The organism is Promicromonospora sp. MEB111, from assembly GCF_030209445.1.
Classification (GTDB): Bacteria; Actinomycetota; Actinomycetes; order Actinomycetales; family Cellulomonadaceae; genus Promicromonospora.
In genome coordinates this window covers 1-115343 of the sequence record NZ_JARVSD010000007.1, presented here as the reverse complement: position 1 = coordinate 115343, position 115343 = coordinate 1, and the positions used below count along the sequence as shown (strand labels likewise).

At 71.1% G+C, this 115343-nt stretch carries 99 protein-coding genes, 2 pseudogenes and 1 riboswitch (1 of these 102 running past the window's edge); of the genes and pseudogenes, 70 read left to right on the top strand and 31 right to left on the bottom strand.

The features are described 5' to 3' along the window. From QRN56_RS07355 to QRN56_RS07320, 8 genes are all read left to right on the top strand, one after another. A protein-coding gene (locus QRN56_RS07355; RefSeq protein ID WP_285102155.1) for a carbohydrate ABC transporter permease crosses the window boundary here: on the top strand, positions 1-424 show its end. Its footprint begins 560 nt before the window's first position; 424 of the gene's 984 nt are visible here — the last part of the coding sequence; its start codon lies off the left edge, out of view; the stop codon is at positions 422-424. After that, a complete protein-coding gene (locus tag QRN56_RS07350; protein ID WP_285102154.1) occupies positions 421-1317 on the top strand; it encodes a carbohydrate ABC transporter permease in 897 nt (298 codons plus the stop codon). Before QRN56_RS07355 ends, QRN56_RS07350 begins: the two co-directional genes overlap by 4 nt. Positions 1318-1367: 50 nt before the next feature. Continuing rightward, complete coding sequence (locus QRN56_RS07345; protein ID WP_285102153.1) at positions 1368-2324, top strand: NAD-dependent epimerase/dehydratase family protein; 957 nt, start codon at positions 1368-1370, stop codon at positions 2322-2324. A 64-nt stretch (positions 2325-2388) separates the two neighbouring features. Further along, entirely contained in the window at positions 2389-6624 is a 4236-nt protein-coding gene (locus QRN56_RS07340) for a discoidin domain-containing protein (RefSeq protein ID WP_285102152.1), read from the top strand. A 135-nt stretch (positions 6625-6759) separates the two neighbouring features. Then, positions 6760-7791 carry an aldose 1-epimerase family protein gene (locus QRN56_RS07335; protein WP_285102151.1) on the top strand — a complete coding sequence of 344 codons (1032 nt, stop codon included), beginning with the start codon at positions 6760-6762 and terminating at the stop codon, positions 7789-7791. 61 nt (positions 7792-7852) lie between these two features. Continuing rightward, positions 7853-9133, top strand: coding sequence for a glycoside hydrolase family 99 protein (locus QRN56_RS07330; RefSeq protein ID WP_285102150.1), 1281 nt, complete (start codon positions 7853-7855; stop codon positions 9131-9133). Positions 9134-9177: 44 nt separating this feature from the next. Further along, the gene (locus QRN56_RS07325; protein ID WP_285102149.1) at positions 9178-10152 is read left to right on the top strand and encodes an MsnO8 family LLM class oxidoreductase; all 975 of its coding nucleotides are present in this window, start codon (positions 9178-9180) and stop codon (positions 10150-10152) included. 347 nt (positions 10153-10499) lie between these two features. After that, positions 10500-10808, top strand: a complete 309-nt coding sequence (locus QRN56_RS07320) for an EthD domain-containing protein (RefSeq protein ID WP_285102148.1) — start codon at positions 10500-10502, stop codon at positions 10806-10808. A gap of 73 nt (positions 10809-10881) precedes the next feature. Here the strand turns inward: QRN56_RS07320 and QRN56_RS07315 are convergent, their stop codons facing one another. Beyond that, complete coding sequence (locus tag QRN56_RS07315; protein WP_285102147.1) at positions 10882-12231, bottom strand: ABC transporter substrate-binding protein; 1350 nt, start codon at positions 12229-12231, stop codon at positions 10882-10884. Between the two features lie 132 nt (positions 12232-12363). Then, the gene (locus tag QRN56_RS07310) at positions 12364-13281 is read right to left on the bottom strand and encodes an AraC family transcriptional regulator (RefSeq protein ID WP_285102146.1); all 918 of its coding nucleotides are present in this window, start codon (positions 13279-13281) and stop codon (positions 12364-12366) included. Positions 13282-13431: 150 nt separating this feature from the next. Here QRN56_RS07310 and QRN56_RS07305 point away from each other — a divergent pair, with 150 nt between their 5' ends. From QRN56_RS07305 to QRN56_RS07295, 3 genes are all read left to right on the top strand, one after another. Then, positions 13432-13737, top strand: a complete 306-nt coding sequence (locus QRN56_RS07305; RefSeq protein WP_285102145.1) for a putative quinol monooxygenase — start codon at positions 13432-13434, stop codon at positions 13735-13737. Between the two features lie 66 nt (positions 13738-13803). Continuing rightward, positions 13804-14781, top strand: a complete 978-nt coding sequence (locus QRN56_RS07300) for an alpha/beta hydrolase (RefSeq protein ID WP_285102144.1) — start codon at positions 13804-13806, stop codon at positions 14779-14781. Further along, on the top strand, positions 14778-15629 hold the full coding sequence (locus QRN56_RS07295; protein WP_285102143.1) for an SDR family NAD(P)-dependent oxidoreductase: 852 nt from the start codon (positions 14778-14780) through the stop codon (positions 15627-15629). Before QRN56_RS07300 ends, QRN56_RS07295 begins: the two co-directional genes overlap by 4 nt. Here the strand turns inward: QRN56_RS07295 and QRN56_RS07290 are convergent. Then, positions 15593-16264 (bottom strand): HAD-IA family hydrolase, encoded by a 672-nt coding sequence (locus QRN56_RS07290; protein ID WP_285102142.1) that lies wholly within the window; start codon positions 16262-16264, stop codon positions 15593-15595. The two genes, QRN56_RS07295 and QRN56_RS07290, sit on opposite strands and share 37 nt — an antisense overlap. A 61-nt stretch (positions 16265-16325) precedes the next feature. Continuing rightward, a complete protein-coding gene (locus QRN56_RS07285) occupies positions 16326-18683 on the bottom strand; it encodes a glycosyl hydrolase family 95 catalytic domain-containing protein (protein WP_285102141.1) in 2358 nt (785 codons plus the stop codon). A 146-nt stretch (positions 18684-18829) separates the two neighbouring features. After that, positions 18830-18938: riboswitch (TPP riboswitch) on the top strand. A gap of 58 nt (positions 18939-18996) precedes the next feature. Here QRN56_RS07285 and QRN56_RS07280 point away from each other — a divergent pair. The 5 genes from QRN56_RS07280 to QRN56_RS07260 all read left to right on the top strand — a co-directional run bounded on the left by QRN56_RS07280 (position 18997) and on the right by QRN56_RS07260 (position 24435). Continuing rightward, positions 18997-19659, top strand: a complete 663-nt coding sequence (locus QRN56_RS07280; RefSeq protein ID WP_285102140.1) for a YkoF family thiamine/hydroxymethylpyrimidine-binding protein — start codon at positions 18997-18999, stop codon at positions 19657-19659. Continuing rightward, complete coding sequence (locus QRN56_RS07275) at positions 19652-20278, top strand: ECF transporter S component (protein WP_285102139.1); 627 nt, start codon at positions 19652-19654, stop codon at positions 20276-20278. Before QRN56_RS07280 ends, QRN56_RS07275 begins: the two co-directional genes overlap by 8 nt. Beyond that, a complete protein-coding gene (locus tag QRN56_RS07270; RefSeq protein ID WP_285102138.1) occupies positions 20268-22025 on the top strand; it encodes an ABC transporter ATP-binding protein in 1758 nt (585 codons plus the stop codon). The genes QRN56_RS07275 and QRN56_RS07270 overlap by 11 nt, the downstream gene beginning before the upstream one ends. Next, on the top strand, positions 22022-22765 hold the full coding sequence (locus tag QRN56_RS07265; protein ID WP_285102137.1) for an energy-coupling factor transporter transmembrane component T family protein: 744 nt from the start codon (positions 22022-22024) through the stop codon (positions 22763-22765). Before QRN56_RS07270 ends, QRN56_RS07265 begins: the two co-directional genes overlap by 4 nt. 113 nt (positions 22766-22878) lie before the next feature. After that, the gene (locus QRN56_RS07260) at positions 22879-24435 is read left to right on the top strand and encodes a glycosyltransferase family 39 protein (RefSeq protein WP_285102136.1); all 1557 of its coding nucleotides are present in this window, start codon (positions 22879-22881) and stop codon (positions 24433-24435) included. A 44-nt stretch (positions 24436-24479) separates the two neighbouring features. Here QRN56_RS07260 and QRN56_RS07255 read toward each other — a convergent pair whose 3' ends face one another. The 7 genes from QRN56_RS07255 to QRN56_RS07225 all read right to left on the bottom strand — a co-directional run bounded on the left by QRN56_RS07255 (position 24480) and on the right by QRN56_RS07225 (position 30828). Next, the gene (locus QRN56_RS07255) at positions 24480-25292 is read right to left on the bottom strand and encodes a GNAT family N-acetyltransferase (protein WP_285102135.1); all 813 of its coding nucleotides are present in this window, start codon (positions 25290-25292) and stop codon (positions 24480-24482) included. Between the two features lie 67 nt (positions 25293-25359). Beyond that, positions 25360-26301, bottom strand: coding sequence for an RNA polymerase sigma factor (locus tag QRN56_RS07250; protein ID WP_285102134.1), 942 nt, complete (start codon positions 26299-26301; stop codon positions 25360-25362). Positions 26302-26398: 97 nt separating this feature from the next. After that, positions 26399-27265 carry a universal stress protein gene (locus tag QRN56_RS07245; protein WP_285102133.1) on the bottom strand — a complete coding sequence of 289 codons (867 nt, stop codon included), beginning with the start codon at positions 27263-27265 and terminating at the stop codon, positions 26399-26401. Between the two features lie 52 nt (positions 27266-27317). Next, positions 27318-27818: a flavodoxin family protein gene (locus QRN56_RS07240; protein ID WP_285102132.1), complete on the bottom strand. Its 501-nt coding sequence runs from the start codon at positions 27816-27818 to the stop codon at positions 27318-27320. Positions 27819-27826: 8 nt separating this feature from the next. Beyond that, complete coding sequence (locus QRN56_RS07235; protein WP_285102131.1) at positions 27827-29140, bottom strand: wax ester/triacylglycerol synthase domain-containing protein; 1314 nt, start codon at positions 29138-29140, stop codon at positions 27827-27829. A 77-nt stretch (positions 29141-29217) separates the two neighbouring features. Then, positions 29218-30165 carry an Acg family FMN-binding oxidoreductase gene (locus QRN56_RS07230; RefSeq protein WP_502928760.1) on the bottom strand — a complete coding sequence of 316 codons (948 nt, stop codon included), beginning with the start codon at positions 30163-30165 and terminating at the stop codon, positions 29218-29220. A 207-nt stretch (positions 30166-30372) separates the two neighbouring features. Then, entirely contained in the window at positions 30373-30828 is a 456-nt protein-coding gene (locus QRN56_RS07225) for a GyrI-like domain-containing protein (RefSeq protein WP_285102129.1), read from the bottom strand. A 132-nt stretch (positions 30829-30960) separates the two neighbouring features. Here QRN56_RS07225 and QRN56_RS07220 point away from each other — a divergent pair, with 132 nt between their 5' ends. The 4 genes from QRN56_RS07220 (at position 30961) to QRN56_RS07205 (ending at position 33970) form a co-directional block, all read left to right on the top strand. After that, positions 30961-31281 carry a cation transporting ATPase C-terminal domain-containing protein gene (locus tag QRN56_RS07220; RefSeq protein ID WP_285102128.1) on the top strand — a complete coding sequence of 107 codons (321 nt, stop codon included), beginning with the start codon at positions 30961-30963 and terminating at the stop codon, positions 31279-31281. A gap of 65 nt (positions 31282-31346) precedes the next feature. After that, positions 31347-32723, top strand: a complete 1377-nt coding sequence (locus QRN56_RS07215; protein WP_285102127.1) for a ferredoxin reductase family protein — start codon at positions 31347-31349, stop codon at positions 32721-32723. Next, entirely contained in the window at positions 32720-33226 is a 507-nt protein-coding gene (locus QRN56_RS07210) for an FMN-binding protein (protein ID WP_285102126.1), read from the top strand. The genes QRN56_RS07215 and QRN56_RS07210 overlap by 4 nt, the downstream gene beginning before the upstream one ends. 3 nt (positions 33227-33229) lie before the next feature. Next, entirely contained in the window at positions 33230-33970 is a 741-nt protein-coding gene (locus QRN56_RS07205; RefSeq protein ID WP_285102125.1) for an FAD:protein FMN transferase, read from the top strand. Here QRN56_RS07205 and QRN56_RS07200 read toward each other — a convergent pair. Together QRN56_RS07200 and QRN56_RS07195 are read right to left on the bottom strand one after the other, a co-directional pair. Beyond that, complete coding sequence (locus QRN56_RS07200; protein ID WP_285102124.1) at positions 33936-35177, bottom strand: sensor histidine kinase; 1242 nt, start codon at positions 35175-35177, stop codon at positions 33936-33938. The two genes, QRN56_RS07205 and QRN56_RS07200, sit on opposite strands and share 35 nt — an antisense overlap. After that, positions 35174-35848, bottom strand: coding sequence for a response regulator transcription factor (locus tag QRN56_RS07195; RefSeq protein WP_285102123.1), 675 nt, complete (start codon positions 35846-35848; stop codon positions 35174-35176). Before QRN56_RS07195 ends, QRN56_RS07200 begins: the two co-directional genes overlap by 4 nt. A 244-nt stretch (positions 35849-36092) precedes the next feature. On the opposite strand from QRN56_RS07195, the gene QRN56_RS07190 reads away from it, so the two are divergent. Continuing rightward, complete coding sequence (locus QRN56_RS07190) at positions 36093-37148, top strand: alcohol dehydrogenase catalytic domain-containing protein (protein WP_285102122.1); 1056 nt, start codon at positions 36093-36095, stop codon at positions 37146-37148. A 55-nt stretch (positions 37149-37203) separates the two neighbouring features. On the opposite strand, the pseudogene QRN56_RS07185 reads toward QRN56_RS07190, so the two are convergent. Further along, a pseudogene (locus QRN56_RS07185) lies at positions 37204-37536 on the bottom strand (radical SAM protein); the annotation flags it as partial. Between the two features lie 237 nt (positions 37537-37773). Between QRN56_RS07185 and QRN56_RS07180 the strand changes: the two are divergent. Next, positions 37774-39672 carry a heavy metal translocating P-type ATPase gene (locus QRN56_RS07180; protein WP_285102121.1) on the top strand — a complete coding sequence of 633 codons (1899 nt, stop codon included), beginning with the start codon at positions 37774-37776 and terminating at the stop codon, positions 39670-39672. Here the strand turns inward: QRN56_RS07180 and QRN56_RS07175 are convergent. The 3 genes from QRN56_RS07175 to QRN56_RS07165 all read right to left on the bottom strand — a co-directional run bounded on the left by QRN56_RS07175 (position 39647) and on the right by QRN56_RS07165 (position 40283). After that, complete coding sequence (locus QRN56_RS07175; protein WP_285102120.1) at positions 39647-39781, bottom strand: hypothetical protein; 135 nt, start codon at positions 39779-39781, stop codon at positions 39647-39649. The genes QRN56_RS07180 and QRN56_RS07175 overlap by 26 nt on opposite strands. 62 nt (positions 39782-39843) lie before the next feature. Further along, complete coding sequence (locus QRN56_RS07170; RefSeq protein ID WP_285102119.1) at positions 39844-40104, bottom strand: metal-sensitive transcriptional regulator; 261 nt, start codon at positions 40102-40104, stop codon at positions 39844-39846. A gap of 14 nt (positions 40105-40118) precedes the next feature. Continuing rightward, positions 40119-40283, bottom strand: coding sequence for a DUF8730 family Cys-rich protein (locus QRN56_RS07165; RefSeq protein ID WP_285102118.1), 165 nt, complete (start codon positions 40281-40283; stop codon positions 40119-40121). Positions 40284-40358: 75 nt separating this feature from the next. Between QRN56_RS07165 and QRN56_RS07160 the strand changes: the two genes are divergently transcribed. Both QRN56_RS07160 and QRN56_RS07155 read left to right on the top strand, forming a co-directional pair. Further along, on the top strand, positions 40359-42155 hold the full coding sequence (locus QRN56_RS07160; RefSeq protein WP_285102117.1) for an FAD-dependent oxidoreductase: 1797 nt from the start codon (positions 40359-40361) through the stop codon (positions 42153-42155). Further along, on the top strand, positions 42152-42319 hold the full coding sequence (locus QRN56_RS07155; RefSeq protein ID WP_285102116.1) for a DUF302 domain-containing protein: 168 nt from the start codon (positions 42152-42154) through the stop codon (positions 42317-42319). The genes QRN56_RS07160 and QRN56_RS07155 overlap by 4 nt, the downstream gene beginning before the upstream one ends. Here the strand turns inward: QRN56_RS07155 and QRN56_RS07150 are convergent. Next, the gene (locus QRN56_RS07150; RefSeq protein ID WP_285102115.1) at positions 42309-43256 is read right to left on the bottom strand and encodes an Acg family FMN-binding oxidoreductase; all 948 of its coding nucleotides are present in this window, start codon (positions 43254-43256) and stop codon (positions 42309-42311) included. The two genes, QRN56_RS07155 and QRN56_RS07150, sit on opposite strands and share 11 nt — an antisense overlap. Positions 43257-43590: 334 nt before the next feature. Here QRN56_RS07150 and QRN56_RS07145 point away from each other — a divergent pair, with 334 nt between their 5' ends. From QRN56_RS07145 to QRN56_RS07135, 3 genes and pseudogenes are all read left to right on the top strand, one after another. Further along, positions 43591-44388: an HAD family hydrolase gene (locus QRN56_RS07145; protein WP_285102114.1), complete on the top strand. Its 798-nt coding sequence runs from the start codon at positions 43591-43593 to the stop codon at positions 44386-44388. Continuing rightward, positions 44363-46432, top strand: a pseudogene (locus QRN56_RS07140) (glycoside hydrolase family 65 protein); the annotation flags it as partial. The gene QRN56_RS07145 and the pseudogene QRN56_RS07140, both read left to right, overlap by 26 nt. Then, positions 46393-46842: a glycosyl hydrolase family 65 domain-containing protein gene (locus QRN56_RS07135; RefSeq protein ID WP_350224562.1), complete on the top strand. Its 450-nt coding sequence runs from the start codon at positions 46393-46395 to the stop codon at positions 46840-46842. The pseudogene QRN56_RS07140 and the gene QRN56_RS07135, both read left to right, overlap by 40 nt. Before the next feature lie 258 nt (positions 46843-47100). Here the strand turns inward: QRN56_RS07135 and QRN56_RS07130 are convergent, their stop codons facing one another. Beyond that, entirely contained in the window at positions 47101-47706 is a 606-nt protein-coding gene (locus QRN56_RS07130; protein WP_285102112.1) for a TetR/AcrR family transcriptional regulator, read from the bottom strand. Between the two features lie 198 nt (positions 47707-47904). Next, positions 47905-48297 (bottom strand): ester cyclase, encoded by a 393-nt coding sequence (locus QRN56_RS07125; RefSeq protein ID WP_285102111.1) that lies wholly within the window; start codon positions 48295-48297, stop codon positions 47905-47907. 376 nt (positions 48298-48673) lie between these two features. Here QRN56_RS07125 and QRN56_RS07120 point away from each other — a divergent pair, with 376 nt between their 5' ends. From QRN56_RS07120 to QRN56_RS07100, 5 genes are all read left to right on the top strand, one after another. Then, positions 48674-49492, top strand: coding sequence for an SGNH/GDSL hydrolase family protein (locus tag QRN56_RS07120; protein ID WP_285102110.1), 819 nt, complete (start codon positions 48674-48676; stop codon positions 49490-49492). A gap of 262 nt (positions 49493-49754) precedes the next feature. Then, positions 49755-50996 carry a sensor histidine kinase gene (locus QRN56_RS07115; RefSeq protein WP_285102109.1) on the top strand — a complete coding sequence of 414 codons (1242 nt, stop codon included), beginning with the start codon at positions 49755-49757 and terminating at the stop codon, positions 50994-50996. Next, positions 50993-51685: a response regulator gene (locus QRN56_RS07110; RefSeq protein ID WP_285102108.1), complete on the top strand. Its 693-nt coding sequence runs from the start codon at positions 50993-50995 to the stop codon at positions 51683-51685. The genes QRN56_RS07115 and QRN56_RS07110 overlap by 4 nt, the downstream gene beginning before the upstream one ends. Positions 51686-51857: 172 nt before the next feature. Beyond that, positions 51858-53102: a fumarylacetoacetate hydrolase family protein gene (locus QRN56_RS07105; protein WP_285102107.1), complete on the top strand. Its 1245-nt coding sequence runs from the start codon at positions 51858-51860 to the stop codon at positions 53100-53102. 183 nt (positions 53103-53285) lie between these two features. After that, on the top strand, positions 53286-54320 hold the full coding sequence (locus QRN56_RS07100; RefSeq protein WP_285102106.1) for an alpha/beta fold hydrolase: 1035 nt from the start codon (positions 53286-53288) through the stop codon (positions 54318-54320). A gap of 56 nt (positions 54321-54376) precedes the next feature. Here QRN56_RS07100 and QRN56_RS07095 read toward each other — a convergent pair whose 3' ends face one another. Beyond that, positions 54377-54835, bottom strand: coding sequence for a methylglyoxal synthase (locus QRN56_RS07095; protein WP_285102105.1), 459 nt, complete (start codon positions 54833-54835; stop codon positions 54377-54379). 548 nt (positions 54836-55383) lie between these two features. Here QRN56_RS07095 and QRN56_RS07090 point away from each other — a divergent pair. The 6 genes from QRN56_RS07090 to QRN56_RS07065 all read left to right on the top strand — a co-directional run bounded on the left by QRN56_RS07090 (position 55384) and on the right by QRN56_RS07065 (position 60621). After that, complete coding sequence (locus QRN56_RS07090; RefSeq protein ID WP_285102104.1) at positions 55384-56304, top strand: carbon-nitrogen hydrolase family protein; 921 nt, start codon at positions 55384-55386, stop codon at positions 56302-56304. Further along, complete coding sequence (locus tag QRN56_RS07085) at positions 56301-57071, top strand: ABC transporter ATP-binding protein (protein WP_285102103.1); 771 nt, start codon at positions 56301-56303, stop codon at positions 57069-57071. Before QRN56_RS07090 ends, QRN56_RS07085 begins: the two co-directional genes overlap by 4 nt. Positions 57072-57085: 14 nt before the next feature. Continuing rightward, positions 57086-57910, top strand: a complete 825-nt coding sequence (locus tag QRN56_RS07080) for an ABC transporter permease (protein ID WP_285102102.1) — start codon at positions 57086-57088, stop codon at positions 57908-57910. An 8-nt stretch (positions 57911-57918) separates the two neighbouring features. Beyond that, the gene (locus QRN56_RS07075) at positions 57919-58962 is read left to right on the top strand and encodes an ABC transporter substrate-binding protein (protein ID WP_285102101.1); all 1044 of its coding nucleotides are present in this window, start codon (positions 57919-57921) and stop codon (positions 58960-58962) included. Between the two features lie 61 nt (positions 58963-59023). Further along, the gene (locus tag QRN56_RS07070; RefSeq protein ID WP_285102100.1) at positions 59024-59215 is read left to right on the top strand and encodes a hypothetical protein; all 192 of its coding nucleotides are present in this window, start codon (positions 59024-59026) and stop codon (positions 59213-59215) included. Continuing rightward, complete coding sequence (locus QRN56_RS07065; protein ID WP_285102099.1) at positions 59215-60621, top strand: amidase; 1407 nt, start codon at positions 59215-59217, stop codon at positions 60619-60621. Before QRN56_RS07070 ends, QRN56_RS07065 begins: the two co-directional genes overlap by 1 nt. Here the strand turns inward: QRN56_RS07065 and QRN56_RS07060 are convergent. Together QRN56_RS07060 and QRN56_RS07055 are read right to left on the bottom strand one after the other, a co-directional pair. Continuing rightward, complete coding sequence (locus QRN56_RS07060) at positions 60597-61364, bottom strand: GntR family transcriptional regulator (protein WP_285102098.1); 768 nt, start codon at positions 61362-61364, stop codon at positions 60597-60599. The genes QRN56_RS07065 and QRN56_RS07060 overlap by 25 nt on opposite strands. 326 nt (positions 61365-61690) lie before the next feature. Continuing rightward, positions 61691-62518 (bottom strand): BtpA/SgcQ family protein, encoded by an 828-nt coding sequence (locus tag QRN56_RS07055; RefSeq protein WP_285102097.1) that lies wholly within the window; start codon positions 62516-62518, stop codon positions 61691-61693. Between the two features lie 150 nt (positions 62519-62668). Between QRN56_RS07055 and QRN56_RS07050 the strand changes: the two genes are divergently transcribed. From QRN56_RS07050 to QRN56_RS07015, 8 genes are all read left to right on the top strand, one after another. Continuing rightward, complete coding sequence (locus QRN56_RS07050; protein ID WP_285102096.1) at positions 62669-63502, top strand: DeoR/GlpR family DNA-binding transcription regulator; 834 nt, start codon at positions 62669-62671, stop codon at positions 63500-63502. A gap of 267 nt (positions 63503-63769) precedes the next feature. Further along, positions 63770-64921, top strand: a complete 1152-nt coding sequence (locus QRN56_RS07045) for an extracellular solute-binding protein (protein WP_285102095.1) — start codon at positions 63770-63772, stop codon at positions 64919-64921. 145 nt (positions 64922-65066) lie between these two features. Beyond that, the gene (locus tag QRN56_RS07040; RefSeq protein WP_285102094.1) at positions 65067-65927 is read left to right on the top strand and encodes a carbohydrate ABC transporter permease; all 861 of its coding nucleotides are present in this window, start codon (positions 65067-65069) and stop codon (positions 65925-65927) included. A gap of 49 nt (positions 65928-65976) precedes the next feature. Then, complete coding sequence (locus QRN56_RS07035) at positions 65977-66786, top strand: carbohydrate ABC transporter permease (RefSeq protein WP_285102093.1); 810 nt, start codon at positions 65977-65979, stop codon at positions 66784-66786. 4 nt (positions 66787-66790) lie between these two features. Further along, positions 66791-68212, top strand: coding sequence for an amidase (locus tag QRN56_RS07030; RefSeq protein ID WP_285102092.1), 1422 nt, complete (start codon positions 66791-66793; stop codon positions 68210-68212). After that, a complete protein-coding gene (atzF, locus tag QRN56_RS07025; protein ID WP_285102091.1) occupies positions 68209-69909 on the top strand; it encodes an allophanate hydrolase in 1701 nt (566 codons plus the stop codon). The genes QRN56_RS07030 and atzF overlap by 4 nt, the downstream gene beginning before the upstream one ends. Next, positions 69906-71390 (top strand): FGGY-family carbohydrate kinase, encoded by a 1485-nt coding sequence (locus tag QRN56_RS07020; RefSeq protein ID WP_285102090.1) that lies wholly within the window; start codon positions 69906-69908, stop codon positions 71388-71390. Before atzF ends, QRN56_RS07020 begins: the two co-directional genes overlap by 4 nt. Then, positions 71324-72160, top strand: coding sequence for an SDR family NAD(P)-dependent oxidoreductase (locus QRN56_RS07015; protein WP_285102089.1), 837 nt, complete (start codon positions 71324-71326; stop codon positions 72158-72160). The genes QRN56_RS07020 and QRN56_RS07015 overlap by 67 nt, the downstream gene beginning before the upstream one ends. A gap of 375 nt (positions 72161-72535) precedes the next feature. On the opposite strand, the gene QRN56_RS07010 is transcribed toward QRN56_RS07015, so the two are convergent. Together QRN56_RS07010 and QRN56_RS07005 are read right to left on the bottom strand one after the other, a co-directional pair. Next, positions 72536-73354: an alpha/beta fold hydrolase gene (locus QRN56_RS07010; RefSeq protein ID WP_285102463.1), complete on the bottom strand. Its 819-nt coding sequence runs from the start codon at positions 73352-73354 to the stop codon at positions 72536-72538. A 139-nt stretch (positions 73355-73493) separates the two neighbouring features. Continuing rightward, positions 73494-74870 carry an MFS transporter gene (locus QRN56_RS07005; protein WP_285102088.1) on the bottom strand — a complete coding sequence of 459 codons (1377 nt, stop codon included), beginning with the start codon at positions 74868-74870 and terminating at the stop codon, positions 73494-73496. A 211-nt stretch (positions 74871-75081) separates the two neighbouring features. Here QRN56_RS07005 and QRN56_RS07000 point away from each other — a divergent pair, with 211 nt between their 5' ends. The 10 genes from QRN56_RS07000 (at position 75082) to QRN56_RS06955 (ending at position 91611) form a co-directional block, all read left to right on the top strand. Further along, positions 75082-76512, top strand: coding sequence for an aldehyde dehydrogenase family protein (locus tag QRN56_RS07000; RefSeq protein WP_285102087.1), 1431 nt, complete (start codon positions 75082-75084; stop codon positions 76510-76512). Between the two features lie 261 nt (positions 76513-76773). Next, on the top strand, positions 76774-77898 hold the full coding sequence (locus tag QRN56_RS06995) for a LacI family DNA-binding transcriptional regulator (protein WP_285102462.1): 1125 nt from the start codon (positions 76774-76776) through the stop codon (positions 77896-77898). Between the two features lie 13 nt (positions 77899-77911). Then, positions 77912-79198, top strand: coding sequence for an ABC transporter substrate-binding protein (locus QRN56_RS06990; protein WP_285102086.1), 1287 nt, complete (start codon positions 77912-77914; stop codon positions 79196-79198). A 199-nt stretch (positions 79199-79397) separates the two neighbouring features. Next, a complete protein-coding gene (locus tag QRN56_RS06985; RefSeq protein WP_285102085.1) occupies positions 79398-80237 on the top strand; it encodes a carbohydrate ABC transporter permease in 840 nt (279 codons plus the stop codon). A 5-nt stretch (positions 80238-80242) separates the two neighbouring features. After that, positions 80243-81172, top strand: a complete 930-nt coding sequence (locus QRN56_RS06980; RefSeq protein WP_502928759.1) for a carbohydrate ABC transporter permease — start codon at positions 80243-80245, stop codon at positions 81170-81172. Beyond that, entirely contained in the window at positions 81172-82146 is a 975-nt protein-coding gene (locus QRN56_RS06975; protein WP_285102084.1) for a glycoside hydrolase family protein, read from the top strand. The genes QRN56_RS06980 and QRN56_RS06975 overlap by 1 nt, the downstream gene beginning before the upstream one ends. 76 nt (positions 82147-82222) lie before the next feature. Next, entirely contained in the window at positions 82223-83848 is a 1626-nt protein-coding gene (locus tag QRN56_RS06970) for a hypothetical protein (RefSeq protein ID WP_285102083.1), read from the top strand. Between the two features lie 64 nt (positions 83849-83912). Next, the gene (locus tag QRN56_RS06965; RefSeq protein ID WP_285102082.1) at positions 83913-86315 is read left to right on the top strand and encodes a glycoside hydrolase family 32 protein; all 2403 of its coding nucleotides are present in this window, start codon (positions 83913-83915) and stop codon (positions 86313-86315) included. After that, complete coding sequence (locus QRN56_RS06960; protein ID WP_285102081.1) at positions 86312-90688, top strand: GH32 C-terminal domain-containing protein; 4377 nt, start codon at positions 86312-86314, stop codon at positions 90686-90688. Before QRN56_RS06965 ends, QRN56_RS06960 begins: the two co-directional genes overlap by 4 nt. Next, positions 90685-91611 (top strand): carbohydrate kinase family protein, encoded by a 927-nt coding sequence (locus QRN56_RS06955; RefSeq protein WP_285102080.1) that lies wholly within the window; start codon positions 90685-90687, stop codon positions 91609-91611. The genes QRN56_RS06960 and QRN56_RS06955 overlap by 4 nt, the downstream gene beginning before the upstream one ends. Positions 91612-92277: 666 nt before the next feature. Here the strand turns inward: QRN56_RS06955 and QRN56_RS06950 are convergent. After that, complete coding sequence (locus QRN56_RS06950) at positions 92278-93255, bottom strand: hypothetical protein (protein WP_285102079.1); 978 nt, start codon at positions 93253-93255, stop codon at positions 92278-92280. Between the two features lie 916 nt (positions 93256-94171). On the opposite strand from QRN56_RS06950, the gene QRN56_RS06945 reads away from it, so the two are divergent. Further along, the gene (locus tag QRN56_RS06945; protein WP_285102078.1) at positions 94172-94534 is read left to right on the top strand and encodes a sensor histidine kinase; all 363 of its coding nucleotides are present in this window, start codon (positions 94172-94174) and stop codon (positions 94532-94534) included. A 37-nt stretch (positions 94535-94571) separates the two neighbouring features. On the opposite strand, the gene QRN56_RS06940 is transcribed toward QRN56_RS06945, so the two are convergent. Continuing rightward, positions 94572-95126, bottom strand: coding sequence for an isochorismatase family protein (locus QRN56_RS06940; protein ID WP_285102077.1), 555 nt, complete (start codon positions 95124-95126; stop codon positions 94572-94574). 46 nt (positions 95127-95172) lie between these two features. Further along, positions 95173-96189: a zinc-dependent alcohol dehydrogenase gene (locus QRN56_RS06935; RefSeq protein WP_285102076.1), complete on the bottom strand. Its 1017-nt coding sequence runs from the start codon at positions 96187-96189 to the stop codon at positions 95173-95175. 102 nt (positions 96190-96291) lie between these two features. Between QRN56_RS06935 and QRN56_RS06930 the strand changes: the two genes are divergently transcribed. After that, positions 96292-97239 (top strand): LacI family DNA-binding transcriptional regulator, encoded by a 948-nt coding sequence (locus QRN56_RS06930; protein WP_285102075.1) that lies wholly within the window; start codon positions 96292-96294, stop codon positions 97237-97239. Positions 97240-97657: 418 nt separating this feature from the next. On the opposite strand, the gene QRN56_RS06925 is transcribed toward QRN56_RS06930, so the two are convergent. Together QRN56_RS06925 and QRN56_RS06920 are read right to left on the bottom strand one after the other, a co-directional pair. After that, on the bottom strand, positions 97658-99067 hold the full coding sequence (locus tag QRN56_RS06925) for an ATP-binding protein (protein ID WP_285102074.1): 1410 nt from the start codon (positions 99065-99067) through the stop codon (positions 97658-97660). A 25-nt stretch (positions 99068-99092) separates the two neighbouring features. Then, positions 99093-99884, bottom strand: coding sequence for a response regulator transcription factor (locus QRN56_RS06920; RefSeq protein WP_350224557.1), 792 nt, complete (start codon positions 99882-99884; stop codon positions 99093-99095). Positions 99885-100019: 135 nt separating this feature from the next. Between QRN56_RS06920 and QRN56_RS06915 the strand changes: the two genes are divergently transcribed. Then, positions 100020-100910 (top strand): ABC transporter ATP-binding protein, encoded by an 891-nt coding sequence (locus tag QRN56_RS06915; protein WP_285102073.1) that lies wholly within the window; start codon positions 100020-100022, stop codon positions 100908-100910. After that, entirely contained in the window at positions 100907-101704 is a 798-nt protein-coding gene (locus QRN56_RS06910; protein ID WP_285102072.1) for a hypothetical protein, read from the top strand. The genes QRN56_RS06915 and QRN56_RS06910 overlap by 4 nt, the downstream gene beginning before the upstream one ends. Positions 101705-101769: 65 nt before the next feature. Here the strand turns inward: QRN56_RS06910 and QRN56_RS06905 are convergent, their stop codons facing one another. Continuing rightward, on the bottom strand, positions 101770-103491 hold the full coding sequence (locus tag QRN56_RS06905) for an ABC transporter ATP-binding protein (RefSeq protein ID WP_285102071.1): 1722 nt from the start codon (positions 103489-103491) through the stop codon (positions 101770-101772). A gap of 195 nt (positions 103492-103686) precedes the next feature. Here QRN56_RS06905 and QRN56_RS06900 point away from each other — a divergent pair, with 195 nt between their 5' ends. The 10 genes from QRN56_RS06900 to QRN56_RS06855 all read left to right on the top strand — a co-directional run bounded on the left by QRN56_RS06900 (position 103687) and on the right by QRN56_RS06855 (position 115164). Then, positions 103687-104895 carry a dipeptidase gene (locus QRN56_RS06900; protein WP_285102070.1) on the top strand — a complete coding sequence of 403 codons (1209 nt, stop codon included), beginning with the start codon at positions 103687-103689 and terminating at the stop codon, positions 104893-104895. After that, positions 104895-106526 carry an ABC transporter substrate-binding protein gene (locus QRN56_RS06895; protein ID WP_285102069.1) on the top strand — a complete coding sequence of 544 codons (1632 nt, stop codon included), beginning with the start codon at positions 104895-104897 and terminating at the stop codon, positions 106524-106526. The genes QRN56_RS06900 and QRN56_RS06895 overlap by 1 nt, the downstream gene beginning before the upstream one ends. 29 nt (positions 106527-106555) lie before the next feature. After that, positions 106556-107518, top strand: coding sequence for an ABC transporter permease (locus QRN56_RS06890; RefSeq protein WP_285102068.1), 963 nt, complete (start codon positions 106556-106558; stop codon positions 107516-107518). Continuing rightward, positions 107515-108444 (top strand): ABC transporter permease, encoded by a 930-nt coding sequence (locus tag QRN56_RS06885; protein ID WP_285102067.1) that lies wholly within the window; start codon positions 107515-107517, stop codon positions 108442-108444. Before QRN56_RS06890 ends, QRN56_RS06885 begins: the two co-directional genes overlap by 4 nt. Continuing rightward, positions 108441-109625: a M24 family metallopeptidase gene (locus tag QRN56_RS06880; protein WP_285102066.1), complete on the top strand. Its 1185-nt coding sequence runs from the start codon at positions 108441-108443 to the stop codon at positions 109623-109625. Before QRN56_RS06885 ends, QRN56_RS06880 begins: the two co-directional genes overlap by 4 nt. Before the next feature lie 47 nt (positions 109626-109672). After that, positions 109673-110605 carry an alpha/beta fold hydrolase gene (locus QRN56_RS06875; protein ID WP_285102065.1) on the top strand — a complete coding sequence of 311 codons (933 nt, stop codon included), beginning with the start codon at positions 109673-109675 and terminating at the stop codon, positions 110603-110605. Then, positions 110602-111624 carry an Lrp/AsnC family transcriptional regulator gene (locus tag QRN56_RS06870; RefSeq protein ID WP_285102064.1) on the top strand — a complete coding sequence of 341 codons (1023 nt, stop codon included), beginning with the start codon at positions 110602-110604 and terminating at the stop codon, positions 111622-111624. Before QRN56_RS06875 ends, QRN56_RS06870 begins: the two co-directional genes overlap by 4 nt. A gap of 492 nt (positions 111625-112116) precedes the next feature. Further along, positions 112117-112878, top strand: coding sequence for an SDR family oxidoreductase (locus tag QRN56_RS06865; protein WP_285102063.1), 762 nt, complete (start codon positions 112117-112119; stop codon positions 112876-112878). A 40-nt stretch (positions 112879-112918) separates the two neighbouring features. Then, on the top strand, positions 112919-113623 hold the full coding sequence (locus QRN56_RS06860; protein ID WP_285102062.1) for a TetR/AcrR family transcriptional regulator: 705 nt from the start codon (positions 112919-112921) through the stop codon (positions 113621-113623). A gap of 890 nt (positions 113624-114513) precedes the next feature. Then, positions 114514-115164, top strand: a complete 651-nt coding sequence (locus tag QRN56_RS06855) for a GntR family transcriptional regulator (RefSeq protein WP_285102061.1) — start codon at positions 114514-114516, stop codon at positions 115162-115164. Positions 115165-115343 lie beyond the last annotated feature (179 nt).

Here is a 115343-nt window from a genome sequence, read left to right as displayed (position 1 = left end):
CGCCACCGCGATGCCGACCCTCGTCGTCATCATGGTCTGGTCGGGCGTGCCCGTGGCGATGCTGCTGTACCTGACGGGGCTGCAGTCCATCGACCCCTCGCTCCTGGAGGCCGCGCAGCTCGACGGTGCCGGCTGGTGGCGCACCAACCTGGCGGTGGTGCGGCCGCTCCTGGCCGGGACCACCGCGGTGATCACGCTGCTGAACGTGCGAGAGGCCCTCCAGGGCTTCCAGATCTTCCTGATCATGACCAACGGCGGTCCGGCGGGCCGCACCAACGTGCTCGGCCTGGAGACCTACGACCTGGCCTTCCAGCAGGAGCTCGCGCCCACGCTCGGCCTCGCCAGCGCGCTGGGCTGGCTCCTGTTCTTCGCCGCGCTCGCCGTCGCGATCGTCAACCAGCGCGTCACCCGGGAGAAGCCATGACGACCGTCACCGACCGCACGGTCCCGGACGCGCCGGCCGTCCAGCGGACGCCGCGCCGCCGTCGTACCCCCGCGAAGGTGGTCGTGGCCCGCTCCGTCGTGGCGGTGCTGCTCGCGGGCTACGCCGTCGTGAGCCTGTACCCGTTCCTCTGGATGGTCTCGGCGGCGTTCAAGACGCAGCAGGAGGTGATCCAGGGCGGGCACCTCATACCGCACGACCCCACGCTCAGCACGCTCGTGGACACCTGGGCGCAGCTGCACTTCTTCGACTACTTCCTCAACAGCCTCAAGGTCACCGGGCTGACGACGCTCGGCGTGGTCGTCGTGTACTCCGCCGCCTCGTACGCGTTCGCGGTGCTGCGGTTCCCGGGCCGGCAGGCGTTCTTCCGGCTGTTCCTCGTGCTGCTGTTCGTGCCCGGCGTGGTCACCCTCCTGCCGATCGTGCTGCTCGAGAACCAGATGGGGATCCTCGGCACGCACCTGGGCCTGATCCTCCCGTTCGTCAACGGCACCGCGCCGCTGTCGATCCTGCTGCTCACCAACTCGTTCCGGTCCCTGCCGGACGAGCTGCGCGACGCCGCGCGGGTCGACGGCGCGGGCGAGCTGCGGATCTTCACCCGGATCTACCTCCCGCTCGCCCGGCCCGCCCTCATCACGGTCGCGCTGCTCACCGCCATCCCGACGTGGAACGAGTACCTGCTGTCCCGGGTCTCGCTCAACGACCCGGCCACGTTCACGCTGCCCATCGCGCTGCAGCAGCTCCAGTCGTCCAACGTCGTCCAGTACAACCAGCTCATGGCCGGCGCCCTGATCGTGGTGATCCCCGTGATCATCCTGTTCCTGGCCACCCAGCGGTACTTCGTCAACGGGCTCGCCGGCGCGGTCAAGGGATGATCCACCACCCACCGGCCACGGCCGCACGACAGATCGGAACCCACCACGTCATGAACCACACCCTGCCCCCGGCCGGCCGCGCCGGTGCGCTCCGCCCCGGCGACGCCGTGCTGGTGACCGGCGCCGCCGGCGGCATCGGCCGGGTCGTCGTCCCGGCGCTCGCCGCGGCCGGCTACCGCGTCGTGGCGACCGACCGCATCCCGTTCGACGCGCCGTCCGCGCAGGCCGTGCTGGTCGGGGACACCCGGGACCCGGAGTTCGTGGGTTCGGCGCTGCGGGCGGGGGCCGGGCCCGCGGTGGTCGACGGCGTCGTGCACCTGGCGGCGATCGCGTCACCGGGCCAGGTGCCCGACGACCAGACGTTCACGCAGAACGCGCAGGGCACCTTCTGCGTGCTCGACGGCGCGGGCCGGGCGGGCGTGCGCGTCGCCGTGGCGGCGTCGTCCTTCTCCGCGTATGGGTACCCGTGGGCGGGGCGTCACCTGTCGCCCGCGTACGTGCCGGTCGACGAGGCGCAGGAGCCGGTCGCGGTGGACGCCTACGCGCTGTCCAAGCTGGCCTCGGAGCAGGTCGGCGCGTACGCCGCGCGCCGGTACGGCATGCCGACCACCCTGCTGCGCATCCCGTTCGTGGGCACGGGGGACCGGCTGCGGGAGATGGTCGAGCTCGCCCGCCGCGACCCGGGGGCGATGCGTCAGGAGCTGTGGACCTGGCTCGACACGCGGGATGCCGCGGGCGTCGTGCGCGCCGTGCTGGAGTCCGGCGTGGACGGCTACCACGTGGTCAACGTGGCGGCGCCGGACACGACCAGCGACGTGCCGACGGCTCAGCTGCTCGCCCGCTTCCACCCGGAGACCGTCGTGGTGCGTCCGCTGGAGGGCACCGCGACCGTCATCGACACGACGGCCGTCCGCGAGCTCTTCGGCTTCGTGCCCGTGCACTCGTGGCGCACGGGCGACGCGCTCGACCCCGACGTCACGGCGGTCGCCGAGGGCATGACCGTCTGACCGGCCGCACCACGACCCGCACGTCCCAGTCACGTCAGTCCGAACAAAGGTGTTGAGGATGAACATGAACGCAGGAAGAGCCCGGGTGCTGGCCACGGCCGCGACCGTGGCGCTGACGACGGCGGGGCTCGTGGCCCCGGCCGCCGCCGGGCCGGTGGTCGACGTCGACCGCTACCCGGTGGGGGTCGGCGCCGACCTGTCGGCGACCCCGCTGACCCACGGGATCGCCGTCGCCACGGCGCCCACGGCGGGCGGCCAGGTGACGGGCGAGCACGCCGGGCGCGCGTACTGGCGCACCGACGGGCCGGCGGGCGCGGGGCGCCTCGCGCTGGACCTCGCCGACGAGTACGTGGGCCGGCTCGACGGCACGCCGGGCTATCTCGTCGTGGACCACCGGGCCGGCGAGGCCGTGGTCGCGACGGCCGGCGGCGAGCAGACGCCGTCCGGCGCACCGGAGGCGGACGCCGACGGCGACGGCTGGACCACCACCGTCGTGGTGCTGCCCGCCGGGACCCTGTCGGCGGGCGCGGCGGGCGCGGGCGCCGAGGTCGAGCTCGCGGGCGCCGACGGCGAGCTGACCGTCGCGGCCGTCCGCGTCGTGGCGCAGGGCACGAGCGTGGACCTCGGGCCGGCGGTGGCCGAGCGCGGCATCGCCGTCCGGGCGGGGGACGACACCGCGGGCCTCGTGACCGGCACCGCCGACGGCCGCGGGTACTGGCAGACGGGCCGCGCCCAGGGCACGAACTTCGTCTACGCCAACGTCTCGGACGCGTACGCGCGCGACGTGCGCGACCGCGTGCTGGTCGACGCCACGGTGCGGCAGGGCGGCGGGTCGATGTTCCTCCAGTACGACTCGCCGGGCGACACGATCCCGGACATGTTCCGCCCGTCGGCCCGGCTCGAGCTGGCCGACGACGGGACCTGGGGCTCGCGCGCGTGGCTCCTGGAGGACGCCGTCCTGACCAACCGCTCCAACGGGTCGGACTTCCGGCTCTCCGTCGAGGGCTCCGCGCAGGACGTGCGGATCGACTCGCTCGCGGTGACGGTCGTGCCGCGCACGGTGGACCCCGCCGTCGGACTCCGCCAGCTCGTCCGGCAGGCGGACGTGGCGCACTTCGCCGCGCGCGAGGGCGGGCGCGACGGGCAGTTCCCCGCCGGGTCGAGGGCCGTGCTGCGCGCCGCGATCGACGCGGCCCAGGCCGTGCTGGACGACCCCGGCGCGTCCGGGGACGAGATCGACGCCGCGACGGACGCGCTGCAGGACGCCCTGGAGGCCTTCCTCGGTGCCGAGCGCACCACGGACCTCGCCCGCGGCGCCGCCGCGACCGCGAGCTCGACGAGCGGTGGCACGCCCGGCGCGGTGACCGACGGCACAGGTTCCGCGTGGGTGTCCGGGCGGGACCAGGCCACGGCCTGGGTCCAGGTCGACCTGGGCGAGCCGACCACGCTGGACGAGGTCGTGGTGGACTGGACCGCGGACTACGCGCACGTCTACCGCGTCCAGGTGTCGGACGACGGCAGCACGTTCCGTACCGTCGCGACCGCCGGGTCGCTGGGCGCCACCCCGGTCCGCACCGGCTTCGAGGAGACGACGGCGCGCTACGTGCGCCTCGCCCTGGACGAGCTCGCCACGCAGCGCGGCGCCTACGGGCTGACCGCGCTGGAGGTCCGCGACGCGCGCCCGGTGCGCCTGGAGCCGCGGGCCGTCCGGACGGTGTTCCCCACGGACGACGTCGTGGTGGCCGACCTCGACGCCACCGAGCTCGGCGCCGACCCCACGGGCACGGAGGACTCCACCGCCGCGATCCAGGAGGCCCTGGCGACCTGCCGGGACGCCGGGGGCGGCACGGTGTGGCTGCCCGCCGGCACCTACCGCGTGAGCGACACCCTGGAGGTGTACGCCTACTGCACGCTGCGCGGCGACCACCGCGACCTGGACGAGCAGCCGGTCGGCGCCCCGGGGGCGCCCGCCGGGCTCGGCACCGTGCTGGAGGCGCACCTGCCGTCGGGCGACGACGGTCCGCCGCTGCTGCGCGTGGGCGGTTCGGCCGGCGTCGTCGGCCTGACGACGTACTACCCGGACCAGGACGCCGCCGACCCCGTGCCCTACGGGTGGACCGTCGAGGTGCCCGGGCTCGCGTGGATCGGCAACGAGAACTACATGCTCGGCACCGTGCAGGACCTGACGTTCCTCAACTCCTACCGCGGCATCGGCATCTCGACCATGCGCAACGACCGCGGCGAGGGGCCGGGCGCCCAGGGGCACGAGCTCGCGAACGTGCGCAACGTGTCCGGGACGGTGCTGTACGAGGGCGCCGCCGGGTACAACGGGGCCGACGTCGGCGTCTGGGAGGACGTGCGTCTCGACAACGGCTACTGGGCCTCTGCGGGCGCGGCCTACGGCGCGCCCGACCGGGCGGTGCTCGACGCGTGGACCCGTGCCCACGGGACGGGCTTCGTGCTCGCCGACCTCGAGTGGGACCAGTTCGTGGGCCTGCACGCCGCCGACTACGCGGTGGGCATCAAGCTCGTCAAGGGGCCGCGCGCCTCGTTCACCGGCGTGTTCGTCGACGCCGAGATCGTCGACACCGACATCGCCGTGCTGGCCGAGAACTCCGACCAGCGCTGGGGGTCCGCCTTCGCCTCCAGCACCCTGGAGGGCTCCGTGGCCGCCGTGCGCAACACCTCGGCGGGCTACGTCAAGCTGACGGACACCGCGGTCAGCGGCGCCCTCGAAGGGACCGTGCACACCCTCGACGGCCCGGACGAGGTGCCGCAGCCCGGACCGGCCCGCACGGCCCCGAGGCCCGCGGACCGGCTCTGGGACGTCACGGCCGCGCCGTACGACGTACCGCGCACCCCGAAGCAGTTCTCCGACGTCGACGCGACCGACGGCATCCAGGCCGCGCTCGACGACGCCGGGCAGGCCGGGGGAGGCGTGGTGTACCTGCCGGCCGGCTGGTACACCGTGCGCGGGCACCTCACCGTCCCGGCGGGGGTCGAGCTGCGCGGCTCGTCCGCCGTGCCGAACCGCACCTCGCTCGTGGAGTCCTCGGGCACCGTGCTCGTGGCGTACGAGGGCCGCCAGGAGGGCACCGACGACGCGTCGGTCGCGGCGGCCGCCGCCGCACCCGCCGTCGTGACCCTCGCCGGCCGGGACGCGGGGGTGCGGGGCCTGCGGGTGCTGCACCCGGAGAACAACCCGGCGTCGCCCGAGGGCGCCGTGCCCTACCCGTTCGCCGTGCGCGGCGACGCCCCGGGCGTCTACGTCGAGAACGTGGGCCTCGACAACGCGTGGAACGCGGTCGACCTCACCGACCGCGCCGACGGGTTCCTGGTGCGGCGGGTGCTCGGCGTCTTCCTCGACCAGGGCGTCCGCGTGGGCGCGGCGTCGGACGGCGTGGTCGACGGCGTGCTGTCCAACGGCAACGTCGTCACCCGCAACGCCTACGGCCTGCCCGGCCAGGTCGAGGAGACCAACCTCTTCGCCCAGGTCATCGACGGGATCAGCCGCGAGCGCGAGGTGCTCCTGCACGCCGTCGGCGCGCAGGACCTCCAGGTCCGCAACACCTTCGCCTACGGCTCCCACGACGGGATCGTGGCGAGCGACGGCGCGACCGTGACGGCCTTCAACCTCGGGACCGACAACCTCGGTCCCGGCGGGCACACGGTCGACGCCGACGGGTCCAGCGCCGTCACGGTCGTCAACCTCATGCGCTACAACGGCACGACCAGCCGCGGCGACGTGACGATCGTCAACCCGATGGCGATCAACATGCCGACGTCGGCCCTCGCCGTGACCGCGGACGGCGACGGCACCGCCCGCGTCGAGGGCAACGAGGCCGAGCCCGGCCGGTACGAGACCGGCGGCACGGTCACCGCCGTCGCCGATCCCGCGCCCGGCTCCAGGTTCGCGGGCTGGAAGGACGCCGACGGCGGCACGGTCTCGTCCGAGGACCGGTACACGTTCGCGCTCGCGGCCGACACCCGGCTGGTGGCGACGTTCGAGCCGGCACCCGAGACGTGGGTCGAGGCCCAGGCCGCGACCAGGTGCACGGGCCACAAGGCCCAGGTCGTGGTGCGGCTGCGCAACGCGGGGCCGGAGGCGCTCGCGGTCCGGCTGTCGTCGCCGTTCGGGCAGCGCCAGGTCGAGGCGCTCGAACCCGGTGCGGACGCCCGCCTGGCGCTGCCGACGCGGTCCCGGTCGGTCGCGGCCGGCGAGGTCGCGATGGCGGTGACGGGCGGTGACGGTTCGGCCGGTGTCGTCGCGCTGCCGTACGACGCGGCGGCCTGCGGCTGACGGCGGAGCCGGTGCGGGCGGGGCCGGGGCAGGACGCGCGGGGGAGTACCGCGTGAGGTGGGTCCGAAGGGCGGGCCCGCCGTACCGAGAGAGAGGGGTCGAGCTGTGTCAGCACCGCGGGAGGAACCCGGACCTGTGCGCATCGCGGGACTGACGCGGGACGAGGTCGGGCGGCGCGTGGGGTCGCTGGCGCAGGTGGCCCGGGTCGAGCAGGTCGTCGAGGCGGACGGCCCGGCCCGGGGCGCCCGCCGCCTGCGCCTCGTGACCGGCGGCGGGCTCGAGCTCGACGTCCTGCCCGACCGGGCGCTCGACCTCGGCGCGCTGACGGTGCACGGGGTGCCGCTCGCGTGGCTCGCGCCCGCCGGGTTCTCCGCCCCCGGCCTCTACCGCGCCGACGACTTCGGGACGTCGTTCGGCGGGGGGCTGCTCGTCACCTGCGGCCTCGACCACGTGGGCTCGCCGGTGGTCGACGGCGGGCGGCGGTTCCCGCAGCACGGCCGCCTCACCTCGCTCCCGGCGAGCCTGGAGCGGGCCGCGGTCGTGGGCGACGAGCTGGTCGTGGAGGGCGTCGTGCGCCAGGCCGCCCTGCACGAGGAGCACCTGGTGCTCCGCCGCCGGATCAGGGCCGGCCTGGGGTCGACGTGGGTGACGGTCGAGGACACCGTGACGAACGAGGGATGGCGTCCGGAGCCGCACCTGGTGCTCTACCACGCCAACCTGGGGTGGCCGCTGGTGTCCGAGGCCGCCGTGCTCCACGTCTCCTCGGAGCGGGTCGAACCCGACGGCCCGGACGCGGTGGGCGACCCGTGGCGCGAGGTCTCGGCGCCCGAGCCGGGCTACCGCCAGCGCGTGCACCGGCACGACCTGGCGCCCGGCACGGGGCGGGCCGTGGTGTCCAACCCGGCGCTCGGCCTGCGGCTGACCCTGACGTTTCCGACCGCCACGCTGCCCGTGCTCTACCAGTGGAAGATGTTCGCCCCCGGGCAGAACGTCCTCGGGCTCGAACCGGCCAACGCCCCCGCGATCCAGGGTCGCGCGGCCGCGCGCGAGGCGGGCACCCTGCCCGTGCTCGCGCCGGGGGAGTCCGTCTCGTACTCCCTGCGCTTCGACGTCGACCGGCTCCCGGCCGAAGGGAGGTCACCCACCGCTCCGCCGCACCACACGTGATCGACGTACCAGGGGCGCGACGACGACGTCGTGCCCCGCCACCTCGACGAACGGACACCACATGACCATCTCCCGACGCTCCTTCCTCAGCCTCTCCGCGGCGGTCGCGGCGACGGCGGCCGCCGCACCCGGCGCCTCGGCCGCCGCGGCGACGCCCACCGCGGGCTCATCGGCGGCCGTCGTGCCGGCCGCCGCCGTGAGCCCGCCCGGCGACGTCGTCGGCAAGATCACCGCCGGCTACCAGGGCTGGTTCGCCTGCCGGGGCGACGGCGCCCCGATCGACCTGTGGTGGCACTGGGCCCGCCAGGCCGACCAGCCGCCGTCGACCGGCAACTCCGCGATCAAGTCGTGGCCGGACGTCCGCGAGTACGCGGCCACGTACGCCACGGCGTTCCCCGCGCTGAACGACGGCCGCCCGGCGCGGCTCTTCTCCTCCTACGACCAGCAGACCGTCGACGTCCACCTGCGCTGGATGGCCGAGAACGGGATCCACACGGCGGCGCTGCAGCGGTTCAACCCCTTCGGCGCCGAGGGACCGACGCGCGACGCCGTCGCCGGGCGGGTCCGGTCGGCCGCGGAGCGGACCGGGGTGAAGTACTACGTCATGTACGACGTCAGCGACTGGCAGCAGATGCGCTCGCAGATCACGCAGGACTGGGCGGGCAAGATGTCGGCCCACACGGCCTCCTCCGCCTACGCGCGACAGAACGGCAAGCCGGTCGTGGGCATCTGGGGCTTCGGGTTCGACGACCCCCAGCGGCCGTTCACGCCGCAGGAGTGCCAGGAGGTCGTCGACTGGTTCCAGGCGCAGGGCTGCTACGTCATGGGCGGTGTGCCGACCTGGTGGCGCACCGAGGGCGACGACTCGCGGGACGGCTTCGCGGACGTCTACCGCTCGTTCGACATGATCTCGCCGTGGCTCGTCGGGCGGATCGGCAACGTCGCCGGCGCGGACGACTTCTACGCGCGGGCGACCGTTCCCGACCTGGCGGAGTGCACCCGCCTGGGCATCGACTACCAGCCCTGCGTGCTCCCCGGAGACCTGCAGGAGCGCCAGCGCGCGCACGGCGACTTCATGTGGCGGCAGTTCTGGAACCACGCCCGGGCGGGGGTGGCCAGCGCGTACATCTCGATGTTCGACGAGTACAACGAGGGCAACCAGATCGCCAAGACCGCCGCGACGGCGGGAGACGTGCCGGCGGGCTCGGGCATCTGGGCGCTCGACGAGGACGGGACGGCCTGTTCCTCGGACTACTACCTGCGCCTGACGAACGACGGGGGTCGCATGCTGCGGGGCGAGCTGCCGGTGACGGCGACGCGGCCCACACCTCCGCAGCCGTAGCCGGGGCGGGAAGCGCCCGGGTCCCGTCGCGGTTGAGGGCTCGTGTGAGGCTCTCCCTCCTGGACCGTTCCCGCACCCGAGCCGGATACCCCGACGCCGCCGCACTGGGCCACACGATCGAGCGGGCGGTGGTGGCCGAGCGACTCGGCTACCACCGCTTCTGGGTCGCCGAGCACCACGCCGTGCCGGGGATCGCCTCGGCGTCGCCGCCCGTGCTGCTCGGTGCCCTCGGCGCGCGCACCAGCACCATCCGGATCGGGTCGGGCGGGGTGATGCTGCCGCATCACCAGCCGTTGGTCGTGGCCGAGCAGTTCCTCATGCTCGACGCCCTCTACCCGGACCGGGTGGACCTCGGGGTGGGGCGCACCCTCGGCTTCACCGTGCCGGTACGCCGGGCGCTCCGGCACGGGGCGGACGCCCCCGACACCTTCATCGAGGACATCGAGGAACTGCGCGACCATCTCGACGGTGCCGCGGCCATCACCGCCAGGCCCGCCGCCGCGCGCACCATCCCGGTCTTCGTGCTCGCCACCGGGCGGGGCCTCGCCGTCGCCGCCGCCCTGGGGCTGCCCGTGGTCATCGGCGGGCCGGTGCTCAGCAGCCCGTCGCTGCCCGACGCGCTCGCGACGTACCGCAAGGAGTTCCGCCCCTCGTCCCGCGCGCCGGAGCCGTCGGTGACCGTCTCGCTCGACGTCCTCGTCGCGGACTCGGACGCCGAGGCGCGTGAGCTGGCCCTGCCGGAGGCGTGGGCGATGGCCCGGTCCCGGCAGACGGGCGAGTTCGGCCCGCTGGAGGCGGTCGAGGCGATCCGTGCCCAGCCGTGGACCAGCCAGCTGCGCGACCGCGTCGAGGCGCACCTCGCGCAGGGCGCGGTCGGGTCGCCAGGCACGGTGCGGAGCCAGCTCGACCGGGTGGTGGAGGCGACCGGGGCGGTTGAGATCATGGCGTTCAGCTCCACGTACGACCGGAACGCCCAGGCGGCCTCCGACGCCGCCCTCCGCGACCTGGTGCTCGGCTAGCACTGCTGCCGTCCGCGGCGTTGCCTTGGTCACGACCTCGAGCACAGCAGTTGCTGCCGCGCCCGGCCGATCCTGGCAGCAGCTGCTGTGCTCAACATCGAGAGCCCGGGGGGCGCGACGTCGCGCGGGCGGGTCAGCCGCCGGTGGTATTCCGCAGCGCCCTGGCTACGTCGTCCGGGTGGGTGAGGATCGTCTCGTGCGTGCCCGGCACGATCACCGGCTCGGCGAGGTGGCTGAGTCGTCGACTTCCCGTACTCGGCACGGTCCCACTTCCCAACACGCCGGAGCGGGTAGTAGAGTGACTAGTCAGTCTACATTGAGTTGCTCACTCTGAGGAAGGAAGCATCATGGCTACCAAGGTTGAGATCATCATCGACAACCTCGACTCTCCCGACGCCTTCGAGGCCGTCCTGCCGGACGTGCTCGACAAGGCGCGCGCCCTGCCCGGGTTGCGGAGCCTGGAGTCGAGCCGGGTATGGCCCAAGGAGGACGGCACGCCGACCCCGGCCTACCGCACGCTCGACTTGTTCTTCGACGGCTATGACGAGGCCTCGGCGGCCACGGCGTCACCCGAGGGCGGCGCGTTCTTCGGCGCCGTGATCGAAGCGACCGGGGGCAAGATCACCGGCCTCTTCCTCGACGTGGAGATCCGGTAGAAGTCCCTGGTTCCTGGTCGGCGGCCGCGACGTCGGTCTCGGTGCTCGGCGTGGGGCTCCGGTGCTGTCTTGCTCACGAGCCGGAGACGGTGAAGCCCTGCTCGTTGCCGTACTTGACGATCGAGTCCTGCCAGGCGCCGAGGCCGTCCGCCAGCGGCGTCGAGCCGGTGTAGGCCTGGCCGACGGTATCGGGGAACACGCTGTTCGCGTAGACCTGGTACGGCAGGTACTGCCAGCCGGGGACCACACCGGTGGCGGATGCCGAGAGCACCTCGTTGATCTTCTGCCCGCCGAAGTACTCCGGCTGCTTGGCGAGGAACTCGGGGCTGGTGAGGTCCGCCGTCGTGGCCGGGAAGTTCCCGTGGTCGAGCCGAACCTGCACGCCGTCGCCGGCGTTCGCGTACCGGAGGAACCCGTAGGCCAGGGCCTTCTGGGTGCTGGCCTCGGTGATCGACAGCGCGGAGCCGCCGTTCTCGGCGGTCTCGGTGGCGCCCGCCGTCCACTGCGGCATGGGCGCCACGCGCCAGTCGCCCGAGGCCCCGGGCGCGCCGGACTCCAGGTTCGCGGGCATCCAGGCGCCCGTCACCAGCGCGGCGATCGTCCCGTCGCCGAGCCGCTGGAACCACTCGTCCGACCACTCCGGGACCTTCGCCACGAGGTCGTCGTCCAGGAGCTGCTGCCACATGCCGGCGAACCGGGCCGAGCCCTCGTCGGCGAGGTCGACGGTCACCTTGGTCCCGTCGACGGTGTACGGCGTCCCGCCCGCCTGCCAGATCATCGACGTCGCGAACCCGGCGTTGCCGTCGTCCGCGATGAGGTGGGTGTCGCTGTCGTGCGCACGGATCTTCCGTGCGGCCTCGACGAACTCGTCCCACGTCGCCGGTACCTCGACGCCGGCCTCCTCGAACGTCTTCGCGTTGTAGAACAGGGCCATCGGGCCGGAGTCCATCGGCAGGCCGTACACCGCGTCGCCGTCGGTCACCGATCCCCAGGTCCCGGGGGAGTAGGTGCCGTCGAGCCCGCTCGCGCCCAGCGGCGCGAGGTCCGCGAGCGACCCGGCGATGGAGAACTGCGGCAGGGCGTAGTACTCGACCTGCGCGACGTCGGGCACCCCCGAGCCCGCGCTGATCGCGTTCTGCAGCACCACGTAGTGGTCGTTGCCGGTACCGACGTTCGCCAGCTCGACGTTCACGTTCGGGTACTCGGCCTCGAAGCTCTCGACGACCTGGTCCAGCGTGGGCTCCCAGGCCCAGACCAGCAGGTCGCCGCCCTCCTCGAGGGCCGCGGTGACCGCGTCCGGGGACAGGTCGGCCGCCGCGCCGGTGGTGGGGGAGGTCCCGCACCCGGCCAGGAGAGCCGCCGCGACCCCCGTCGCGGCGAGCAGTGCGCCGGTGCGGCGGGGGATGCCGGTACCTCGTGCCACAGGAACTCCGTTTCAGGTCGGCGTCGACGTCTGCCAGGCAGGCACCCGTACGGTAGCGCCACCTCGGAAGATCCTGGGTGTGGCGCGCACGGAGGATCCGTGGTTTGCGCGGACGCAGCCGAGGGCAGGCGCCTACACGAGGGCTGGAGTGCGGTCGGCCGACGTGTCGCGCAGCAGGACGGCGTCCTGGCTGGGCGGCAGGCCGAACTGGCGCCGGTACTCACGGCTGAACTGTGACGGGCTGTCGTAGCCGACCCGCAGCCCCACGCCCGTCACGTCGCCGGGGCGCGTGGCGAGCAGCAGCCGTGCCTCCTGGAGCCGGATCTGCTTCTGGAACTGGATGGGGCTCATCGCCGTGACGGCCTGGAAGTTCCGGTAGAACGCCGAGACGCTCATGCCTGACAGCGCCGCCACGTCCTGGACGCGGAAGGGCTGCGCGTAGTGCTCGCGGATCCACCGGACGGCCCGGGCGACGTGGGCGAGCCCGCTGTCGGCAAGGCCGAGCTGGCGCACGGTGGCGCCCTGCTCCCCGGTGATGAGCCGCCAGAGGATCTCGCGCTTGACGAGCGGTGCCAGGACCGCGGCGTCGCGTGGGTTCTCGAGGAGCCGCAGCAGTCGCACCACGGCGTCGACGAGGGGCGCGGGGGCATCACTGACCACCATGCCGGGCGGGGCCGCGGCGCTGGTGGGAGGGAGGTCGCCGGGTGCGGCCTGCAGCAGGATCTCCGCGATCAGCGCCGGTCGCAGGACGAGCCCGAAGCCGAGTGCCGGCTCGTCGGGGCGAGCCCTCGTGAAGAGCCCGGTCACCGGCAGGTCGACGGACGCCACCAGGTACTGCCCGGGACCGTACTCGTACACGCGGTCGCCGAGCGCTATCCGCTTCGAGCCCTGGGCGATCAGTGCCATGACCACACCCGACATGGACGGCGCGGGCGGAGCGGTGCTGTGGACCGCCGAGACCAGGACGTCGTCGAGCGCCGTCGCGCTGCTGTCCCGCCGTGCGTGCCGGGCGAGCAGAGCACGTAGCTCCTCGAGGTCCACACCGTTCATGCCCCGATCATGGCACATTCACGATGCTCGCGACAACGAGAGGATCGTGCAAGTGGCCGGGACGATCGGTCTGTCGGCGGGGAGGGCCTGCACGGTGTGATGGACACACAGCACACGGGCTCCCAGGAGCCCCCACCGAAGGAGACCCACATGACCGTCCGCCACGGATTCCAGGCCACCATGACCGCGCAGCCCGGCAAGGGCGACGCCCTGGTCGAGATGCTGCTGCACGCCCCGTCGCTGTCCCGCGACGACTGCCCCGTCTTTCTGATCAGCCGCTCGGCGGGCAACGCCGACGTCGTGCACGTCACCGAGGGCTGGACCTCCGAGGAGGCCCACGCCGCGTTCTTCGCGAGCGCCGAGGCGCAGGCCCTCGTCGCCGAGCTGCAGCAGCTGCTGGCGGGGGAGTCCGAGTACACCGACCAGGTGCCCGTCGGCGGCAAGGCCGAGCTCTGAGCCGCACGCCCCGCCGAAGCGGTCGAGCCCGCCGACGATCCGAACCCTTACCGAGAGGAACATGCCATGACGACCACCCGCCCCGAGATCGATCCCGAGCTGCGTCCGCTGCTCGACCTCCTGCCCGCCGCGACCCTGACCACCGGCACGCTGCCGCAGGTGCGCGACCTCGCCGCGCCCACGGCGGAGAGCGTCGAGAGCCTGCTCACCGCCGGGCGGACCGTCGGCCGGCGCGACGTCGGCGTCACCGCGCCGGACGGGACGCCGGTCCCGCTCACCGTCCTGAGCCCACCGGGCCTGGACCGCTCGACCCCCGTGCCCTGCGTCTTCTGGGTGCACGGCGGCGGGATGGTGATGGGGGACCGGTTCTCGAACATCGACATCCCGCTGGAGTGGCTCGACCAGCTCGGTGTCGTGGTGGTGACCGTGGACTACCGGCTGGCGCCGGAGGCGACCGGCACGACCCTGGTAGAGGACTGCTACCGGGGGCTGACCTGGGTCGCCGAGCATGCCGCCGACCTGGGTGTGGACCCGGCCCGGCTCGTCGTGGCGGGGACCAGCGCGGGAGGCGGCCTCGCCGCCGGGCTCGCCCTGCTCGCGCGGGATCGCGGGACGCCCGCCGTCGCCGCGCAGGTGCTGGTCTGCCCCATGCTCGACCATCGCAACGACTCCGGCTCGAGCCACCAGTTCGCCGCCGGCCCCGCCACGTGGAGCCGGGCGATGAACGCGTTCGGCTGGCAGGCCGTGCTGGGCGAGGGGCACGCGACCGAGGTGTCGCAGTACGTGTCGCCGGCCCGCGCCGACGACCTGTCCGGCCTGCCGCCCACCTACGTCGACGTCGGCTCGGCCGAGGTGTTCCGGGACGAGGACGTCAGCTACGCGAGCCGCATCTGGGCGGCCGGAGGCCACGCGGAGCTGCACGTGTGGGCCGGCGGCTTCCACGGCTTCGACGCGCTCGTGCCCGGGGCGCGGGTCTCGGCGGCAGCGCGGCGGACACGGACCGAGTGGCTCGGCCGGGTGCTGGGAACGAGGAACGCCTCATGAGGGCGCGGGAGGCGCACTGGGGCACGGTCGTCCTCACGGGCGCCACGAGCGGGATCGGTGAGGCGACGGCGCGGCGGCTCGCCGGCCGGGCCGACGAGCTGATCGTGCAGGGGCCGGAGCCGGAGGACGAGGTCGCCGGGGTGCTGGCGGGGATCCGCGCGTCCGGCAGCGCGCACGTCCGGTACCTGTCGGTCGACTTCACGAGCCTCACGGCCGTGGCCGAGGCCGCTCGCGCCGTCCGCGAGGCGGTGTCGACCGTGGACCTGCTGATCAACGACGCCGGTGTGCCCGGCGCTCCCGAGCGGCTGGTCACGGCGGACGGGTTCGAGCGGACGCTGCAGGTCAACGCCCTCGCGCCCGCCCTGTTCACCCGTCTGCTGGCCCCCTCCCTCGCCGAGGGCGCGCGCATCGTCAACGTCGGGTCGTCGGCCCACCGTGTCGCCGATCTCGACCTCGCCGACCCCGACCTGGTGGCCGGGTACACCCCGGTCACCGCGTACTCGCGGGCGAAGCTGGCGATGGTGACCTGGTCCTCGCTCCTGGCCAAGGAGTTCGGCTCCGAGCCCGTCACGGTCGTCGCGCTGTGCCCGGGCCTGAACGAGACGCCGCTCAGCGCGGCCATGGCGGGGCCGATCGGGGGGCCGCCGACGGTGGGCGCGGAGCGCGTGCTCTTCGCGGCGGCCGCCGACGTCCCCTCCGGCTCCTACCTGGAGGGTGACCGGGTGGTCCCGACGAGCGCGGCGTCGCGCGATCCCCGCAACCGCAGGCGGCTCGCGGAGCTGTACCTGGAGCGGCTGCCGCGGTTCGCGTCCTACCGGCCAGGGCGGCGGACCGGTTCGACCTCGTGACCCTCGGCGGGGACGATTCCGTCGCGGGTCCAGCGCACCGCGGTGAGATCGGGGACGACGACGTCGGCTCCCAGCTCGACGGTCGGGTCGCCGATGCCGAGAACGGCACCGACGCCCGCCGCCCGCGCCGAGCGGATGCCGTTGGCGCTGTCCTCGAGCACGACGCACTCCGCGGGGGACATCCCGAGCAGCCGTGCCGCACGAAGATAGGGGTCGGGCGCGGGTTTGCCCGCGGCGACGTCCTCGGCCGCCACGAGCACGTCGGGCAGCGGGATGCCGGCCGCGGACAGGCGGGCGACCGCCAGGTCCCGGGACGCCGACGTGACGACCGCACGCAGGTGTCCCGGGACGGAGGCGACGAACTCGGTCGCGCCCTTGATCGCCACGGTCCGGTCAGCGGTCTCGAGCTCCAGGGCATCGATCTCGGCCGTCGCAGGATCGACCTCGTCGTCGGGCAGGAACCGGGCCACGGTCTCCCGAGACCTGCGCCCGTGCACGTCGGCCAGCACCGCACGAGGGTCGAGCCGGTGACGAACCGCCCACGTGCGCCAGGCCGCCTCGCCCGCGGCCTTGGAGTCCACCAGCACGCCGTCGTTGTCGAACAGGACGGCTGCGGCATGCAGGACGGGGCGCATCGGACAGCTCCTCGGGGACGGCGGAACAGCGGTGGATCGTCCCGAGCCTACGGGCCCGCCGTCAGGGCCGGACCGTGATCGACTGCCCGTGGCGCAGCCTGACGTGCCGCCGCCAGGTCCCGGCGCGCACCTCCGTCTCGGTCCCGCCGACGCTGCGGATGGTCGCCTGCGTGACCTGTCCCCGACGCCAGGCGACGTCGACCTCGAACCCGCCGCGGGCGCCGACGCCGGTGACGCTGCCGCGGTCCGCCCAGGCCGCGGGCAGCGCGGGCAGCAGCTCGATGACGCCGGGGCGGGAGTAGAGGACCATCTCCAGGGCGGCGGCCGCGCCCCCGAGGTTGGCGTCGATCTGGAAGATCGTGTAGCTGCCCTGGCTGTACATGTCGAAGAAGTTCGGGGCCGTGCCGTTGCCGTTGTCCACCGACGGGCGCAGCACCGTCAGGTAGAGCTGGTACGCCTTGTCGGCGTCCTTGAGCCGGGACCAGCACAGCGACCGCCAGGCGCACGCCCAGCCGTAGCTGTCCGTGCCCCGGGCCGTGAGCAGGTTCCGGACGCCGTCGATCAGGTCGGCCGGGCTCGTGTCCGTGGCGATCCGGTCGCCCGGGTAGAAACCGACCAGCGGCGAGAGGTGCCGGTGGGTGACCTCGCCCAGGTTCGCGGGGCTCATCCACTCCTGGAGCCAGCCTGTCTCCGGGCTGACCTCGGGCAGGTGGAGCCGGGCCTGGAGGTCCGCGAGCTCGGCGGCGAGGGCGGCGTCCCGCCCCAGGCGGCGCGCTGCGACCTGCACCTGCTGGAACAGGTCCCAGGCCAGCTCCTGGCCGTAGGTGGTGCCGCGAGCGTCGGGGCCGTGCTCGGGCGACCAGGCCGTGTCGTCGACGAGCACCTCGCGCGGGGCGCCGCTCGGGCCCGTCACGGTGACGGTGACCAGCCGTGCCCGCCAGAACTCGGCCGCACCCCGCAGCACCGGGTAGATCTTCTCGAGGTAGGCCTGGTCCTGGCTGTACTCGTAGTGGCGCCACAGCGTGCTGCACAGCCAGGCGTTGCCGGCCGGGTGCCACGCCCAGCCGCTGCCGCCGTAGATGTTCGTGGAGAAGGCGATGGCCCAGCCCGCGATCTCGCCGCTGGAGTTCCGGAACCGGTTGCGCGGGTCGTTGTAGAGCCGGCCGGTCACGTCGGTCCAGACCGGGAGCTGTGCGACGCAGTAGTCGGCGAGAGGGACCGCGCACTCGCCGAGCCCGGCGGGATCGGCGAGCCAGTAGTTCATCTGGATGTTGATGTCGGTGTGGTAGTCCGCGTACCAGTCCGGTGTGTTGTTGTGGACCCACACGCCCTGCAGGTTCATGGGCAGCCGGTCGCGCGAGCCGGTGATGGTCAGGTAGCGCCCGTACTGCACGTACGCGGCCTCGAGCTCCGGGTCGGGTACGTCGGGGTCGGCGTGCCGGGCGGTCAGCCGGGACCACGAGTCCAGCTCCCGCTGGGCCGTGGTGGAGTCGCCCAGGTCGATCGACATGCGCCCGTACAGACGCCGGTAGTCGGCGACGTGCGTGGCCCGCAGCCGGTGCCCGGCAACACGGGCGCCGGCGGTGACCTTCTCGACGGCCAGCGCGAGCGGGTCGGCCGACGGGTCGCGGAAGTCGCGGGCGGCGTCCGGCACGTAGTCGGTGCCCGCGCACACCACGATCAGCAGGTCCGTGCAGTCCTCGAACGACAGCACGCCGCCGTCGGCAGCCACCCGTCCGGTGGTGCTCACCGCAGTCACCGCCGCCGCGTGGCGCAGCCCGTTGCCGAGCGCCCCCGCGAAGGACAGGTGCCGCCCGGCGGCGGACGTCGTCTCCCCGTGGGTACCGTCCAGCGCGATGGTGCCGGTCAGGGGTCCGCCGGTCAGCCGGATCACCACGACGTCGTCGGGATGGCTGGCGTAGGCCTCGCGACGGAAGCGCCGGCCGCCGTGGCGATAGGTGGCGGACACGACCCCGTTGGCGAGGTCGAGCTCGCGCCGGTAGTCGCCGACCGCGTCACCGCTGTGCGCGGGGACCGCGACGCGCACCTTCGCGAGGAGCCCGAAGCTGCCGAAGTCGTCACGACCGTACGGCAGCTGCCCGTCGTCGAGCAGGACGTCGTTGCGTCCGCCGGTCCAGAACGAGCCGTCGGTCAGGTAGAGCGCGTCGTCGCCGGGGCCGCCGGTGACCAGGCCCCCGAGCCGGCCGTTGCCGATCGGCAGGCCCTCCTCGATGATCCGGTCCTCCGCGGCCGGCTCCGGGTACCACAGCGTCGTGGCCGCCGACGGAGGCACTGCCGGGTCGGACTCCGGGCGCACGGGCGTGGCGTGCGCGGCGAAGGGGACCCCGCCGAGCGCGAGGCCCGCGCCGGCGGCGCCCGTCAGGCGCAGGAAGTCACGGCGACTTGATTCGAAGGTCATGGCAGGTGCTCCGTTCGTCATCGAGCGAGCTCAAACCAGGCGTCCGGGAACCTAGCACGAACAGGGGTGATAAACGGGCAAAACAGCCGAAGCGTCCAGGTGCTCAGCCGGAATGTCCAGGTGGTGTGACGGGTGCTGTTACGGTGAGCGCCGAGCACGGGAGTCCGGTATGCCGGGCTGAGAGGGAGTAATCGAACTCCGACCGTTGAACCTGATCCGGATCATGCCGGCGCAGGGAGCGACCTCAGGACGTGGCCGTACCGGTCCCGTCCTCCTGTGCCCGACGGACATCCGACGGACAGGGGAGGACCTCATGGCGGACCACGCCACCGTGACCGACGAGACCGCAGAGCTGCGCGGCGACCCGATGCGCTTCGGCGTCGGCGCGCGGATCACCGCCGCGGTGATGTCGGACGACTACGTCGACGTGATCCTGGGCGCGCTGCGGCAGGCCGACACCACAGGGCTGGTCGTCGAGACCGGCGACGTGAGCACCTACGTGGGCGGCGCCGAGGCCGACCTGCTGCGGTACGTGACCGACCTGACGGCCGGGATCGCGGCGTCGGGCAGGCACGCGGCGATCACCGTGCACCTGTCCCGGGGCTGCCCGGGCGAGGTGGTGTGCGAGCTGCCCGGCGGGGCCGGCCCGCGGGTCACCGAGGTGCCCCAGGGGCGCGACACCGGCCGGTTCGTCTCGGCCGAGTGGGCGCTGTACCCGCTGGCCGACGACGTCCGCGCGGACGTGACACCGGACCACATGCGCGACATCTACGCCGCGATCGAGCTGGCCAAGGACAACGGGACGTTCCGCGGCTCGCAGCACTTCGTCACCCGCCTGGAGGGCGACGCCGGACGGGTGCTCGCCAGTGCCTTCGCCGGCTGGGTCCTCGCGGGACGCACGGTGCAGCACGTCACCAGCCACCTCACCCTCTCGGTGAACAGCCCGAGCCATAGCGCGGCCGGCAACGATGAGTGAGCCGACGACGCGCCGCCGGGCGCGGCTGCCGCTGCGCGACATCGTGCTCATGGTGATGCTCGGCGTGGTGTTCGGATTCCTGTACTGGGCGCTCGTGCAGGCGTGGAACGGGCTCGCCGTGGCGATGGGACCGGCCGGCGACCTGGCCCAGCACCTGCTGCTGGGCGGCTGGCTCCTGGTGGCGCCGATCGCGGTCGCGATCATCCGCAAGCCGTTCGTGGGCATCATCGCCGAGGTGATCGCGTCCGTCGTCGAGGTGGTGTTCCTGGGTTCCCCGGTCGGGCCGCTCCTGCTGGTGGCCGCGGCGATCCAGGGCGCCGGCAGCGAGCTCCCGTTCGCGCTGACCCGCTACCGCCGGTTCGGGTGGGGTCTGTACGCGGCGTCGGGCCTGCTGGGCGCGGGCCTGGTCTTCGTGTGGTCCGCGTTCCGGTTCGGCTGGTACGGGCAGGACATCCTGGCGCTGCGCCTGGGGATGCAGCTCGTCTCGGGTCTCGTGCTGGGCGGCCTGCTCGCCAAGGTGATCGTCGACCGCCTGCACGGCACCGGCGTGCTCGACGAGTTCGCCATCGGCCGGGCGGACGCCGCGCTCCGCGGGCCCGTGGTGCGCCGTGAGCGCTGACACCGTCGTCGAGGCCACCGGCCTGGAGGCGGTGTACGGCACCGGCGACGGGGTGGGGCCCGTGGACCTGCGCATCGGTCCGGGGCAGAGCGTGCTCGTGCTCGGCCCGTCGGGGTCCGGCAAGTCCACCCTGCTGCGGATGCTGCACGGCGCGGTACCGCACGCCGTCCACGCGCAGGTGGACGGCACGGTGAGCGTCGCCGGCAGGTCCGTGGCCGGCACCGGGATCGCGGCGCTCGCCGACGTCGTGGGCGTCGTGGCCCAGGATCCGGAGTCCGGCGTCTGCCTCCCCGACGTGCTCGACGAGGTCGCGTTCCCGCTGGAGAACCTCGCCGTCGACCCCGCCGCGATCGGCCCGCTCGTGCGCACGGCGCTCGAACGGGCCGGGGCGGTGGCCCTGGCCGGGCGGGCCACGGCGGAGCTGTCGGGCGGGGAGCTGCAGCGCGTGGCGCTCGCCGCGGCGATCGCGCCCTCTCCGACCCTGCTGCTGCTCGACGAGCCGACCTCCATGCTCGACGCCGCCGGGATCGACGCCGTGCGGCGCGCGCTCGACGTCGTCCGGCGCACGACCGGCGCCGCCTGGGTGCTCGTGGAGCACCGGCTCGACGAGCTGGCGGGCGACGCCGGGGCGGAGGCCCTTCCGGAGCGCTGGATCGTGCTCGGCGCCGACGGGCGCGTCCGGCACGACGTCGCCGTCGGCGACCTCACCGTGCCGATGCTCCGGGACCTGGTCGGCGAGGGTTGCTGGCTCCCGCTCGACCTGGAGCTGGAGGCGCTCCTGGGGCGCCCGCGAGGTGCGCTTCTACCCAGCGATCACGCCCGGAAACAGCCTGATTCCGGGCGCGATGGCTGGGTAGAAGCGCACCTCGCGGGCGCGTCGCTGGCGGCCCGGCTGCTGCGGGAGCTCGGCGGGGTCGCCGTCGCGCCGGGTGCCCTGCCTGCGTCCGACGTCGCGTCCCGTCCTGCCCCGCACGACGGCCCGACCCTGCGCGCCCGCGGCCTGTCCGTGGTGCGCGGTCCCCGGGCCCGGCGCCGCGAGGTGCTGCGCGGAGTCGACCTGGAGCTCCACCCCGGGACCACGACGGCGCTGGTCGGGGCCAACGGCAGCGGCAAGTCCACGCTGCTGACCTGCCTCGCGGGCCTCGACCGGCCCGCCGCCGGCAGCGTGCACGGCCCCCGGGCCGGGCTCGTGTTCCAGAACCCGGAGCACCAGCTCACCGCCACGACCGTGCGCCAGGAGGTGGCGCACGGCCTGTCGCCCGACGCCGCGCCCCGGGTCGAGCGGGCCCTGGCGCGCTTCGGGCTCACCCGGCTCGCCGACCACAACCCCTACCGGCTCTCCGGCGGGCAGAAGCGCCGCCTCAGCCTTGCCGCGATGCTCGTGCACGAGCACCCGTTCCTGCTCGCCGACGAACCCGGCTTCGGCCTGGACCGGCACGCCTCGGTGGGCGTGCTCCGGGCGCTGCGCGACGCCGCGGCGGACGGCCGCGGCGTCCTGTTCTCCAGCCACGACCTGCGCGCCGTCGCGGGCTACGCCGACCGCGTCCTCGTGCTCGCGGACGGCGCACTGCTGGCCGACACGGCTCCGCTCGACCTGCTCCGCGACGAGGCACTGCTCGCGCGCGCGGGACTGCGCCCACCCGTCCTGCTCCGCCGGCTGGCGCACGAGGTGCGCGACGGCCGGGAGCTGGTCGAGGTGCTGCGAGCCATGGACGCCGCCGCTCTGGCGCTGGGCGTGGCCGCATGACGGCCGCCACCCCCTACCTGGGCCGTCGCAACCCGACGGTCAAGGCGGCGATCCTGCTGGCCGCCTCGCTCGCCATCCTCGGCTTCCTCGACCCGCGCCCGCTGCTGGGTCTCTACGCGCTCGCGGTCGCCGCGGTCGGGGTCGCAGGCCGCGTCCCGCCGCGCACCCTGGTGCTGGGCCAGGTGCCGTTCGTCGTGTTCGGCGTGGGGCTGGTCGCCGTCAACGGCCTCAGCCGGCCGGGCACCCCGATCGTGCCGGGATCGCCCGTCAGCGCCGAGGGGCTGACGGTCGGTGTCGCCCTCGCGCTGCGCGGCCTCGTCATCGGCGTGCTCACGATCGGGTTCCTGGCCTCCACGCCGCCACGCGACCTGATGGTGAGCCTGGTGCAGCACGCCCGGCTCAGCCCCCGGTACGCCTACCCGGTGCTGGCGGGCCACCGCATGCTCGCGGCGATGCCCGCGCGATGGGCCACGGTCCGGGCGGCGCAGGCGGTGCGTGCGCCCCTGCGGCGCGGGCGTCCCCGATTCGGCCTGTCCGACGCCGGGCGGGCCGCCTTCGCGCTGCTGGTCACCTCGATCCGGTCGGCCGAACGCATCGCGCTGGCGCTGGAGACCCGGGGCCTGGGTGAGCGCTCCCGTACCGTGTGGCGTCCCGTCCCGATCGGCCGGGGGGACGTCGTGCTCGCGCTGGTGGTGCTGGCCGCGTGGGTGGCGGCCGCGGTGGTGGACCTCGGCCTCTGACGTTCGGTTCGACCGGCCCTGGCCACGGAAACCTACCGGTCCTGCTTGGCCGGTGATTCCTGACCGCGCCGTTTCCTGGCGCGCCGCCCGGCGCCGTCGGTACGCTCCGGACCATGGCGGACGCGTCCGCACCACCCGACTCGCTCCGAGGCCCGGCGTACCCAGCCGAGGTCCGGCCCACCGGCCCGCGGCCCGCCGTGGCGTGGCGTCCTGTGGTCGCCGCGGTGCTGGTGCTCGGCGTGCTGCTGACCGCGACCAGCACGCAGTACGGGTATCACCGGGACGAGCTGTACTTCCGCATGCTGGAGCCGGCCTGGGGATACGTGGACCAGCCGCCCCTGACGCCGTGGCTGGCGCGGACCTTCGCCGAGCTGTTCGGCGACACGCTTCTCGTGATGCGCATCCCGGCGACGCTCGCGCACCTGGCCGCGATCGTCGTGATCGCGCTCGTCGCCCGTGAGCTGGGTGGGCGCGCGGGAGCGCAGGCGCTGGCCGCCTGGGGTTACGGGACGGCGGCGATCCCCGTGGCGTTCGGGCACACGCTGCTCACCTCGAGCCTGGACCTGGTCATGTGGCCGGCGGTCCTGCTGTGCGTGATCCGGGCCGTGCAGCGAGACCCCCGCTGGTGGCTCGCCGCCGGGCTGGTCACGGGCGTCGCGCTGTACAACAAGCTGCTGGTGGTGGCGCTGCTCGGCGGGATCCTGCTGGGGCTGATCGTCGGCTGGCCGTGGCGGATGCTGCACGGGTCCGCCCCCCCGGTCCGGTGGCCGCTCGCGACACTGTGGCCGTGGGCCGGCGCCGTCGTCGCACTCCTCGTGGGCCTGCCGAACCTGGTGTTCCAGGCCACGAACGGCTGGCCGCAGCTCGCGATGGGTGCGGCGCTGGGCGAGAACAACGCCGCCGACGTGCGCTCCGAGATGTGGCTGTTCCAGCTGCTCACGCTCGGCGTGCCGCTGACCCTGGTGTGGCTCGTGGGGCTGGTGTGGTTGTGGCGCCGTCGGCCCCTGCTGCGCTTCCTGGTGGTCGCCTACCCGGTGCTGCTCGCGTTCACCTGGGTGGCCGGGTCCCAGACGTACTACGCGACGGGCCTGCTGTCGGTGCTGTTCGCGGCGGGATGCGTGCCGATCGTGGACTGGGCCGGGACCGCCTGGCGGCGGGCGGTCGTCGTGACGGTAGCGCTGAACGCGGCGATATGCCTGGTCATCAGCCTGCCGCTGGTGCCGGTGGCGGTGCTGGGCAGCACGCCGGTCGCCGACATCAACTCCTCGGCGCAGGACGCCGTCGGCTGGCCCGCCTACGTCGGGCAGGTCGCAGACGTGTACGCGGCGCTCCCCGCGGAGGACCGCGACCGGACGGTCGTCCTGACGCAGAACTACGGCGAGGCCGGGGCCGTGGACCGGTACGGTCCCGACCTCGGGCTGCCCGCCGTGTACTCGGGGCACAACGAGCTATGGGAGTACGGGCCGCCCCCGGCGTCCTCGACCGTCGCCCTGGTCCTCACCGAGGCCCCCGGTGCCTGGGACCGCCGGTTCGAGGAGTGCGCGGTCCGGGGGCGGCTCGACAACGGCGTGGGCGTCGACAACGAGGAACAGGGCGTGTCGATCCTGGAGTGCCGCAGCCCGACGGGCGGCTGGGACGCCCTGTGGCCGGACCTGCGGCACCTGGACTGACCCGGAGCGGTCCCGGCCGGGCCGGCTCGGTGCCAGGCCTCGGTCTAGGCGCGCCAGCGCCAGTTCTGGCGTGCGTAGCGGACCTGCAGGCCGGCGCGCTGCAGGTTCGCCAGGGACTGGTTCAGCTCGCCCGGTGCGGGCGCGCCGGTCTCGGAGACCACCCAGGTGGCGCCGGCGGCACGCGCGGCGGCCAGGCGTGCGGCGATCAGCGCCGACTGGGCGCCGCGGCCACGATGGCCCGGCAGTGTCGCGCCGGAGTTCAGGGAGGCGACCGTGCCGTGCACGTAGAGGTTCGCGCCGGCCACGATCGTGTCGCCGTCCCAGGCGGCGAACGGGGTGGCGGCAGGGTGCCGCACGCTCTCGGCGATCATCGCGACCATGGCGGCGTTCTCCATGTCGAAGGCACGGGAGACGACGGAGGCCCACTCGTGCGCGTCGGCCTCGCCGACCGGTCCCACCCGCAGGTCGGTGCGGGCCTCGGCCCGGACGTCGGCGATCGGCGCCGCCAGCTTCAGCCATGATCCCGCTGACCGCAGCCCGTGGGCGTCCTGGATCTGCGCCCAGTCGCGCGGCAGCACCGACGGCGCCACCTGGATGACGGCGGTGGGCGTGCCCTGTTCGCGGTAGAAGGCGACGACCCGGTCGACCAGCTCGTGCGTGACGGGTTCCGCGAACCCGAACCCGAGCGCCTTGCTCCAGTAGTCGAACGGGTCGAGGCGGGCGGACAGCACCACGCCGCCGCCCATCCGGGTCGTCGCGATCCCGAGCCCCTCCTGTGCGAGGGCCGGCGCGTTCGTCTCGTAGCGGTACATCATCTCGGCCTCGACGCTCTCCGCGAGCTCGGTCGGGTCCGTCATCCGTGTGTTCACACCTTCACGATGCTCGGCGGCGTCAGGAAGTTCGGCGCGAGGAGAGTGACGTCCGTCACTCCCTCGGGCGGTGGAACAGGTGGGCCCGTCGGACCAGGCCGTCCTCCAGGCGCAGGACCCACAGTGCGCCGGGCGGGCAGTGCTCCGGGTCCTGAGGCGGGTTGAGCAGCTCGATCTCCCACAGGGCGAGGTCATGACCAGCCACGACGTCGGCGAGCCGATGACGCACGCCGTCGGCGACGTCCGCCGCCATGGCCCGCAGGATGTAGTCGTGCCCCGTCGTGGTGTGCCCGCGTGGCCACGTCGACTCCACGAGCGGCGACCACCACTCGCCCAGCGCCGAGCCGAACTCGCCCCGGTCGGCCGCCGCCAGCATCTCGGCGGCCTCGCCACGACGGGCGCGGGTCACGGCGGCGACGTCGTCGTGCGCGGCCTCGGCGGTGGCGAGCAACGCGTTCGCGAGGCGCCGCCGAGCCTCCGCGAGCCGGCTGCGGACCGTGCCGACGGGGATCTGAAGGGTCGTCGCGATGTCGCTGTAGGCCGGCAGCCCGCCGAGGTGCCGCAGGACCAGCGTCAGGCGCAGGTCCGTGGGCAGCTCGCCGAGAGCGGCCCACAACCAGTCGCGACTGGCGTACCGGTCCAGCAGGTCCGCGGGGTCCGGCTCGATGCTCGGGAGCCGGTCCGCGTGCTGCTCGTCCAGGGGCAGGTCGGACCGCGCCCGCCGCCGCATCCTGCAGGCGTTGCGCACGACGGACCTGAGCCACGGCCCTGCCGCGTCCACGTCCCGCAGGTCGTCGATCCGCAGCAGGGCCACGAGCGCGGCCTCCTGGACGGCGTCCTCGGCGTCCGGGACGTGACCCAGCACGCTGGTCGCGACCGCGAGCATGGCGGGTCGGTGCCGTGCCAGGAGGAGACCGACCGCACTCGTCTCGCCGCCCCGCGCGGCACGGACCAGGTCCCCGTCGGACGGGGCGCCGGGAGGGTGGGTCTTCAACACCTGGCCGATGGTAGAGGACTGGCCCCTAGGGTAGCCGGCCTTCCCTCGCGGCCCTCGTGCTTGCCTCCGCCGGCACCATGGGGCCGGACGGAGCGGGTCAGTCCTGCTGATGAGCCACGATCACGGGGTTGCGCGACCGCCGGAGAACGGCGTCCGCGACGGAGTACCGGAGCCGCCCGACCGTCGGAGCGTGAGGCTGCCCACCGAGGACGGCCAGGTCGTCCGGCCGGAGCTCGTCGAGGATGGCATCCACCGTGTTGCCGCTCGTGAAGACGACCGTCCGGGACACCGTGGGGTACTTCTCGGACCACCGGGTGACCTGTCGCCGCACGCTCTCCCGCTCGGTCTCCGGGTACCCCGTGCCCGGCATGCCGAGGTCAAGGCCTGCCGCGGGGTCTGGCTCCATCACGTGCACCGCCACCAGCGGACAGGCACGCTGCTGCGCCTCCGCGAAGCCCAGGTCGAGCTGAGGGGCGGCGTCGTCGCTGCTCACGCCGACCACCACCCGGCCCGGTTCGCCGGCCTCCGCCCCGGCCGGGATCACGGCCACGGGACCGTGCGCCGAGGCCGCGAGCGATCCCGACACCGAGCCGAGCACCGCCCGGTCCAGCGCACCGAGTCCGCGTCGGCCGACGACCACCAGGTCGGCAGACCTGGACCGCCGAACAAGCAGGTAGGCCGGTTCGCCGTGCACGATCTGCTCCTCGACCGTGTGGCCGCCGGGGTGCGCGTCGTCCAGCCGGGTGACCGCGCGCTCGACGGCGTCGAGGGCGTCCGCGCGCAGGTCCGTGACGCTGACGCCCAGGGTGGCGGTCGTGTTCGACGGCGGGGTGACGTAGGCGCTCAGCACAGTGAGCCGCGCCCCGTGCCGGTCGGCTGTCAGCGCCGCCCAGTCGACGGCTGCCATGCTGTGGGCGGAGCCGTCGACCCCGACGACGATGCCGCGGTACCAGGCGTTACGCATGTTCATCTCCTCGGAACCGCATCTCACGACGTCCGGGCGCCTGCGGTATATGTCATCTCACGGCCTGGCCGAGCGAGCGACCCCACTCGCGGGCCCGATCGAGCTCGCCGTCCACGAGTACGTTCTTCGTGGTCACGAGGAAGCACTCGGAATCGGCGACCGGACGTGAGTGGAGGCGCCGGATCCGTCGCTCGATCCCCGCCGAGGCATCGCCGGCGAAGATACGCGGGATGTCCACGCGTGTGCCGAATGCGGCCCAAGCGGCCGGCGGGGTGGAGAGGGACTCGATCCACTCCCGCACCCCGGGCTTGGCGGCGCCGGGTTCGAGGACGAGATGCTGGTCTGGGTCGGCCGCCCATCTCGCCGCATCCTCCCTCGACGACGCCTGCGGCAGGGTGTGCGCATGGGTGGGCGCACCGATCACCACCAGGTCGACCGCCAGATCGGGACCCGCAGACGCCGGTTCCACGCGGACATCGGTCAGGTCCGAGAGGCCGTCACCGATCGCCTGGGCGATCTGGCGGGTGTTCCCGAACATCGACTCGTACAGCACGACAGCAGTCATGACGCATCCCTTTCGAAGTGAGCCTTCCTGGAACGGTCGTCCAGGCACGCGAGCTCGTTCTGCATGGCTGCTGCGAACGCGGCACCAGGCACATTCCGCGCGTCGAAGTGAACCCCGCAGCGCAGGCGGCCGGCATACGACGTCGCTGCGACGCCGATCCGAACGTTGGCCGCGAGCACCGCGACCGGCCAGATGGCCGTGATGGGCGCGCCCGCGAGGCGCATCGTCTCGGCGGGGCCGGGCACGTTCGTCACGAAGCCGGCGACGAGGTGCTGCCGATGGCCGACGCCGTCCATGAGGCGCGCACCGAGAGGACCGCGCATCAGCTCGAGCGTGCCTTGTTGACGCGCGCGCACCTTCTCGGCCATCGTCCGAGCGGCGATGAGCCGGAGCCGGTCATCCGGTCCGGTCCCGGCGAGGGGGAGCCTCACCAGCATGACCCCGACCTGGTTGCTCGCCGACCCATGCCGCCGCAGAGCGACCGGCGACGAGACGGCCAGCGTCGCAGGGACCTGCTCGCCCGCGGCGCGGAGTGCGGCTTCGAAGCCCGCCGCGACGGAGGCGAGCAGTGCGTCGTTGACCGTCGCGCCGAACGAGCGCGCCCGCGACGTGAGCGCGCCCAGATCGACGTCGACGAGAGCCACACCCCGGTTCGGGCTCCGTTCGCCGAGCAACACCGTGGGCGGGACTCCTCGACCGCTGATCGTCGTCAGGACTCGCCGCAGCCCGAACCCGAGCCTACGGACCCGCCGCGCCGACTCCCCGGCTCGCCCGGATCGCCCATGGTCCGTCGGCGCGTCGACGGGAACGTCTCCCGAGAGGGTTCGCCGTTCTTCGGGGTTGAAGAGCTCGTGCACCAGCGCGACTGCCGACATCCCGTCGGCGATCGCGTGGTGGATCCGCAGGATGAAGGCGGCATCCGTCAGGTCGCCGCCCGGCACGAGCAGAAGCTCCCACAGCGGACGGTCGCGGGCGAGCGGAACGGTCATCAGCTCACCGCATCGTCGTTCGAGCGCCACGACTGCCTCCTCGGCCTCGACGAGCCGGACATGGTGCTCCAGGTCGGGTGGCACCTCGGCCCACGCGTGCCCCCGCCCCGCGGGGACCGCCACGCGACGGAGCGACGGCAGTCGGCTGATCCGCGACTGCAGTGCGGTGCGAAGGGCCGGGAGGTCAAGGACTCCGTCGTCTCCGACGAAGCCGCCGTGCGTCAGGAGGCCCGCCACCAGGAACACGTTGACCTGGCCCGAGTGATCGAGCACGAGATTGGCCTCGTCGGCCGGGGCGAGGCGTGGCATCGAGGTGCGCACCTGTCGACGGTCACCGGCCCTTCGTCGCGGCGACAGGTTCGAAGGAGCTGGGTCGTCCATGACGGTCGTCCCGAGGCCTACGGCGTGGTCGTACGGACGGTGCGACGGGGCGCGTGGACCGGCCGCGCGACGTTGCCGAGCCGCATCAGCATCTGGGGGAAGCCACCGAGGGAGAGCACCTGGCGCAGGTCGTGGCGCGTCGTCGGGTTCTCCAGGACGGTCGTGGCGAACGACGCGCGGACGAAGTAGCCGGAGGCGACCAGGAGCGCGCGCTCCAGCGCCTGGCCGGCCATGACCCAGTCCCGGGGCGTGTCGCCGGGAGTGCTCAGGACGGCGAGGGTCGAGTTCTGCTCGAACCGTTCCCGGCCGACGCTCTCGTGGAACCGGCGCGCCGGTGCACCCAGGTTGCTCGGCGCCCGTCCGAGGTACCTGACCGGAATGCCGTCGTCGCGTCCCGGCTCGGTGGCGGTCCAAGCCGCCTCCTCGTCGCGACCGGCCAGGTCCTCCGCCGCGATGGCCTCGGCCCGCCGCACGAGCTCCAGCACCCCTGTCCGCGCGGGGTCCGAGGGCTGGATCGCGCGCAGGCCGGCTCCCTCGTGGTCCGCGGCCCGCTGGATGGCGACCAGGAGGTCGGTCGGCAGGGGCTGGTCGTCGAAGGGGTCGCGGGACGTCGCGCGGTGCTCGATCGCCACGGACAGCTCGAGCTCGTCCGGGCTCGGGTCGTCGCCCGGCTCGAGCGCCAGCTCGGCGACGAGCAGCTCGTCGCCCGGGTCGGGCAGGAGCGTGACGACGGCGGTCAGCGACTCGCGCCGGGCAGCCACCCTCGCGTTGAACAGGAAGGCCCCGCAGCTGATCAACATCTCACGGCCCTGCGGGTCGTTGTGCCGGAGCTGCCTCGACGGATCGGCACGAAGCGTCACGGTGCTCCCCGTGACCGCCACCTGCCACGGCTGCGTGTTCAAGACGCTCGGAGCGTCTCCAGCCGCTCTCAGGATCCTCTCGATCCGTGCGTCGCCGACGTCCATGGCTCGTCTCCCTCAGTCCGTGCTCGCCTGCCTCGACCGGCCCAGCCGGTCTGGAGCCGCGTCGACACCGGATCTGGTCGACCCGTGCTCTTCACCCAGGACAGCACCCGGCCCGCGCGCCCGGCAGGGCAGGTGGTCCTGTCTTCGACTGCCCTTCGTCCTGCGTGTGACCGACCAAGGGCCTGACGCGGCAGGAGAAAGGCCGGGTCAGCCCACCGGGTACACGATCCGCGTCTGCCACCGGCTCGGATCTGCACCGCTCTCGGGCCCGAGGACGTACTCCTCCCACACGACCGTCGGCGAGGGCATCCCGTTCTCCCGGAACCAGGCGGTCAGCTCTTCGTGGGCCGCCGTCAGTGTCTCGTAGGGGCCCTCGTGGACCACTTCCACCGTCGCGCCGGCCGGGAGCATCGCGGCGACGACGTCGTCCGACGGTGCGGCCCCTGCCGGGACCGGGTAACCCGCCGTCACGTCGAACCCTTCCGCGGACATGTCCTCGTAGAGCGCCACGGGCGGCCCCGAGGGCTCCACACCGCGCGCTCCGAGCGCCTCGGCCGCTGCCGTCATGGCCCGTGGAAAGAAGTCCTCGAGCTCGTCCATCCGTACCTTCTCGCGCAGGCCGACGATCTCCTGCGCCGTTCGTTCGCCTCGAACGATCTCCATCTCAGTCCGCCTCCTCGCCGAGTCCGGTTGCACACGGAGTGGTACCGCCAGCATCCGACCCGCCTCGCGACGGCTCGGGTCGCGAGGACGTCGTCACCGCCCCGGTTCCGGAGAGTCGGGTGTCTTCGGGGTGTGCACGACCAGGACGGCGCACTGTTCGCCTCGCTGCGCTCGATCGGCCTGTTCAGCAACCGGCTCCTGCTGTGGGGCATCGGGGCCGAGATCCTCTTCGCCGCCGCGCTCGTGGGCCTGCCGCCCCTGCAGCGCGTGTTCGGGACCGTGCCCCCGCCCGCCGAGTACCTCGCGCTCCTGGTGCTGTTCCCGGTGATCGTCTGGGGCACCGACGAGGCGTGGCGCCTGCACCGGCGTCGCCGGAACCTGCGCGACCGGGACGCGACGGCCACCGATCACCGGCACCGCCGGCGTCGAGCGACGAGTGCCGGAGCCGTCTGAGCGGACTGCGCGCCGGTGGCGCACGCTCCGAGAGTCCTCTGAGATTTGCCGCCGAGACTGTCGGCATGAGCACGATCACGCCACCGCGCGCACCGTCGGCGACCGGACAGCCGGGACGGTCCGTCGCGCTGAACCACCCCGGGGGCCTCCTCCTGCGGATCCTCCTGGTCGTCACGGTCGTCGCCGTGGCGGTCTTCTGGTGGACCGGCACACCGCCCACGACGGGTGGCTCCCCGGGCGGGGCGGTGACCGCGCTCGGAGAGCTCACGGGTCTGGTCGCGTCCGTCCTGGTCTGCGCCCAGGTGCTCCTGACCGGCAGGGTCCCGTGGTTCGAGCGGGCCGTCGGCCTCGACCGGCTGGTCTCCTGGCACCGGACCCTGGGGACGAGCGTCGTCCTGCTGGTCCTGACGCACGTGCTGCTGATGATCCTGGGCGGTGCGCTCCTGTCCGCTCGTGCGCTCTGGCCCGAGGCGGTGACGATCGTGACGACTCAGCCGGAGATGCTCTCGGCAGTGCTCGGCACAGCGGTGTTCGTGCTGGTCGGGGTGACGAGTGCGCGGTTGCTGCGCCAGCACCTCTCCTACGAGCTCTGGTTCGTCGTGCACCTGAGCGTGTACGTCGGCATCTATCTCACGTTCGGGCACCAGATCGCCGCGGGAGCCCATTTCGTCGGATCCCCGGTGGCGCGCGTCGTCTGGGTCCTGCTGTACGCGGTGACCGCGGCCGCGCTGCTGACCTGGCGGGTGATCCTGCCGCTGGTCGACGTGGTCCGGCATGCGCCGCGGGTGACCGCGGTGCTGCCCGAGGCGGGCGGCATGACGAGCGTGTGGGTCTCGGGCAGCGGCCTGGGAGATCTCGGCGCGAGGGCCGGCCAGTTCTTCCTGGTCCGCTTTCTCGTCCGCGGGCATCTGGTGTCCGCCCACCCCTACTCGCTGTCCGTGGCGCCTGCGGGGGACCACCTCCGGTTCACCGTCGGGGCGCTCGGCGACCACTCCAGCGCGGTCGCACGGCTGCGCCCCGGAACCCGGGTCCTTCTCGAGGGGCCGTTCGGGCGGTTCACCGCGGCCCGTGCCCGCCGGCCCGGTGTGCTGCTGGTCGGCGGTGGCGCCGGGGTGGGACCCGTGCGCGCGCTGGCCGAGGAGCTGAGGCTGCGCGGGCACGACGTCGTGGTGGTGCACCGCGCCCGGTCTGCGGCCGGCCTGGGCCTCGGGAACGAGCTCGCGGCGGCAGGGATCGACTACCGGCCGGTGGTCGGGCACCGCTCGGAGCTGGGGTACGACCCGCTCGACACAGGCCACCTGCCGGCGCTCGTGCCGGACCTCGCACGGCGCGACGTGTTCGTGTGCGGGCCGCCGGGCATGGTCGCGACCGTCGTGCGAGCAGCGCGCGCGGCCGGTGTCCCGAGGTCCGCCGTCCATCACGAGGAGCTGAGCCTGTCATGACCGCACGTCGCTGGAGGGGCACGTTCGTCTACCTGGGAGCCCTGGCTGGGCTGGCGGCCGTCGCCGTCGCCCGCTTCGGCGGCCTGCCCGTCGACCAGGCCGCGGCACCCGTCCCTGGCAGCACCGTCCCGGCCGGAGACACGGGCGGCGCCGCGGGCGGGTCCGGCAGCCAGGGCACACCGGACCCGAGCACCTCACCGTCGAACCCCGGCACGGGCTCGCCCGACACCTCGACCGTGACCGTCGCGGGGGACGTGGCCCAGACCCCCTACGGCCCGGTGCAGGTGACGGTGACGTTCACGGGCACCCGGATCGCCGACGTCCAGACCGTGCAGGCGCCGAGCGGACCGGAGAGCTCCCAGATCGCCGCACGGTCGACGCCGATCCTGGCGCAGGAGGTCGTGGACGCGCAGTCCGCCCGCATCGACACGGTCTCCGGTGCCACCTACACCTCGGAGGGCTACCGGGAGTCGGTCCAGTCGGCGATCGACGCGAGGGGCTGACCCGTGCGATACCTGGAGACGGTCATGGGGGTCCCGATGTCGCTCGACCTGCGGGACCCGGACGACGACCGGTCTCGTGCGGCGGCACGCTCCGCGTTCGACCTCCTGCGGGCCGAGGACGCGCGGTTCAGCCCGTTCCGGGCGGACAGCGAGCTGCGCAGGTACGAGCGAGGGCTGGTGGACGCGCCGTCGCCCGAGCTCGCCGAGGTACTGAGCATCGCCGCGGGCGTCCAGGCTGCCAGCGCGGGTGCGTTCGACATCCGACGACCGGGCGGCGGCCTGGACGCGAACGGTGTCGTCAAGGGCTGGGCGGTCCAGCGCGCGGTCGAGCTGTTGCGGGCCGAGGGCTTCGGTGACCTGTGCTTCAACGCCGGCGGCGACGTCGTGGTCGTGGGCGGCCCCGAGCCGGGCCGGAGCTGGGCAGTGGGAGTCAGGTCGCCGCTCGTGCCGGACGAGCTCGTCGCCCGGGTCGAGGTGCGCGAGGGCGCTGTCGCGACGTCCGGCACGTACGAGCGGGGGCAGCACGTGTGGGACGGGCGCACGGGCCGCGCCGCGGACGGGCTCGTCGCCGCCACCGTCGTGGCCGGGGACCTCACCACGGCCGACGTGCTCGCCACCAGCGTCCTCGCACTCGGTCCCGACGGCGTCGAGTGGGCGCTCGGGCAGGGAGCGGCGTGGGTCCTGGCCGTACGTCCGGACGGGACCCTGGTCAGCGGCGACGCGGGGCAGCGACCGGCAGCGTGAGCGTGAGCCGTGTCCCGCGCGCACCGTCCTCGCGCCCCGTCGCCGTCACGTCGCCGCCGTGCTGGGCGGCGATCTCGGCGACGAGCGCCAGACCCAGTCCGTAGTGCCTGCGCGCCGGCGCGGCCGCGTCGGGGGTCCGGCGCGAGGCGAAGCGCTCGAACAGGTCGGCACCGTCCTGGGGAAGGCCGGGGCCGTCGTCCTCGACCACGACGCTCGCCGTGCTCCGGCCCAGCAGGACCGTGACCTGCACCTCGCCTTCGGCATGGTCGACGGCGTTGTCCACCAGGGCCGTCACCGCCCGGCGGACCGCGGCGGGGGTGGCCATGACCGGCGCCGTCGGCTCGCCCTCACCCCGAAGGCGCACGCCACGCTCGTCGGCCGTCGGACGGGCCGCCTCGACGACCTCGCGGACGACGGCGGCACGGTCCATCGCGACCGGGTCCACCGAGCGCATGTCCGCGGCGACGAGCAGGTCGTCGAGCACCTCGGTGAGCGCCGCGGTGTCGCCCAGCAGCCCGTCGACGTCCTCGCTGATGCCACGCGCGTCGTCCGACGACGACTGCGCGAGCCTCCGGCGCAGCAGCTGGGCGCGTGTGGACAGAAGCGTGAGCGGGGTGCGCAGCTCATGACCGGCGTCGGCGACGAAGCGTCGCTGCATGGCCAAGGCCTGGGCCGTGGGCCGGACCGCTCGGCGGGCGAACCACCACCCACCGACGGTGGCCAGCACCACGCCCGCACCGCCGGCGACGGACAGGGCCAGGACCAGCAGTGCCAGTTCCTCCCGCCGTTCCGACGGGTCGAGGACGGCCTGCACGACCCGGTCCGCCTGTCGCCCGGTGAGCACCTCGTAGGTCCCGGAGGCGACGCCGACCTGCTCCCGGACCTCATGTCCCGTGCGTGCCACCTGTGCCATCAGCTCCAGGTCCGGCAGACCCTCGGGCATCGCCGGGGACACCTCCAGCCCGCGGGCCGACTCGATCGCCACCCAGACCCCGGGCTCCACGGCGCCGACGTGCTCGGCGGTGGTGACCGCCGACTCGAGGCGCCGGTCGTCCTCCTCGGCGAAGGCGCGCGCCACGACGAGCACCACGACCACGGCGACGAGCAGCAGGCACGCCATGACCAGGGCCCCCGTCTGCAGGCCGAGCCTGCGGCTCGTGCGCCGCAGGAGATCACGTTCGGCCGCGGTGACAAGTGCCGTGCTCACAGCGCACCCCACCGGTAGCCGAGTCCGCGCACCGTCACCACGGCACCGCGGCCGAGCTTGCGGCGCACGTAGTAGACGTAGGTGTCGACCACACCCTCGTCGGCAGCGTCAGGGAACACCTCGTCGAGCACCTCCTGCCGGCTGAAGACGCGGTTCGGGCGGCGCGCCAGGAGCTCCAGGAGCGACGCCTCGCGTTCGGACAGGTCGGCGCTCCGGCCGTCGCTCAGATCGACACGCCGAGCCGACACGTCGAAGGTACCGCCCGGGAGCCGGATCTCCAGTGCGCTCGCCGGCGTCGCCCCCGCGCGCCGGCGCAGCGCGCGCAGCCGCGCGAGCAGCTCGTCGACGTCGAACGGCTTGCCCAGGTAGTCCTCGGCGCCCGCGTCCAGACCCTCCACCCGGTCGGCCGGGTTGCTCAGCGCGGACAGGACGAGCGCCGGCGTCGGCACCCCCTTGGCGCGCAGGCGGGCCAGGAGGTCGAGCCCTTCGACGGCGGGCAGGCCGCGGTCGAGGACGAGGACGTCGTACTCCCTGGTCAGGCCCAGGTGCAGGCCGCGCTGGCCGTCGCCCGCGACGTCGACCGAGTATCCCTCGGTGCGGAGCAGCTCGGCGAGCATGCCCGAGAGCTGCCGGTCGTCCTCGACCAACAGGACCCGGGCCGACGCCGACATGAGCACACCTCTCCACCGCACGCGTCAGGTGGTGGGACGTGCGCTCGGACCAGGTTCCCACGAACGGTCGGAGCAGGCCGACAGGACGCGGGACCGTCGGCCTGAGAAGTCGGGACGTTCGGTCCTGCATCCGGAGCCGTCCGCGGTGGTGTCGTCGAGGAACGGGTGGACACCACGACCGGCGCTCGCCGACTGTGGCCGCCCGTGCCAGCCCATGTCCGAGCCCCGGCCACCAGGAGGAGTCATGAAGGCGCTCGTCTATCACGGACCCGGAAGCACCGGGTGGGAAGAGGTGCCGGAGCCGACCGTCGAGAACCCGGACGACGCCGTCGTCCGGATCGACTGCGTCACGATCTGCGGCACCGACCTGCACATCCTCAAGGGAGACGTGCCGACCGTCGAGCCCGGACGGATCCTCGGTCACGAGGCCGTCGGCACCGTCGAGGTGGTCGGGGGCGGCGTCCGGAACCTCGGTGTCGGCGACCGCGTCCTGCTCTCCTGCATCTCGGCCTGCGGGCGGTGCCGGTACTGCCGCGAGGGACGTTACGGCCAGTGCCTGGAGGGTGGCGGCTGGATCCTGGGCCACCGCGTCGACGGAACTCAGGCCGAGCGCGTCAGGGTTCCGTTCGCGGACATGTCGACCTACCGGCTGCCCGACGAGATCAGTGACGAGGACGCAGTCCTCCTGGCCGACATCCTGCCCACCGCCTACGAGGTGGGTGTCCTGGCCGGATCCGTCACGCCGGGGGACACGGTGGTGGTCGTGGGGGCCGGCCCGGTCGGGCTTGCCGCGGTCGCCACTGCGCGGCTGTACAGCCCGTCGCACATCGTCGTCGTCGACCCGGCGAAGAGCCGCCGCGATGCGGCGTCTGGCCTCGGCGCGGACGTGGCGCTCGACTCCGCCGACGACGTCGCCGGCCGGGTCGCCGAGCTCACCGGCGGTCTCGGCGCTGACGTGGCCGTCGAGGCCGTCGGCATCCCCGCGACGTTCGAGCTGTGCGTCGAGGTCGTCCGGCCCGGTGGCCACGTGGCGAACGTCGGTGTGCACGGTGCCCCGGCCACCCTGCACCTGGAGACCGCGTGGATCCGCGACCTCACGATCACGACGGGTCTCGTCGACACGCGCACCACCCCGACGCTGCTGGGGATGGTCGCCGCCGGCCGGCTGCGGCTGCCCGAGCTGATCACCCACCGGTTCGAGCTGACGCAGATGCAGGAGGCCTACGACGTGTTCTCGCGGCCGTCCGAGACGGGCGCGCTCAAGGTGGCGCTCCTCGGCGCCGGTCACCGGCCTCGATGACATGCCGGGCCGGCGCACCGCGGACCGCGCCGGCCCGGCAGTACCTGGCCTCCCGTCAGTACGTGGTCAGGCCGTGCTCGCGGAACTGGTTCCGCACGCGCTCGGTCAGCTCCGCCGACGGCGGCCGGGTAGCCAGGACGAACCGGATCCAGACCTCGGGGGCGTGGCCTCCGGCCAGGCCGGCCCGGGCGAGGCGCCGCCCGAACGCGAGCGTCGGAGCCAGCTCGCCGCCCGTGACCCGCCGGTAGGTGTCGGGGTCACCGGACTTCACGTCGAGCAGGACCAGGTCGGTGTCGGCGAGCATCCGCTCGGTGAGGTTCGCGCCGAGGAACCCCGAGGTGTCCAGCGCGGTGTGCACCCCGAGCTCCTTGGCGCCGCGCGTGGTCCTGCCAGGGCCCGCCCACGAACCCCGACCACGCGAGGCGGTCCGGGCCAGGATCGGCCGGGACGCGGCCCAGGCTCGGCGTCACGGGCGCATCGTCAACGGTCCTCATGATCGTTCTCCTTCGATCCCTCCCAGGACACCAGCCCACGAGGCCGGGGCGGCAGAGCCAGGCGGCCCCGGGTTCCAGGACCAGGGTCCTCGCCCGTGCCGACTGCGCCGTCGCGGGCGAGACTGAGGCACATGCGGCCGGTGCGGGCGTTGACGCGGTACCCGGCGATCACGGCGGCCGCCGTCGTGCTCGCGACAGTGCTCGCGCTCCAGGCCAGGGGCGAGCCGGCCGCAGGACGTTGGGTCGCGACGGTCTACGTCGGCGGGTTCGTCGTGTGGACGCTCGTCGGGATGGTGCGCGACGTGCTGCGCGGGCACGTCGGACTGGACATCCTCGCCGTGGTGGCGATGGTCGCGACCATCGCGGTCGACGAGTACGTCGCCTCCCTGGTCATCGTGCTGATGCTCGCGGGCGGTGAGGCGCTCGAGGACTTCGCCGCCCGGCGGGCCCGGCACGACCTGACGGCGCTGCTGGACCGGTCACCGCGCACCGCGCACGTGATCGTGGACCCGCAGGCGGCGGGCTCCGACGGCGTACGGGACACCGTGGTGGACGAGGTCGCGGTGGGGGACGTCCTCCTCGTGCGGCCCGGCGAGATCGTGCCCGTCGACGGGGTGCTGCTCGGCGGCGGGTCGTTCGACGAGTCGTCGCTGACCGGTGAGAGCCTTCCGGTCACCCGGGAGGCCGGCGGCGAGGTGCTGTCGGGTGCCGTGAACGGGACCCGGGCGGTGCGGGTGCGAGCCGTGCGTCGCAGCGTGGACAGCCAGTACCAGCAGATCGTCGCGCTCGTGGCGGCAGCGCAGGAGTCGCGGCCCCCGGTGGTGCGGCTCGCCGACCAGTTCGCCGTGCCCTTCACGGCCGTCTCGCTGGTGCTGGCGGGCACGGCCTGGGCGATATCGGGAGATCCGACGCGCTTTGCCGAGGTGCTGGTGCTGGCCACCCCGTGCCCGCTGCTCATCGCGGCGCCCGTGGCCTTTCTCAGCGGCCTCTCCCGCGCCGCCAAGCTCGGGGTGATCATGAAGGGCGGCGCGGTCATCGAACAGCTCGCGCGCCTGCGGTCCGCCGCGTTCGACAAGACGGGGACGCTCACGCAGGGCAGGCCGGATCTCGTGGCGGTCCGCCCCGCGGAGGGGTTCGGTGCCGACGAGCTGCTGCTCGCCGCCTCCGCCGAGCAGTACTCGTCGCACGTGTTCGCCGACAGCGTCCGTCGTGCCGCAGCTGACCACGGCCTCGACCTGCTCGCTGCCGACGAGGCCGAGGAGGTGGCCACCAACGGCGTCACGGCGACCATCGGCGGCCGCCGGGTCGTCGTGGGCAAGCCGGCGTACGTCGGAGCCGTCGCGCCAGACACGGTCAGCGCGGAGCTCGCCCCCGGCCAGGCGGCGGCGTACGTCGCGGTCGACGGGCGGTTCGCCGGCGTCGTCGTCCTCGCCGACGATCCTCGGCCCGAGTCGTCCGCCGTCGTGTCGTGGCTCCGGGCCAATGGCGTCGCGCACGTCACGATGCTGACCGGGGACGCCCGGCGAACGGCCGAGTCGATCGCACGGCAGGTCGGCATCGAGGACGTGCGTGCCGAGCTGCTGCCCGGCGAGAAGGTGCGGATCGCTGCCGGGCTGCGCCCGCGCCCGGTCATGATGGTCGGCGACGGCGTGAACGACGCGCCGGTGCTGGCTGCCTCCGACGTCGGGGTGGCGATGGGCGCCAAGGGCGCGACCGCCGCGGGGGACGCCGCCGACGTCGTGCTGCTCGTCGACTCGCTCGACAGGCTCGTCGACGCCGTCTCGATCGGCCGGCACACCCTGCGCACGGCGCTGACCGCGATCTGGCTCGGCATAGGGCTCAGCATCGCCCTCATGGTGGTGGCGATGACAGGTGCCATCCCGGCCGTCACGGGTGCCCTGGTGCAGGAGCTCGTCGACCTGGCGACGATCCTGTACGCCCTGCGTGCCCTCGGCGGCCCTCCCACCGGGCTCGAGGAGCGTGCTGCCGTCGGGAGCCCGCCGCTCACCAGGTCGAGTCGCCCCGGATGACGGCGTCGGAGCCGCCGTCGATGAAGACGACCTGGCCGCACAGGTGGGTGGGAGCCGCAGGGTGGCCGCCGATTCCCGAGGCAGATCCGGTGACGACGACGGTGCGCATGATGGGTCCTCCGTGCGGCTCGCGGGACGGATCCCGGCGGACGGCGGGGAGGAACCGATCGCTCAGGCGAGGGAGAGGAAGAGCTTCTCCAGCTTCTGCAGGTCGGCCTCGCCGTTGTCCTCGTCGGCGAGGCACTGCTTCACGCCCGAGGCGATGACGGCGAAGCCCGCCCGGTCGAGCGCCTTGGAGACGGCGGAGAGCTGCGTCACCACGTCCGCGCAGTCCGCGCCCTCGTCCACCATGCGCACGACGGCGGCGAGCTGGCCCTGGGCGCGCTTGAGCCGGTTGCCGACCTTCTTCATCTCGTCCGGGTCGAGGTCCATGTCCGATCCTCCGTTCAGCGCCCGAACCGGCGGGACAGGAACGAGCCGCTGGAGGGCTCCTCGGCGTGCCCCTGGCACTGGTCGCGGCGCGGCACGCCCGCCATCACCTGGTCGACGTGCTGGCCGCAGCCGGCCCACGTCGTCTTGCCGCACGTCGTGCAGGTCACCGCTCGGCACATGCCGGTCTCCTTCGCTCGGGTTTTCCTCAGAATACCCCCCGGGGTATGGTGGGGGCAAAGCCGAGGAGGAACCGCATGAAGATCGTCATCGTCGGAGGAGTCGCCGCAGGCATGTCGGCGGCGACCCGGCTCCGCCGTCTGGCCGAGGACGCCGAGATCGTCGTGCTGGAGGCCGGCGACCACGTCTCGTACGCGAACTGCGGGCTGCCGTACTACGCGGGCGGAGTCATCGAGGACCGCGAGGCGCTGCTCCTGCAGACGCCGGACAGCCTCGCGTCGCGGTTCCGCCTCGACGTGCGGGTGCGCAACCGGGTGACCGCCGTCGACGCGGAGGCGCACACGCTGACGGTGCGTGACCTCCGGACGGGCGACGAGTACGCCGAGACCTACGACCGGCTCGTGCTGAGCCCCGGTGCCCGCCCGGTCGTGCCACCGGTTCCCGGCATCGAGCGCGCGCTCGTGCTGCGGGACGTGGCCGACGCCGACCGGCTCGTGGCCGCCGTCGCCGGCGCTGCCGATGGTGCCGCCGACGGCGCCGGCAGGACCGGGGCGCGCAGCGCGGTCGTGATCGGCGGTGGCTTCGTCGGCCTGGAGGTCGTCGAGAACCTGGTCCGCCGAGGCCTCGCCGTCACCCTCGTGGAGCTTGCCGACCAGGTGCTCCCGCCGCTGGACCCGGAGCTGGCCGTTCGTGTCCGGGACGAGCTCGAGTCCCACGGCGTCGACGTCCGTACGGCGACGCAGGTGTCGGCCCTGACGCCCACCACGGCGAGACTGGCCGACGCCACGGGTACCGAGTTCGGCGAGGTCCCCGCCGACGTCGTCGTGGCCGCCGTCGGCGTCCGGCCCGACACGGGGCTCGCCGTGCTGGCCGGTGCCGCTCTGGGACCGCGCGGCGGCGTCCTGGTCGACGAGGACCTTCGCACGTCGGTGCCGGACGTGTTCGCCGTCGGCGACGCCGCCGTCAAGCGTGACGCCCAGGCCGCGCCCGGCGAAGCGGAGCCGTACGCGCTCATCCCGCTCGCGAACCTCGCCAACCGGCACGGGCGCCATGTCGCGGACGTCATCCTCGGCCGGAGCGGGATGCGGCCCTCGATCGGCACCGCCGTGGTCGGCGTGTTCGGACTGACCGCCGCGGCAGTGGGGCGCAACGAGAAGAGGCTGCGGGCCGAGGGACGGCCGTACCGCGTCATCCACACCCACCCGAGCCAGCATGCCGGCTACTACCCGGGAGCCACCCCGCTGGCGCTCAAGCTCCTCGTCGATCCGGAAACCGACCTGATCCTCGGCGCCCAGGCCGTCGGCCAGGACGGTGCCGACAAGCGCATCGACGTGCTCGCCACCGCCATCACCGCGGGCCTGACCGCCTCGGACCTCGCAGACCTCGAGCTCGCCTACGCACCCGCGTACGGATCGGCCAAGGACCCGGTCAACATGCTCGGTTACGTCGCGGACAACCTCCGCACCGGCCGGACGCGCAGCGTGCAGTGGCACGAGCTGGACGGTCTCGTGCGCGACGGCGCCACCCTCGTCGACGTCCGCACCCCCGCCGAGCACGCCCGCGGTACCGTGGAGATCGTCGCCGGCGACGCCAGGTCCCGGGCGCTGAACGTTCCGCTGGACGAGCTCCGTGCCCGAGCTCGCAATGAGATCAGGGCCGAGGCGCCGGTCGTCGTGCACTGCCAGGTGGGGCAGCGTGGGCACACCGCCGCCCGGCTCCTCAGCCAGCTCGGCTACGACGTACGCAACCTCGACGGCGGGTACCTCACGTGGCGGGACGCCACCCGGTCCACCACACAGACCGCAGCACAGGCCAGCCGCGAGAGCGGTCCGGCACGACCGGACACCGGCACCATGATCGGGAGCGCGCGATGAGCTACGAGATCACCACCACCGTCCACCGCCCTTCCGACGACACCGTCGCGGCCGTGCGTGCGGCGCTCGCCGAGCAGGGCTTCGGCGTGCTGACCGAGATCGACCTGGCGGCGACCCTGAAGGAGAGCGCGTCGACCCCAGCCCCCGCCGACCCTAGCCGCTGAGCTCGTCGACGGACCGGCGGGGCGTGTGCTTGGGCATCGAGCTGTACCCCAGCCGCATGAGCATCTGCGGCGCCGCGTCCAGGGACAGGACCCGGCGCAGGTCGTGGCGCGTGGTGGGGTTCTCGAGGACGGTGGTCGCGAACGACGCGCGGACGAAGAAGGTCGTGGCGACGAGCAGCACGTGCTCCAGTGCCTGGCCGGCCAGGATCCAGTCCCGGGGTGTGTCGCCCGGCGTCGTCAGGACGGCCATCGTCGACATGCGTTCGAACTCCGCGACGCCCGTGCTGGCCAGGAACTGCCGGGCCGCTGCGTGGTCGTCGGCGCTGGCGGGACCGAGCAGCTCCTGGGGGACCCCGTCGGCGCGGTCCGCGTCCGTCCCCGTCCAGGCCAGCTCTTCGGCACGCGCCGCGGGGTCTTCGGCGGCGAGGGCCTCGGCCCGGCGGACCAGGGCGATGACCTCCTCGCGAGCGGGCTCGGAGGGCTGGATGACGCGCAGATCCGCGCTCTCGTCGTGGGCGGCGGACACGATGGCGTGCAGGACGTCCGAGAACAGGGGCTGGTCGTCGAACGGAATGCGTGACGTCGTGCGCCGCGCGATCGCCACGGACAGCTCGAGCTCGTCGGTGTTGGGAACCCTGCCGGGTTCGAGCTCGAGGACGGCGACGAGCAGCTCGTCGTCCGGGTCCGGCAGCAGCTGGACCACGGCGTCCAGCGACTCGCGGCGAGCGGCCGTCCGCGCGTTGAACAGGTACGCGCCGCAGCTGAGGTACATCTCCCTGCCGTGCGGGTCGGAGTGCTGCAGCTGACGCGCCGGATCCGCGTGGATCGTCACCGTGCTACCCGTGACGGACACCCGCCACGGCTGGGTGTTGTAGACGCTGGGGGCGCTTCCTGCTGCGCGCAGGATCTTCCCCACCCTGGAGTCGATCAGGTTCATCGTCCTCGCCCCTCTCGCACCGCCGGCCGGGCGCTCGGCGCCCGGAGGCCACGGGGCGCCGCCGTCGACCCGCGGGTCACCCCTGGCTCCAGTCCAGCGCCCGGTCGCGGGGAGCGGTAGGGCAGGAGGTCCCCATCTCCTCCGGGCCTTGGTCCCTGGACCTCGCGTCGACCGGCGACCTCGGCCCTGCCCCGCCAGGACCAACGCCCCTACGAGGCCCGGACCGCCGCCGGGAGACTGAGGACATGGCCGAGCGAACAGTGATCCTCGGTGGTGGCACGGGTGGCTCTGGACACCGACCGCCGGACACCGCTCGACTGCCGAAGGAGACGACGTGACGTCGCCGCGCACGGACCTGGACCTCGCGACGGTCGACGCCGTCGTCCTCGACACCGACGGTGTGATCACGGACACCGCCCGGACCCACGCGGCCGCCTGGAAGCGTGCGTTCGACGAGCTGCTCGACAACCGCGGTGCGCGGAGCGGTACCCGCCCGGCGCCGTTCGACGTGGAGACGGACTACCTGCGTCTCGTGGACGGCAGGTCGCGAGCGGACGGCGCCCGGGCCTTCCTCGGTTCGCGGGGCATCGTGCTGCCCGAGCACGGTCGGGACGGTACCGGTACTGCCGGAACCGACACGCTCGAGTCCCTGCTCGAGCGCAAGACCGGGTACTTCCTCGACGAGGTGCGGACGCACGGGGTCCGGGCCTTCCCGACCACCGTGGCGTTCCTGCACGAGCTGCGGCATCGGCAGGCCGGGATCGCGGCCGTGTCGGCGAGCCGCAGCTGCGGGCCGGTCCTGCGCGCGGCCGGCGTGGACGGCCTGGTCGACGTGCGCGTGGACGGTCTCGACGCCCAGCGGCTCGGGCTCGCGGGCAAGCCGGACCCGGCGCTCTTCCTGGAGGCTGCGCGGCGGCTCGCGGTACCGCCCGCCCGGTGTGCGCTGATCGAGGACGCCCTGGTCGGCGTCGAGGCCGGCCGTCGCGGCGGGTTCGGGCTGGTGATTGGGGTGGACCGTCAGGGCCGGTTGCGCCGGGAGATGCGGGAGCTGGGCGCACACGTCGTGGTCGCGGACCTGGCCGACGTCGCCGTTGTCGGGAGGCACCGTGGAACACGCCACCCTGTCGTATGAGGGCTTCGACCCGGCCACCGAAGGGCTGCGCGAGGCCTTGTGCACGCTGGGCAACGGGTACGTCGCGACCCGCGGTGCCGCGCCGGAGTCGGCGGCGGACGGCGTGCACTACCCGGGAACCTACTTCGCCGGCTGCTACGACCGGCTGACCTCCACGGTGGCCGGCCGCGCGGTCGAGAACGAGGACCTGGTCAACGCTCCCAACTGGTTGCCGCTCAGGTTCCGCACGCCCGGACAGGACTGGCTCACCCTTGCGGGTGGCCAGGTCCTGGAGCACCAGCAGGATCTCGATCTGCGGCGGGGCGTCCTGACGCGGCGCACCCGGTTCCGCGACCCGATGGGCCGGCGGGTCGCCGTGACCCAGCGGCGGCTCGTGTCGATGCACGACCCGCACGTGGCCGCACTGGAGACGACCTTCGTCGCGGAGAACTGGTCCGGCCGGCTGGAGGTCCGCGCGAGCCTCGACGGCCGGGTGACCAACGCCGGCGTGGCCCGGTACCGCGACCTCGACGGGCAGCACCTCGTCCCCGTGGAGGAAGGGTGGGACAGCGAGGAGCGCATCGCCTGGCTGCAGGTCCGCACCGCCACGTCGCAGATCCGGGTCGCGCAGGCGGCGGTGACGGTGGTCGTCGGCCGGCCGGGACCGGTGACGACCCGCTTCGAGCGCTCCGCGGGGGAGTCCGCGGTCCGGATGCGGCTGGACCTGGCCGAGGGCGTACCCGTGACGATCGAGAAGCGCGTCGCGATGTACACCTCGCTGGACCGGGCGATCTCCGAACCCCTGGACGCCGCGCGTGCGCACGCCGCTCGTGTCCCGCCCTTCGAGGAGCTCCTGACGGACCACGTGCGCGCGTGGGAGCACCTGTGGCGGTCGTGCCGCGTGGTCGTCCCGGGGCAGCCGCAGCAGGCGCTGGACCTGTACGTCTTCCATCTCCTGCAGGTCCTGTCCGAGCACACGGAGCACCTCGATGCGGGCATGCCCGCACGTGGCCTGCACGGGGAGGCCTACCGCGGGCACGTGTTCTGGGACGAGCTGTTCGTGTTCCCGTTCCTGCTGCTGCGCCTGCCCCGTGTGGCGCGGTCGCTGCTGATGTACCGCTGGCGGCGGCTCCCACAGGCCCGGCGGGCGGCGTCCGACGCCGGCTACCGGGGTGCGATGTACCCGTGGCAGAGCGGCAGCGACGGCCGCGACGAGACGCAGCGGACGCACCTCAACCCGGTCTCCGGCCGGTGGCTGGAGGACCACACGGACCTCCAGCGGCACGTCGGCATCGCGGTGGCGCACAACGTGTGGCAGTACTACCAGGCGACCGGCGACCTGGAGTTCCTGCACGGGTACGGCATCGAGATGCTCGTGGAGATCGCCCGGTTCTGGTGCAGTCTCGCGACCTACGACGCCGCGACGGACCGGTACGACATCCGCGGTGTGGTCGGGCCCGACGAGTATCACGACCGGTACCCGGAGGCCGACCGCGCCGGGATCGACAACAACACGTACACGAACGTCATGGTGACCAGGGTTCTGCGGTACGCCCTGGACGCGATGGCGCTCCTGTCCGAGCGGGAAGGCCGCGCCCTGCGCCGGCGACTCGGGCTGGAGGAGCACGAGACGGAACTGTTCGACCACGTCAGCCGACGCATGCGTGTGGTGTTCCAGGGCGAGGGCGTGCTCAGCCAGTTCGAGGGCTACGACCGGCTCGTGGAGCTCGACTGGCCGGCCTACCGGTCGCGCTACGGGAGCATTCGCCGCCTCGACCGGATCCTCGAGGCGGAGGGCGACTCGGTCCAGCGCTACCAGGCGTCCAAGCAGGCGGACGTCCTGATGCTCGTGTTCCTCCTCGGGGAGGACGGCCTGCTGGGGGCACTGGCGTCGCTCGGCTACGAGTTCGACCGGGTGCGGCTCGACCGCACCGTGGACCACTACCTCGCTCGCACCAGCCACGGGTCGACGTTGAGCGCCGTCGTGCACGCCTGGGTGCTGGCCAGCCGGGACCGGGGCGCCTCGTGGCGGTTCTTCCGCGAGGCGCTCGACAGCGACATCGCCGACGTCCAGGGCGGCACCACCGCGGAGGGGATCCACCTCGGCGCGATGGCCGGCGCCGTCGACCTCGTCCAGCGGTGCTACAGGGGCTCGACCTCACTGGCGGGGTGCTCCGCCTGGAACCCCGGCTGCCCGACGAGCTCGACGCCCTGGAGCTGCGGCTCCGCTACCGGGACCACCGGGGCATCACCGTGCGGTGTGACCACGACGGCGTTCGTCTCGGCATACCCGGGTCGCAGCAGCCCTCGATCACCGCCGCAGTCGACGGTCAGGAACGAGAGCTGAAGCCCGGGGAGGTCTGGGACGTACCCCGGAGGCCGGACGGGATCGCGCCCGGCGGGCCCACGGGTGCGCCCCGGGCACAGCCGCCCGGGGAACAGCACAGGGAGCAGAGCAAAGGAGTCCAGTCATGAGTGCACCCCGGAATCCGTCCCCGGTCATCGTTGCGGTCGACGGAAGTGAACGTAGCGCCGGGACTGTGGCCCTCCGCGGCGCGCGATGTCGAAGACCTCCGGAGGTCGGGCGAGCGGTCCTCGAGGTCTCGGACACGCCGGTCGAGGTCGTCCCGCTGAAGGACGAACCGAGCACGGCACCGCTCGTGCTCGAGAGCTCCGGGGAGATCCTCAAGACCGGGCCACGCCCTGCGACTCGTCCATCATGTTTCGACAGCCTTACGGGCGCCAACCTTGAAGCGCCATGTCGGCCACCTCTTCGAGCTGCTCGCGATCGACGCCGGTAGCGGCCTGGACGGCGATGCCGAACGCCACGGACATGACGTACCGGGCGAGCCGCCCGGGGTCCGCGTCGGCCGGAAGGTCACCCTCCTCGACAGCCCGCCCGAAGCGCTCCTCAAGCATCCTGCCGCCTGCCTGGCGCCAGGCCACGAGCACATCATGCGCACCCCGGCCTCCGTCACCGGAGACGAGCGCAGCCTGCACTCCCAGGCATCCGTGCGGGCTGTCAGGAAGAGTCGTCGCTCGGGCAGCTCCATGAAGCCACGCGTCGACCACTGCTCGTGCGGTGGGCTCCGCCAACGCCCTTGACGCATAGGACGCAGGTCCGGCGGTGTAAAGGTCCAGGGCCTTCCGGAACAGCTGCTCCTTGTTGCCGAACGCGGCGTACATGCTCGTCTTGGTGATTCCCATGGCTCCGGTGAGGTCGGTGAGACTCGATCCCTCGTAGCCGCGTTGCCAGAACACCCGCAGCGCGCGGTCCAGGGCAACATCGATGTCGAACTCCCGCGGACGGCCCATGACGGCGCTACGTGTACCACTCATCCGACTAGAATACTCCTCGGTACAGATGTGCTGGGTGAGCCCGCTCCCGCCGTCGACGCAGGTGCGTCTCGCCGTCGCTCGGACCGGCGAAGGGCGGTGGTCTCGTCCGGGCAAGCCTTTCGGCGCGAGACCACCACCCTTCGTATTGCTGGGATCGAGGCCGAGGTCACCTCGGCGCCGGACGGTCCGGAGGTCAGGTCATCCGGCGAGCTGTCGGCGGAGCACCTCGGCGTCGTGCAGGGCGGACATGTGGACGAAGCGACCGTTGCGCACCTGGTAGATGGCGTACTCGACGATCTCGAACGATGCACCGGTGGGGGTGACGCCGAGCCACTCCTTGACGGGGGTGCCGGTGTTGATCAGGCGGGCGCCGATCCGGTCGCCGTCGAAGGCGAGCTCCTGTAGGTCCCAGTGGAAGTCGGGCACGGCCTTCGCGTCGCCGGTCAGGACGGCGACCACGTCGTCCCTGGTGCCGGGTTCGCTGTTCAGGGTGACCTGGTCGTTGATGAACTCGTCCACCCGGTCGAACTGGTGGGCGTTGAGCGCTGCGATGTAGTTCTCGTAGAACTCGCGCAGATCGATGTCAGGCATGGTCGTCCTTTCCGTGTGCCACCCGGCGGGCAGCGTTCGTGACTCGGGTGTCCGGCCGCCGCATGTCGTGTCGGTGACCGTGACACACGCGGCAACACCGAACCACCAGACTTTCATTCCGATCGGTACTTAAGTGGGCCAGGGTGTGTGCCGCCGCTCGCCGAGGCCGTCCCGGGCGCGGCCGACGAGGACCGATGGCCGACGGCCGGCTGATCCGGCTGAGGAACGAGTACCGCGGGTGTGGCCCGGTCCGTACCGGTGGGTGATGTCGAACGTGGATCTGGTCTCTCACGATGACCGCGCACCGACCGGGCACCTGTCCGGCGGACACCGGCCGTCTGGTCGGCCTGCATCTCGACTCCTGGAAGGAACTCCCATGTCCGACACCCTCGAAGCACTCGCCCCCGCCACCGACAGCCCGCGGCGCCGGTGGGGCCGCCGCCTGGTCGCCGTCGTCGCGACGCTCCTCGCCCTCGCCCTGCTGGTCAGCGTCACGGTGCTGGTGAAGGCCTTCATCTTCAAGCCCGCCAACGGGCCGGCCGCGTTCCGCGACGCCCCGGCATCGGACTCCCTGATGGTGGTCGCGGGCGCCAGCACGGTGCAGGGCACCATCAGCGCCGACTGGGTCAGCGGCCTGTACGAGCCCGGCACCGATGTGGTCAACGCCGGCATCAACGGGCACACCACCGCCGATCTCCTGGAGCGCCTGGACCGCGACGTCGTCGAGCTGGACCCCGAGCGGGTGATCACCCTGGTGGGCACCAACGACATCCGCAACGATGTCGACCCCGCGCAGTCGCAGGAGAACATCTCCAAGATCCTGGACAAGCTGACCACACAGACGTCGGCGGACGTGGCCGTGATGTCGCTGCAGCCCCTGGGAGAGCAGCCCGACAGCGACGAGAACACCCGGGTCCGTGCCTACAACGCGATGCTCAAGAGCGAGGCCGAGGAGCGGGGTGTGGACTACCTGCCGCTGTTCGAGTCGCTGGAACCTCTGCTCGACGGCGACGCCCCCGACTTCTCGTTCCCGATCATCCGGACCGCGTTCGACAAGTTCCTGTTCGGCAGGACGTTCAACGAGATGTCGGCCGGCCACGGCCTGCAGATCACGGCCGACAACGTGCACCTCAACGAGCGCGGCGCCGCCGTGGCCGGCCGGCTCGCCGCCGGTTGGATGGAGCAGACCCGATGAACGGCCGTGGGAGGTCGCCCTCCACCCGCTGCCGTACCGGCACGGCATCACACGGGCGTTCTTCGCACCGGCCTGGCGCCGCTACATGAACGACATCCTGGTCCGGACCATCGTCCGGATCGACAGCCTGTCCGACGAGGACAACCACGTCCGGGACTGAGCGTGGCCGCACCGGCCCGTACGTCGCTCCCGTACCGCGGTACGGGCCCCGCTCAACCCAGGGGTGACGACCGCCACCCGGCGCGGACCGTACCCTCAGGACATGCCTCACGAGGAGCTGGACAAGGAGACGAAGCACGCGCCGCTGCCCTTCTGGGCGCGGTGCGTGCTCGCCTTGTTCTGCTCCGCCCTGTACGCGATGGCGGTGCCCTACACGTCGGCGGTCTACGAGCTCGACCTCGCCGTGGCCTTCGCCATCGCCACGGTGCAGTGCGGCTCGCTCGTGCTCGCCGTCCCACGCCCACGCCTCGGCGCAGCCGTGCACCTGCTGTCGATCGCGGCCCTCGTGCTCGCCACCCGCGCGAGCGACGCGGACATGTGGCCGCTGCCGATCTCCGGCCTCGTCTCCCTCGGCGCCCTCGTGCTCCTGCTCGGCGTCCGGGAGAGATGGACGGTCTCGTTCGGGACCTGGTGGGCGAGCGTCGCACTGCTCGTGGCGCTCATCGTGCTCACGCCCGACCGCTACGCCGATCCCGACCAGTGGGGCACCAACCTCACGATCTACACGAGCTACACGATCCTGGTGCTCGGTGCCGCGATCGCCGTGGGACAACGCCACCGGATCCGGGCGGAGCTGGCCAAGGCACGCAAGGACGTCGAGCACGCCGAGGCGCAACGCATCCTGTTCGAGGAACGGGCGCGGATCGCGCGCGAGCTGCACGACGTCGTCGCGCACAGCATGTCTCTCGTGCACATGCAGGCCCTGTCCGCACCGGCCCGGCTCGGTCCGACCCGCCCCGAGGTGGAGCGTGACTTCGAGGACATCGCCCGCTCGGCCGGCACGGCGCTCGCCGAGATGCGCCAGCTCCTCGGTGCCCTGCGGCCCGACCACGGCACCGCCGACCTCGTGCCGCAACCACAGATCCAGGACATCGCCGACCTCGCGGCCGGGACCGTCCGGGCCGGCATCCCGGTCACGCTGGACGTCGCACCCGGCGCCACCGCTGCGTCGCCCATCGCGCAGCTCACCGCGTACCGGATCGTGCAGGAGGCGCTGAGCAACGTCGCCCGGCACGCCCGGTCGGCGTCGACGCAGGTGCTGATCGACGTCCAGGGCGCCGTCCTGCACGTCCGCGTGCACAACGGGCCGCCCGCGGACGGTGGGGGAGGGGACCCCGACAGCCCGGACCGCGGCGGGCACGGGCTGCGCGGGATGCGCGAGCGCGTCACCCTTCTCGGCGGCAGTCTGGAGACCGGCCCGGACCGGTCCGGCGGATACTCGGTCGAGGCGATCCTGCCGTCAGCGATCATCGAACAGACCATCAGCGCCGAGGAGTCGCGATGACCGTCCGTGTCCTGGTCGTCGACGACCAGCCGATGTTCCGGGCCGGCATGACGGCGCTGCTCGGCGCCGAGGAGGGGATCACGGTCGTCGGAGAGGCCGGCGACGGCGAGGAGGCCATCGCCCGCAACCGCGTGCTGCACCCCGACGTGGTGCTCATGGACGTGCGCATGCCGAAGATGAACGGCATCGACGCCGCCCGCCGGCTCACCCGTCCCGCGGGCGCCGCGAACGCCCCTCGGGTGATCATGCTGACCACCTTCGACATCGACGAGTACGTCTATGCGGCCCTGGAGGCCGGGGCCAGCGGCTTCCTGCTCAAGGACGCCGGCGTCCGCGAGCTGGCCACCGCCGTCCAGGTCGTGGCGCGGGGCGACTCGCTGCTCGCACCGCAGGTCACGCGCCGGCTCATCGAGCAGTTCGTCGCGAGAAAGCCTGACGGCCTGGTGCCGATGACCGTGTTCAACAGTCTGACCGACCGGGAGCGAGAGGTGTTCCTGCTGATCGCCACGGGCAGGTCGAACGCCGAGATCGGCCGGACCCTCTACATGGCCGAGCAGACCGCCAAGAGCCACGTCAGCCGCATCATGTCCAAGCTCCACCTGCGCGACCGGGTGCACGCGGTGATGCTCGGCTACGAGACCGGCCTGGTCACGCCGGGGTCCGCAGGGTTCGCCGGCGACACAGCCTGACGAGCTCGCGCCCCTGCCGCCCCGACGGCAACGCGTGGTCCGGCGTGTGTCGTTGTCGCCGGTACCGGCGTACGGGCCACACGCACCGGATGGGTGATGATCCGGGACGGCATGCCTTCCTACCTTCGGGCCACCGCCGGAACACGGCACCACCCGAACGAGGAGATTCACCATGCGCACCATGTCCCGCCGCCGGAAGGCGGCCACGATCAGCGTCAGCGTCGCGGCCGGCCTGGCCGTCGCTGCCGTCGGCTCCTACGCCGTCGTCCGTGCGATCCCGGCCGAGTTCCCGCTCGTCTACTCCGAGAAGATCGAGCCGGGTGTCACACAGGCCGTCGACATCGCCGACCCCGCCACCGCCCTGACCTTCGCCCGTGTCGATACCGGGGCCGGCCCGACGGTCCTGGCCGTCACCGGGTACGCGGACCACGAGATCACGGGAGTCGACATCAACGCGGCGGCCGGCACCGCCTTCACCGATCCGATCGCGGCCTTCGACACGCTCGGCTACCCGGCGCTCCAGGAGATCGCCACCGACACCGCGCTGCGGCGAGCGACCGTCTCCTCCGCCGAGGTGCTCACCGCGATCGACACCCACTCCGACCACATCGGCACCGGCACCAACTACGTCGAGCACCAGGCGGAGGCGACCATCGAGGAGCCCTACCTGTTCCCGAAGGTGGGCGCCCTGACCGACTCGAACGAGCCGCTGCCGGCTGGTGAGGGCGGCCTGCTGGACTACGAGGTCGAGCTCGGCCTGGTCGCGCTCGACGACATCACCGCCGAGACCGGAACCCCCGAGCACATGGGACTCGTGCTCAGCAACGACTGGACCGACCGCGAGCTGCTCGTCAGCCAGATCGAGGTCGACAACCTCACCGGTGGTGCCGGCTTCACCAACGCGAAGAGCCAGCCCGGGTTCTTCAGCACCGGCGACCTGTTCGTCATCCCCGCCGACTGGCAGTCGTACTACAAGGACCTGGAGCTCGACCTCTTCGTCAACGGCGACCTGCGCCAGCGCGCCCACCCCGTCGACATGGTCTGGGACGCCCCGACCGTCATCGAGATGGTTCTCACCATCGGCGACCGCACCTGGGACAGCGACGGCGAGCAGATCCCGCTGACTCCCGAGGCCGGCGTGATCTCGCGGGGCACGGTCATCCAGAGCGGCACCCCGGAGGGTGTGATCTACCGCGCCCCGGACACGCGTCAGCGGTTCCTGGGCTTCATGGAGTGGGCCGGAAGCCTGGGCACCAACGCCGAGAGCGTCGTCGCGTCCGCCCTGGACGTCTACGTCCGGGACGCCCACGAGGCCGGCGTCTACCTCCAGCCGGGGGACGAGATCGTCACCCGCGCCGAAGGCCTCGGGCAGATCTTCACCACCATCGTCCCGGGACCGCGCTCCGAGACCGAGTAGGCGCCCGGAGCGGTGCGGCATGCCGGGTCTCCACCTCGCGGTGATCGCAGGGGCGGACACCGGCGAGACTTCCGGCCCAATCGGTCCGTAAGTCTTGCCGTGCGGCGCGCCCCATGATGCACTTATGTCTCGCTCGGTACAGAAGTGGCTGGGGTGACCTCACCCTGAAGAACTGGAGACACGATGAAGATGCGATCACTCGGCATCGGGGGAGCCGTCGCGGCCACGCTCGCGACGACGGCCCTGCTGCTGCCCGGTGCCGCGCCCGACCGGGGCGCGGCACCGGTAGCCGTCGAGACCGTGGCGGTGTCGGCGGGCTCGTCCGCCTCGGCGGCGTCGGCCGCCGGGCACCGCGACGCCCGCCCGCCGACGGGGTACACGTCGCAGTACGCGCAGGTCAACGGCTTCCGCATGCACTACCTGCGAGGCGGCAGCGGGTCGCCCGTCGTGCTGCTGCACGGCTTCCCGCAGACCTGGGCCGAGTGGACCGACCAGCTCGGTCCGCTCGCCGAGGACCACACCGTGATCGCGGTGGACCTGCGGGGGACCGGGGACTCCGGCGTCCCGCAGGGCGGCTACGACACCACGCAGCTGGCCAAGGACGTCCATGCGCTGCTCACCCGGCTCGGCCTGAACGACGGGGTGCAGATCGTCGCCCACGACATCGGGGCATGGGTCGCCTACCCGTACGCCGCCATGTGGCCGGACGAGGTGGAGCGCATGGCACTCATGGAGGGGCCCATCCCCGACGAGACGATCTACGAGTACCCGGCCCTGAACGCCGACGGCGGTCCGTCGATCTGGCACTACGGGTTCTTCCAGCAGGACATCTCCGAGGGGCTGGTCGCCGGGAACGAGCGTGAGCTGGTCGAGGGGTTCATCGGCCAGTTCCTGGGCGACGAGTCGGCGTTCTCGCCGGCGGACTACGAGTTCTACGCCCGGTACCTGCGCGAGCCCGGTCGCTGGGACGCGTGGCTGAAGATGTACCGGGCGCTGCACGTGAACGTCGAGCAGAACGCGCGGTTCCGGGCCGACGGGCCGCTGACCATGCCCGTCCTCGCGATCGGCGGCGAGAAGTCACTCGGCGCGAGCATCGGTGACCAGCTCGAGAAGTACGCGAGCGACGTCGACACCCGGGTCCTGGAGGGTTCCGGGCACTGGGTCACCGAGGAGCGGCCCCAGGCGCTGACGGATCTGCTGCGCGCGTTCCTGCGATAGCCCCTGCGATCTCGGCACATTGAACCGTGGACGGGCGTGGAGGTTGATCGGTCGGCTCAGGCGAGAGCTTCGGGGGTCCGGTCCCAGTCGCGGGGCGTGAGGTCGGGCCGGCGGTTCTCGTAGTCGCTCGACAGGAGCGGAGAGGAGATGATCATGTCCGCGGTGGCCACGTTGCAGGCCATCGGCACGTTCCATACGGCGCCGATCCGTAGGAGCGCCTTGACGTCGGGGTCGTGCGGCTGGGCTTCGAGCGGGTCCCAGAAGAAGATCAGCATGTCGAGGCTGCCTTCGGCGATCCGGGCCCCGATCTGCTGGTCCCCGCCGACCGGGCCGGACAGGAACCGGTGCACGGGAAGACCAAGCTCGTACTCGAGCATCGTCCCGGTGGTGCCGGTCGCGTAGAGCTGGTGCTCGGCGAGGGTGTCCCGGTTGTACTCGGCCCAGCGCAGCAGCTCGACCTTCATGTTGTCGTGCGCGACCAGGGCGATATGACGTTGCTTGACGGCCGGGTTCATCGTGACCTCCGATCGGCGGCGGCGCGGGTTGTGGCACTCGCCCCGTCGCAAGCGTCGTACTCGAAGTATCTGGCTGCTGCCGGTGGTTGTCACCCGGGTCGGCTGCGCGTCCCTCACCGCGGAGCGCTCGATGAGCCCAAGGAGCCGGGGCCTCCGAGCCCCAGCTCGGAGGCCCCAGCTCCTGCCCGAGCAAGGGCCCAGACCCCTCGCTCGGGTCCCGGCCCGGGGGCATCTCCCGAGCCTCTGCCCTGCCGGGAGCCTACGTGGGTCGTGGGTCGTGAGTTCGGTCTGGGACGGGTGAAACAACCGACGACGCGGATGGTCGACCTGCTCGGCGCCAGTTTCGGTCTTGAGCCGCAATCCACCTCAGGGTCGGCGTTGGTGGCGGAGCGGCGGTCGAATGGAGCAAAAGCGCAGGTCAGTGCGGTGTGTCGGGCCTGGTGAGATGGCTTAACCATGGAGAAATCCCGTTCGCACGGCCGGGAAACACCAGCCCCGAAGACTCGATGCGGTCGGCAGGACGTCGGCATCGCGTCACGGAGGGGCACATGGCACAACGGTCGATCACGGTGGCATCCGCCGCCATCGAGGTGCAGTGGGATCCGGCGGCGAACCTCGCTCGATGTGAGGTCGAGATGCGCGAGGCGGCCCGCCAGGGCGCAGATCTGCTGGTCCTGCCGGAGCAGGCGTTGCAGGGGTATCTGCCCGACACGCTCTCGCTCGACCTCGACCACGTCGGCTACCAGCAGGAGCACGCCGAACCGCTCGACGGTCCGTCGGTGCGGCACATGGCCGCGCTGGCCTCGCAGCTCGGCCTGCACGTCATCTTCGGTATGACCGAACGCGACCCCCGCAGCCCGCACGTGCTGTACAACACCGCGGTCCTTCTCGGGCCGGGCGGCCTGGTCGGCAGCTACCGCAAGGTGCATCAGCCCGGCGACGAGAAGCACGTCTACTGGCCGGGCGACGACTTTCCTGTGTTCGACACCGAGCTCGGTCGGATCGGGATGCTGATCTGCTACGACAAGTGCTTCCCCGAGACCACCCGAGCCCTCGCGCTGCGCGGTGCGCAGATCCTCGTGATGCCGACTGCCTGGGCCTACCAGGATGCGGTCTGCGACCCCGCCACCGACCCGATGGTCGACTACTACACGCTCTTCGGCCGGGTACGAGCGCTGGAGAACCAGTGCTGGTTCGTCGGCTCCAACCTCGTCGGCTCGCTCGGACGCCTGCAGTACCACGGCCACAGCCGCATCATCGACCCGCTCGGCCGCATCGTCGCCGACACCGGGCCGGAGGCCGGGCTCGCTGTCGCCGAGATCGACGTCACAGGCTCGATCGGCCGCGCCCGTAGCCGCGGCTACATCGCCTACGACTTCCTCAAGGACTACATCCCGATCGACGCGGGCGGCGCGATCAGCCGCTCGACGGTCCCGACCGCAGCACTCGAAGGCAGGTGGACGGCATGAGCGTCCTCGACATCACACGCGTCTCGAAGAGGTACACGCAGGACGGCCCGGAGGTACTCAAGGACATCAGCTTCCGTGCGGAGAAGAACGAGTTCGTCACGATCGTCGGCCCGTCCGGCTGCGGCAAGTCGACCCTGTTCAACATCGTGGCCGGCCTCCTGCCCCCGACCCAGGGCGAGGTCCGCCTCGACGGCGAGGTCGTCACCGGCACGACGACGCCGCACATCGGCTACGTGCTGCAGAAGGACCTCCTCTTCCCCTGGCTGACCGTGCTCGACAACGTCGGGCTCGGGCTCGAGATCCAGGGGATGCGGCGCCGCGACGCACGCGAGCGAGCGCGCTCGATCTTCGCCGCCTACAACCTCGAGGGCTACGAGGACAAGTACCCCTCAGCGCTCTCCGGCGGTATGCGCCAGCGCGCGGCGCTCATGCGGACCCTGGTCACCGACCCCGACGTGATCCTCATGGACGAGGCCTACAAGGCGCTCGACTACCCGCTGAAGATCCAGCTCGAGAGCGAGCTGCTGCAGACCGTGCGTGAGCGCGGCAAGACCGTCGTCTTCGTCACCCACGACATCGAAGAGGCAGTGACCCTGTCCGACCGCGTCTACGTGCTCAAGGCCAGGCCCGGAGAGGTCGTCGCCGAGATCCCGATCGCGTTGACCACCGACACCACACGGATCGACCAACGCCGGCTCGCCCCGGAGTTCAACGACTACTACGAAGCCATCTGGACGAGCATCGGCCGAGCGCCGATCGCCGCGTGAAGGAAGACCCACGCATGACCACACTCGACATCGCAGACGACCGAGTCGTCCGGGCTCCTTCCACAGCCACCGGACGGCGCGCCACCACCTACCGCACCCTGCTGATCACGCTGCAGGCCGCCATCGCCATCGCGCTCCTCGCGACGTGGGAGATCGGTGCGAGCACCGGTGCCGTGAACACCTTCCTGTTCTCCAGCCCCAGCCGAGTCGGCCAGGTGCTCGTCGAACGCTGGCAGAGCGGCGACCTGCTCCTCGACGTCGGCACCACCGCACTGGAGGTCGCGCTCGGCTTCGTCATCGGCGCCGTCGGCGGCTCCGCGATCGGTCTCCTGCTGTGGTACTCGAAGTTCGTCGCCGACCTCAGCGCCCCCTTCATCGCCGCGATCGGCAGCATCCCCGTCCTGGCCATCGCACCGATGACGATCATCTGGTTCGGCACCGGACTCGAGTCCAAGATCGTCATCGTCGCCTTCTCCTGCGTCGTCGTGTCGCTGACCACCTCCTATCGCGGCGCGCGCATGGCCGACCAGGACCTGCTCAACCTCGTCCGCTCCTTCGGCGGCAACCGCGGCACGGCCTTCCGCCGAGTCGTCGTACCCGCCTCGATGACCTGGGTCGTACAGGCCCTGAAGCTCAACGTGGGCTTCGCGATCGTCGGCGCGATCGTCGGCGAATACATCTCGTCCAACGCCGGCATCGGCCACATGATCCTGCTCGGCAGCTCGAACTTCAGCGTCAACATCGTGCTCGCCGGACTCGCCCTCGTGATGGTCATGGTGCTCGCCTTCACCCTGATCGTCTCCGGCATCGAACGCATCCTCCTTCGATGGGAAAAGTAAGGAACACCATGAAGCTCCACGGCAACCGTCATCTCGCCGCACTCGCGGCCGGCGCCCTCGCCCTGGCCGCAGCGGGCTGCGGCGCGCAAGGCACCAGCGCCAGCGCGGGCACAGACCCGGGCTCGAACGAGGTCGTCATCAACCAGGCATTCCAGTCGCTGCTCTACCTGCCCCTGTACGTGGCCCAGGAGCAGGGGTACTTCGAGGACGAGGGCGTCGACGTCACGATCGACACCGGTGGCGGCGGCACCCAGTCGTGGTCCGCGGTGCTCGGCGGCTCGGCCGACTTCTCGATCCAAGACCCGGTGTTCGTCCCCAAATCGCATGAGCAGGGGGGCGAGGGCGTGGTCGTCGCCGCCGTGCAGAACGCCCCGACCGTGTTCATCATCGGCCAGGACGACACCGACCTGCAGGACGACCTGTCCTTCCTCGACGGCAAGCGAGTGGTGACCAGCCCCGAGCCGGACACGACCTGGGCGTTCATGACCTACCTCGCGCAGCAGAACGACATAGACGTGGAGATCGTCAACGTCGCGATCGGCAACGAGCTCGCCGCCGTCCAGTCCGGACAGGCCGACTACGCACTCGCGGTCGACCCCCAGGTCGCCCAGGGCGAAGCGATGGGCCTGACGAGCGTGTACTCCTTCTCGGCCGACGAGGACTGGTCGCCCTTCGCCTTCTCGAGCCTCACCACGACGCAGGCGTACATCGACGAGAACCCGGAGGCGGCGCAGGGCGTCGTGACCGCGTTCGAGCGTGCGAGCCGGTCGATCTACGCCGATCCCAACCGGGCGATCGAGATCGCGCAGGAGTACTTCAGCGATCTCGACGACGACGTGATCGCGACCTCCGTCAACCGCGAGATCGAAGCCAAGGGGTATCCCGAGACGGTGCTCGTCACCCCTGAGTCGTGGGACAACAACCTGGAGATCGCCCTGTACGCGGGCAACGTCGAGGACTACCCCTCGGACGCGACGAGCTACGAGACGAACGTGAACACCGAGCTCGCCGAGCAGGCCGCAACCGCGGCCGACGAAGCGGGTACCGAGTGAACCACCGGGTGCCGGTACCAGAGGTCTGCGCCGGCACCCGGCTGCCAGAAGGGTGTTGAGCATGGACGCACACCAGGTAAGAGCACTGCTACGCGAGCACGGCGTACACCTCGACGGTGGTGAGGCCGAGGCGGCGACGGTCGAGCTCGCGCAGGACTGGCTGGCGCGAGCAGCCCGGGTACGGGTGGTCGCGGAGCGCGTGATCCCAGCCGGTGAACCGCCGATCACCGTCGTGACGACGGGGGACCGCTGATGCAGGAGCTGCTGGACCTGTCCATCGCCGAGCTCGCAGCCGGGCTGCGACGACGCGAGTACAGCGTCGTCGACGTGGTCTCCGCGTCCCTCACACGGATCGAGCAGACCACCGAGCTCGCGGCGTACGTCGACGTCTACGCCGATCGAGCCCTGAAGATCGCCCAGGCGCACCAGACGTTGCTCGGCAACGGGATCGACCTCGGCCCGTTGCACGGAGTACCGATCGCGGTGAAGGACAACATCGACGTCGAGGGCACGCTCACCGCCGCAGGCAGCCGCATCCTGCAGGGCAACCTCTCGGAGGAGGACGCGACGGTGGTGGCACGCCTGCGCAAACGGGGTGCGATCATCGTCGGGACGACGAACCTGCACGAGTTCGCCTGGGGCGGCACGACGGACAACCCGCACTTCGGCAGGACCCGTAATCCCTGGGACCTGAGCCGGAGCCCTGCGGGTTCGAGCGGCGGTTCGGGTGCGGCGGTCGCGGCACGCACCGTGTTCGCCGCGCTCGGCACCGACACGGGCGGTTCGGTGCGCCTGCCGGCCTCGATGAACGGGGTCACGGGCATCCGGCCGGGGATAGGCCGGGTCAGCAACGCGGGCGTCTACCCGTTGGCATGGTCGCTCGACACGGTCGGCCCGCTCGCGGGCAGCGCGCAGGACTGTGCCGTGCTGCTGGACGCCATGAGCGGCCACGACGTCCGCGACCCGCAGTCGTACGGGCACCCGACCGCCGGCCTTGCCGGCGTGCGGGAGCGAATGCAGCGGGGAGCGCGCATCGGCGTCGTCTCCGGCGTCAGCCGCGTCCAGCTCCAGCCTGCTGTGCTCGAGGCCTTCGACAACACTCTCGTCCTGCTCGAACGGCTCGGGGCGAGCGTGCACGAGGTCGAGATCCCCGACCTCGAAGCTGTCGTCGACGCTCTGGTGATCGTGGACGCCGTCGAACCGAGCGCCCACCACGCGCCCTGGTTACGGAGCCGTCCCGCGGACTACGGCGCCGACGTACGAGCCAACCTCGAGGCCGGGCTCGTCATCCCAGCGGTCGACTACGTGCAGGCCCAGCGGTATCGCGCCCACGTGCGACGCCACTTCATCGCCGCGTTCGAACAGGTCGACGTGCTCGTCACTCCGACACTGCCGTTCACCGCTCCCGGCGTGGGGCAGACGAGCATCGAGATCGACGGTGTCGAACGCGACGTCCTGACCAGCCTGATGCGGTTCACCGCGCTCGCGAGCGTTCCCGGCCTGCCGGCGATGAGCCTGCCCATCGGGTTCGACCCGGACGGCTTGCCCATCGGTCTGCAGGTGATCGGCCCGCCCGACGACGAGGCAGGGGTGCTGCGGGTCGGCGCGATGCTGCAGTCGCAGACCGACTGGCATCAGTGCCGACCGTCGCTCGCCTGACCATCGACGAAGGGCCTGCGCTGGAAGTGGTTGACGATGTGGATCTGATCGGCGCGGTAGTAGCCGGTGGCGATCTCGATCAGCGTGCCGTCGGACCTGTAGGTCTTGCGGTGCTGCAGCATCGTCGGATCGCCGACCTCGAGGCGCAGCAGCTCCGCGACTCCGGCGTCCGCACGCGCCGCCCCGGTGGTCACGACCGCCTCACCGAGCTCGTGGCCGAAGGACTCCAGGTAGGCGAACGTCCCGCCGCCAAGGCTCGGCGAGTCGACGGGAGGTCGTTCGAGCCCGAGGTCCGTGCGGAGGAAGGATGACCAGAGCACGAGCGGCTCCGGCCCCATGGTCAACCGCTCCCAGCGGATGACTCGATCGCCCGGTTCGAGCTCGAGCTGCTCGGCGACGGCCGGCGTCGGGTCGAGCTCGCTCCAGTCGATGAGGCGGTAGAAGACGAGACGTTCGGTCAGGTTCGTCTCGCCGTCCTCACCGATCGCGCGCAGAGAGTTGAGCTGGTGCAGCAGGACGTGCGTGGTCGGCTGGGTGCCCTGCCCCGGTATGCGTCGCAGCAGGTTCTCCTGCACGAGCACGGCGAGCGCTTCGCGTACGACGTTCCTGCCGACGCCGAACCGTACTGCCAGCTCGTCCTCGGCCGGCAGAGACCGCCCCCAGGCACCCGCGATGATCTTGGCGCGGATGACATCGCGGACGAGGCGAGCACGGTGGTGTCGACGATCGAGGTAGCTCGTCACGGTGGATCCCTGGATTGCCGGTCGAGGTGTGCGGCCCGGGCCCAGCAACGCGAGGGCGGCGCCGGGGCGCCGCTGCACCACGCACCATACCGTGGCGCTGCCGCACCGTCGGGCGAGTGCACGGAGTGCGCCCCCCAGGCAGGTCCTCCTCCAGGCGATCCGGTCCTCGCCCGCGCTGAGCGAGCACGCCGCGCGCGAGGCGCTGGTCGCGCTGAACGGAGGTGCCCACGTCGGGGTCGGCGTCCACGACGCCGACCCCGGTGGTCCAGCTCTGCGGGGTGGCCCGGAACTGAGGACCGGCGCTGCACCGATGGGCAAGGGATCGCTCAGGCTGATGCGAGGAAGCCGGAGCGAAGCGAGCGGACGGCGGACATCAGCTCTTCGACGCGGCTGGAGTCTGCCTCGTTCTCGAAGATGCCTTCGGACTTGAAGTACGTGCCCACGACGGCGCCGTCGGCGACGCCGAGTACCTGCTCGACGGTTTCCGCGCGCACGCCTGTGTTCACGAAGACCGGGGTGTGGCCGGCGTTCGCCTTGACGATGCGAAGCGCCTCGATGTCCGTCGGGGCGCCCGCCGTGGGCCCGGATACGCAGAGCGCATCGGGCGCGGTGGCGAACACGGTGGTCCGGGTGATGGATGCCAGATCCCGTTCGGCGACGTACTGCGCGGACTCGGGGACGATGTTGTACAGCAGGCGCACGTTGTCGGCTCCGATGCGGTGTCGGTGACGGGCGATCTCGCCGACGTTGGTGTCCCACATGCCGAAGTCGCTCGCGTACACGCCGGTGAAGATCTCGCGCACCCAACGGGCGCCGGTGGCCACCGCCAGGTCGATCGATGCGCGTGCGTCCCACAGGACGTTGACGCCGTAGGGGATCGTGACGTCGTCCAGGAGCTCGCCGATGACGCGGGCCATGGTGATGGCGGTGATCGGCTCGGTCTTGGTGAGGTACGGGAGGCTGAACTCGTTCGAGAACATCACGCCGTCCACCCCGCCCTCCTGGAGTGCGGCGAGCTCCCGCCGCGCCCGTGAGACGACCGCAGACAGCCCGGCCGTGCTGTCGTAGCCAGGGTCTCCGGGCAGCGCGCTCAGGTGAAGCATCGCGATCACGGGCTTCGGTGCGTCGAAGATCTCGTTCAGCCAGCTGGTCATGCCAGTTCCTTCCATCGAAGCCTGCGCCAGGGGTTACAAATTCACATCTTGAGGCATACGATCGCACACATGACAGCTCAGAGTCGAGATGTAACACCTTCGTAACACCTCGACTGTGAATTTGTAACTCCCTACTTTTAGGTTGGTGCCATGGCAGTCAAGATGCGACGAGCGATCGTCGAAGAGCGCGTGCTCCAGCTCGGCGAGGTCAAGTACGCCGACCTGGCCCGTGAGCTCGAGGTCTCCGAGATGACGATCCGCCGCGACATCGAGCGGTTGGAGGAGCGCGGCGTCGCACGCCGGGTGACCGGTGGTGCCATCGCGGTGACCCGGAAGGTCGACGAACCGTCGTTCCAGACCCGGCTGACCGACGCGATGACCGGGAAGTCACACATCGCCGATGCCGTGGTCGAGATGCTCCTTCCCGGGGAGACCGTCATCCTCGACAGCGGCAGCACCGTTCTCGCCGTGGCGCGCGCACTGCGCGGCCGCGACCTCGGGCTGACGGTCATCACTCCGAGCATCCTGGCCGCTGTCGAGCTGAGCGAGGAGCCGGGTACCACCGTGATCGTGACCGGCGGCGAACTACGAACCGGCGAGCTCAGCCTGGTCGGACCGGACGCCGCCGAGACTTTCGCGAAGTACAACGCGGACACCTATGTCGCAGGCGTCGCGGGCGTGGATCCGGAGCGAGGCCTTTCCGACTACCACCGTGGTGAGAGCGCGGTGAAGAAGGCAGCGATGTCGGGGAGCGACCGCGTCATCGTCGCCGTCGACAGCAGCAAGCTCGGACGAAGCACGCTGGTCAACATCGCGCCCGCCTCGAGCGCCGACGTCATCATCTGCGACGCGGCGGACGACGACCCGATCGTGCTGGACCTTCGCAGACAAGGCATTGACGTGATCTGCATCGAGAACTCTGACGCCGTCCCCGACCAGGGAACTGACGTCAGGCAAGCTCCCGAGGCCTCGACCGTGGGCTGACGGGGCCGACCGCCAGAGCCGCCGTGCCCCGACGGCTCTGGCGCCGGTGACGGCGACAGCAGCACCAATCACCCGATGAACGGATGCGAAGCATCCGTCAACAGCAAAGGCTATCGAATGATCAGGAAACGGCGCCTCGCGGCGATGGTCGCGGTAGGCATGTCCACAACCCTCGCTCTCGCCGCTTGCGTGACTGGTGGCAGCGACACCCCGGCTCCCGAAGGAGAGGGGGGCTCGCTCGAGGGCAAGAGCCTGACGATGGCGGTCATGAACGACCCCTTCGCGTCAACGCTCCAGAAGTTCGCCAAGGAGTGGGCTGACGAGAACGGGGTCGACTTCCAGGTGGACGTCGTCGGGTACGGCGACCTCGCGACGCGGGTGCGGAGCGACTTCGTCGGCGGCACGGGGAACTTCGACCTGTTCACGATGGACATCGTCTGGACCGGCGAGTTCGCGGAGGCCGGCAACACGGTGGACCTGTCCGACCGGATCGCGCGCGATGCGGACGAGCTGGACCTCGACGACATCTACGACGCCGCGTGGACGCAGGGGGAGTGGGGCGACAAGCAGATCGCCTACCCGCTCGCGGGCTACGTGAACCTGCTCAACTACCGCACCGACGTGCTCGAGCAGGAGGGTTTGCAGGTTCCGGCCACTCTCGAGGACCTCTCCGACGTCGCCCTTGCGATCGGCAACGACGGACCCGTCGCGGGCTGGGTTGCGAACGGGCAGCAGGGACCCGCAGCCGCTCAGGACTGGATGGCGTACTCGTTCCAGTCGGGCGGGCAGATCCTGGACGGAGACGGCAAGCCCGTCATCAACTCCGACGTCAACGTGAAGTCGCTCGAGCTCTATCGCGACCTCTTCGACCAGGCCGCACCGCCCGGCGCGACCGAGTTCGACTGGGGGCAGCGGGAGACCGCCTTCACCCAGGGCCGCGCCGCCACCGTCGAGACGTGGAGCGTGAGCCGCGCCTCCTACGAGGACCCCGACGTCAGCACCATCGCCGGCAACGTGGGAACCGTTCCGGCGCCGATGGCGGCCGGGCTCGACCCCAAGTACGCGTTCGGTGGGTGGGGTCTGGCGATCAACGCCGACAGTGATACCCCTGACGCCGCGTGGGAATTCATCAAGTGGGTCACCTCGCCCGAGGTGCAGAAGCGCTGGGTGGAAGACGGAGCGGGCACGTACATCCGCAAGTCGACGGCCGAGGACCCCGAGCTCACGGCCGAGTTCCCCTTCCAGCCCGTCGTCGCGGAGGCGCTCGCCAACGGCGACGGCGACGCGCGTCCGCGCGTGCCGCAGTACTCCGAGATCGAGAACGCCGTCGGCATCGCCGTGAGCAAGGTGCTCACCAAGGGAGCGACCCCGCAGGAAGCGCTCGATGAAGCGCAAGCGACCGCGGAGGCGCTCTTCTGAGGGCGCCCCGGACCGGAACAGCGAGAGATCTACGAACATGACCATGGTCGAGACGATGGGCGTATCAGCCCAGTCCACCCGCCCGGCACCCTCCAGCCGATCGACGGCTCCGCGCCTTCGGCGGCAGAAGGCTCTGTTTCTCCTGATGCTGGTTGCGCCCGCCGTGCTGTTCGCGCTGGCGGTGTGCGTGTACCCCATCGTCTCGGCCTTCTCGCTGAGCTTCTTCGACTACGACCTCAGACATGCGGCGGTCGCGCCCCAGTTCGTCGGCCTCGACAACTACACCCGCTTCCTCACGGATCCCCTGGGGCAGCAGGCGATCGTCAACACGCTCACGTTCGCCGTCGCCGCTGTCGCCATCGAGCTGGTGCTCGGCCTCGCGATCGCGCTCATGCTGTGGCGTGACACCCGCTTCAACAAGGTGGTCACCGCCCTTTTCCTGGTGCCGGTCGCCTTCACCCCGCTGGTGGGGGCGCTCCTGTTCAAGAACCTCTACTCCACCACGTACGGGCCGCTGGGTGTGATCGTCAACGCGCTGGCGGGCGGCAACCTGGACAGCCTGGTCACCAACCCGGTCACCGCGATGCCGGCGATCATCCTCGTCGACGTGTGGCAGTGGACGCCCCTCATCGCGCTCACGCTCCTGGGCGGCCTGCGCTCACTACCTGACGAGGTGATCGAAGCCGCCTCTCTCGACGGCGCCGGCTACTGGCGCCGGCTGTTCGCCATGGTCCTTCCGCAGCTGTCGAGCTTCATCTTCATCGCCGTGGTCATCCGCACCATGGACGCCTTCAAGGTGTTCGACTCGATCTACGCGATCACCGGGGGCGGTCCCGGGAACGCGACCACCACGCTCAACTACCTCGCCTTCACCGAAGGCCTGCAGTTCTTCAACGTCGGATATGCGTCCGCGATCAGCAACGTCCTCCTGATCATCATCGTCGCGTTCTCGGCGGTATACGTCTTCTCCCTCAACCGCCTCAACCGGAAGTACGAGACGCACTGACATGGCCGCCTACACCGCACTCGTGACGCATCGCGCCTACCGGCGCACGGTGGCTCGCAGCCGACTCAACGCCGCCGCGCTCCTCATCGTCCTCGCGCTGTTCCTCGCTCCAGTCCTGTGGCTGATGGGAACCGCGTTCAAGACCCGAGTGGACATCTACTCCGAGAACCCGTTCGACCTGCTCTTCACCCCGACTCTGTCGAACTTCACCGGCATCTTCGAGCTGTTCGAGCCGGGCCGCCTGCTGGGCAACAGCGTCCTCGTGGCGACGGGAACGACGCTCCTCGCACTCCTGCTCGGTGTGCCCGCCGGATACGCCCTGGCCCGTTCGACGCTGCGCGCCGCGCCCGCAGTTGCCTACGTCTTCCTCTTCCTGCGCATGGTGCCACCCGTCGCGGCACTGATCCCCTTCTACCTCGTCATGCGCGACATCGGCCTGGTCGGGACACAGCTCGCGCTCATCCTCATCAGCGCGGCGCTGAACGTGGGGTTCGTGGTCTGGACCATGTACACGACCTTCCGGGCAGTCCCACCCGACGTGGAGGCCGCCGCAGGCATGGACGGATGCAGCAGATGGGGAGTGTTCTGGCGCATCGCCGTCCCCCTCGGACGCTCGGGAATCCTCACCAGCGCGCTCGCCGTCTTCCTGTTCTCCTGGAACGACTTCTTGTTCGCGTTGCTGCTCACCACCCCGCGCACCGCGACCCTTCCCGTGGGGATGCTCGCCACGGTCGGGAGCGTCGACATCAGCATCGGCCAGATGGGCGCCTTCGCCCAGATCGCCACCATCCCGGTCGTCATCGTGGCGATCGCCCTCAACCGCTACATGGTCTCCGGTGTCATGAAAGGCAGTCACTGATCACATGTCCGAGACACCCCTCTACTACTGGAACGCCACCGAGCTCGCTGCCGCGATCCGCAACCGGACGATCTCGGCCGTCGAGGTCATGCGCGCTCACCTGGAGCGCATCGAGGACGTCAACCCGGTCCTGAACTCGATCGTGGCTCCCATACCGGAGTCGCAAGCACTCGCGGCTGCCGCAGAGGCAGATGCCGCCGTCGCCCGGGGTGACGAGCTGGGTGTGCTGCACGGGCTTCCCACCGCGGTGAAGGACCTGCTCGACGTCGAAGGCCTGCCCACCACCTACGGCTCGGCGGCATTCGCCGACGCGCCCGCGGCCACGCGCGACAGCCTCCTCGTGCACCGGCTGCGTGAGTCCGGCGCGATCGTCATCGGCAAGACGAACACCCCCGAGCACGGGGTGGGCACGCTCACGTTCAACCCGGTCTACGGCATCACCCGCAACCCCTGGGACACGTCCCGCCACGGCGGCGGATCGTCGGGCGCCGGTGCTGCGATCGCATCGGGCATGCTTCCTGTCGCCGACGGATCTGACAGCGGGGGGAGCCTTCGCTACCCCTCCTCGTTCTGCAACACGGTGGGCCTGCGCCCTACCGCGGGGCTCGTGCCCGCAGACGCTCCGGGAAGCGGTTGGTCGCCGCACAGCGTCCTCGGCCCCATGGCAAGGAACTCCCGCGATGCCGGACTGCTGTTGGCTGCGATCTCCGGCCCTGACGTGGCCGCACCCCTGTCGCTCGACCAGGATCCCGCAGCCTTCGCCGACATCCAGCCGCGCTCCGTCGAAGGTGTCCGCATCGCGTGGAGCCACGACGCGGACGGCCTGCCCGTCGACCCCGAGGTGCGTCGCGCCTACGCGGATGCCCGGGACCGCCTGGTCGGCCTCGGGGCGATCGTCGAGGACGTCGAGATCGACTTCTCGGACGCGGACGAGGCTTGGGAGATCGTCGAGATGTTCGGCTTCTTCTCCTTCGGGTGGCCCGGCGTGGAGGCGACTCCCGACCTCTACCGCCCGGACTTCGTGCGCAACGTCCGTCAGGGCGGAGCGTTCACCGCGAAGGAGATCGCGCACGGCCTGGCGCTGCGTACCGAGATCACCCGCCGGACGGCTCGACTGCTGGAGAAGTACGACCTCTTCGTCACACCCGCAACCCCGGTCACGGCACCCGACGCCGAGCTCGAGTGGGTGCACGAGATCGACGGGATCTCGTTCGACCGCTACTTCCACTGGCAGCGCATGGCCAACCGGATCACCATGACGAGCCACCCCGCTCTGATCACGCCCGGAGGGTTCACCGAGTCGGGGATGCCGTTCGGCCTCCAGCTCGTCGCACCCATGCGCCGCGACGCCGACCTCCTGGCGCTGGGCGCGGGCATCGAGGCGGCTACCGGGTTCGTCGACCAGCACCCCACGGGTGTCCGATGACTGACATCACCGCTCGGGAGCGCGCCCTTGCGGCGCTGCAACGGCTCGCGGAGGTCGAGCGACCCGAGGTCTGGATCTCGCTGGCCGAGCCCTCCGAGCTGATCGCCCAGGCCGAGGACATCGACCGTCGGACGGCGGCAGGCGACGACCTTCCGCTCGCCGGGACCGTCATAGCCGTCAAGGACAACATCGACGTCGCCGGCTTCGACACCACCGCCGGCTCGCCTGGTTCTCGCTACCGGCCCGAGCGCGACGCCGAAGCGGTCCGGCTGCTGCGCGCAGCTGGTGCGTTGGTCCTCGGCAAGACGAACATGGACCAGTTCGCAACCGGCCTCGTCGGCACCCGATCCCCCTACGGCGCGGTCCGGGCCGCCCGCGACCCGGAGCTGGTCTCGGGTGGGTCCAGCGCTGGATCGGCGGTCGCCGTCGCCCTGGGGATCGTCGACGCGGCCTTGGGCACGGACACTGCGGGCAGCGGACGTGTTCCGGCAGCATTCAACGGCATCGTCGGGGTCAAACCCACCCTCGGTCTGGTGTCCACGCGGGGAGTCGTGCCCGCGGCGCCGAGCTACGACGCGGTCACGGTGTTCGCCCGTGAGCTCCCCATGGCACAGCGCTGTCTCGCTGCGATGATCGCCGTGGATGAGCTTGATCCGGGCAGTCGTGCCTGGTCGCCGACCGCTCCGCTGGCCGCAGCCGGAACACCCGTGATCGGCATCCCCACGGAGTCGGAGCTCGGCCCGATGACTGCCGCGTGGCGCGCCACGTACCGCGCGACCGTGGAGTACGCCCGCCTGCAGGGCTTCGACGTCGTCGAAGTCAGCATCGCGTCGTTGCTCGAGGCAGCACGCCTGCTCTATGAGGGCGCGCTGGTCGCGGAGCGCACCGCAGCCTTCGGGCATCTTCTTGATCTCGAGCCCGACACGGTGGATGCCACGGTCGCCGGCATCGTCCGGTCGGGATCCGCGCCGTCCGCAGTCCAGCTCGTTCAGGACCAGCAGCGTCTGCGCGCCGAACGCTCACACCTGCGGGCACTCTGGAGGCGAGTGGACGCACTGCTCCTGCCGACCGCGCCCGGCCATCCCACCATCGACGAAGTCCGTGCCCAGCCGGTCGCCCGCAACGCGTGGGTCGGTACCTATACGAACTTCGTCAACCTGCTCGACCTCTCCGCGATCGCGATCCCCGGCGTCGACCCGGTTGGCGTCACGCTGATCGGACCCGCCCACGCCGACCGAGCGCTCCTCGACCTCGCGGCGCGTGTCCTGGGACAGCCTTCCTCGACCGAGTGGATGCCAGAAGCGACCCCGATCGCGGTCTTCGGCGCGCACATGACGGGGGAGTCGCTGAACGGACAGCTCACCGCCCGCGGCGCGCGACTGCGGGGCGCCATCTCCACGGCACCGGAGTACCGCCTCTTCGCACTGGAGACCACCCCGCCGAAGCCTGGGCTCCTCCACGTCGGCGAGGTTCCCGGCGCGACGTCGGTCACCGGCGAGGAGTGGCTCATCCCGCCAGGCAGACTCGCAGAATTCCTCAGCGACCTCGTCGCCCCGATGACCATCGGCCGGGTGACGCTGGCGGACGGACGACGGATCCTCGGATTCCTGTGCGAGCCGGCAGCCCTCGACGACGCGACCGACATCACCGTTCACGGTGACTGGCGACGATTCCTGGCGACGGAGGTTCTCACGTGAGCCGATTCACCATCGGTGTCGACATCGGCACCACGGGAACCAAGACAATCCTCTTCGACGCCGAGCACGGCCTCGTCGCGCAGACCACGCGCGAGTCCGCCCTCTTCTCGCCGCACGCCGGCTGGGCTGAGGCCGACCCGGCGCAGTGGCTGGAGAACGTGTCGTCGTCGATTCGCGAGCTGCTCGCCTCCTCCGGCGTCCGTCCCGCCGACGTCGGCGCCGTCTCGACGTCCGGCATGGTGCCGGCAGTGGTCCTCGCCGACGAATCGGGCAGGCCCCTGCGTCGGGCGATCCTGCAGAACGACGCGCGCGCGACCGCGGAGATCGATCGGCTTGCCGGCCTGCTGCAGGGCGTCGACCTCGTGGGTCTGACCGGATCGGCCCTCACCCAGCAGTCTGTCGCGCCGACCATCGCCTGGCTGGCCGGCAACGAACCTGACGTCCTTTCGCGTACCCGGATGATCCTCGGGTCCTACGACTGGATGCTCGTCGCGCTCGGCGCAGCGCCACATGTCGAGCGGAACTGGGCCCTGGAATCCGGCCTCTACACGATCGACGGGGATCTCGTCCCGGACGTCCTGGCCGCAGGCGACGTCGATGCCCACCTGCTCGCGCCCGTGCTTTCGCCGGGCGACGTCGCCGGGACCCTCTCGCCGGGCATGGCGGAGCAGACCGGGCTGCACCCGGACACCAAGCTCGTGGTCGGCGGTGCCGACCACGTCCTGTCGGCCTTCGCCGCCGGCGTCGAGTCCCACGGCGACTGGCTCGTCAAGCTCGGAGGCGCGGGCGACATCCTCGTCGCGAGCGACCTGCCGCTGCACGACCCGAGGCTCTACCTCGACGCGCACCCGGTGCCGGGGCGGTGGTTGCCCAACGGATGCATGGCAACCAGCGGAAGCCTCATCCGCTGGTACCAGGCCCTGATCGGCGGCGAGTCCCTCACCGTTCTCGACGACGAAGCCGCGCAACGAGAACCCGCCCAGGTGCTGTGCCTTCCGTACTTCCTCGGCGAGAAGAGCCCGCTGCACGACCCCGACCTCCGCGGCACCTTCGCGGGACTGCACCTCGGTCACGACCGCGCGGACCTCTACCGCTCCGTCCTCGAGGCGATCGCCTTCGGCTTCCGGCACCACGTCGAGGTGTTCGACGAGCTGGGAGTCCAGCTCGGCCGCGCATCGATCACGAACGGAGGCAGCAAGTCGATGCTGTGGCGCCGCATCCACGCTGACGTGCTCGGCGCACCCATGCACTCGATCATCGACCACCCCGGCGCGTCCCTGGGCGCCGCGCTCATCGCCGCGGTCGGGACCGGCGAGCTGGACGCCTGGGCCGACACGTCCCGGTTCATCGCACGCGGCGAACCCGTGACCCCGAACCCGGACAATGTCGCCCGATACGACGACGCGTACGCGCAATGGCGGGAGCTGGGGCGAGCCATGGCCCCCATCTCCCACGGAATCGCAAGGAGAACACGATCATGACAAGGACAGTCGTCGTCACCGGAGCTGGATCCGGCATCGGCCGTACGATCGCGAGCACGCTGGCCACCCGCGGATGGCAGGTCGTTGTCACCGACATCGATGCGGACGCCGCTGAACGCTCGGCGCGCGGCCTCCCGGAGATCGGCGGAGCGCGACACGAGTCGGCTCGTCTCGACGTGCGCGACCCGTCGGACGCCGCCGCGGTCGCCGATGACGTCGCCGACCGCCTCGGCCTGGATGCCTGGGTGAGCAACGCCGGGATCTCCTTCATGCAGCGGTTCCTGGAGATGCCCATCGAACGCTACGACCTGACGCTCGACATCAACCTGAAAGGTGTGTTCGTCTGCGGTCAGGCCGCGGCGCGCGCCATGGTGCGGACAGGCGTGCGCGGCGCGATCGTGAACACCGCATCGATGGCTGGGAAGCAGGGACGCGTGCCGTTCCTCGCGGACTACGTCGCGTCGAAGTTCGGCGTCGTCGGACTGACGCAGGCCATGGCGTTCGAGCTCGCCGAGCACGGCATTCGCGTGAACAGCATCTGCCCGGGATACGTCGCCACGCCGATGCAGGACCGCGAGCTCGCCTGGGAGGCCGAGCTACGCGGAACGACCCCCGAAGAGGTGCGTCAGCTCTGGATCGATGACACACCGCTCGGCCGGCTGGAACAGCCCGAGGACGTCGCACGAGTCGTCGCGTTCCTCCTGGGTGAGGACGCCGCATTCGTGACCGGTGAGGCCCTGGCGATCAACGGCGGCGCCTTCATGGACTAGGGCGTACCACGATTCACGAGCGAGCAGGTCGCCGGGACGAGGTCACGGCGCTGCGCTGACCGGTGATCAGCACCACGAGCAGCGGGGCCCGCAGCACACTCCGCTACGGGCCCCCTGCTGCGCTGCCGGCTCGCCTGGAGACAGCCCGCACCCGGTCTCTTGCCCGAAGACGATTGATGGGGGCGACCGGATTCCTCCCACCGCGATTCCAAGCGCCTCACCGGCCGACCGTGTACTCCAACCTGCCGGTTCGGTACACCCGGACGGCCACGCCCTGTTCAGCGATCGGAGGGTGCTTGCGGGCTGGATGCCGTACTGCGCCCCCACCTGCGGGAGACGTGGCCGTGGCCTGAGTTCGTGGCTTGGGCTGGCGGTCTACCGGCAGAGGCTTGGTTCGCCCGCGGTGACAGCCTGGAGGAACGGGAGTGCGTGGGCGACGACGCGTGCGCGGTCGCTGAGCGTCGTCGCGTGGTCGTCGCCCTCCAGCACCACGGTTCGGGCGTTGCTCATCAGGTGCGCCGCTTCCTCGGCGGCCTCCCACCGGGCTCGGTCCCTGTCGCCCGCCAGGAGCAGCGTCGGGGTGGTCAGGTCGCGAAGTCGGGCCGGCGGTATCCCCGGCTCCTGCTCGATCGCGGCGAGCACCGCGCGGAAGGCGTCCGGGTCGTTCGCCTTGAACGCGAGGGCCGTCTGAGGATCGAGCGGTGCTCCCCGGTGGCGTCCCCACCGTTCCACGAACTCGGCCATGCCCCCGAGCCGGAGAGCCTCGTCGAAGTCCGGGAAGAAGACCTCAGCGGGACCTCCGGCGGTACTGCGGTGGGTCCCACCGAGCGAGACGAACGACCTGAGGCGGTCAGGGCAGGTGTCGAGCAGCGTGAAGCCGATCCGTGCCCCGAGCGAGTACCCGAGATAGTGCGCGCGCGGGATCGCCAGCGCGTCAAGGACGGACAGGGCGTCGGCGGCGAACCAGTCCGAGGTGTAGTCGGAGGGCGACGAAGGGCGGCCGCTGCGTCCGTGGCCTCGGAGATCGAGCGTGACGACCTGGTACCCGGCGAGGGCGTCGACGTACCCGAGCCCGCGCCATACCACCTGCGAGAGCCCGGTGCCGTGCACCAGCACGACCGGCTCGCCGTCACCATGGGTGCGGTAGGCGATCGTGGTGCCGTCCGAGGACCGCACCACACCGCGACGCGACATGCTCACCCGCGCAGCCTAGGGGACTGCCGTACGGATGGGTGACACCGGGCACGTGCGAAGCGTCGTCGACGCGATGGCGTACTGCTCGGACTCGTCCCGGCCACCTGTCCGTCCGCTACCGCCGTGCGCGTCCACCCGCTCAGTGCCGTGCACCGTGGTCGAGCGTGTTGCCCGGTAGACGAGGTAGAAGCACGGTGGTGACGAGCAGCAGACCCGCAGCCACAGCGCCAAGAGCGAAGAGCGAGCCAATTCCATCAGCAGTCGGAGCACTCCCCGAGGAGAGCGCACCGAAGGTCGCGCTGGCGAGAGCGCTGCCGACGTTGCGCGCGAGCGCATTGAGGCCGCTGGCCTCACCCACCTGCCGAGCTGGTGCTGCCCCGAGGATGAGGGCGGGCATCACCGCGTAAGCGACGGCGGCGCCGCCGAAGATGATCGTTGTCGCGATGATGAGCTGCCAGAGCTCGGCGTCGAAAACAAACCGGAAGCCGAAACCGGCGAGGATGACGACTCCGGCGACCAACAGCGACGCTCGGGCGCCGACTCGCGCGATCAGCCGGGCCGCGACGGGAGCGAGTACGGCCATGAGAACGCCGCCAGGGAGCATGCACAGTCCCGCTACGGCGACAGTGAGCCCGAAGCCCACCCCCGTCGGCATCTGGGCTACCGTGATTGGCCCGAGAACGCCGACGAACATGGCGAAACCGGTAAGGACACCGGCGACGTTGGTCACGAGGACGCTCCGAGTCCGGGCGAGGCGCAGATCGACGATCGGCTGACGACTCCGACGCTCGACGAGGCCGAAGAGGATGAACGTGACGCCCGCAGCCGCCAGCACCCCCAAGGCCGCGACTCCCCACCCTTGTGCCTGACTGATCGCGAGGAAGAGCGCCGTAAGTCCTACGACGAGCAGTACGGCACCGGGAAGGTCGATCCCCCCGCGCGCCGCTGCCGGAGGCAGCGGCGGGACGACGACCCAAACGGCCGCGAAGACCATCGCGCCGATCGCCGTCGCGAACCAGAACAGCCCGGGGAATCCCCACGCCTCGGAGATGACCCCGGCGAGCGGGAGCCCGACAGCTCCGCCCACCCCCATCATCGCGCTGACGACGGCGATTCCGTGGGCACGACCCTGGGGCGGGACGACGGATGCGAGGACACTGATCCCGAGCGGGATCGCCGCGACCGAGATCCCCTGGAGGCCGCGTCCGACAAGGAGCATCACGATGCCGTCCCCCGACGCCACCACAAGAGAGCCGACCACGAACGCCCCGATCGCGAGAAGAAGGATCTTGCGTCGGTCGAAGAGGTCACCGAGCCGTCCCAGCAACGGGTTGGCGACCGCTCCCGCGATGATGGTCACCGTGACCAGCCAGCTCGCCTGAGCGCCCGTCACCCCGAGCTCGGCCGGTGCGGTCGGTAGCACAGGGACGACCAGGGTCTGGGTGAGAGAGGCGACGAACGCCGCACCGGCGAGGACGGCGATCAGGAGCGTGAAGCGCTCGGATCGAGGTGACATTTGGCAGCTCCGATGACGGTGCGCACAGGCGCGGTTCGAGGTCACAGCACCTCTTGGTTCGATGACGACTGCAGTCTCGTTCTCGACCACTCGGGGGTGCCAGGCCCGGCTTGTCCGGGGACGATCTGCCCCTGGGTCCGCCATCCCTGCCTGCGCGTCCACGGATCATCCGAACCTGGATCCACGCGAAGATCCGTTCGATCGTCGACGCATGACATACACACACGAACACCTCAGCACCTACGGCCACTGGATCGACGGAACGACTGTTCCCGGGCAGGGCGGCACGAACGACGTCATCAATCCGGCCACCGGAGAGACCGTCGCTGCCGTCCCGGCCGGAACCGCAGCCGACGTCGATCGCGCTGTGGCTTCCGCACGGGCAGCCCTCCCCGGCTGGGCGGCCGTCGAGCCCTCCGACCGCGCCGCGCTGCTGCGTCGGCTCGCAGAAGAACTCACCGCCCGCAACGAGGACATCGCCCAGGCGATCACCGCGGAGATGGGGGCACCCATCGCTTTCTCCCGGCTCGGTCAGGCTGGCTTCCCGGCGCTCGTCACCTCGGCGACGGCCGAGCTCGAGTCGGATGTCGCCTGGACCGAGAAGGTGGGCAACTCGGTGCTCGTCCGAGAGCCCGTCGGTGTCGTCGGCGCGATCACGCCGTGGAACTTCCCCTTGCAGCAGGTGATGACCAAGGTCGCCCCGGCCCTCCTGGCCGGGAACACGATCGTCCTCAAGCCGGCCGAGCTCGCGCCGCTGTCGACACGGTTCCTCGCCGAGGCCGTGGCTGCCGCCGGGATCCCGGCCGGGGTCTTCAACGTCGTGTACGGCTCGGGTTCTGTCGTGGGCGAGGCGCTCGTCGCGCACCCGGACGTCGACATGATCTCGTTCACGGGATCGACCCAGGCCGGCAGGCGCATCTCGACAGTCGCGGCGAACACGATCAAGCGGGTAGGCCTCGAACTGGGCGGCAAGTCGGCGAACATCGTCCTTGACGACGCCGACATCGACAGCGCCGTCCAGCAGACGCTCGTCAACTCGTGGACCAATGCCGGCCAGGCCTGCGGTGCCTGGACGCGGCTGCTCGTGCCGGCGCGTCGCCAGGCCGAGATCGTGCAGAAGCTCAAGGCTGCGGCGGAGCAGTACAGCGTCGGCGACCCCACCGACGAGTCCGTCCGTGTCGGTCCGCTCGCGTCCGAGGGACAGTGGGAGCGCGTGAACTCCTACATCGAACGCGGGATCGCGGACGGCGCGACGCTGGTCACCGGCGGTCCGGGCCGGATTCCCGGCCTTGAGCACGGTGCTTACATCCGCCCGACGATCTTCGCCGACGTCGATCCGAACTCCGTCATCGCCCAGGAGGAGATCTTCGGCCCTGTCCTCTCCGTGATCGCCTACGAGGACGAGGACGAGGCCGTGTCGATCGCGAACGGCACCGTCTACGGGCTGACGGGCGCGGTCTTCGGCGCACAGGACCACGCCCTGAGCATCGCCCGGCGAATGGAGGTCGGCCAGGTCTACATCAACGGCGCCGACTTCAACCCCCTCGCCCCCTTCGGCGGGTACAAGCAGTCCGGAACCGGGCGCGAGCTGGGACGGGCCGGCGTGGAGGAGTTCACCGAGGTCAAGGCCATCCAGCTCTGACCCGCGAGTCGTCAGGGCGATGCCAACGGCATCGCCCTGACGACTGGCGCGCCCCGATCGGGCAGACGTCACACAACACACCCCCGCGCGAGCGCTGGAACAGCTCCCCGTCGATGTCGGGCTCTGCCAAGCACCGCGGAACCGCCGCTAGCTGTCTTGTTCGGGTCGAGCGCGCGACGGCCTGCTTTCTGCTCGGACGGACGACTTGACGAACGCGCTCCAGGCGGGCACTGTTGTCGCAGCAAAACGATTGGGCAACTGATGACGCAACGACGAGTCACGATCAAGCAGGTCGCCGCTGAGGCAGGCGTGTCGATCACCACCGTGTCCCACGTCCTGAACGACGTGCTGGGCAAGCGGGTGCATCCGGACACGCGGGCGCGCGTGAAGGACGCGGCAGTACGCCTGGGCTACGCGCCCAACGTGCTGGCGCAGAGCCTGCGTACCCAGAGGTCGAACACGATCGGGCTGGTCGGCGACGAGATCGCGACGACCCCGTTCGCAGGCAAGATGATCCTGGGTGCCCAGGATGTCGCGCTGTCTCGTGACGCCGTCGTCTTCGTGGTCTCGACCGGATACCAACGCGAGGTCGAGCACAGGGAGATCGAGGAGTTGTTGCGTCGCCAGGTCGACGGGATCCTCTACGCCGCGATGTACCACCGTGAGGTCGAGCTGCCGCCGCAGCTCGCCTCAGTGCCCACCGTCCTGATCAACGCCTCGTGCACCGCGCCAGGCGTGCCGTGGGTCGTGCCGGACGAGGTCGCCGGCGGCCAGGACGCGGCAGAGGTGCTGCTGGCCGCGGGGCACCGCCGGCTGGCGTTCATCAATGACGTCGACGAGATCCCGGCCATGTTCGGCCGAGAGGAAGGTTTCCGTCGACGTGCTGCACAGGCGGGTCTCGGCGCCGACGACCTGCAGATCGTCACGGCGGAGACCGATCCCGGCGGGGGATACACCGCAGCACGGCGGCTACTGCAGGGCGACCAGCGGCCTACCGCGATCTTCTGCTTCAACGACCGGCTGGCCATGGGCGTCTACCGTGCAGCGACAGAGCTGGGCCTGCGCATCCCACAGGACCTTTCCGTCGTGGGCTTCGACAACCAGGAGTTCGTCGCAGACGGCATCTTCCCGGGACTGACGACCATCGAGCTGCCGCACTACGACATGGGCGTCTGGGCGGCTGAACAGCTCTTCGACCGCATCGAAGCGGAGCCGCAGGCGACGAAGCCCGCCCCGACCGCGCGACTTCGAGGTCCGGTGATCTACCGGGACTCGGTTGCGCCACCCCCCTGGGTCCAGGACCCAGGAGAGCGGCGCGAACCTTCGGACCGGCGGGCCAACGCCGGATCCGACGGTGCAGCACCAACGATCCACATGAACAAGTGACCTGGAGGGCACCTTGTCTCGCAGAAACCGCCGCATCGCCGCGGCAAGCCTATCCGTTCTGGCTGTCGCGGGCCTAGCCGCGTGCAGCTCGGGGACCGGCGGGAACGCCGACGGACCCGCAACGATCAGCCTGTGGACCCACGCCGGTGGCAACGACGCCGAGCTGGACGTCGTCAACGGAATCGTCGAGGACTTCAACGCCAGCCAGGACCAGTACGTCGTCGAGGTCCAGGACTTCCCGCAGGACGCGTACAACGACGCCGTCGTCGCGGCCGCCTCGTCCAACAACCTGCCGTGCATCGTCGACGTCGACGGCCCGAACGTCGCCAACTGGGCCTGGGCCGGCTACATCCAGCCGATGGGCCTGCCCGAGGACACGTTCGAGGGCCAGCTGGAGGGAACCCTGGGCAGGGTCGACGGCGAGGTGTACGCCTACGGGTACTTCGACGTGGCCCTGGCCATGTACAGCCGCCAGTCGATCCTCGACGACGCCGGCGTGCGCGTGCCGACCCTCGAGGAGCCGTGGACCAAGGACGAGTTCATGGACGCCCTGGCCAAGATCGACGGCCTCGAGCAGTACGACTACGCCCTGGACATGGGCACCGGCGGCACGGGGGAGTGGATCTCCTACGGCTACTCCCCGCAGCTGCAGAGCTTCGGCGGCGACCTGGTCGACCGCTCGGACTTCCAGAGCGCCGAGGGCGCACTCAACGGACCCGAAGCTCTTGAGTGGGCGCAGTGGTTCCGCGGTCTGGTCGACGACGGCTACATGGCCCAGACCTCCGGTGAGGACTCGACCGCCGACTTCGTCAACGGCAAGAGCGGCCTGCTGTTCACAGGTAACTGGGCTGACACCACGGTCAAGGACGCGTTCGACGACGCCGTGGTCCTGCCGCCGCCGGACCTGGGCACCGGTCCCAAGATCGGCGCGGGTTCGTGGCAGTGGGCCTTGGCCGAAGGCTGCGAGGAAGCCGACGGTGCTCGCGAGTACCTGGAGTTCGCGCACGACACCAAGTACTTCGTGGAGTATGGCAACGCCGTCGGGCTGATCCCTGCCACCCTCGACGCCGCGGCCGAGATCCCGGCGTACGCCGAGGGCGGGGAGAACCGGATCTACCTCGAGATGGCCGACCAGTTCGCCGTCGTCCGCCCCGAGACGCCTGCCTACCCGTTCATCTCCTCGGTCTTCCAGAAGGCGGCCAGCGACATCCTCGCCGGCGGAGACCCCCGGTCGATCCTCGACAAGGCGGTCGCCGACATCGACCGCGACATCCAGCAGAACGGCGGGTACACCTCCTGACCTGACCCGTCAGGACCACCCTCCCGGCAGCGGCTGCGGGTCCGCCTCGTCGTGCCCGCAGCCGCTCGCCCCGCTTGAAGGAACTCACCTCATGGCCATAACCCACCAGAGCTCGCCACCGGCTTCCTCACCCGCGGCCTCGGTCACCACCTCCCGCCGTTCGCGCGGTCGACGGGGAGAGGCCAGGACCGCCGCCTGGATGATCAGTCCGGCGCTCGCCCTGTTCCTGCTGTTCCTGATCGTGCCGATCGTCCTGGCGTTCGCCCTGGCGTTCACCAACGCGCGGCTGATCTCACCTCGCCCGCCGGAGTTCATCGGGCTCGACAACTTCGCGCTGCTGCTGACCGATCCCGTCTTCTGGGCCTCGGTGCGCAACACGTTCTACTTCGCTGTGGTGGTGGTCCCGGTACAGGCCGGGCTCGCCCTGGTCCTGGCGGTCCTGGTGAACGCGAAGGTCCGCGGTACCCAGTTCTTCCGGACCATCTACTTCCTGCCCGTGGTCACCTCGATGGTCGTGGTCTCCCTGCTCTGGCGCTTCATGTACCAACCGGACGGCCTGATCAACAGGTTCCTGGAGGCGGTCACGTTCGGCGGGTTCACCGGCATCGACTGGCTGAACGACCCGACCTGGGCGATGCCGGCGATCATGCTCATGTCCGTGTGGCAGGGGGTCGGCTTCACGATGATCATCTGGCTCTCGGGCCTGCAGACCATCCCCGCCGAGCTGTACGAGGCTTCCGAGCTCGACGGCGCGGGTACGTGGCACCAGTTCCGCTACGTCACCTGGCCAGGGCTGCTGCAGACCCGGACGTTCATCCTCGTGACCATCACGATCGCCGCCTTCTCGCTGTTCACGCAGATCAACGTCATGACCCAGGGCGGGCCCCTGGACAGCACCACGACCGTCGTCTACCAGGCGGTGCGCAGCGGATACCAGCAGCTGCAGACCGGGTACGCCTCGGCGATCTCGCTCGCATTCTTCGCGATGGTCCTCGCCGTGTCCCTGATCCAGCGCTACCTCAGCCGCGAGAGGGGATGACCACCATGTCCACCCTGTCCACCACACCGGCCGCCACCACCCGTGCGCCGGGGGGAAAGACGAACGGAACACGACGACGCTCGGTCCTCGTCACCGTGCTGCGGTCGGTGCTGGTCGTGTTCTTCGCGTTCCCGATCCTCTTCATGCTGGTCTCCTCGCTCAAACCCGACCTGCAGATCTTCGCCGACCTCGGCTCGTGGCGGGCCTTCCTACCTGTCGGTGACGTGTCCCTGGACAACTACATCGGCGTGTTCGACCGCGTCCCGTTCGGGCAGTTCATCCTGAACTCGATCGTCATCTCGGGAGTGACCGTAGCGCTCGGCATCCTGGTCAACAGCATGGCCGCGTTCGCCCTGGCGCGGCTGCGGTGGCGCGGGCGGGGTGTCGTCCTGAGCTTGATCCTGGCCACTCTCATCGTTCCTTTCGAGACGCTTGCGCTGCCGCTGCTGTGGTGGGTCAACAAGCTTCCCTCGCTGGAGGCCGACGGGTTCTCCCTGGCGTTCAAGCAGGGCTGGCTGGACACCTACCAGGTGCAGATCATCCCGTTCGTCGCGAACGCCTTCTCCGTCTACCTCTTCTACCAGTACTTCGACTCGATTCCACGCGAGCTGGACGAGGCCGCGCGCATGGATGGTGCGGGCTGGTTCGCGATCTACCGCAAGGTCGTCATGCCGCTGTCCGGGCCGGCGATCGCGACCGTCGCGATCCTGACGTTCCTGCCCGCATGGAACTCCTACCTGTGGCCTCTCATGGTGGTCCAGAGCGAGGAGCTGCGGCCGGTGATGATCGGACTGCAGTACTTCTTCCAGATGAATATCTCGTGGGGCCAGGTGATGGCCTACTCGTCGCTGATCACGATCCCCGTGGTCGCGTTGTTCCTGGCCTTCCAACGGTCCTTCATCAATTCCATTGCATCTTCGGGGGTCAAGGGCTGATGCCTTACATTCTTTCTGACGTCTGGACCTGGGACATGTGGTTCGTCGACGACGGGCACGAGTACCACGTCTTCTACCTCAAGGCTTCGCGGGCGCTGGGCGACCCGAACCGCCGGCACTTCAACGTCACGGTCGGCCATGCGGTCTCCGACGACCTGCGCGGCTGGCGGGAGGTCTCCGACGCCCTGATCGCATCGGAGTCCCCGGCCTTTGACGACTACACGACATGGACCGGGTCCGTCGTGCGCGCACCGGACGGCACCTGGCGCATGTTCTACACCGGCACCTCCCGCGCCGAGAGCGGCCTGGTGCAGCGCGTGGGCGTCGCGGCGTCCGACGACCTGTACACGTGGGCGAAGTCCTCCACCGAGGCGTTGGTCGAGGCGGACGCGACCTGGTACGAGAAGTACGACGGCGTGGCCTGGTTCGACGAGGCGTGGCGCGACCCGTGGGTCTTCGCCGACCCCGACGGCGACGGCTGGCACATGCTCGTCACCGCACGCGCCAACCAGGGCGACACGGACAGCCGCGGCGTCATCGGGCACGCCACCTCACCGGACCTCCAGGACTGGACCGTGCGCCCACCCCTGTCCAACCCGGGCGCCGGGTTCGGACAGCTCGAGGTACCGCAGATCGCCACGATCGACGGGCGCACCGTGCTCGTCTTCAGCTGCCTGCACGGCGAGCTGAGCGAGGACCGGCGGAGCGCCGGGGAACACGGCGGGGTCTGGGCGGTCCCGGTCGACTCGGCGACCGGCCCCTACGACATCGAGAAGGCGTACCGCCTCACCGACGAGAGCCTCTACGCCGGCCGGCTCGTCCAGGACCGCGACGGGGCCTGGTGGCTCTTCGCGTTCCACCACGTCGACGACTCCGGCACGTTCATCGGCACGCTGTCCGATCCGCTCCCCGTCGGGTGGGCGCCAGACGGGCGACTCCACGTGAGCGACGGTCAGTTCGACCACCTCGCGTGACATACCGGCGGCCGGCCATGCCGGGCCGGCCGCCGGGTCTTACATCCCTCTCATGCCAGACATCAAAGGAGATGCAATGAGAATCCTCTCATCCGCGCGCCCACGCCCACGTGCGCTGTCTGCGGCGGCACTGGCCGTGGCGCTCGCCCTGGCCGGAGCGCTGGTCGCCGCGCAACCCGGGGAAGCCGCCACCCCGGCCACCATCGACAACCCCAGCTTCGAGACCGGCGACCTGACCGGATGGAACGTCGTCGAAGGCCAGGCATTCACCGACGCCACCGTCTCCGACGCGACCGGGTGGGGCTGGGGCTGCTGCTTCAACCCGGACGGCGTCCACCACCTCTGGGGCGCGGCCACCGCCGGCGGCGACACACCGACCGGGCGGATGCGCTCGTCGGTGTTCACCCTCGACGGCACCGGCGAGATCAGCTTCCTGATCGGCGGGGGCAACGACCCCGAGAACCTGTACGTCGCGCTGCACCGCGCGTCCGACGACGCCGAGCTCATGCGCGCCACCAACACCGCCTTCGCCGACTCCGAGATCCTCAGCCGCGTCGTGTGGGACGCGTCCGACCACCTCGGCCAGGACCTCTACCTCGAGGTCGTCGACACGGCCTCCGCAGGATGGGGCCACATCAACCTCGACGACGTGCGCACCTACACGGAGCGTTCGATCGCCCAGATCGCCAACCCGGGCTTCGAGACCGGCGACCTGACCGGCTGGACGGCGACCGGGCAGGCGTTCGGCGCCGCGCAGGTCACCGACCGGACCGAGTGGGGGTGGGGCGGCCCGTTCGGGCACGACGGCCGGTACCACCTGTGGGGCGCGAACAACGGGTCCGACGACAAGACCGGCACCCTCACGTCGTCGACCTTCAGCCTCGGCGGCACCGGCGAGATCAGCTTCCTGATCGGCGGCGGCAACGACCTCGAGAACCTCTACGTGGCGCTGCACCGTGCGTCGGACGGCGCCGAGCTCATGCGCGCCACGAACACCGCCTTCGCCGACTCCGAGGCGTACAGCCCGGTGCGGTGGAACGCGGCCGACCACATCGGTGAGGAGCTCTACTTCCGGATCGTGGACGACGCCACGGGCGGCTGGGGACACATCAACGTCGACGCCTTCGACACGGCCGACGACGTCGTCGGCCACGAGTTCGACAACGCCGGCTTCGAGGCCGGAAGCCTCCAGGGCTGGACCGCCGACGGCGAGGCGTTCTCCGAGGCGAGCGTCAGCTCGGCGACCCGGACACCGGCCGGCGAACCGTTCGGCGCACAGGGCACGTACCACCTGTGGGGCGGCGGCCAGGGAGACTGCCTGACCGGCACGCTGACCTCACCCCGGTTCGTTGTCGGCGGCAGCGGCGAGATCCGGCTCCTGCTCGGCGGAACCGACGATCCCGACGTCTACGTCGCGGCGGAATCGGTCGCCGACGGTCAGGAGCTCGCCCGCGTCGGCGTCGGCACCTCGCGCGAGACCTATCAGGAAGTCGGCCTCGACCTCGCGGCTCACGTCGGGGAGACGGTTCGTCTCCGCCTCGTCGACGGATCGCCGACCGGGCACCTCAACGTCGACGACATCAGGACGCTGCTCGACGGCACCGCTCCCGGCATCGACACCGCGGCCTGGTCGACGCCCACGGGCACATCGGGCAGCCACTGCGCAGGCGGCCCCAGCGGCGCCACGCCTCAGAACGCCTAGGTCGCGCGGGATGTCATCACCGCGCCACGACCGCCCCATCATCGCGACACGAGAGGTAGTTCCAATGACGGAGCACCAGGACACACGACCGACCCACCACCTGCCCCGGCTCGGCCGGCGGACCTTCCTGCAGGGCGCCGCGGTCTCCGCGGCGGTCATCGCGACGGGCGCGCACTTCCGCCCCGCGGCGGCCGCGACCGGCGACCCGGTCCTGCGCCTGTCCTACGACCAGCCCAACGGCTCGGCCACGATCCTCGACGAGATCAGCCAGAGCACGTTCAACGTCCACGTCACCAACAACCCGGCCGAGCGCGTGCCGGGCGTGCACGGCAATGCCTTCCGCACCGACGGCTTCTCGACCTGGGCGACCGGGCAGTTCACCACGCCGCTCACCTCACAGATGACGGTCCAGACCTGGATCGCGCTCGAGAGCTACCCCTCGGACAGCGAGCAGCCGTACGACGGCCTGACCCCGTCGTCGATCATCTACCAGCGCTCCGCCGACGCGGGCTTCGACCTCGCGATCAACACCTACGGCGAATGGTGGTTCACCGCGCACGTCGGCGGGCAGTGGTGCACGGTCAAGGCACCGTGGCTGTTCCCGCTGTACGAGTGGGTGCACATCGCCGCCGTCGTCGACGGCGATGCCGGGGAGCTGCGGCTGCACCTGGACGACGCCGCCGGGCCGAAGGTGGCCCGGGTCGCCATCCCTGCCGGGACACGCTTCGCGCAGGCCGCCGGTGCGCCGCTGGTGGTCGGCAAGGCCAGCGAGGACGTCACGACCGGGGTGTTCCTCATCAACGCACTCAACGCGACCTACGACGACACACGGATCTACGACGTCGCGCGCGGTGCCGAGACGTTCACGGCCGAGTACACCGCCGGGATCGCCGGCGCCAGCCCGGCCCACGACGTCGCGCTCCAGGTCACGGGCCTGCGGTTCGCGGACGACATCCTCCGGCCGCGGTACCACGCGATGCCGCACGCCAACTGGACCAACGAGCCGCACGGCCTGGTCAAGCACGACTGCAAGTACCACATGTTCTACCAGCGCACACCGAACGGCCCGTTCAAGTGGCAGATGCACTGGGGTCACATGACCAGCACGGACCTGGTGCACTGGACGAACCTGCCCGACGCGCTGCACCCCGAACCGAACGACCGCGAGGCGGGTCTGGGGGCGATTGCCGGGGACGGCCTGACGGCGCAGGGATCCAAGGGGATCTGGTCCGGCGACGTCGTGTCGGTGAACGGCACCGCGCACGCGTTCTTCACCACGGTGAACTTCGGTGGCCCCTTCGACCCGGGCATCGCGCGTGCTTCCAGCACCGACACCGACCTGGCGAGCTGGACCAAGGCGGACGCCGGGGTCATCGACAAGAACGCTCCGGCGCACGTCGCCGACTTCCGCGACCCGTACCTCTGGCAGGAGGGCGGGACCTGGCACATGATCATCGGCGCGGCGACCGACGCCGGTGGGGCGGTGGAGCACTACACGGCCCAGGACATCCAGGGGCAGTGGACGCGGGCGGGCAGCCCGTTCTCCACGATCCCGTTCGCGTCGATGGACATCGACTCGGCGATCTGGGAGATGCCTGTCTTCGAGAAGATCGGCACCCACGGCGGGCGGGACAAGTACGTCCTGGTCGTCAGCCCGATCGGCAGGTCGGTGTCCAAGCTCGCCGAACCGTACACGCGGTCGGTCTACTGGACCGGAACGTGGAACGGCAGCCAGTTCACCCCGGACTACGCACGGCCGAAGCCGCTGGACGTGATCCACGGCCACCTGTCGCCGACCGTCGCACGCGGCCCGGACGGCAACCCCGTCGCGATCGGCATCGTGGACGAGCGCTCCAGCTCACGGATGCAGCTCGAGCTGGGCTGGGCGCACACGTTCAGCGTGCCCCGCCAGTGGCGTCTGCTCGCCGACGGCCAGACCCTCGGCCAGCGGGCCCTCGCCCAGCTCACGACGCTACGAGCCGGCTCACCGCAGACCGAGTCCGATGTCATGGTGACCGGGGAGCGCAGCCTCGCCGCGTCCGGCAACCAGGTGGAGATCATCGCCCAGGTCGACCCTGCCGCCACCGGCGGGCGGTACGGCCTGTGCATCGGCGCCTCGCCCGACGGCGCGGAGATCACGCGGGTCTACTACGACGGCGGCGACATCGTCATCGACAAGACCCGATCGAGCCGCAACTTCGAGAACGAGGAGGCCGTGCTGCTGCGCGGCGCCTACGACGAGGCCGCCTTCGGCAAGCCCGAGAAGTTCCACGTCTTCATCGACCACTCGGTGATCGACGTGTTCATCAACGATGCCGCGGCGTTCTCGAACCGGATCTACCCGACGAGCCGGGGAACCGACGGCGCGGCGGCGAGCACCGGCCTGAAGCTGTACTCGGAAGGCGGCCAGACCCGCTTCACCCAGGTCGACGTCTGGCAGCTCCAGGCATCGAAGGAGACGCGATGAGAACGTCAGGCTCGGTCCGGACCCGCCGCGCGCACGTCCTGCCGGCCGCGGCGATCGCGGCGGCCCTCACCCTGGCCGGTGGCCTCGCGATGTCTCCGGCAGCGCAGGCCGCAGCCCCGCCCACGATCGACAACCCCAGCTTCGAGACGGGCGACCTGACCGGGTGGGAGGTGACCGAGGGAGACGCGTTCACCGACACGACGGTGTCCGACGCCGAGGACTGGGGCTGGGGCTGCTGTTTCAACCCGGACGGCAGCTACCACCTGTGGGGAGCGAGCAGCGGGGGAGACGCACCGACCGGCAGCATGCGTTCCTCGGTCTTCACCCTCGACGGGATCGGCGAGATCAGCTTCCTCCTGGGCGGCGGGAACGATCTCGACAACCTCTACGTCGCGTTGCACCGCGCCTCCGACGGCACCGAGCTCATGCGCGCGACCAACACCGCCTTCGCCGACTCCGAGGAGCTCCGCCGAGTGGTGTGGGACGCCTCGGCGCACCTGGGCGAAGAGCTCTACCTCGAGGTCACCGACACCGCGTCCGGCGGCTGGGGCCACCTCAACCTGGACGACGTCCGCACCTACGCACAGCGATCGATCACCGAGATCGCCAACCCCGGGTTCGAGACCGGCGACCTCGAAGGTTGGACGGCGACCGGCCAGGCCTTCACCGCGGCGCAGGTCACCGACGCGACGGACTGGGGGTGGGGTGGCCCGTTCGGGCAGGACGGGAACTACCACCTGTGGGGCGCCAAGGACAGCCCCGACTCCCGGACCGGCACGCTGACGTCGTCGACCTTCACCCTCGCGGGAACCGGTGCGATCGAGTTCCTTGTCGGCGGCGGCAACGACCGCGACAACCTCTACGTGGCGCTCCACCGGGCGTCGGACGACACCGAGCTGCTGCGCGCGACCAACACCGCCTTCGCCGACTCCGAGAAGTACAGCCGGGTGCGCTGGGACGCCACCGCCTACCTCGGTGAGGAGCTCTACCTCCGGGTCGTCGACAACGCCACCGGTGGATGGGGACACATCAACGTCGACGCCTTCGACACCACCGTCGAGGTCCTCGGCCACGAGTTCGACAACGCCGGGTTCGAGACCGGGACCCTGCAGAACTGGGCCGCTCAGGGTGACGCGTTCACCGAGGCGAACCTCAGCACCGCGACCACCACACCCGACGACGAACCGTTCGGCGCCGAGGGCACCTACCACCTGTGGGGAGGGGCACGGGCGGACGAGACCCTGACCGGAACTCTGACCTCGCCCCGGTTCGTCGTCGGCGGACGCGGCGAGGTCCGGCTCCTGCTCGGCGGCACGAGCGATCCCGACCTCTATGTCGCGGTGCACGCGGCCACGGACGACGAAGAACTGGTGCGCGCCACTGTCGACTCCACCGGCGAGGCGTATGCCGAAGTCGCGCTCGACCTCAGCGAACATCTCGGCGACGTCGTCTACCTGCGCCTGGTCGACGAGTCCGCCACCGGGCACCTCAACGTCGACGGCGTGCGGACGCTGGTCAACGACCCCATGCACTGGTCGTTCGACGAGACGTCCGGCAAGCAGGCGCACGACGACGGGTCCGGGACGACCGACGACGTCGCCTACGTCTTCAACGACGCGGCCTACAAGCCGGACTCGGACCCGTTGTGGAGGCAGGGCGTGAACGCGGGATCACTGCTGTTCGACGGGTACTCGACCTACATCCAGCGCGACGGATTCCAGGCCCTGACGCCCAGCAGCACCCTGAGCATCCAGGCATGGGTCGCGCCGCGCTCCTACGAGTGGGGCGACCTCGGGCAGGCCTCGGCGATCGTCAACCAGCACGACGCCGACGCCAGGAGCGGATACCTGCTGGGCATGTACCGCCACGGGGCATGGGGTCTCGAGCTCGGCGACGGCGTCGCCTGGCACACGCTGCGCGCTCCGAAGGACGCCGGCCTGCCCACCGACGGGTGGAGCCACGTCGCCGCCACCTACGACGCCGCCTCCGGCCTGATGCGCCTCTACCTCAACGGTACCCAAGTCGCTACGAAGGACATCGGGGCTGGAACGAGGATCCGCGCGGCGGAGAACCAGCCGCTCCTGATCGGGCGGCACAACCAGGCCGCGGTGATCAACGGGACGTTCCGTGCCAACTCGTGGAACGGGGCGATCGACGAGCTGACCGTGACCGACGAGCTCCTCAGCCCGCAGCAGATCGCCGACGCGGCGGCCGTGGGCGGCGACAGCCCCATTGACGGCCTGCGGCCCGACCGAGCCCGGTACGACGGCGACCGTTACCGCCCCCAGTACCACTTCCTGCCGCCGGAGCACTGGATGAACGAGCCCCACGCACCGATCTGGTTCGAGGGCAAGTACCACATCTTCTACCAGCACAACCCGCAGGGCCCGTACTGGCACCAGATCCACTGGGGCCACGCCGTGAGCACCGACCTGGTGCACTGGAAGGACCTGCCCGTCGCGATCGCCCCGACGGAGCCCGTCACACCGGACGGCGTGTGGTCCGGCAGCGCCACCTACGACGCGGACGGGAACCCGGTGCTCTTCTACACCGCGGGCAACGACGCCAAGGTTCCGAACCAGGCGACCGGACTCGCGTGGCCGGTGCCCGGCGCCGAGGAGACCCCGCTCACCCGGTGGAGGCTGGAGCCCGAGCCGGTCACGGTCCAGGCGCCCGACCTGTCCTCGCCGGCCGGCACCCCCTGGTTCGGCCAGTTCCGCGACCCGTTCGTCTGGAAGGAGACCGCCGAGGACGGCAAGCCGATCTGGTACCAGCTCGTCGGCTCCGGCATCGTCGACGGCGAGACGAAGGTCGGCGGGACGGCGCTCGTCTACACCTCCCGTGACCTGGTCAACTGGGAGTACCAGAACCCCCTGTTCGTCGGTGATGCCCAGACCTATCCCAAGACCGGGCAGGTCTGGGAGCTGCCGGTGCTGCTGCCGCTCGGCGAGCGGCGCGGCACCCAGAAGTACGTGTTCGTCGTCAACCCGTGGTTCGACGGCTACAACGAGAACACCGCGAAGAACACCTACTACTGGGTCGGCGAGTGGGACCGGCAGAAGCACGTCTTCGTGCCCGACCACGAGGAGCCTCGCCTGTTCGACTACGGCGAGCACTTCACGGGTCCGTCCGGGATGGTCGACCCCCAGGGCAGGTCCCTGCTGTTCACGATCACCCAGGACGGGCGCAGCGAGGACGAGCACCACGACGCCGGCTGGGCGCACTCGATGGGACTTCCGGTCGAGCTCACCCAGACCCGCGACGGGGACGCCGGCGTCAAGCCGGTGGACGAGCTCAAGACCCTCCGCACCGAGAAGGTGCTGTCGATCAAGAACCGGTCCGTGGCGCGCACCAACGCGGCCCTCGACACGAAGCACGACCGGTTCACCGATCTCCTGGAGATCAGGGCCCAGCTGCAGATCGCGCCGGGCTCCGGGCGAGGCGCGACCTCGACGGCCGGGCTCGAGGTGCGGCGCAGCGGTGACGGGACCGAACGGACCGTGCTGACGGTCGACCGCCGAGCCGACATCCTCAGGCTGGACCGCAACCGTTCCAGCCTGGACCCGGACACCCGCAAGGGCGTGCACGAGGGCCCCTACGAGGTCGCGCCCGACGGGAAGGTGATGATGCACGTCTACGTCGACCGGTCGGTCGTCGAGGCCTTCGTCGACGACGAGAAGTCGATGACCACCCGTGTCTACCCGACCCTCGCCGACGCCGTCGGACTGCGCGTCACCGGAGGAGCGAACGTCACGGTCAGGTCGCTGGAGGTGTGGAACCTGTCCGGTGCCTACGGTCCAGTCGCTCCCGCTCACCACGACGAGCCTCCGGCGGGCGAGCCCACCGGAGAACTCACCAACGGTGACTTCGCGACCTGCGACCTCACCGGATGGAGCGTCGTGGACGGCGACGCCTACTCCGACGCGAACGTCACCGCCGCCACGGACTGGGGGTGGGGTGGTCCGTTCCGGCAGGCCAACGCGTGGGGCGACGACGACCGCTGCCACCTGTGGGGCTTCAACGAAAAGGTCGGCGACGCCGCGACGGGCCGGCTGCGGTCCGAGACCTTCACCCTGGGCGGTGACGGCCGGATCGACCTGCTCACCGCCGGCGGCTACGACCCGCAGAAGCTCTACGTCGCCGTCGTGCGGGCCCGGGACGGGCTGGTCGTCGGCCGGGTCAGCGGAAACGTCGAGGACGCCCTGCGCGCCCAGTACAAACGCCGCACCATCGACGCCGCCGACCACATCGGCGAGGACCTGTACATCGAGATCGTCGACCAGGCGACCGGTGGTTTCGGGCACCTGAGCGTCGACGACGTCAACGTCCCGGTCGCCGCGACCGGATCCCGCACCACGATCGGAGACCGATGAGCCAGTTCCTCGTCGTCGGCGAGGCCCACGTCGACATCGTCGAGCACAGCACCGGGACCCGGGCAGAGCACCCGGGAGGCAGCCCGGCCAACGTCGCCCTGGGCCTGGCACGTCTGGGAGAGTCCGTCGACCTGCTCACCTGGCTCTCGACGGATCCCCGCGGGCGCGTCGTGGCCGACCACCTGGCGGCGTCGGGAGTGGACATCCTGCCCGCATCCCTGGGTGCAGACCGCACCTCGACCGCGCTCGCACGCCTCGACCCGACAGGAGCCGCGACCTACGAGTTCGATCTGCGGTGGCAGCTGCCGCAGTGGGTGGCGCCGCAGGAGACGATCGTCGTCCACACCGGTTCCATCGCGGCAGTCGCGGCGACCGAACCCCGCGACGCCCTCCTGCAGCTCGTGCGGGGCGCCGGGCGCACCGCCACGATCACCTACGACCCCAACCTGCGGCCGTCGATCATGGGCAGCCCGGACGATGTCCGGCCCGCGGTGGGCGACCTCGTGGCGGCGGCGGACGTGGTCAAGGTGAGCGACGAGGACCTGGCGTGGCTCCATCCCGGCGTCGACCCGGCCGACGTCGCCTCTTGTTGGGTGCAGGAACACGGCTGTGCCCTGGTGGTCGTGACCCGCGGTGGTCGGGGCTCGCTCGCCCTGCTCGCTGACGGGCGTCGTGCCGAGGTGCCGGCCCATCCGGCGACGGTCGTGGACACCGTAGGTGCCGGCGACGCCTACATGAGCGGGCTGCTCGCAGCTCTGCATCAGCACCACCTGATGGGAGCGGACCGTCGTGGAGACCTGCGCGCCATCGACGAACCAACGGTGACAGCGATCTTTGCCTTCGCCGCTCGTGTCGCCGCCATCACCGTCGGGCGGGCAGGAGCCAACCCGCCGCACCTCAAGGAGGTCGCCCCGGTCAGCTGACCCAACCCGCCCGACGACCGATGGGGATTCGCAGCGGAGCGCGCGCCCACGATCAAGAGCGCAGCGCCGATGATGATCTGTCGGGCCCGAAGAACGGTCTGGCAGACGAGGCGGACCTTGTGTGCCCGCACTCGAACGCGACCCGCGGAGACGTCGACGGCTCCGTCACCGTGGTCGACGACTGATCGGAGACCTTGACGGGCCGGTGCATCCCGTCGCGCGGAGGAGTGGCGTCCGTCCTGACACGGTCCAGGACGGACGCCACTCGCAGCAGCTCACCGTTGCACCGGCGGGGCTCTCGGAGGCGGGCCCGCCAGGTGCGGCGCCCGGTGGGACATTGAGCACCTGACCCTCCTGGACCCCAAGCAGAGCTGGCGCACCGGGCTACCCGGAGCCCTGGACCAGATCTCCCGTGCCCACCCACCAACCCCGGTAGGGGCGAACGCACGCATCGACGCCTCCCCGACGTCCCAAGCGGCTCCGGGCACGAGACCAGGAGCCCGCGTCAAGAGCAACTGGATCCCACAGCCGATGGATTCGGTGCCGCCCCTGTGAACCCACCCCTGGTTCGGTGCCGCGTCCCCACCCCGGCGCGGTGCTCTCGCTGGCGTGATCTGACGACATCGAACCCGTTCCACCGGCGGCTCTCGCACACCCCTATTGGTTCTACGTGAGCCTCTCCAGCACATACCGGATTTCCGCACTTCGGCGGGCAGCATCCTTGATTTCTGGGATTTTCGTCGCCAAACCCAGTTCGCAGAACGGAAAACGAAAATAGTCCAACAGCCAGATCAGCTCGTCGTCATTGTGTGCGCCTAACCACAGTTCGCGGAAGATGAAAACGGACCGAAACACCGGCCCGTGCAAGAGCACCTCCATGTCGATCGCAGCATCCTGGCGGCCCTCCTCATCCAGCTCACGCACGTCTGTCCAAAAGGTCCTCGCGATTGCCACCCAGTCAGGCCGTTCGGGAGGTGGACCCGATGGACCGTCCGCCCGGCCGGCCAGATAGCCCTGATTCAGCATCTCGGCGCGAACCGGACCATCGACGTCGGTCCACCGATACAAGATCGGAAATTCATGAAAGATATCTCGTCGAGAGAACTCTTCGGCGAGTGCAGTGATCAAAGAGGACTTCTCGTCAGCGTCGCGCGCCTCAACCCAGAGCCCGTCGAACAACATCCTGGCCTGACGCTGCGAGAGTCTCAACACGTTCAAGACAGCAATTTGGACGCCGTCAAAGATGAGATCGTCCAGCACTTCTATGTTACGCCTGCCGAACCACCACAGTTCGACGGCGGCGTCCAGGTCGCGTATCGCAAAGTCGACATTGTCAACTCGCCATCGACGCTCCGGGTGGTCGACGTGCATCGGAGTGCCAGGCACACCGCGTAGGGAGACCTCCGAAGCCGGGGTCAAACCGGCCGCCTGCGGAAAACAGGAAGCAAGGTACTCGTGCTCGAATTCGGACTCGGCGCGCGCGACCAGGTGCGCGTACAGTCCAGCACTGTCGCGATCCAGCGCCTCCATTCGGCGCAGCGCTCGACTCATGACGCCTCGCACGGCCGGGAAGCGAATCTCCGATGGATCACGCTGAACGATCCACCAGATCATTGATTCCAAGACGAACGGCGTGCTCGCCACAGTCCTTTACCTCCCTCTGGGCAGGAGACGCCCATTGAAGCTCGCCCAACCTCGCCCTTGGCATCAGGGCGAAAATCGGCCTTCTACAACCGGTTGAATGGGCCCCCGCACCGCCGCCTCTGGATGATTCGATAGACTTGCCCGCGGGAGTTTATACGAATTCCACCGGAGAGCCGTGGCGCGCGAGTGGCCCGGCTCCATGCGTCTCTGGGAACGTTGAAGCCTCGACTCCATGCCCGGAGGGCACACCTCATCCAGGACCACGTCACCTACGAAGTTGCTGGAGTCGATGAGCTACGCTTGACCTTCACCCCTACCTTCCCTGGCGGTATGACTCCGTGCCGTCTGACGACGAGCTCCTCCATGCCCGCCGCGGCTTGCGTCTGGCGGCAGCGGTCATTCGGAGCACGCGGTGCTGGGACCGGCATGCTTCTAGAGACGACGGTACGATCGCTGGCGAGCCACACAGCAGGGTGTGCTTTCCATTGGGTGCTGAGGCGCGAGAAATCGCAATCACACGCTGGTTGCGGCTCCTAGGGGCAGTTCTGAACAGCCCCTTCTCGGTTCCAGTCTTCGTTCCCCGCTGGCGACTGGTGCGGCGGGCCTGTCGCGCACCGACGACGGCTGGCTATTGACGGCGAGTTCGCCATCGTGACGCCCTACTCGGATGCCATGACGAGATTCTTCGACCGGCGAGGCGTGCAACCGCCACGGACCGAACCTAGAGATGGCGGGCGCGACTGAGGAGCGCCGCCGCGCACTTTGTGTCCCGCCGGTTATGCGTCGCCGCGGGGTGGAGGACAGCCTTTGCGCCTCGCGGCTGCCGGCGCCATGGTGCTGATCGGCGGACACCACGTCACGCGAGCGTGCTTCCCGGCGCACGACCCGTGCGGGGCTCGGCTCGGTGTGGAGGGATGTGTCCCTGCCGGTTGCGGGGCGTGTCGTCCGCAGGTCTGATCGGAGCGGCACCGGGAGCCGGCAAGGCTGGGCGTGGATCGCCGTCGCCGACGAGGGCCCAGGGGTCCCGGAGGACCGCGACCGCGTCTTCGACCGCTTCATCCAGAGCAGGAACGGCTCCGGTGCTCCCGCCGCGGCGGAAGGATCCGGGCTCGGTCTTGCCATCGCCCGCCGGGCGGCCGAGGGCCACAGCGGACGCCTGCTGCACACGCAGCACGGACCCAGGGGCAGTACCTTCACCGTCTGGCTCCCGGACCGCACGCTGGACCGGGCGAACGACCGGGAGGACGCCCCGCCGAACGATGACCCGCTGGCCGGCTGAGGTGGCACCGGCAGGAGGCCCGGATCCGTGGTACGCGCTAACCCTGGGACAACGCGCCGGCGATGTCACCCGAGGAGGCGACCCGGGCGATGGCGGGGAGCACCGCGGTCAGGGCGTGCTCGTGGGTCTCGGCGCGCAGGTCGGTGACGGCGTCGGAGGCGACGACGACGTCGAAGCCCAGGTCGTAGGCGTGCCGCACGGTGGACTCGACGCCGAAGCTGGTCGCGACACCGGTGACCACGACGGTCGTGACGGCGCGTTCGCGCAGCAGCTCGGCCAGGCCGGTGCCGGAGAACGCGCTCAGCCGGGCCCGCTCGACGCGCAGGTCGTCGTCGCGCACGTCGAGGACGGGCGCGAGGGCGCGCGCCTCCTCGGGGAACGTGCGCGGCGCGGAACCGTAGGCGTTGCGTCCGGGTGGGGTTCCGGTCGAGACCGCGTAGGCCACGGTGCGGCCCTGGTCGTGGAAGGTGGCGGCGAGCGCGGCCGTCGCGCCGACGACGTCGTCGACGGGGTGAGCGAACGGGTTGCTCAGCGTGGCGGCCTGCAGGTCGATCACGAGCAGGGCGGTGGTCGGGTCGAGCACGAGGGGCACGTCTTCTCCTGATGGTCGTCGGGGGCTCAGCGGGCGGGCCTGGTGGTCAGCCGAAGGTGACGACCACCTTGTCGGCCGCGCCCGGTGTACGGGCGAGCTCCAGGGCGTCGAGTGCCTTCTCGAAGGGAAGGGTGTCGCTGACGATGAGCGCGTACCTGCGCCAGTTGGCGATGATGTCGTCGGTGACCTCGAAGATCTCGGTGGGGTAGCCCATCGACCACACGAGGTTCAGCTCGGAGGTCAGGATGCCGCCGAGGTCGAGCTCCACGGGCTTCTTGTGCACGGCGACGATGCCGAGCGTGGCGCCGTGCTTGGCGATCCTCGCCACGGTCTGCGGGACCACGGGAGCGCCGGCGGCGTCGAGGTAGATGTCGGTGCCGGGCCGGACGCCCCGGTTGAAGACGGTGGCGCCGTCGCCGTGCAGCTCCACGAGGCGGGCGGCCACGTCCTCCTGCGCCGAGTTGATGACGGCGTCCGCACCCACCTGGAGGGCCTTGTCGAGCCGGGAGGGGAGGATGTCGACCACGACGACGTGCGCGGCGCCGCGTCGCTTGTAGCCGAGCACGGCGCCCAGGCCGATCGGTCCGGCGCCGAACACGACCACCTTCGCGCCGGGGCGCGGCTGGGTGCGGTTGACCGCGTGGTAGGCGACGGCCATCGGCTCGTTCAGTGCGGCGACCTCCCAGGGGATCTCCTTCGGGATGGTCCGCAGCTGCCTGCCGACCTGTGCGTCCTTGATCACGACGTACTCCGACAGCCCGCCCTGGGCGCCGCCGGAGCCCAGGAGCCCGTCGGTCAGCGCCATCGTGTCGATCACGACGTGGTCGCCCACCGCGATGCCGGTGACGTCGGCACCGACCTCCGCGACCTCGGCCGCGGGCTCGTGACCGAGCGGCGTGGCGCCCTGCCGCGGCGGGATCCCTCCGTTCGCGGTGTACAGGGCGTCGGAGCCGCAGATGCCGCACGCGCGCATCCTGAGCAGGACGTCGGCGGGGCCGGCGACGGGCTGGTCGACGTCGACCCAGGCCGTGGTGTCCGGCGCCGTGACGTGGACGGATCGCATGGGTTCCTCCGAGGTTCGTCGAGCATCACTAAATCGAATAAGTGGACACTACCCTTGGAGCGCGGCCACGAGAACACCGGCGGCCGCCAGGAACGGGGGGACATGTCGAAGGAGAGTCGGGCGACGCTCAAGGACGTCGCGCGCGCGAGCGGGGTCTCGACCGCCACGGTGAGCTTCGTGCTCAACGACACCCCCGGGCAGACCATCCCCGAGACCACCCGGGACCGGGTGCGCGAGGCGGCACGCGACCTGGGCTACACGCCGCACCGCCTCGCCCGCGCCCTGCGGGAGGGCAGCAGCCGGGTCGTGCTGCTCAAGCTCGGCGACCTGCGGCCCGGACACAGCCTGGACGGCTTCGTGACGGGCATGCGGCACGAGCTGTGGCGCCACGACTACACCCTCGTGGTGCACCCGGGCGGCGCGGATCGCGCCGCGCTCGCCGAGCTCGTCGCGACGCTGGCGCCGCGTGCCGTCGTCGACCTGGCCCGGCCGTACCAGGGCGACGTCGGCGACGGTGAGACGGAGGGGAGCGACGGGGGCTGGACCGACGGGCTGGCCGCGCACACGATGACCCAGCTCACATACCTCGCCGAGCGCGGCCACGCGAACGTCGCGTTCGCCGTTCCGGGCGAGGCGGCCGCTGGTGGGCTAGCTGCGCTGCGCCTGCGGTACGCCCGAGAAGCGTGGTCGGCCGTAGGCGCCGGCGACCTGCACCGGGTGAGCGTCGCGACGGGATCAGCTTCCACCGCGGATGCGCTGCGCAATCTGCGTGGCATGCACCCGGAGGTCTCAGCCGTGGCCGCGTTCGACGACGAAGCGGCGTTCCGTGTTCTCGCAGCCATGGCGGACCTGGACTTGTCCGCTCCGGGCGATCTCGCCGTGATCGGGTTCGACGACGGACCCTACGGGGCGCTCTGGCGCCCATCGCTCACGTCGGTGCACATCGACGGCGAAGGTTTCGGGCGGCAGGCTGCCCGGGCCGCACTCGGTATCGAACCGCAGGAGCCGGCTGCCCCGACATCGGTCGTCGTCCAGCGCGGATCGACCTGAGCGGATGGTTCGGCCTTCGTGATCGGCCTGCAACAGTCACACCGAAGTACCTCGTGTCCGAAACGGCGGAGCGCGAACGTGTCCGTCAGGTGCTCCTCATGCCGCGGCAGATCGCTCGTCACTCAGGGGCGGGCGCCTGTGCCCCGCGACCTCGACCCCCATTCGCCTCCGGCGGCTTCATGCCTTCTCCGTTTTCCTGGCGCGACTCTGCGGTCATGAGCTGCCTTGTGGTGCACTCTCACCAGTGCATGGCTACCAACGAGGGCGCCACCGCATGGAGTTCGTCGCACGCGCACGCACCCTCCCCGCACGACAAGGGCGCGACATGGCATCAGGATCGTCGAAACGCCGAGGATGAGTTTCAGCAGCGGGCGCGCGGGCCGTGCCCGTAGGGGCTTGTAGCGGCAGCGGACGGAGTTCAGATCCGCCCGCCGCCGAGCAGGAACGCAGCTACGAGCGCGACGCCAGCGAGCGCGGGCGTCCAGAACGTGATGAGCATGCCGCGGCGGAGCCGGGCACGGGCTGCGGCGAGCTCGGCGTGGGCCGTGCCCTCCGGGTGTGCAGGCTGGACCGCGTGCATGGTGCCGGGCAGGCCGGTCGCCTCGGCGTCCGCGCTGTGAACGTTCGTGGCGCGAGCGTGCGCGCGACGCACCGGGAGGCGCGCGGTGACGACGAAGCCTCCGCCGGGCTCGGTGCCGGCGGTCAGGACACCGCCGGCGAGCCGGACCCGTTCGTCCAGCCCGATCAGTCCGTATCCCGTGCCGATGCCGCCCGGCGGGCGGGGCGATGTGTCGTTCGTGACGGTGACGACCAAGGTGGCGTCGGCCGTGTCCTCGTTCGCGAGGGTGACCCGGACTTCGGCGCCGGGCGCATGTTTGGCGGCGTTCGTGAGTGCCTCCTGCACCACGCGATGGGCGGCGCGGACGGTGTCCCGGGCGATCCCGTCCATCTGCTCCGGCCCTGAGTCGAGAGTCACGCGCATCCCGGAAGCTGCGGCCCGCTCCACGAGCGCCGCGATCGCGTCGTCCGGGCGGACGGCAGCGGCGGGCGGCGCCTCGCGCGTCGCGGTGTCGGCGTCGTCCCGCAGCATCGTCACCACCTCGTGCAGCCGTTCGGTGACGGCGGCCGCTGACTCGCGCAGCCGAGCCGCAGCGGCTCGCTGCCCCGGATCGGAAGCGATCGCCTCCAGCGCCCCGGCCTGCACGGCGACAAGGCTGAGGTCGTGGCCGAGGGAGTCGTGCATGTCGCCCGCGATGCGGGCCCGCTCACGCATGCGGGCCTGTCCGACGGCGCGGTCCTGCTCCCGCTCCAGCCGCTCCGCCAGGTCCCAACCCGCGCGCACCAGTTCACCGTGCTGGTACATGTACTGCCCGGCCGCCCACGGGATCAGGACCTGGAGTACGAGCCCGGTGAGCATCTCGAACCAGTCGTCCGCCGAACCCGGCGCCCCGCCAGTGACGATGACCAGCACAAACACCGCCAGCAGCCCGGCCACCGTGATGCCAAGGCCCAGCAGCGCCCGCCGTCCGTCGGTCCGGCGGCCGAGCAGGAACGCGAAGGCGAGCTGAGCGACGACGAGCTGGCTGGTGAACAAGTTGCCGCTGGCGACGAGGGACAGCGCGCCGGGCAGGATGGCGGCCACGACGGGCCACCGGCGCGCGAGGAGGACCGCCACGACGAGCATCGGCACGGCCAGCGCGACGAACTGCGCGCGAGTCCACGGGCCGGAGCCTTCGAGCTCGCCGGCGACCAGCGCGAACGCGATCAGCACGCCGAGCAGTCCTGCGTCCACCGCGATCCGGACCGACCAGGCGCGGCTGCCGGACATGCCCGGTAGCCCGCCAACGGCCGGGCTACGCACCTGAGATCCGGCCCGTGCTCGGACGTTCGCCCTGGCCCGTGCTCCGGCCCGCACCGGGACCCTGACCAGCCGCGGGACCAGCCGCAGAACCCGCACCCGGCTCACAGACCAGCCCCGCCTCGTGCGCCAGCACCGCGGCCTGCACGCGGTTGCGCACCCCGAGCCGGGCCAGCGCCGAGCTGACGTACGCCTTGACGGTGCCCTCCACGAGAAACAGGCGGGACCCGATCTCCGCGTTCGACAGGCCCGCGCCCAGCAGCGCCAGCACGTCGCGCTCGCGCGGGGACAGGCCCGCCACCAGCTCGAGCGCCCGGGTCCGACGGCGGTCCGCGCCTGCCGACCCGGCAGGTCCCCGTCCGCCGTCGTCCAGGAGCCGGATGACGCGGGCGGCGACGCGAGGGGAGAGGTACGCGGCGCCATCATGCGCGGCCCGGACCGCGGCGATGAGTTCGGCCGGGTCGCCCGACTTCAGCAGGAACCCGCTCACCCCGGCCGCCAGGGCGGCACTGATGTACTCGTCCTCGCCGAACGTCGTCAGCATCAGCACCCGGGTGACCGGGACGCTGCGCCGGATCTCCTCGGCCGCGGCCAGCCCGTCCAGACGGGGCATGCGGATGTCCAGGACGGCGACGTCGGGCCGGTGCGTACGGGCCAGCGCCACAGCGGCGAGCCCGTCCGGGGCCTCGCCGACCACCTCGACGTCGTCGGCGGAGGTGAGGATGGTGCGCAGGCCCGCGCGGATCATTGCCTCGTCGTCGGCCAGGAGGACGCGGATCTCGCTCACGGATCGACGGTACCCGGACGACGGCAGCGCCAGGCCGCCGTCGGGCCGCGTGAGCGCGAAGACCTGACGAACGACAGTAGTGCGGGTGCCGATCGGCAGGGGCCGCGCACCCGCCGCCCCCCGTACGTTCGCCACGTGATCGAGCTGACCAACCTCACCAGACGCTACGGCGACAAGACCGCCGTCGACGACCTCACCCTGCGCCTCGAACCCGGGACCGTCACCGGGTTCCTCGGCCCGAACGGGGCCGGGAAATCCACCACGATGCGGCTGATCCTGGGCCTGGACGCGCCGACGTCCGGCACCGCGCTGATCGGTGGACGCCGGTACACCGACCTGGAGCGCCCGCTGACCACCGTCGGCGCACTGCTCGACGCCAAAGCTGTGCACCCCGGCCGGACCGGTCGCGACCACCTGCGCGCCATGGCGCGCAGCCAGCGCATCCCCGCCCGCCGCGTCGACGAGGTGCTGGAACGCACCGGCATGACCGACGCCGCCCGACGCCGCGCCGGTACCTATTCGCTCGGCATGAGCCAGCGGCTCGGCATCGCCGGCGCGCTGCTGGGCGATCCGCAGGTGCTCATGCTCGACGAGCCCGTCAACGGCCTCGACCCCGACGGCGTCACCTGGATCCGCACCCTGCTGCGCGGCCTCGCCGCCGAAGGGCGCACCGTGTTCGTGTCCTCGCACCTCATGAGCGAGATGCAGCAGACCGCTGACCGGCTCGTGGTGCTCGGCCGGGGACAGCTCATCGCGGACGCCCCGATGTCGGAACTGCTCACCGCCACCGGCTCGCGGGTGCGCGGGCCCGGGCTGGAGGCGCTCGCGGAACGGCTCGACGACGCGCGCTGGACCGGCGACGACGAGCTGACCGTCCCGGGCGTGCCACCCGAAGAGGTCGGGGCGCTCGCCCACCAGCTCGGCCTCCTGCTGCACCGGCTGGATGCGACCGAACCGACACTGGAGGAGTCCTACATGAGCCTGACCGCTGACGCCGTGGAGTACACCGCAGGAGGTGCGGCATGAGCGCAACCACCCCACAGGCGGTGCCAACCCTGCCGGGCGCACCGACCAGTTCGCCGACAGCGGCGGCCCGGACGCGGCTCGGCGACGCGATCGCCGCCGAGTGGATCAAGCTCTGGAGCCTGCGCTCCACCTGGTGGTACCTCGGCGGGTCCGCCGCAGTCGTCGTGCTGACGAGCCTCCTCGAGTCCGGCGACGGCGACCCCACCACACCCGACGCCCTGACCCCGGTACTGGGGGCCGTGTCGTACTTCGTCCAGTACATCCTGGCGGTGTTCGGGATCGTGGCGATCACCGGTGAGATCGCCACCCGGTCGATCACCGTCACCATGGCCTGCACGCCCCGCCGCACCTGGATCATGGCCGCAAAGGCGATCATCGTGGGCGCCGTGGTGCTCGGGGCGTCGCTGCTGGTGACCGGCGGCGGGCTGCTGCTCACCGCAGCCCGGCTCGGAGAGCTCTCGCTCGTCGACGGGACACAGGCCGAGACCGCGCTCGCGGCGTCGGTCTACCTGGCGCTGCTCGCTGTGTTCTCCCTCGGGCTGGCGACGCTCGTGCGCCGGACCGCCGGGGCGCTCGCGGTGATGCTCCTGTTGTTGCTCCTGGTTCCCGAGCTGCTGCGGATGGCATCCGAGCGGTTCGACGCGCCGTGGATCAACACCGTCGGCGACTGGACGCCTAGCCCGATCGGGTGGCGGCTGATGGAGGGCGAGTGGGCCGACGGGCTCGCGCTCCTGGCTTGGGCCGGCGCCGCGGTCGTGGCCGCGATATGGGTCCTGCGGCGCCGGGACGCCTGAACTCCTCGCCGAGGACGGCTCGCACGAGTTGCACACCTGGCGCCGTCGCCGTGGGCTCCCGTGGGCTAGGCGCCGACCGCGGTCAGGCGTCCGCGCTCCGCGCGGGTGAGGGGTGGCATCGACGCGAGCAGTTCGCGCGTGTAAGCGTGGTCGGGCCGGTCGAAGATCTGCTCGACCTCGCCCGTCTCGACCACAGCGCCCCGGTACATCACCAGTACCCGGTGGGCGAGGTTGCGCACCACCGAGAGGTCGTGGGAGATGAACAGGATCGACAGGCCGAGCCGGTCCTGGAGGTCGACGAGCAGGTTGGTGACCTGTGCCTGGATGGTCACGTCGAGGGCGGAGACTGGTTCGTCGCAGACCAGGACGTCGGGGTCGCGCACCAGGGCGCGGGCGATCCCGATGCGTTGCCGCTGGCCGCCCGAGAACTGGTGCGGGAACCGGTCCATGACCTCGGGCCGCATGCCCACCATGTCGAGCAGCTCGGCCACCCGCTCGCGCCGGGACGCGGCGGTACCGGTACGTGTCACGACCAGCGGCTCGGCGATGATGTCGCGCACCCGCATGCGCGGGTCGAGCGAGGTGTACGGGTCCTGGAACACCATCTGGGTGCCGGTCCGTGGCGCGGGGCGTGGTCCGCGGGTGCGGCGGGTGACGTCCTGCCCGTGGTAGCGGACCGCGCCCTGGTCGGCACTCTCCAGTCCCACGATCATGCGGGCGAGCGTCGACTTGCCGCTGCCGGACTCGCCCACGATGCCGAGCGTCTCGCCGCGGCGCAGCACCAGGTCGACGCCGTCCACGGCGCGCACCGTGCGCCGGGCCAACGGGGACCCGCCGTGGAACGTGCGGCCCAGACCGCTCACCTCCAGGACGACATCGCCCCGGCGGGCGGCCGGCGTGTGCTCGTCGCCGGGCAGGCGTCGCTCCGCCGCCGTGCGGTTCGCGTCCGGCGCCCGCTCCGGCTCCAGCACGCGTACCGCGCCGGCGCGGGGCACGGAGCCCAGCAGGGTCCTGGTGTACGGCTCGGCCGGGGCGGCGAAGACGGCGTCGGCGTCCCCCTGTTCCACCACCACGCCGTCACGCATCACCGCCAGCCGGTCGGCCACCTCGGTGACCACGCCGATGTCGTGCGTGATGAGCAGCACCCCCATGCCGAGCCGGCCGCGCAGGTCGTGCAGCAGGCGCAGGATCTGCGCCTGCACGGTGACGTCCAGCGCGGTGGTCGGCTCGTCGGCCACGAGCAGCTCGGGCTCCAGCGCGATCGCCATCGCGATGAGGATGCGCTGTCGCATACCGCCGGAGAACTGGTGCGGGTAGTCGTCCACTCGGGCGCGCGCCGCCGCGATGCCCACCAGGTCGAGCAGCTCGACGGCACGCTCGCGCGCCTGCCGCCGGCTCAGGCCGCGGTGCACGCGGAAGATCTCGCCTACCTGGTCGCCCACGGTGAGCACCGGGTTCAGGCTCGACAGGGCGTCCTGCAGCACCATGCTCACGCGCTCGCCCCGCAGCGCGCGGCGCTCCGGCTCGGTGCAGGCGAGCAGGTCCGTGCCGCCCACGCTCAGCTCGCGTGCCGCGACCGTCGCCGCGGGGTCCTGGATGCCGAGGACGGCGCGTGCGGTGACCGTTTTTCCGGAGCCGGACTCGCCCAGCAGGGCCACGAGCTCGCCGGGGCGGACGTCGAGGTCGAGGCCTCGCACGACGGGCGTGACCTGGGTACCGGACCGGAACCCGATGTCGAGGCCGCGGACGCGCAGCACGGGGGAGGGGCTGTCGGAGGTGGGTGCCATGCCCTCCATGGTGCCCTGCGGACCGGCACCCGATGTTTCGCTCACGTGAATTCTTGAGCCGGATTAACCCATTGTCATTGACACCAGTGCCGGATAGTCGCGACGGTGAAGTCCACCACGCCGGTTTGTTCCCCGACCGTCTCGCGGAATCGGGGGTGTGGCCGTCCGATGCAACGACTTGCCGAGGAGGCAGCAGTGCTGGAGCCAGCGAAGCACTACGCGGGATACCGGGCCTACGACTACCTGGAGCCGGGCGTCGATTACCGCGCGTTCGAGCTCGCGCAGGAGGTCGGCCGCGTCCCCGCCTACGCCGGGCTCGACCTGAGCACGAGCGAGACCGAGCGCACCACGCGCCTCCTGGAGCAGGAGACCGTCATCTCGCTGCACGACCACCTCCAGGTGTTCCCCCAGGACATGACCGACCTGCGCGGCTACATCCGGCAGGGCAGGGAGAGCACCGGCTATCAGGGGCTGAGCCGCTCCGGTCTGACTGCGGTGTTCGACAACGGGATGGACGGCACCTGCTGCATCTCCAGCGACGCGGGCTGGAAGTACCAGGACGTGCTCTTCGACCTGGGCGTCCGCATGGCCGACCTGGCCCACCAGGACTTCGTGGTCAAGGGCGAGACCCTCCAGGACATCCGCCACGCCCAGGAGACCGGGCGGATCGCCCATGTCTTCTCGCTGGAGGCGGCCACCATGATCGAGAACGAGGTGGACCGGCTGGACGTGCTCTACGGGTTCGGCGTGCGCATGATGGGCATCGCCTACTCCGAGGCCAACACGCTCGGTTCCGGCCTCAAGGAGCGCGGTGACGGCGGCCTGACCTATTTCGGCGAGCGGGCCGTGCAGCGGATGAACAAGCTTGGGATCGCCATCGACATCTCGCACTCCGGCGATCGCACGTGTCTCGACGTGATCAAGACGTCGGACAAGCCGGTGTTCATCACGCACGCCGGCGCGCGCGGCCTGTGGCCCACCAACCGGATGAAGACCGACGAGACCATCGTCGAGTGCGCCCGGCGCGGCGGCGTCATCGGCATCGAGGCCGCCCCCCACACCACCCTGTCGCCGAACCACCCGCGGCACTCCCTGGAGTCGGTCATGGACCACTTCCAGTACTGCGTGGACCTGGTCGGCCTGGAGCACGTGACCTTCGGTCCCGACACCCTGTTCGGCGACCACGTGGGTCTGCACGACGCCTTCGCGTCCAACCTCTCCATCTCCCAGGCCCACGGTCACGTGGACTACGAGAAGGTCGAGTACGTCGACGGGGTCGAGAACCCGGCCGAGGAGTTCTCCAACATCATCGGCTGGCTGGTCAAGCACGGCTGGTCCGACGACGAGATCCGCGCCGTCGTCGGCGGCAACACCCTGCGCGTCCTCGAGGAGGTCTGGATCTGATGAAGCTGCGAAGACTGAGCCTGGCGGCCACCGCCGCCGCGGGGGCGCTCGCGCTGGCGGCCTGCGCGCCGCAGGCGCCGTCGTCCGACGGCGAGGGGAGCGGCGCGCCCGCCGAGGCGGGCGACGACACCCTGACGATCGCCACGACCACCGACGTGGTCAACTACAACCCGCTGATCGGCAACAGCCGCAGCGACTACTGGGTCACGAACCTGATGTACCCGCACCTGCTGTCGATCGCGGACGACGGCAGCAAGGAGGCGTCCCTGGCCACCGACTGGGGCTACGTGGACGAGACCACCGGGTTCTACGAGATCCGCGACGACTTCACCTGGAGCGACGGCGAGCCGCTCACGGCCGACGACGTGGCCTGGACCCTGAACGCCGTCAAGCAGGACGCGCCCGCCGGCACCTTCTACGGCCAGATGGGCCATGTCGAGTCGGCCGAGGCCGTCTCGCCGACCCGCGTCGAGGTCACGCTCACCGAGCCCGACACCTCCGTGATCGAGGAGATCGGGTTCTGGGGTAACATCGTGCCGCAGCACGTGTTCGAGCCGGCCGGATCCGTGGCCGAGTTCGCGAACGACGGCGAGGACGGCTGGGTCAGCGCGGGGCCGTACGTGCTGACCGACGTGCAGGCCGGTCAGAGCTACACGCTGGAACGCACCGAGGAGCCCTACCCGCTGGTCGAGGGCGGCACCCCGGTCCCGGCACGCGTGGTCTACCGGGTCTACCCCGACGTCAACACCGAGATCCTGGCGCAGCAGAGCGGCGAGGTCGACGTCATCGCCAATGCCCTCCCGCCGGCCCAGGTGGAGCAGCTGCGGAGCACCGAGGGCATCGAGGTGGCCGAGGTGCCCGGCCTGGGCTACGCCCACATGGTCTACAACATGGACCAGCCGGACCTGGCGAAGACCGAGGTGCGTCAGGCGCTGGCGCACGCCGCGGACTACGAGACCATCCGTGAGGTGGTGCTCCAGGGGCAGGCGGTCTCCACCGGCTCCAGCCCGCTGATGCCGGTCCTGTCGCAGTACCACGACGACTCGCTGACCGAGTACGAGTTCGATCCCGAGCTGTCCCGGTCGCTCATGGAGGACGCCGGGTACGAGGCCGATGCCGACGGCATGTTCCCCGTGACGTTCCGCCTGCTGTACTCGCTGCAGGACAGCGTGACCAGCCAGTGGGCCCAGCTCGTCAAGGACAGCGCGGCCGAGGCCGGTATCGCCATCGAGCTGGAGGGCCTGGAGCGCAACACCTACCTGGCCCGCACGGACGAGGGCGACTACGACATCTACGCCGGCAACTTCGCCATCATGGACGACCCCGTCACCAACTTCACGCTGTCGTACCTGCCGGGCGGGGCCATCAACTACACCCACGTGGACGACCCCGAGCTCAACGACCTGGTCGCGCAGGCGGCCGTCACGGCCGACCCCGACGAGAAGGTGGCGCTCATGCAGGAGGCCGCGGCCCTGGTCCACGAGCAGGTCTACGACAACATCATGTACACGCAGAACCTGTACATGGCCTACAGCTCGGACTGGGACGGGTTCGTCGTCAAGCCCAGCGAGCTGCTGTCCATCGTGAGCGCCCAGTCAATCGCGTCCGCCCACCGGGTCTCCGGCGAGTAGACCCCGTACCGACCAGAAAGGCCGCCCGCGTGTCTCTCACCCTGTTCGTCCTGCGCCGCCTCGGCCGGGGAGTGCTGACGATCTGGTTCGCCGTGACCGTGACGTTCCTGCTCCTGCGCCTCCTGCCGGGCGACCCGGCGCTCGCCGTGGCGAGCACGAACATGACCGAGGAGGCGCGGGCGGCCCTGCTCGTGCAGTACGGCCTCGACCAGCCCCTGCCGGTCCAGTACGTGCTGTACCTGGGCGAGCTCCTGCAGGGCAACCTCGGCACGTCGTTCACGCAGTCGGTGCCGGTGCTGGACGTGCTCCTGCACCGGCTGCCGTGGACGCTGCTCCTGACCTTCACCGCGCTGGCCCTCACGGTGGTGGTCGGCGTGCCGCTGGGCGCGCTCGCCGCCTCGGCCAAGGGCCGCACCTGGGACCGTGTGGTCCAGGTGGTCGGCGTGACCGGCCAGTCCCTGTTCGTGCCCAGCGTCGGCATCGTGCTGCTGTTCCTGTTCGGCCTGGCGCTCGGCTGGTTCCCCATCGGGGGCGCCTACGACCAGGACGTGTACGGGTTCGAGTGGTACGGGTCGGTGCTGTCCCACCTGGTGCTGCCCGCGCTGTCGCTCACGCTGGTCCAGCTCGGCCCGTACGTGCTGACCATGCGAGCCGCGCTGGTGGACGCGCTGGGCGACGACTACGTGACCCTGGCGCGGGCCAACGGCCTCTCGCCCCGCCGGATCCTGTGGAAGCACGCCCTGCGCAACGCCCTGCTGCCGACCACCACGCTCATCGGCCTGCAGCTCGGGTTCCTGGTGGGTGGGGCCGTGCTGACCGAGACGGTGTTCGCCTACCCGGGCATCGGTCGCGGCATCTACGAGGCCGTGACCCAGCTCGACTTCCCCGTGCTGCAGGGGGCGTTCCTGCTGCTGGCGGTGACCGTCGTGGCGGCGAACATGCTCACCGACATCGCCTACGGCTTCCTCGACCCGAGAGTGAAGACATCGTGACCGCACCCCTGACCGACCCGGCCCTCACCGACCAGGCCCTCACCGACCCCGCCCTGACCGGGGCGCCGCTCGACGAACCGGGCCGGGGCCGCCGCGCCGGCAGCGCCACCTGGCGCGCCTTCCGGCGCCAGCCGCTGGGCGTCTTCTCGCTCGCGGTGCTGGCGCTGATCGTCCTGGTCAGCGTGTTCGCCCCGGTCCTGTCCGAGCCTCCGGCGAGCTACGGCCCCGACGTGTTGCAGCCGCCTGGCGGGGCCCACCCGTTCGGGACCGACGCCCTGGGTCGCGACGTGCTCGCCGAGGTGGTCTGGGGCACCCGCCAGTCCGTGCTGGTCGCCGTGGCGGCGTCGGCCATCGCGATCGCGTTCGGCACGCTGGTCGCCGTCGTCGGCGCGTACTTCCGCCGGGTCGACGCCGTCGTGGGGGTGCTCGTGGACCTGACCCTCTCGTTGCCGGTGCTCCCGCTGATGATCCTCGTGGCCGCCCTCGCGGGCCCGAGCACCACGACGATCATCCTGGTCGTGGCCGCGTTCTCCTGGCCCGAGGTGACCCGGTTGGTCCGCTCGCAGGCCCTGGCCGTCGTCGGGCTGCCGTACGTCGACGCCGCGCGGCTGATGACCCGCAACGCCGCCTGGATCATCGGCAGGCACGTGGTGCCGGCCGTCACCCCGGTGGTCGTGGTCTCCGTGGTGGTCACGGCGTCGCGCGCCGTGCTCTCGGCGGCGGGCCTGGCCTTCCTGGGTCTGGGCGACCCGACCACCTGGTCGTGGGGTCGCATCCTTTACGAGGCGCAGCAGTCCGGGGCCATGGTGAGCGCCTGGTGGCTCACGCTGTTCCCGTCGCTCGCGATCCTCGCGCTCGTCCTGTCCGCCACCCTCGTGTCGATCGCCTACAACGACGCCCGCAACCCGAGGAACCACGACCGATGAGCACCCGTTTCCCGCAGCGACTGCCCGCCGACGTCCTGGACCGGCTGCAGGACGGCGTCCGGGACCGGCTCGCCGCCGAGGACCTCGATGCCGTACTGACCGACCACCCCGAGGACGTCGCTTACCTGACCGGTTTCTTCCACCACCCGGGGGAGCGGCCCGTGGCCGTGCTCCTGCGGCCCGAGGGGCCTGCGCTCCTGCTGGTCCCGGAGCTGGAGCGGCAGCACGCGCAGGAGCAGCACGCCCGCGCCGAGATCGTGTCGTACGCCGAGTACCCGGGCGTGGAGAACCCGTTCGCCGCCCTCGCCCGGGCCGCCGGGCGCGTCCGGGGACGGCTGGGGGTCACCACGCTCGTCACCCAGCACCGGCTCGCCCTCGCCCAGGGCGCGCTGACCGCGGCGCAGTGGGTGCCGACCGAGCTCGTCACCAAGGCCCGGTACCGCAAGCTCCCGGAGGAGCTGGTGCTGCACCAGGAGGCGGCACGGATCACCGACCTCATGCTCACCGCCGGCGTCGCCCTGGTGACCGAGGCCGTCGCAGCGGGCGGCGACCTGCCGAGCGAGCAGGAGCTCGCGCGGCACGTCACCTCGGTGGGCACGACCACCATGTACGACGAGCACGACGACGTCGTGGTGGTCTCGCCGCTGGCCGGCGGGCTCGTGTACGCGGGCCCCAACTCGGCCATCCCGCACGGCCTGCCCTCCGGCTACCGGCTGCGCCCCGGCGACACCTTCATGCTCTCCCTCGGCTGCGCCGTCGGCGGCCGGTTCGTGGAGGGGGAGCGCACGTTCGTGCTCGGCGAGCCGACGGCTGACCAGCGCCGCTACCACGACACCGTGCGGCTCGCGCAGGCCGAGGGCAGCCGGGCCATCGCCCCGGGCGAGCCCTGCTCCCGGAGCAACGCCCGTTGCCTGGACGTGATCCGGGGCGCCGGGCTCGGACAGTACCTGCGCCACCGGCAGGGCCACGGCATCGGGCTCGGCATGCACGAGCCCCCGTGGCTGGAGGACGGCGACGACACGCCCCTGGAGCCCGGGATGGTGGTCTCCAACGAGCCCGGCCTCTACGTGCCCGGCCACGCCGGGTACCGCATCAGCGACAGCATGGTTGTCACCGACACCGGGTCGCAGCCGCTCACCGCGTACCCGCGCTCGCTCGACGACTGCGTGATCCCGGTCTGAGCCGGCCCGTCCCATCCCACGACTTCCCCCGACGAGAGGACCCCGCCATGACCGCGACCGACGACGTCTCGCCCGAGTTCGCCGCCGCCACCAGCACCGCGCAGCGCGTGACGATCAACGGCAACGAGCTCGCCGTCGAGGTGCTCGGCCCCGAGGGCGCGCCCGTGATCCTCACCCACCACGGCGCGCCGGGTCTCGGCTCCCGGGCCGAGCCGCGCGCCAGCTTCGGCCGCCTCGCCGACGAGTACCGCGTGGTCGTGTTCGACGCGCGCGGCAGCGGCACGTCCGAGGGCTCCGGCACCTTCAGCCACGAGCAGTGGGCCGCCGACCTGGACGCCCTGCGCGAGTGGGCCGGCGCCGAGCGCGTCGCCATCGCCGGCGGCTCCTACGGCGGGTTCATGGCCATGGAGTACGCCATCCGGTACCCCGAGCGGGTAGCCGCCGTCGTGCTGCGCGACACCTCGCCCGACCACGGCAACGCCCACCTCGCCCGGGACAACGCCCTGGCCTCCGACCGGGTGACCGTCGACATGGACAAGTTCGACCGCATCGACCAGGGCCGTGTCCGTGACGACGACGACCTGCGCGACTGCTGGCGCGAGATCCTGCCCCTGTACGACTACGTGTACGACCCCGAAGCCGTCCAGCGCAAGGTCGCCGCCACCCCCTACCGCTACGAGGCGCACAACTACGCCTTCTCCGTGAACCTGCCCGCGTACGACCTCAAGCCCCAGCTCCCCGCAATCAGTGCGCCGACGCTGGTCACGGTGGGCAGGACCGACTGGATCACCCCGGTATCGTGCTCGCAGACCATCACCGAGCTGATCCCGGACGCTCGCCTCGTCATCTTCGAGCACTCCGGGCACTCACCCCAGATCGAAGAAGCCGAGGAGTGGACCCGGGTAGTGCGCGATTTCCTGCACGAGACGTACCCGCCGGCTCCCGCAGCCGGGCCGACGACGGCCGCCGGGCGCGCATGAACCTCGCAACCCTGGAAGACCTCGACGACCTCGACAAGCGCATCGTCGTCGCGCTGCAGCACGACGGTCGCGCGAGCTGGCGCGCCGTCGCCGAGGCCGTCGACGGCTCCGTCACCACGGTCTCCCGCCGCGGCCAGCAGCTCATCGCCGACGGCGTCGTTCGCGTGGCCGCCGTACCCGCGCTCGGCGCCGACGGACCCTCCGACTCCTTCTGGGTACGCATCAACTGCGCCACCGGCACCCAGGTCCAGGTCGCCGCCGCGCTCGCGGCCAACCCTGACGTGCGGTTCTGCACCATCGTCACCGGTGGCTACGACGTCATCCTCGAGCTCGTCGTGCGCGGCGGCGCGGCGCACCACGCGCGCGTCCTCCAGGAGGTGCAGTCGGTGCCGGGCGTGGAACGCTGGCGCAGCGACCTGATCCTGCACGTCTACAAGGTGAGCTTCGACTGGGGGCGACAGCTCTACCGGGAGCTGCTGGGCCCGCCGGCCGAGGGCGACGAGGCCGAGGCCGCAGAGCCGGTCACCTGCGCGCCCGAGCACTTCGACGACGCGGACCGGCAGATCATCGCGGCCCTGCGCGACGACGGGCGCCGCACGTTCCAGAGCATCGCCGACGAGGTCGGCATGAACGAGTCCAGTGTGCGGCGCAGGTTCGAGCGCCTGCGGGCGTCCCAGTGCATCAGCCTGCTCACCCTCGTCCCGTCGGCTGCGCTCGGGATGAGCTCGGAGGCCTTGATGACGGTGAAGGTGGCGCCGTCCCGCATCGACGCGGTGGCCCACGAGCTGGCCCGGTACCCATTCGTGCGGTACCTGGCCGCGATGCTCGACGAGAACTCCCTGCTGTGCGAGATCATCACGCCCACGGTGGAGGAGCTGTACGCCTTCATCACGGGGTCGCTCGCCCGCCTGGACGGCGTGGAGGGCTGGAACGCGTCCCTGGAGGTGCTCTACCTCAAGCGCGGTTTCGTCGAGACCCCGTGGTGGCGGGCGCAGGCCTCGGAGATCGCCGCCGGCTGAGCCGCGTCTTTCCATTGGGTGCTGAGTCGGGGAACAGGACCGAGCCGGGTTCGAAGCAGAAGCACCTGGTGTGGATGAGTTCTCGCGCCCCTCGTGGCCAGCGCTTTCCCGGTGCCGGCCGGGACAGGGACTTTCAGGCTTGCGCTATCACCCTCGCGGCACCGAAATGCCTTGATTTCAGCTCCGCCGAATAGGTGATTCGCGAGGCAGCAGTGGATTTTGATCGGCTGCTCGACGAAGCGTTCGCGCTTCTCAAGCCCGTCTTGCTCAACGGCTGGCTGACAACAGGGTTAGGGGGCTAACGCTGGGTCGCTCAAGCCTCCAGGAGGCGCCTCTGTGCCCGTCGGCGCGGCCGGTGCCGGAGGGGGCCCTGCCGGCGCAATACCCGACCAGCTCGATGGTAAGTCGACCAACTTGCCTCTTGGGCGGTAGGGGGCTTATCGTCCGTGTGGTGAGTCCATCGACTTACCTAACGACTCGGCAAGGAACAACATGAATCGTCTTGCGGGCAAGCGCGCCCTCATCACCGGCGGCACGAGCGGGATCGGCCTGGAGACCGCGCAGCTTTTTGTCGCGGAGGGGGCTGACGTGCTGGTCACCGGCGTGACCCCGGCCAGCATCGACAAGGCGCGGCAGGTCCTCGGGGACAAGGTGCCGGTGGTGCAGGCTGATGCGCGTGATCTGGATGCGCAGCGCGGTCTGGCGGAGCGGGTGCGTGAGCACTTCGGGGAGCTGGACGTGGCGTTCCTGAACGCCGGCGTCTCGGACTGGCGGCCGTTCGAGGACCACACGGAGGACAGCTTCGACCGGTTCTTCGACATCAACGTCAAGAGCGTCTTCTTTCTCACGCAGGCCCTGGTGCCCGTGCTGGCCAACCCGTCCTCAGTCATCCTCAACGCGTCCGCCAGTGCGCACGGCGGCTATGGTCGGTCGAACGCCTACGCCGCGACGAAGGCAGCTGGCGGTTCTCTGATGCGGTCATGGAACGCGGACCTGCTCAGGTCGCACGGCATCCGGTTCAACGCGGTCAGCCCGGGCCCGGTGGACACCCCGCTGTACTCCGGCGCCAAGCTCGGGATCGAGGACCCCGCGCAACAGACGGCGGTTCTGGGGGCGATCAGCGCCGGCATCCCGCTGGGCCGCATGGGATTGCCCGAGGAGGTTGCGGAAGCCGTCGTGTACCTCGCCTCCGATGCCTCCGCCTTCGTCGTGGGCCAGGACCTTATCCTGGACGGCGGCCAGACCGTCCTCTGACAGCGAGGACGCGGCCGGGAGACGAGCGAGGAGCGCGGACATGACGGTGATGGACCATGACCGAGCAGAAAACGGGGGCGACGCGTGCGAGCCCGGGTATCACGCGCAGATCAAGGCCGAGAACCGCGCGCGCATCATCCGCGCCGCCCGCGACCTCTTCCTCGCCCGGGGATACGACAAGACCTCCCTGGCCCAGATCGCCAGGGAGGCCCGCGTCTCCACCGGCACCCTCTTCAAGCGGTACCCCTCCAAGGCTGCGCTGTTCGCCGCCGTTACCGCCGAGCAGTGGCAACTGGACGTGCAGTACGCCGACCCGCCTCCGCCCGGTGATCCCCGGTTCGGTCTGGACCACATCGGCCGCGACTACGCCTGCTTGGTCTCGCGGCCGGGGACGGCGGCGCTGTGCCGTCTCATCATCACCGAACTTCCGCAGATGCCGGAGCTCGCCGACATCGTCGGCACCGGTTTCGCCATCGACCGCGGACCCTTCTTCGACCGGCTCCGCGACTACCTGGACGCTGAAGCGCGGGCCGGCACACTCGACTTCCGTTCGGCCGACGGCCAGGCACAGCCGACGTCTGCAGTGGCCGAACAGTTCCTCGGCATGATCTGCGGCCAACTCCTGTGGCCTCAGCTCGTCCGGACCGACTTCATCCCGCCCGACCCCACCGACACCACAATCGTGGACGAAGCCGTCGCCCTTATGCTCACCCGCTATCGCACCGGATCCCGAACCCCACGCTAAACCTTGTCAGCCCACGGAGATCGCGAGCACGCCGGCTCTCCGGAGCTCCCCGACGGTGCTGCCAGGCTCGTCCAGCAGTGACCACCACCACGCGCAGTTGCGGTGAGGAATGTCACAGGCGAATGCTGAAATTCTCGTCATCATCGACACCGAACTGCATGGCGGCACCTACTCGAAAGGGCGGTCCGATACATTCACGCAGTCGGAGCGGCCCTGCGCAAGCTGGCAATCGTCCCCGACCTGAACGAGGACGCCGCCGGTGTTTGACTCCGGCGCACTGAATGCGAACCGGCCGTCCTCGACACGTGCCCCGATCTGATACGACGAGAAGAGACGGCCCTGGATGTTCGTGGCTCCTGAGTTCTTTTGGCAAGCAATCGACTCTTTGAAGGCTGTGCCGCCAGAGGATTACGAAAACGCTCTTCGGGGGAAGTCATGCCTTCCATCGGTGCAGCGGTCCCATCGAGCGATCCAGCGCCTTGATGGATTGGCCGGCGGCTATGGAAAATCGGTGTGGCCCAGGCGGATCTGACACCTCGATTTTGAAGGCAGGCCGCACTCGAAAAGTCGGCACGCGCGAAGGAGGGCCGCCTCGGCGCCGTCTGTGAGCTCTGGCTCGACGTGAAAGGACGCCTGTGCCGTCGTCCACTCTTTCGCCCTCTCGCTTCGTCGATGCACGCGCGGCCTGGCGTCTACGCCGTACTCCTGGGCTCGGGAGTCTCTACGGGTGCTGGCGTGCCCACGGGCTGGGGCGTGGTCAAGACGCTTGTTCGTCGCGTGGCTACTGAGGACGCGCTCAGTCGGCCGACGAGACCATGCCAGATCGAGGCGCGATCCGTCATCGACTATCGCTAGGGTTTCCGAGGACCCCGACAGCGACGGAGCGAACGATGACGGAAACCCCGATCAGTAGAGGCCTGTTGTCCGACCAGGTGTATGAGCGGATCTTGGCGTCGATCCTTGACGGTTCTCGGGCGCCTGGCTCGCGGGTGGTCGAGTCGGAGATCGCGCGGCAGCTCGGCATCAGCCAAGCGCCGGTCCGCGAGGCGGTGAAGCGGCTGGTTCATGCCGGGCTCGTCGTATCGGTGCCGCGGCAGGGCAGCTACGTCACGGAGATCTCGCCCGCGGAGCTCGCCATAGCGCGGACGATGCGCGCCTCGATCGAGGCAGAGGCCGCTCGAATCGCAGCGGGCGAGATCTCCTCGACGGATGTGGCGCGGCTGCGCTCAGTCGTCACGAGGATGCAGGCGGCGGTGGACGCCGACGAGTGGGCGGCGTTCCGCGCACTCGACATCGAGTTCCATCGTGGCGTGATCGCTTCAACGGGCCTGTCGGTCCTCGCGCGCCAGTGGGACACCCTCGAGCCGATGCTGGTCAGTCAGCGGGCAATCGGTGATCCCGCCTACCTCGGTGACCGTTCGCGGGTGGTCGCCTGGCACGCCGATCTCATCGAGACCCTGGTCGAGGGTGACCGCGATGCCGCGGCCGCTGCGTTCGCGGAGCACGCCTCGGGCGCGCGCGATCCGGACGAGACGCGCTAGACGGCTCGGAGCGCGGCGCCGGCGGGCCCTGGGCCGGCCGGAGGCGCCTTGTGTGCGGGGCTCGGGCTGACCAGGCACCGGTCCGCATGGGAGTAGTTGCCACGCGTCGCCGCCGCGAGCTACTATCGCCTATCGATAGGCGATTGCGTAATCAAGGAGGATTCATGCAACACAGCACT

What these genes read in the sequence shown, in the direction of transcription:
- QRN56_RS07350 (WP_285102154.1), top strand. Translation starts at nt 421, where the DNA reads ATGACGACCGTCACCGACCGCACGGTCCCGGACGCGCCGGCCGTCCAG.
- QRN56_RS07345 (WP_285102153.1), top strand. Translation starts at nt 1,368, where the DNA reads ATGAACCACACCCTGCCCCCGGCCGGCCGCGCCGGTGCGCTCCGCCCC.
- QRN56_RS07340 (WP_285102152.1), top strand. Translation starts at nt 2,389, where the DNA reads ATGAACGCAGGAAGAGCCCGGGTGCTGGCCACGGCCGCGACCGTGGCG.
- QRN56_RS07330 (WP_285102150.1), top strand. Translation starts at nt 7,853, where the DNA reads ATGACCATCTCCCGACGCTCCTTCCTCAGCCTCTCCGCGGCGGTCGCG.
- QRN56_RS07320 (WP_285102148.1), top strand. Translation starts at nt 10,500, where the DNA reads ATGGCTACCAAGGTTGAGATCATCATCGACAACCTCGACTCTCCCGAC.
- QRN56_RS07310 (WP_285102146.1), bottom strand. Translation starts at nt 13,281, where the DNA reads ATGAACGGTGTGGACCTCGAGGAGCTACGTGCTCTGCTCGCCCGGCAC.
- QRN56_RS07305 (WP_285102145.1), top strand. Translation starts at nt 13,432, where the DNA reads ATGACCGTCCGCCACGGATTCCAGGCCACCATGACCGCGCAGCCCGGC.
- QRN56_RS07300 (WP_285102144.1), top strand. Translation starts at nt 13,804, where the DNA reads ATGACGACCACCCGCCCCGAGATCGATCCCGAGCTGCGTCCGCTGCTC.
- QRN56_RS07295 (WP_285102143.1), top strand. Translation starts at nt 14,778, where the DNA reads ATGAGGGCGCGGGAGGCGCACTGGGGCACGGTCGTCCTCACGGGCGCC.
- QRN56_RS07290 (WP_285102142.1), bottom strand. Translation starts at nt 16,264, where the DNA reads ATGCGCCCCGTCCTGCATGCCGCAGCCGTCCTGTTCGACAACGACGGC.
- QRN56_RS07285 (WP_285102141.1), bottom strand. Translation starts at nt 18,683, where the DNA reads ATGACCTTCGAATCAAGTCGCCGTGACTTCCTGCGCCTGACGGGCGCC.
- QRN56_RS07280 (WP_285102140.1), top strand. Translation starts at nt 18,997, where the DNA reads ATGGCGGACCACGCCACCGTGACCGACGAGACCGCAGAGCTGCGCGGC.
- QRN56_RS07275 (WP_285102139.1), top strand. Translation starts at nt 19,652, where the DNA reads ATGAGTGAGCCGACGACGCGCCGCCGGGCGCGGCTGCCGCTGCGCGAC.
- QRN56_RS07265 (WP_285102137.1), top strand. Translation starts at nt 22,022, where the DNA reads ATGACGGCCGCCACCCCCTACCTGGGCCGTCGCAACCCGACGGTCAAG.
- QRN56_RS07260 (WP_285102136.1), top strand. Translation starts at nt 22,879, where the DNA reads ATGGCGGACGCGTCCGCACCACCCGACTCGCTCCGAGGCCCGGCGTAC.
- QRN56_RS07255 (WP_285102135.1), bottom strand. Translation starts at nt 25,292, where the DNA reads ATGACGGACCCGACCGAGCTCGCGGAGAGCGTCGAGGCCGAGATGATG.
- QRN56_RS07245 (WP_285102133.1), bottom strand. Translation starts at nt 27,265, where the DNA reads ATGCGTAACGCCTGGTACCGCGGCATCGTCGTCGGGGTCGACGGCTCC.
- QRN56_RS07230 (WP_502928760.1), bottom strand. Translation starts at nt 30,165, where the DNA reads ATGGACGTCGGCGACGCACGGATCGAGAGGATCCTGAGAGCGGCTGGA.
- QRN56_RS07225 (WP_285102129.1), bottom strand. Translation starts at nt 30,828, where the DNA reads ATGGAGATCGTTCGAGGCGAACGAACGGCGCAGGAGATCGTCGGCCTG.
- QRN56_RS07215 (WP_285102127.1), top strand. Translation starts at nt 31,347, where the DNA reads ATGAGCACGATCACGCCACCGCGCGCACCGTCGGCGACCGGACAGCCG.
- QRN56_RS07210 (WP_285102126.1), top strand. Translation starts at nt 32,720, where the DNA reads ATGACCGCACGTCGCTGGAGGGGCACGTTCGTCTACCTGGGAGCCCTG.
- QRN56_RS07195 (WP_285102123.1), bottom strand. Translation starts at nt 35,848, where the DNA reads ATGTCGGCGTCGGCCCGGGTCCTGTTGGTCGAGGACGACCGGCAGCTC.
- QRN56_RS07190 (WP_285102122.1), top strand. Translation starts at nt 36,093, where the DNA reads ATGAAGGCGCTCGTCTATCACGGACCCGGAAGCACCGGGTGGGAAGAG.
- QRN56_RS07180 (WP_285102121.1), top strand. Translation starts at nt 37,774, where the DNA reads ATGCGGCCGGTGCGGGCGTTGACGCGGTACCCGGCGATCACGGCGGCC.
- QRN56_RS07175 (WP_285102120.1), bottom strand. Translation starts at nt 39,781, where the DNA reads ATGCGCACCGTCGTCGTCACCGGATCTGCCTCGGGAATCGGCGGCCAC.
- QRN56_RS07170 (WP_285102119.1), bottom strand. Translation starts at nt 40,104, where the DNA reads ATGGACCTCGACCCGGACGAGATGAAGAAGGTCGGCAACCGGCTCAAG.
- QRN56_RS07165 (WP_285102118.1), bottom strand. Translation starts at nt 40,283, where the DNA reads ATGTGCCGAGCGGTGACCTGCACGACGTGCGGCAAGACGACGTGGGCC.
- QRN56_RS07160 (WP_285102117.1), top strand. Translation starts at nt 40,359, where the DNA reads ATGAAGATCGTCATCGTCGGAGGAGTCGCCGCAGGCATGTCGGCGGCG.
- QRN56_RS07155 (WP_285102116.1), top strand. Translation starts at nt 42,152, where the DNA reads ATGAGCTACGAGATCACCACCACCGTCCACCGCCCTTCCGACGACACC.
- QRN56_RS07150 (WP_285102115.1), bottom strand. Translation starts at nt 43,256, where the DNA reads ATGAACCTGATCGACTCCAGGGTGGGGAAGATCCTGCGCGCAGCAGGA.
- QRN56_RS07130 (WP_285102112.1), bottom strand. Translation starts at nt 47,706, where the DNA reads ATGAGTGGTACACGTAGCGCCGTCATGGGCCGTCCGCGGGAGTTCGAC.
- QRN56_RS07125 (WP_285102111.1), bottom strand. Translation starts at nt 48,297, where the DNA reads ATGCCTGACATCGATCTGCGCGAGTTCTACGAGAACTACATCGCAGCG.
- QRN56_RS07120 (WP_285102110.1), top strand. Translation starts at nt 48,674, where the DNA reads ATGTCCGACACCCTCGAAGCACTCGCCCCCGCCACCGACAGCCCGCGG.
- QRN56_RS07115 (WP_285102109.1), top strand. Translation starts at nt 49,755, where the DNA reads ATGCCTCACGAGGAGCTGGACAAGGAGACGAAGCACGCGCCGCTGCCC.
- QRN56_RS07110 (WP_285102108.1), top strand. Translation starts at nt 50,993, where the DNA reads ATGACCGTCCGTGTCCTGGTCGTCGACGACCAGCCGATGTTCCGGGCC.
- QRN56_RS07105 (WP_285102107.1), top strand. Translation starts at nt 51,858, where the DNA reads ATGCGCACCATGTCCCGCCGCCGGAAGGCGGCCACGATCAGCGTCAGC.
- QRN56_RS07100 (WP_285102106.1), top strand. Translation starts at nt 53,286, where the DNA reads ATGAAGATGCGATCACTCGGCATCGGGGGAGCCGTCGCGGCCACGCTC.
- QRN56_RS07095 (WP_285102105.1), bottom strand. Translation starts at nt 54,835, where the DNA reads ATGAACCCGGCCGTCAAGCAACGTCATATCGCCCTGGTCGCGCACGAC.
- QRN56_RS07090 (WP_285102104.1), top strand. Translation starts at nt 55,384, where the DNA reads ATGGCACAACGGTCGATCACGGTGGCATCCGCCGCCATCGAGGTGCAG.
- QRN56_RS07085 (WP_285102103.1), top strand. Translation starts at nt 56,301, where the DNA reads ATGAGCGTCCTCGACATCACACGCGTCTCGAAGAGGTACACGCAGGAC.
- QRN56_RS07080 (WP_285102102.1), top strand. Translation starts at nt 57,086, where the DNA reads ATGACCACACTCGACATCGCAGACGACCGAGTCGTCCGGGCTCCTTCC.
- QRN56_RS07075 (WP_285102101.1), top strand. Translation starts at nt 57,919, where the DNA reads ATGAAGCTCCACGGCAACCGTCATCTCGCCGCACTCGCGGCCGGCGCC.
- QRN56_RS07070 (WP_285102100.1), top strand. Translation starts at nt 59,024, where the DNA reads ATGGACGCACACCAGGTAAGAGCACTGCTACGCGAGCACGGCGTACAC.
- QRN56_RS07065 (WP_285102099.1), top strand. Translation starts at nt 59,215, where the DNA reads ATGCAGGAGCTGCTGGACCTGTCCATCGCCGAGCTCGCAGCCGGGCTG.
- QRN56_RS07055 (WP_285102097.1), bottom strand. Translation starts at nt 62,518, where the DNA reads ATGACCAGCTGGCTGAACGAGATCTTCGACGCACCGAAGCCCGTGATC.
- QRN56_RS07050 (WP_285102096.1), top strand. Translation starts at nt 62,669, where the DNA reads ATGGCAGTCAAGATGCGACGAGCGATCGTCGAAGAGCGCGTGCTCCAG.
- QRN56_RS07045 (WP_285102095.1), top strand. Translation starts at nt 63,770, where the DNA reads ATGAACGACCCCTTCGCGTCAACGCTCCAGAAGTTCGCCAAGGAGTGG.
- QRN56_RS07040 (WP_285102094.1), top strand. Translation starts at nt 65,067, where the DNA reads ATGCTGGTTGCGCCCGCCGTGCTGTTCGCGCTGGCGGTGTGCGTGTAC.
- QRN56_RS07030 (WP_285102092.1), top strand. Translation starts at nt 66,791, where the DNA reads ATGTCCGAGACACCCCTCTACTACTGGAACGCCACCGAGCTCGCTGCC.
- atzF (WP_285102091.1), top strand. Translation starts at nt 68,209, where the DNA reads ATGACTGACATCACCGCTCGGGAGCGCGCCCTTGCGGCGCTGCAACGG.
- QRN56_RS07015 (WP_285102089.1), top strand. Translation starts at nt 71,324, where the DNA reads ATGGCGGGAGCTGGGGCGAGCCATGGCCCCCATCTCCCACGGAATCGC.
- QRN56_RS07010 (WP_285102463.1), bottom strand. Translation starts at nt 73,354, where the DNA reads ATGTCGCGTCGCGGTGTGGTGCGGTCCTCGGACGGCACCACGATCGCC.
- QRN56_RS07005 (WP_285102088.1), bottom strand. Translation starts at nt 74,870, where the DNA reads ATGTCACCTCGATCCGAGCGCTTCACGCTCCTGATCGCCGTCCTCGCC.
- QRN56_RS07000 (WP_285102087.1), top strand. Translation starts at nt 75,082, where the DNA reads ATGACATACACACACGAACACCTCAGCACCTACGGCCACTGGATCGAC.
- QRN56_RS06995 (WP_285102462.1), top strand. Translation starts at nt 76,774, where the DNA reads ATGACGCAACGACGAGTCACGATCAAGCAGGTCGCCGCTGAGGCAGGC.
- QRN56_RS06985 (WP_285102085.1), top strand. Translation starts at nt 79,398, where the DNA reads ATGATCAGTCCGGCGCTCGCCCTGTTCCTGCTGTTCCTGATCGTGCCG.
- QRN56_RS06980 (WP_502928759.1), top strand. Translation starts at nt 80,243, where the DNA reads ATGTCCACCCTGTCCACCACACCGGCCGCCACCACCCGTGCGCCGGGG.
- QRN56_RS06975 (WP_285102084.1), top strand. Translation starts at nt 81,172, where the DNA reads ATGCCTTACATTCTTTCTGACGTCTGGACCTGGGACATGTGGTTCGTC.
- QRN56_RS06970 (WP_285102083.1), top strand. Translation starts at nt 82,223, where the DNA reads ATGAGAATCCTCTCATCCGCGCGCCCACGCCCACGTGCGCTGTCTGCG.
- QRN56_RS06965 (WP_285102082.1), top strand. Translation starts at nt 83,913, where the DNA reads ATGACGGAGCACCAGGACACACGACCGACCCACCACCTGCCCCGGCTC.
- QRN56_RS06960 (WP_285102081.1), top strand. Translation starts at nt 86,312, where the DNA reads ATGAGAACGTCAGGCTCGGTCCGGACCCGCCGCGCGCACGTCCTGCCG.
- QRN56_RS06955 (WP_285102080.1), top strand. Translation starts at nt 90,685, where the DNA reads ATGAGCCAGTTCCTCGTCGTCGGCGAGGCCCACGTCGACATCGTCGAG.
- QRN56_RS06935 (WP_285102076.1), bottom strand. Translation starts at nt 96,189, where the DNA reads ATGCGATCCGTCCACGTCACGGCGCCGGACACCACGGCCTGGGTCGAC.
- QRN56_RS06930 (WP_285102075.1), top strand. Translation starts at nt 96,292, where the DNA reads ATGTCGAAGGAGAGTCGGGCGACGCTCAAGGACGTCGCGCGCGCGAGC.
- QRN56_RS06925 (WP_285102074.1), bottom strand. Translation starts at nt 99,067, where the DNA reads ATGTCCGGCAGCCGCGCCTGGTCGGTCCGGATCGCGGTGGACGCAGGA.
- QRN56_RS06910 (WP_285102072.1), top strand. Translation starts at nt 100,907, where the DNA reads ATGAGCGCAACCACCCCACAGGCGGTGCCAACCCTGCCGGGCGCACCG.
- QRN56_RS06905 (WP_285102071.1), bottom strand. Translation starts at nt 103,491, where the DNA reads ATGGCACCCACCTCCGACAGCCCCTCCCCCGTGCTGCGCGTCCGCGGC.
- QRN56_RS06895 (WP_285102069.1), top strand. Translation starts at nt 104,895, where the DNA reads ATGAAGCTGCGAAGACTGAGCCTGGCGGCCACCGCCGCCGCGGGGGCG.
- QRN56_RS06880 (WP_285102066.1), top strand. Translation starts at nt 108,441, where the DNA reads ATGAGCACCCGTTTCCCGCAGCGACTGCCCGCCGACGTCCTGGACCGG.
- QRN56_RS06875 (WP_285102065.1), top strand. Translation starts at nt 109,673, where the DNA reads ATGACCGCGACCGACGACGTCTCGCCCGAGTTCGCCGCCGCCACCAGC.
- QRN56_RS06870 (WP_285102064.1), top strand. Translation starts at nt 110,602, where the DNA reads ATGAACCTCGCAACCCTGGAAGACCTCGACGACCTCGACAAGCGCATC.
- QRN56_RS06865 (WP_285102063.1), top strand. Translation starts at nt 112,117, where the DNA reads ATGAATCGTCTTGCGGGCAAGCGCGCCCTCATCACCGGCGGCACGAGC.
- QRN56_RS06860 (WP_285102062.1), top strand. Translation starts at nt 112,919, where the DNA reads ATGACGGTGATGGACCATGACCGAGCAGAAAACGGGGGCGACGCGTGC.
- QRN56_RS06855 (WP_285102061.1), top strand. Translation starts at nt 114,514, where the DNA reads ATGACGGAAACCCCGATCAGTAGAGGCCTGTTGTCCGACCAGGTGTAT.